This is a genomic window from Undibacterium sp. Di27W (genome assembly GCF_049340345.1).
Taxonomy (GTDB): Bacteria; Pseudomonadota; Gammaproteobacteria; order Burkholderiales; family Burkholderiaceae_D; genus Undibacterium.
Genome location: NZ_JBMPOS010000005.1, coordinates 57672 through 172098 on the forward strand (window position 1 = coordinate 57672; position 114427 = coordinate 172098).

A 114427-nucleotide genomic window follows, 5' to 3' on the forward strand; every position below is an offset into this window, starting at 1 on the left:
CAGGCGGTCAAACATGAAATTTATAGTGTTATAACGGGAGGGAATAAGATAGTAGCGTATTTCTGTAAAGGCTGCGCCGGGCATCCAAAATCAGGGATGCCGGACGCGCTAGTATTACAGACGCTGACGGCGGGCTTCGTACAGACAAACACCTGAGGCCACGGAGACATTCAGGCTTTCTACAGAACCAAACATGGGGACACTGACCAGCATATCGCAGGTTTCGCGCGTCAGGCGACGCATGCCCTCACCTTCCGAACCCATGACGATGGCGCAACCAACTTTGAAATCAACATCGTAGATGTTTTTTTCCACTTCATCTGTAGTACCAACCAGCCAGATATCACGATCTTTCAAGTCACGCAGAGTACGCGCCAGATTGGTCACGGTGATATAGGGCACTGTTTCAGCAGCACCGCTAGCCACCTTGGCTGCAGTCGCATTCAAGCCTACGGCCCTGTCCTTGGGAGCGATAACTGCATGCGCACCCGCGCCGTCAGCCACACGCAGGCAGGCGCCCAGATTATGCGGATCAGTAATACCATCAAGCACCAGCAACAAAGGTGGGCCATCAATCGCATCCAGCAATTCATCGAGATTGCGCGCCAATGACAACTCACTGGCCTTGGCAACGACGCCCTGGTGACGACGAGTACCGACGATATTGCTCAGGCGCTGGTCATCTGCGGGGATGATGCGCACACCGGCAGCTTTTGCTGCCTGCAGCAAATCTTTCATGCGGCCATCGACACGGGAAGAATCCACATAGATTTCTTCTACAGAGGAAGCCTCATGACGGATCCGGGAGGTCACCGCATGGAAACCAAAAATCATTTTACTTTTCATTTCATTCTTTTCTTTACATGCTTTTCTTTAAGATACTAACGTCTTTTCTTTGCTGACTTACCGCTCGCAGTGGCTGTCTTTTTCTTTCCACTGGCAGCTGCGGGAGCAGATTTCTGGCGACGCCCACCAGAAAAACCTTCTTCTTTTACTTTTTTGGCCGATGTCGTCTTGCCAGATCTGGTGTGGCTCGCAAGGACTTTGTCTTCAGGTACTAGCGCTGCTTTTTTGGCAGTTGCTGCACCCTTACGATTTTTCTCACCCAAACCTGGAGCACGGCTGTCATTAGATCCGGCAGACCGCGCTGATGCAGGCTGAACTATCGCCAAATCTATCTTGCGCGCATCCAGGTCTACGCGGCTGACCTGCACCGTGACTTTGTCTGTTAACTGATAGCGTTTGCCAGTACGTTCACCGCGCAGCTCATGGCGCGCCTCGTCATACTGGAAGTAATCAGCACCCAACTCGGTCACATGCACCAGGCCTTCAATGAAAATCTCATCAAGCTGGACAAAGATACCAAACTGGGTGACACCAGTAATCATGCCAGTGAATTCTTCACCTATCTTGTTACGGATGAAGTAGCACTTGAGCCAGGCTTCGACATCGCGTGACGCTTCGTCAGCGCGGCGCTCATTGGCAGAACAGTGAACACCCAGCGCATCCCAGATGGTTTGCTCTTTCTCTTCTTTCTGCTTACCTGCGGCCTTGTCAGCGATCTGCTGTTTCCTCGCGGCGTTTGATACTGAGGTATTGAGCAGACTGAGATCAATACCTTTTGGTTCGTATTTACGTCCCAGCAAAATCGCCTTGATAGCCCTGTGCGTCAGCAAGTCAGGGTAGCGGCGTATAGGGCTGGTGAAGTGAGCATAGGCATCATAAGACAAACCGAAGTGACCGATATTGTCTGGACTATACACAGCCTGTTGCATGGAGCGCAGCAACATGGTTTGCAATAATGGCGCATCTGGCCGACCTTTGATTTTATTCATCAGCTCGGCATAATCCGATGCCGATGGCTTGTCTCCACCGCTGAGGAACAGGCCTACCTGCTTCAGGAAATTTCTGACCTGCGTCAGTTTCTCCTTGGTCGGGCCGGCATGAATGCGGTATGTCCCCGGATGCTTATAGGTTTCCAGCAAATTCGCAGCACAGACATTGGCTGCCAGCATGCATTCTTCTATCAGCTTGTGTGCATCATTGCGCGTGCGTGGCAGGATTTTTTCTATCTTGCCTGAGGGATTACAAATAATATAGGTTTCAGTCGTTTCAAAATCGATGGCACCGCGTGCATGGCGGGCTTTCAATAAAGACTGGAAAACTTCATACAGATGTAAAAGATGTGGCACCAGGGTCAGGCGCTTGGCCGCCTCAGGCCCTTTGGTATTACCCAATATGGCTGCCACTTCGGTATATGTGAAGCGTGCAGCAGAATGGATCACTGCAGGATAAAACTGATAAGCCGTGACCTCACCATCCTGGGTAATCACCATATCGCAGACCAGAGTCAGACGATCAACATCAGGATTCAATGAGCACAGGCCATTCGACAAACGCTCTGGCAACATCGGTATGACCCGGCGCGGGAAGTATACCGAGGTGCTGCGCAATAAGGCTTCTTCATCCAGCACATCGTTGGGGCTGACATAATGACTGACATCGGCAATCGCGACGATGAGCCTGTGGCCCTTGCTGCGACCTATCTTGACTGGTTCACAGTAAACCGCATCATCAAAATCACGGGCGTCTTCGCCATCGATAGTCACCAGTGGGATATCGCGCAGATCGACGCGGTCAGTCAGATCACTATCCCTGACTTCTGACGGCAATTTGGCTGCCGCTTTTTTGACAGCTTCAGAAAACTCATGTGGCACGCCAAATTTTCTGACAGCGATTTCGATTTCCATGCCAGGGTCATCAACATCCCCCAGTATTTCAACGATCTTGCCTACTGGTTGCGCATAGCGTGTAGGCTGCTCAGTCAGCTCTACACTGACCACCTGCCCAGCCTTGGCTTTGCCTGGTGCACCCGTCAGCAAGATATCCTGGCTGAATCGTTTGTCTTCAGGCGCAACTATCCAGACGCCGTTTTCATTCAACAGGCGGCCCAGCACATGGGTATTGGCTCTGTCGAGTATTTCAAGTATGCCGCCTTCAAGGCGACCACGCCTGTCAGTACCGACGACACGTGCCATGACGCGGTCACCATGCAAGACCTTTTGCATTTCGCGTTCAGGCAGGAACAGGTCTTCGCTGCCATCATCAGGTATCAGGAAACCATAGCCTTCGCGATGACTACTGACTTTGCCGCTAATGAAATTATCGTGATTGGCGATGGAATAACTTCCACCCTTATCTACTTTGACTTGCCCATCTCTTTCCATCGCGCTTAAACGTCGTGTCATGCCATCTAACTCCTCAGGTTTCACTGACAGCGCCTCTGCAATCGCAGTAGCTGTCATTTTTGCCGTGTTAGTACGTAGAACACCCAGTATCTCTTCGCGACTGGGGATGGGGTATAAATGCTTGTTCAAATTTTGTATTTTTTCTTAAAAAAGTTAATTTGGCTCGCGCCAAAATCTTATCAGGCCATAGTTTACTGTAGCAAACCTCTTTCGCCTAACAATTCTTGTATTGCTCAAGTAGCTCATCTTGACAAATGCCTGGAACAATTTATAATGTTGTTCTTCGCTGCCCACGTGGCGGAATTGGTAGACGCGCATGGTTCAGGTCCATGTGCCTTCGGGTGTGGGGGTTCGAGTCCCTCCGTGGGCACCAAAATTTGAGAGCCCGCTGATGAAAATCAGCGGGCTTTTTCAATTCCACTTCGAATTCCATATTCGGCGCATTTAACGTATACAGCTTTGCAAGTATAAGCAAGAAATCCCCTCTCCCTGCATTCCCCAACCATGATGTCGCTAACTTTTCTGCGACCAACACCTTCACGTAAAATTTCCTCCAAAATATTTCCCCGAAGCCAGTCAAATACTCTATAATAATGCCTTCCGTTGCCCACGTGGCGGAATTGGTAGACGCGCATGGTTCAGGTCCATGTGTCTTCGGATGTGGGGGTTCGAGTCCCTCCGTGGGCACCACAAATTTGAGAGCCCGCTGATGAAAATCAGCGGGCTTTTTCAATTTCACATTTACTTCCCTCATTTGCGCAAACTGCGTCATATCCGCATTATCCAAATCAAGCAATGTCTGGCGGTGGCAAACAAGTCCTGGCCTTCCGTGAAGCACAAGACATATCGCAATAAAGTGCCGAATAATCGCATAGCGTAGCTATCAAAAAAAACGGAAGCAGATCGCTTCCGTTTTCATGACTGTCAATTAAGCTGCGCCCTTTTTCAACCAGGCATTCAACTGATGCGGCCTGATGCTATCGTACTCTTCAAAAGGCTGATGTATCCAGGGATTGTTCGCCAGGAAGTCCAGGCAATAGTCCGGTGCAATAGAGGAACATGCCTTATGCCAGATTACCGCTGATTTTACTTCTGTCACGGCCGGGAAATTCTCGCGCAGATGTACCAGCACTTTTTCCAGCGTCACACCAGAATCAACCAGGTCATCCACCACCAGCACTTTGCCTTGCAACGCTCCTTTGGTCATGGAAATATACTTCCCTATGTCCAGCGAACCTTGCACTGTGCCCGACTCTTCACGATATGAACTGGTCGACAAAATCGCCAGCGGCACATCAAAAATTCTGGAGAAAATATCACCAGGACGCAAGCCGCCACGGGCAAGACACAAAACTTGATCAAACTTCCAGCCAGACTCATGCACTTTCAGTGCAAGCTGCTCGATGGAACGATGATAGGCTTCCCATGAAACCCATAAGTCCTTGTCTGTAGATGCAGGCATATTCATATTTTTATTTTTCCTTCTTAGATAAACGGGTGCCTTAACACGATGGTTTCTTCGCGATCTGGTCCGGTAGAGACCATATCGACAGGAACACCAACCAGTTCCTGAATACGCATGATGTAATTGCGGGCATTGACTGGCAGAGCATCCATGCTTTGCGCACCAACCGTAGTCTCAGACCAGCCTGGCATTTCTTCATAAATAGCTTCGCAGCGTGCCGCTTCTTCAGCGCCAACCGGGAAGATATCGACGACTTTGCCATCGATTTTGTAACCGGTACACAGCTTCAATGTTTCCAGGCCATCCAGCACATCAAGCTTGGTCAGGCACATGCCTGATACACCATTGATTTGCACAGAACGTTTCAACAAGGCTGCATCAAACCAGCCACAACGACGGGCACGACCAGTGACCGTACCAAACTCATGACCAACGCTGGCCAGGTGCTTGCCTACGCCTGCATCTGTTGGCAATTCAGATGGGAATGGACCAGAGCCTACACGTGTGGTGTACGCCTTGGTAATGCCCAAAATGTAATGCAACATGTTAGGACCAACACCAGAACCGGCCGCGGCATTGCCAGCCACGCAATTGCTGGATGTTACGAAAGGATAAGTGCCATGATCGACGTCCAGCAAGCTACCTTGCGCGCCTTCAAACAAGAGGCTGGCACCGGCTTTATGCGCTGCATACAAAGCACTGGAAACGTCAGCCACCATAGGACGGATACGCGGCACATTGGCCAGGGTATCATCCAGTGTTTTCTGGAATTCGACTGCTGGTGCCTTGAGGTAATTGGTCAACACAAAATTGTGGTAGTCCAGATTTTCACGCAGCTTTTCAGCGAATCGTTCTTCATTAAGCAAATCAGCTACACGGATTGCGCGACGGGCAACCTTGTCTTCATAAGCCGGACCTATACCTTTGCCAGTAGTGCCAATCTTGGCAGCACCGCGGGCGATTTCACGGGCAGCATCGAGTGCTGTGTGATACGGCAGAATGACCGGGCAAGCTTCTGAAATCTTGAGACGAGAAGCGACTTCGACGCCATTTGCCTGCAGCTTGTCGATTTCGCGCAAGAGATCAGGTACGGACAAGACCACGCCATTACCGATATAGCAAGCCGTACCAGCGCGCATGATGCCTGAAGGGATCAGTTGCAAGGCTGTCTTTTGACCGCCAATAACCAGAGTATGACCGGCATTATGACCACCTTGAAAGCGTACAACGCCCTGGGCGTGGTCCGTCAACCAGTCAACAATCTTTCCTTTGCCTTCATCGCCCCACTGGGTACCGATTACAACAACGTTTTTTGCAATTTTAGTTTGTGTCATCACTCAACCTACATTTTGAAGAATCCATTTACCAGCATCGAAAATGAGTGCGCGATTGCAGTCAAATTCGTCTTGTTCGTCCTCGTGCCCTGGCAAGCTTTGAATCACGATTTCACCCTCGCCACGCAATGCAGCAATTTTTTCGCGCAATGCCGGATCACTACCCCAGGGAGCACGGATCGCCCCCTTTCTCTCTGCCGTTGGCAACAGACGTGCCAATTCGCGCAAATCCAGGGAAAAACCTGTCGCCGGACGCGAACGCCCAAACGCCTCACCAACATGATCATAGCGTCCGCCACGTGCAACCGCATTTGGCAAACCAGGAACAAATACATTGAACATCACCCCACTATGATAGTGGTAGCCGCGCAAATCTGCGAGGTCTATCGTGACATGAGCCGTACCCGTCAAACTCACCAGATGCTCAAGCTCATCCAGTGCTGTTTGTATACCTGCGAAGGCAGGCAAGACAGAACGTGCTTTTTGAATAACAGAAATATCGCCGTACAGACCAGGCAAGGCCATGAGCGCAGCACGTACTTCAGGCGAAAAATCCTGACTGAGTTTGTCTATGCTGGGCAGGTCTTTCGCCTCCAGCAAGGCATACAGGGTATTCTCCTGGGCTTTTGCCAAAGGGTCGACAGCCAGCAGGGCCCGCAACACACCAACGTGACAAAGATCCAGCCGCACATCTGCCACATGTACCAAAGCCATGCATGCCAACACCAGCTCCTGGATTTCAGCATCCGCTTCCAGACCAGCATGCCCATAGATCTCAGCCCCAATTTGCAAAGGCTCACGGGTCGCATGCAAACCGGATGGCTTGGTATGCAAGACACTGCCGGCATAGCAAAGACGGGTAACTGTATGGCGATTAAGCAAATGCGCATCAATACGGGCAACCTGGGTAGTCATATCAGCACGCAAGCCCATGGTGCGGCCCGACAGTTGATCCACCAGTTTAAAAGTACGCAAATCCATGTCCTGACCAGCACCAGACAACAGGGACTCTATATATTCCAGCATGGGGGGCATGACCAGCTCGTAGCCATACAATCTGAAATTGTCCAGCAGCACACGACGCAACTCTTCTATCTTGCGCGCCTCAGACGGCAAGATGTCAGCAATATTTTCAGGTAAAAGCCAATTCGGCATGAAGAACAATCAAAAAAAACAAGAAATTAGTTTAGTCTATCCGACAAACAGCGATCTGCACAAAAATTGTGCAGATCGCTGTTTGTCACTACTATCACTAGATAGAGTGGAGTATTACTATTATTTGGTCTTTACTGCAGGGGTATTACCACCGACTGTAGACGGGCCCTTAAAATATTTAAAGAACTCTGAATTAGGGTCTACCACCAAAACATCATTTTTAGTCTTGAAGGAAGCAGTATACGCTTCCAGGCTACGGTAGAACTTATAAAATTCAGGATTTTGACTAAAAGCCTGCGCATAGATTTGCGATGCCTCAGCATCACCTGCCCCACGTAACTTTTGTGCTTCACGATTAGCTTCAGCCATAATCACCAATCTTTGCTTGTCAGCATCTGCACTGATCTCTACCTTTTCTGCATTGCCTGTAGAGCGCAAACCATTTGCTTCGCGATTACGCTCCGCCTTCATACGCTCATAAACCGAATTATTGGTCAGCTCAGCATAATCAACACGTTTGAGGCGGACATCAACAATTTCCACACCGATATGCTTGGTTTCGTCCGATACCTTCTTCTTGATCGCGTCCATGACCTTGCCGCGCTGTGTAGAAATCACTTCACCTACTTTGCGCTTGGTGATTTCATCATTCAAGGCAGATTTGATGATTTGCGACATTCTATCCTGCGCCCTGCGCTCTTCGCCATTAAAACTGACAAAGTACAGACGCGGATCCCTGATGCGCCATTTGACGTAAGAATCAACCAAAATGTTCTTCTTTTCAGAAGTCACAAAACGGTCAGCCGAATTAGTATCTATGGTCAAAATACGTTTATCTAAAAACAAAACATTTTGAAATGGTGGCGGCAATTTGAAATGCAAGCCAGGTTCGCTGATGACGGATTTGACTTCCCCCAATGCAAACACGATGGCATGAGAGCGCTGGTCAACTATAAAAATAGTCGAGTAAGCCAGCAAAATTGCAGCGCATATGGCGATGATGAAAGTGCCTATCTTATTCATTATCGACCCTCCCTTTCACGCACGTCACGATTATCTTTTGATCTTCCATCCTTGCCATAACGCATTTCCACAGTTGGAATCTGATCCGGTGCAGCCACAACAGTAGGAGCTACCGTAGCGGCTGGCTTGCCTGCACTTTGATCAGTCTGATTAATCAATTTATCCAAGGGTAAATAAATCATATTATTGCCAGACTTACTGTCCACCATGACTTTGGTCGTGCTGGAAAATATCTGCTGCATCGCTTCCAGATACAACCTATCGCGTGTAATTGCTGGTGCTTTTTGGTACTCAGCCAGGACTTGCTGGAAACGTGAGGCATTACCCTGTGCAGTAGCAACCACACTGGCTTTATAGCCTTCCGCTTCCTTGATCATGACCGACGCTTCGCCACGTGCCCTGGGAATTACATCGTTGGCATAGGCTATACCCTCGTTCTTCAGTCGCTCTTTATCCTGCTTAGCCTTTTGCGCTTCTTCAAAAACCGCCTGGACTTGCTCCGGGGCTTGAACATTTTGCATGGTCACTTGCGCAATCTGCACACCTGAACTATAGGCATCCAGAATTTTTTGCATGCCAGCATTCACGTCCAGCGCTATCTTTTCACGCCCTACATACAACACAGAATCCATCGTGCTTTTGCCGACGATCTCACGCACAACTGTTTCAGCGACCTGGCGTATCATTTCTTCCTGATCGCGATTGTTATACAACCAGTCAGCAGCATTATTTAATTTATATTGAACAGCAAACTGGATGTCGACGATATTTTCATCATCGGTCAACATCAGGGAATCACGTTCCTTGGAGCCTTTTTTGTAGCCTATCTCTACGGTCCTGACTTGAGACAAATTCACTATCTCATGTCCTTGCACTGGGTATGGCCAACGCCAGTTCAAACCTGCCGAGGTCTGGTGACTGAATTTGCCAAACGTAGTAATCACCGCAGTCTGGCCTTCTTGCACAATGAAGAAACCAGTTGATAACCAGATCAGGGCGATGATGGCAATGATCAGCGATGCACCTATCCTGGCACTGGAAGAATCGGGTGAAAAACCGCCGCCATTATCGCCGTTACCGTTTTGCCCCAGCAAACGACCAAGTTTTTGAACAAAATCTTTCCACAACTGATCAAGATCAGGCGGGCCTTCAGGAGGTTTTTTATTATCGGGTTTATTATTATTTTGGTTATTATTTTGCGAACCACGTCCCCATTGTGGATCATTGATGGACATGGCCAAACCAAATTTTTTGAGAAGTGAAACAAGCATTCTGTCGCTATCCAATGAATAGTGGGTTGGACTACTGAAGATCAAAGCGGGCATCAATCGCTTCCGGTATTGCCGCTTGCGCAATACCAGCCGATTTTGCCAATGCGAATTCTGCTATGGAATCGCGCAACAAACCTATACCAGCTCCGGTACGAGCGCTCAAAAAAACCCTTTGGATTTTATCACACTCATCCACCTCGACCGAAGGATCCAAGCCTGCCAGGTCTATCTTATTCCACACCAGGAGCTGTGGAATATGATCTGCCCCAATTTCTTTTAATACATGATTGACTTGCTGAATCTGATCAAAGCGCACCGGACTATTCGCATCCACCACATGCAAAAGCAGATCTGCATGTATGGTTTCTTCGAGGGTTGCCCGGAACGCAGCAACCAGTTGATGCGGCAACTCGCGAATAAAACCTACCGTATCCGAGATCACTACATTACCCGCATCACCCAGATACAAACGGCGCGACGTGGTATCCAGCGTAGCAAACAATTGATCGGCAGCATATGCACCTGCCTTGGTCAAAGTATTAAATAAACTGGATTTACCAGCATTTGTATAACCAACCAGAGACACTGACAAAGTATTGCTACGGCCACGAGAGCGCCTTTGGGTTTCTCGCTGTTTGTGCAATTTCTCCAGTTTTTGCTTGAGCATTTTTACGCGCTCACCCAACAAACGACGATCGGTTTCCAACTGTGTCTCACCCGGACCGCGCAAGCCTATGCCGCCCTTTTGTCTTTCCAAGTGCGTCCAGCCACGTATCAGGCGTGTTGCCAGATGTTGCAATTGAGCCAGTTCAACCTGGACCTTACCCTCATGACTGTGCGCCCGCTGGGCAAAAATATCCAATATCAAACTGGTTCTATCAACCACCCTGACTTTTAAATGGCGCTCAAGATTTCTTTGCTGCGCTGGAGAAAGTGCATGGTTAAATATGACAATTTCCAGCGCATCATCTGTTACCGCATGTGCAATCTCATCCGCCTTGCCGCTACCCACAAAAAAGGCGGCATCAGGACTGGATCGCTTACAGGTGATGGTTGTAACAGGCTCTGCTCCCGCAGATTGCGAGAGCAAAGATAATTCTTCCAGACTAGCGGCAAAGTCGTCCTTGCCGAAATCAACACCGACCAAAGCGGCGCGCATAGACGACTTCTTTAATTCAGCACTCAAAAATTACTCAGCCTCAGTCTCAGTGTTAATGCTTACTGCACGTGCTGGAACGACAGTGGAAATTGCATGCTTATATACCATTTGTGTCACAGTATTACGCAGCAAAACCACATATTGATCAAAAGATTCAATATGTCCTTGTAACTTGATGCCGTTAACCAGATAAATCGATACAGGAATATGTTCTTTACGCAATGCGTTCAGAAATGGGTCTTGTAATAATTGCCCTTTATTGCTCATAACAGCTCCATTGTGTTGTTGTGATTAGGAGTTGGGGACTACTTATCAAAATACAAGTATTCCCAGAAGTTGATTACGAAGTAATGTAATCTATTTTTACTTTAATTGCATATCTCTTGCTTAAATTTCACTACAAAAGGAAATGAACTATTTATTTTTTTACATTTTGATACTTGCTTGCGCACTTACTTGGATGACTTATCAAAAGGATTCTTGCCGGAACGCATCTCTATTCTCAGAGGAGTTCCTGTCAGCGAGAAAGTCTCACGGAAATGTTTTTCCAGATACCGCTTGTAGACATCACCCACTGCCTCCAGCGCATTACCATGGATAACAATAATAGGTGGATTTTGTCCACCTTGGTGGGCATAGCGCAGCTTGGGACGTATTGAACCCTTGCGCTTGGGTTGCTGATGTTCCACAGCCTCAATCAAAGCACGCGTCAGTTTTGGTGTCGACAAATTGACCATGGCTGCAGCATAAGCCGCATCGATGGATTTCATCAAAGGAGCAATACCGGTAGATTTTAGTGCCGAGATGAAATGGAATTTGGCGAAAGTCAGGAAATTCAGCTTGCGTTCTATATCCAGCTTGATTTCATCACGCCTGTCGCTTTGCAAGCCATCCCATTTATTCACACCAACCACGAGAGCGCGGCCAGATTCCAGAATAAAGCCGGCAATATGCGCATCTTGCTCAGAAATATCTTGCTGGGCATCCAGCAATAGCAGCACAACATTTGCTTCAGAGACTGACTGCAAGGTTTTAACTACGGAAAATTTTTCAATTGCCTCAAATACCTTGCCGCGACGACGGATACCCGCTGTATCAATCAGGGAATAATGTACGCCATCGCGCTCAAACGGTATTTCTATGGAATCGCGGGTAGTACCAGGCATGTCAAAGGCAATCACCCTTTCTTCACCCAGCAAGGTATTCACTAAAGTCGATTTGCCGACGTTAGGACGGCCAACAATGGCAATCTTGATACCACGAACATTCGGCTCTGGCTCTTCAGTTTCTGGGGGACGTTGGGCGAAGGCAATGTCGACCATTTCTTCCACCAGATCGGCCACACCATCGCCGTGAGCCGCAGAGATCACATAGGGATCACCCAGGCCCAGCTCGTAAAAATCCGCCGTGACTGAGGTGTACTTCATACCCTCAGCCTTGTTGACGACCAGCATGACGGAACGACCTGATTTACGCAGGAAGTCTGTGATGGTCTTGTCATGGGGTGTCAGGCCTTGACGACCATCGACGATAAATACAACAACATCTGCCTCAGCCACAGCCTGCTTGGTCTGTTTGGCCATTTCATGCATGATGCCTTCTTTGGCAACGGGCTCAAAACCACCCGTATCAATCACCAGAAAAGGACGTTCACCAACACGGCCTTCGCCGTAATGCCTGTCCCTGGTCAAGCCAGGTAAATCTGCGACCAAAGCATCGCGTGAACGAGTGAGCCGATTGAACAGCGTGGATTTGCCGACGTTAGGTCGGCCTATAAGTGCGATAACCGGCTTCATTATTATTACTCGGTTGCAAGAGCAACCACTGATCCTGATTTTGTTTGAACGATCAGTTTAGCATTGACCACCAAAGGCGCTGCTAAAATCTGACTACCATCGGTAGTAATACGTCCTATGAAAGAACCATCTTCCCTGGAAAGGAAGTGGACATAACCTGCGAAATCACCAACCGCTACCGCGCGGTCGTATGAAACTGGTGCGGAAAGACGACGATAACTGAGTTTATCATTACGCCAGGCACTGGCACCGCCATTACGGGCATAAGCATTGACTGCTCCTGCTACGTCAGCGGCAAAAACAAAACGCTCATCCACGCTGACACCAACTTCACTGGACAAAGCCTTACCCCAACGCAATGCGCCTGTGCTGACATCAAAGCAAGCTACCCTGCCCTGATAGGAACTGGCACAAATATCGCCGCCCATGATCACTGGTGCACCAGAAACATCGGCAACACGCTCCAGCTCAGTCGCGCCTTTAGGTTCGCCGACTGTCGCTTCCCAGCGCAAACCACCATTATTTAATGCCAGGGCAGACATACGACCGCCAGGCAAGGCCACAATCGCTTGCTGCTCAGTCATGACGATGCCTGGTGCCAAACGCAAAGTCAAAGGTGGCAATGGGCGTTCCACCGACCATTTGCGTTCGCCAGTCGTCAAATCGTAAGCACTGACCTTATTGTCTATACTGCGCACGACGACCAGGCCCTGGCCTACTGCAGGCGCAGACAAAATTTCATTTGTACTTTGCGCTTTCCAGCGCAGCTTGCCATCCAGATCAAAAGCCAGAACCTGGCCTTTTTCACCTGCAACGACAACCGATGTAGCATCCACGCCAACACCGGCAGTCAGACGCGAGCCAGCATTGATACGCCAGACTACACGACCAGTTGCCACTTCTATGCGTGCCAGCGTGCCATCGGCAGCAGCAACATACACATTTTGCGCATAGGCAGCAGGTGAAAATGCATAATTACCAGCAGTACCAATTGCCACAGTCCAGCTGGCCTTGATCGCCATTGTTGTCTTGACTTCAGTCAATACCGCAGGCTGGGTTTTTGTATCCGCTTTTGAAGAAAAAGGGTTCAGTGACGACAATGAAGAACAAGCAGTCAAAGCCATAAAAGCAGATGACACAACGAGCAGCTTGGCAGAAAATTGCATAGATGATTCCCCTTATTTACTGACAACTTTAGTATCTGCCGCACCACCGATCACATCCAGCTTCATTTGCAAAGCCTGGCGACCTGGACTTTTTTCCAGCATCTTTTCCAAAGCTGCCTTATAAGCTGTACGTGCATCTTCGATCTTGTTCTGGGCAACATAAATATCGCCCTTGGCATCAAGCACATCTGCTTCAAATTGCGCAGGGAAAGTGCCAGTCAATTGCTTCAGACCATCTTCGTAGGCTTTTTCATCCAGCGCTATGCTGGCCAGACGTATTTTTGCCAGCGCAGTATATTCTTCTGCCTTGGCAGTATCGACCACCCATTGCAACTGGGCTTTAGCTGCCTTGAGATCATTGGCATCAAATGCACTCTTGGCTGCCAGCAAGGCAACCATGGGTGCATATGAAGTACCTGCAAACTTGCTCTTCAATTCATCAGCCTTGGCCTGCACCTTGACGTTATCTTTGGTCGCAACAAATTTATTGGCTTCTTCATACAACTGCGAAGCCTGCACTGATTGCGTTGTTTGACGCGCCGTCCAGACTGTCCAGCCAGCATAAGCGGCCAGGATGATGATCAAACCCCAGGTTGCCAGATTGCCGTATTTTTTCCAGATAGCCTTGAGGTTATCTAACTGCTCTTGTTCTTCTAAATCGTATGCCATAGCGTCTTCGCTTATCTATGTTATCTATGTTATTTATGTTATTAATATTACTAATAGGATCAATACGGATTAATGATGTACATGGTGATGATTAGGATCATCACAGCAATCCGCATCTGCACTACCGGCGATTTGGTCAACCAGATAGTCTACTGCCGTATCAAAAGGTACGTTAACCTGATTGTTTTCAGCATCACCCGCACGCAACTCTTTGATACTGACCGTATTATTGTTTGCCTCATCTTCGCCTATGATGACTGCATAGGCAGCACCACTGCCATCAGCTTTCTTCATTTGTGACTTGAAGCTACCCACACCATTAGCAGTTGCGCAATGTAACACAACATCCAGGCCAGCATCACGCAAACGCTCACTTAATACCATGGCTTGCATTTGGCCTTCAGCACCCTGGTGGACGAGATACACGTCGCACATCGCAGGCTGATGCACATCGCCATTGGCTTTCATTAATTCCAGCAAACGCTCTATGCCCATGGCAAAACCACAGGCAGGTGTTGGCTTGCCGCCGAAAATACCAAACAAGGCATCATAACGACCACCAGCGCACACTGTACCCTGGGAACCCAGGTCATCAGTCACCCATTCAAACACGGTGCGATTATAGTAATCAAGTCCACGCACCAGACGTGAGTTAATGGTGAATGGAATGCTGTTGTGACGCAAAATCTTTTGCACACCCTCAAAGTGCGCCAGAGATTCCGCTCCCAGGTAATCCAGCAGTTTAGGTGCCGCATTGACCATCTCTTGCATGGCTGGATTTTTGGTATCCAGAATACGCAGAGGATTGGTCAACAGACGTCTTTTCGCCTCAGCATCGAGGATGTCCTGATGCTGTTCGAAATACGCGATCAACGCAGCCTTATGTTGATTTCTTTCTTCTGCATCGCCTATGGAATTCAATTCCAGGCGCACATTCTGCAGACCCAGGTCATCCCAGAAACGCTGGCACATCATGATCAGTTCCGCATCTATATCGGGACCAGTAAACCCCAATGCTTCTGCACCGACCTGATGGAATTGACGATAGCGGCCACGTTGTGGCTTTTCATGGCGGAACATGGGGCCTGTGTACCACAAGCGCCTTGGACCATCATAAACAAGATTGTGTTCAATCGCCGAACGCACCACACCAGCCGTGCCTTCAGGACGCAAGGTCAGCTTATCGCCATTCATGGAGTCTTCGAAAGAATACATTTCCTTTTCGACGACATCCGTCACCTCACCCAGGCCACGCGCAAACAGATTGGTAGATTCAACGATAGGCGTGCGGACTTGCTGAAAACCATAACTCTTCAATACGGACTGCACCGTATTTTCAAACAATTCCCAGAGTGGGGCGTCATCCGGCAAAAGGTCATTCATCCCTTTCACACCGGCGATTTTTTCTGCTTTTTTAATTTCCGACATACTTGCGATCTGATTTAATTATTTATTACCCATGCACTGGGGCATAGTGACTCTTGACATATTCCAGTACGATATCCTGAAACTCTTCTGCAATACGATCACCACGCAAGGTGACAGCCTTGGCGCCATCGATAAAAACAGGTGCTGATGGCGACTCACCCGTGCCAGGTAAGCTGATACCAATATTGGCATGCTTGGATTCGCCAGGGCCATTCACGATGCAACCCATGACGGCGACATTCATATTCTCGACACCTGGATATTCGGTTTTCCATACCGGCATCTGATTACGCAGAAAACTTTGTATATCATCAGCCAATTCCTGGAATACGGTAGAAGTAGTCCTGCCGCAACCCGGGCAAGCGATAACCATGGGTGTAAATTTCCGCAAGCCCATGGTTTGTAAAATCTCTTGTCCAACAATAACTTCCCGGCAGCGATCGCCACCCGGTTCTGGCGTCAGGGAAATGCGTATGGTGTCGCCTATACCCTCTTGCATCAATACGGACAATGCTGCCGTTGAAGCGACGATGCCTTTACTACCCATGCCAGCCTCGGTCAGACCCAGATGCAAGGGATAATCGCAGCGTGCAGCCAGCTCACGATACACCGCGATCAAATCCTGCACACCTGACACTTTACAGGACAGGATAATCTTGTCACCCGCAAGCCCCAGCTCTTCAGCCTTTTGCGCACTTTCTATGGCCGATGTAATCAAAGCCTGGTACATGACCGCCTGCACACTCCAGGGTGTAGCACGCTTGGCATTGTCATCCATGATACGTGCCAGCAAAGCCTGATCCAGACTACCCCAGTTGACGCCTATGCGCACCGGCTTATCATAGCGGCACGCCATTTCTATCATCTGGGCGAATTGAGTATCGCGCTTGGCGCCCTGCCCTACATTGCCAGGGTTGATTCTGTACTTGGATAAAGCTTTGGCACACTCAGGAAAATCATTTAACAAGGTATGACCGTTATAATGAAAATCACCTACCAGCGGCACGTCGATATCCATACGGTCAAGTTGCTCACGTATCGCTGGCACTGCTGCTGCTGCCTCGGCATTATTGACCGTAATACGCACCAGCTCAGAACCTGCCCTTGCCAATTCCTTGATTTGTATTGCCGTGCCTATGACATCAGCAGTATCGGTATTCGTCATGGATTGCACAACGACAGGCGCACCACCACCAACGATGACTTCGCGATTACGATAAACCACCTTGGCAGAACGGGATGCACGTCTAAGCTGGGGACCAGAACCAATTTCTGATAAAAAATCCGTCATCTTTACTTCACATTCAAATTAATGACATTACTATCCTTGCCTGGTGCAATCCCCAGGGATTTGCCACGCAACCAGCCATCCACACCCGCGGCATTACCAACTCTGAGTTGCAATGCATCTTTCATGTCAAATACCTCTTCCGTACCTGCCTTGGCCAAATGAGATGTCACAACACTGCCATTTTCGCGCTTGACCTGTATCCAGGAGTCTTGCCTGAACTTCAATTTCAATTGATTATTACCTGCATCAACAACAGCTGGCGCAACAGTCACCAATGGTGTCGAATTAGTCGTAGCACTTGGTGTCGTATTTGTCGTCGCATTTATTACACTTGGCAATGCAACAGCAGCGCTGGATGTCGCCAACTCATCTTCATTCAACTTAGGCGGATTGACAACCGGCTCTTGAACCTCTGGCTTGCTGGCATTGATGGTTGCCAATACCGTTGGCACCGCAGGCGCAAGCGGTTTTTCAGTAGCAGAACTTGATGCTGGATCTGTATTTTCCTGCACTTTTTCCGGCACAGCCTCTGCCGCCTTCCTGGAAGCCTGCGCAGAAAACAAATTCTTGAAATAATCGTTTTGCTCCAGCTTTTGCACACCAACGAAAATCAGCGCGAACACCGCGAGCAAACCGGCACCAATCAGGTATTTTTTGTTGTTATTATCTTGCCGCCCCAGAAATGGCGTACGCGACTCCATGAACGGCGTTGCCAGAGTTGGGCGCAAATCAGCATCCAGCCCTGCCAACCCGGATTCAGCAGGCAGACATTTAATAATGGGATCAGGATCAAGCTTGAGCAATTTCGCATAGGAGCGCACAAAACCGCGCACGATCACCATTTTTGGCAAATCTTCGAACTGATTATTTTCAAGCGCGACAACTTGCCGCTGAGATAATTTGAGTTGATCAGCAACCTGTTGCAAACTCAGCCCCATTTGAATACGGGCAGTAGATAATTGTGAACCTGCTGTCTGCACTACAGACAACACAGTTTTGTTCTCAGGCACCTCCGAGGACAAGGGTTCAACAGGTAAATTCGCTCCCGCTTCACTCATCAAACACTCCACGTTGATACTGAGAAAATTCTTTAGAATTTGGATGGCGGCGGCGCAACTGGGTACCAAGACTATTCACCGCAGCCTCATCGCCGAGCTTTTTTTCTATCTTTATGGCCAGCCATAATACATCCGCAGCGAGAACATCAAACTTCAGGACACGGCTAATATAAAATTTTGCCTGACTATATTCACGACGATCATAAAGTACTTTTGCAAGATTGGCATTCACTGATGGATTACCAGGATTCGAACGCAAGCCTTGCATGAAATAATTCTCAGCAGCAACTGGATCTTTCATGCGCAAACTGCACAAACCTGCGGCATTCAATGCCTTGTCCAGTGAAGCATAATTCGGATCTTTGATGGCTTTATCCAAATAAACCAAGCCCTGCTTTTCGCGACCATTCAAACATAGAAACCAGCCATAATTGTTTCCTATTTCATTATTACCTGGCGCCAGTTTCAATGCATGCAAGAAATTATCTTCCGCTAGCTGTTTTTCACCCATATCCATGAAAATCAGTGCACGCAAACTGTAGGCATCGACCAAATCCGGCGTAATCAACAAAGCATTGCGAATTTCTTCCAAGGCAACCTTTTGCTGACCCTGCTGGTAATAGCCGACTGCCAGCTGCATACGTATGCCTGCGCGCTTTTGCGTATCCTGCTTTTCAGCAGAGATATTTTCCTCTGGCCTGTCACCTTCCAGGCGCCTGGATGCACATGCAGTCAAGCTTAATGCCAGCGTCAGCAGCAAGCCTCGCACAAAATATTGCCGCATTTGAGAAATTTTCACTGAGTGATCTCCACGATCTTGCCAAAATTTTCGCCAAACTTCTTTTGATATTCCGCCATTTTTTGCATGCGCTCTTGTACGCGTGTTCTGTCTTGCACTTCGCCAGCGAGTTGACCGCAAGCTGCATCGATATCATCGCCACGGGTTTTACGCGTAGTGGTCACCAAACCTGCATCCAGCAAAATCTGGGCAAAGGCCTTAATGCGTGGATTGGCCGAGCGCTTCAGACCAGATTCCGGGAAAGGATTAAAAGGAATCAGATTAAACTTGCACGGCACGTCACGCACCAACTCTATCAATTCCCGCGCATGCGCATCAGTGTCATTGACACCATCAAGCATGCAATATTCAAATGTCACGAAGTCGCGTGGCGCAAACTCCAGGTAACGCTTGCAAGCAGCCATCAACTCTTTTAGAGGATGCTTCTTGTTCAGCGGTATCAGGCTGTCACGCAAAGTATCATTCGATGCATGCAGGGACACTGCCAGTGCTACCGGGCACTCCTGTGACAGCTTATCTATCATGGGCACAACACCACTGGTAGACAGCGTCACGCGGCGACGCGACAAACCATAGGCATTATCATCGAGCATGAGACGCAAGGCAGTCACAGTTGGCTCAAAATTCAACAAAGGCTCACCCATACCCATCATGACCACATTGGTGATCTGACGTTCACCCTTGGGGCCAGGGGCAATCCCTTTGGTTTTACGCAATTCAAATTCTGCCATCCAGAGCTGGCCTATAATTTCGCCCACGCTCAGGTTGCGGTTAAAACCCTGCTTGCCAGTAGAACAAAAACGGCAATTCACCGCACAGCCAGCCTGTGTAGAAATACACAGGGTGCCGCGGTTTTCTTCAGGGATAAATACAGTTTCTACGGCATTACCCTGACCGACATCAACCAGCCATTTTCTGGTGCCATCTGTGGAAGTATGGTCACTGATCACGGAGGGAGCGGTAATCATCGCTCGCGTAGCAAGCTTCTCGCGCAGGGATTTCGCGAGGTCTGTCATTTCATCAAACGAACTGGCACCAAACTGGTGTATCCAGCGTTGCAATTGTTTTGCACGAAACGGCTTCTCACCCAAGTCACCGCAATATGCGACGAGCTGCGCTGGATCCAGATCCAATAAATTTGTGAGTACCGTCATGATCTTCTCTTTCACACCTCATACAGCACCAGACTGTATGAGGTGCATATCTTAATTCTTTATTCTGTTACATGCAGACAAAGTCTGAATTAACGGGAATAAACGTTCAACGCTGGGAAGTAGTAAGCGATTTCCACAGCAGCTGTTTCTGGAGCATCAGAACCATGAACAGCATTAGCATCGATAGAGTCAGCGAAATCAGCGCGAATTGTGCCTGCGTCTGCTTTCTTAGGATCTGTCGCGCCCATCAGGTCACGGTTTTTCAAAATTGCGCCTTCGCCTTCCAGAACCTGGATCATCACAGGACCGGAGATCATGAAATCAACCAGATCCTTGAAGAAAGGACGTGCGCTGTGAACAGCGTAGAAACCTTCAGCTTCAGCACGGGACAACTGCGCCATACGGGCAGCAACCACTTTCAGGCCAGCGCCTTCAAAGCGGCTGTAAATTTGACCGATGACGTTTTTTGCAACTGCATCAGGCTTAATAATAGACAATGTACGTTCGATAGCCATCTAAAAACTCCAATAAAAAGAAAGGGTTAAGAAAAAATTCGAGAATTCATCTAACCTTAGATTTTAACATGAAACCACAGCCTCAGATATGTCTTTCAAGAAATACAATTGGTCGCAGACTGGATCAATTTGAATTTTAGCATCTGAGATATGGCTTTCATTGCATACAGGGAAACATGGCGCATGCCGCACTCACAATATCCATGTTTGCCCGCACACAAAATCTAGATCAGATCAAAAACTGCCATGGATTCCACATGAGAGGTATGAGGGAACATATTGATGACACCCGCACTACTGAGACGGTATCCTGCCTGATTCACCAGCATGCCAGCATCCCGCGCCAGCGTGGATGGGCTACATGAGACATACACCAGGCGCTTTGGCTTCAATTCTGGTGCAATCTCACCCAGATCTATCAGCGCCTGGCAGACCGCCATGGCGCCATCGCGCGGCGGATCAATCAAGAAACGATCAAATTTGCCCAGCTTTACAAAGTCTTGCGCCGTTACTTCAAACAGATTGCGTGTACTAAATGATGTTTTATCGACCAAGCCATTATGCCTGGCATTTTCCAGGGCACGCTCAGTCAAAGTGTCGCTACCCTCTATACCCACCACCTCTTTTGCCAGAGTGGCAATAGGCAAGGTGAAATTACCCAGACCACAGAACAGGTCAGCAATACGCTCATCTTTTTGCACATCCAGCATGCGTAAGGCGCGCGCTACCAGGACACGATTGATATGGTGATTTACTTGCGTAAAATCAGTGGGCTTGAAAGGCATTTTTACGCCAAATTCTGGCAACAGATAATGCAACTCACTGTTCGCCGGGTAGTATGGCGTAGCGGTTTCTGGCCCCTTGGTCTGCAACCACCATTGCACCTGATATTGATCAGCAAATGCCTTTAACTTGACTTCATCATCACTGGTCAAAGGTGCCATGATACGCAAAACCATGGCAGTTACGCCCTCACCTATCGCCAATTCAATTTGCGGCAAAGCTTCAACTATAGACAAAGAGGCTACCAGCCCACGCAAAGGCATGAGCATGGCCGAGACATGTACTGGCAAGATGTCACAGGTTTCCATATTTGCGACATAACGTGACTTTTTCTCATGAAAACCTACCAGCACCGTGCCTTTTTTTATCACATGACGCACTGACAAACGGGCGCGATAGCGATATCCCCAGGTTGGGCCTATGATGGGGCGCAGCATGATTTCAGGCTTAACTTTACTGATATGCCAGAGATTGTCCTCCAGTACGCGTTGCTTTATCGCCACCTGTGCACTGGCATCCAGATGCTGCATGGAGCAGCCGCCACAAGTGCCAAAAAATTCACACTTAGGCTCCACCCTTTGTGAAGATTCGCGCACCAGGCTCATCATGGTTGCCGCTTCCCAGCTTACCTTCTTTTTGTAGGTACTGAATCCCACCAATTCACCCGGCAGCGCGCCATCAACAAAGACCACCTTACCCGTGGTGCCATCTTCATTTTGCAAATTACCGACGCCACGTGCGTCCATATCTAAAGAGCGGATTTCTATTGTATTCATGGAAATTGGCGGCGCGATACATGCCGCGCCAGAAGGAAGTGAGATTTAAAAGACGGAATTATAAGAGATGCGCGAACGCGCACCTCAAGAAATATGCGAAATCAGTGACTATCAGTTATTTAAAGCACAGAATCACGGCCGACACCGCGGGAGGCGAAGGAACGTTTGAGCTTAATCAAGGCCTCTTGCTGTATCTGACGGACACGCTCGCGTGTAATACCCATCTCATCCGCCAAGGTTTCCAGAGTCGCAGGATCATCATTATCCAGGCCAAAGCGCCGTACGATAACGATACGTTGCTTGTCCGGCAATTTTGACAGCCAATCCCTGACCAGTATCGTCATCTCATGCTGTTCAGCACGTATATCAGGCGCATCATCGCTATCACCTGGCAACATATCCATGAGGCTGGATTGCGGGTCATTATCCAGCGGTGTATCCAGCGAAGTGGCATGCTCAGACAAGGTCAGAATATCCTGCACCTCATCCACCGGTCTATCCACGAGTAGCGCGATATCTTCCAGCGCTGCGTCCCGACCATCACGTCTTTGTGATTCCAGGTGATACTTGGCACGCAAGATTTGATTCAATTCACGCACCATGTGCACAGGCAAGCGTATTGTCCTGGCCTGGTTCATGATGGCGCGTTCTATGCTTTGGCGTATCCACCAGGTTGCATAGGTAGAAAAACGAAAACCACGCTCAGGCTCAAACTTGTCTATGGCATGCATCAAGCCCAGATTGCCTTCCTCTATCATATCCAGTAGCGCCACACCGCGATTGATATAGTGTTTGGCAATCGAGACAACCAGACGCAGATTGTGCTCTATCATTTTTTGCCTGGCCGCAAAATCACCTTGCTTGGCCAGTGTGGCGTAGTGCAATTCCTCTGAAGAAGCAAACAGGGGACGCGTCCCTATCTGATTCAGATAATACTGGGTGGTATCGGTAGAGAGCTCAGCAGCCAATACATTTTTTAGCTCATCAATTGGTGCGACTATGAGGGCTGCCGGATCCTCCCCCTGCTCATCCTGTCCTTCTTGCGCCAGATCACCGACCTCATCCGTGGCATCTTCATGATCGGAAGACAAACGCGCATCTCCTTCAGACGCATCAGCAGACATATCCGACTCATCACTGGCGGCAGAATTTTCCAGCTTGTAGGTGCTTAAATTGTTGTGCATGATCTGAGCTTGGTTTACGAGTCCGGTAAGTTATTTCTGACTGAACAAATTGTTGTTGGAAATATCAATATTCATCTACCAATACTGCTTTTTCCTCTCGAACGCCAGCAAAACCTAAATATCACATTGCAAAATTTCTACAAATTACAACATCGCACAACAATCCAGCCATTATATTTAGCGTGCTGGCAAATACCTGCCAGGGTCAACTGGCTTACCCTGCACCCTGATTTCAAAATGCAGCTTTACAGTATCACTATCTGAATTACCCATTTCTGCAATTTTTTGCCCCTTGCTGATCGCTTGCCCCTCTTTGACGAGGATGGCTTTATTATGCGCGTAAGCCGACAATAAATTACTGGTGTGCTTGATAATCACCAGATTACCATAACCGCGAATACCACTACCGGCATACATGACTTTGCCAGACCCTGCTGCCAATACATCCTGCCCCAACTTGCCGCCAATGTCGAAGCCTTTATTTTTGACATCGTCAAATGTCGCCAGAACTTTACCGTCAACTGGCCACATCCACTCCACGGACTCAGATTCTGCCGGCGCTGATTCTGCCACTTTAGTGGGAGTGACAGTTTCCGTTTTAGTCACGGGTACGACAGTCGCCACTACCGTATCAGCCTTCTGCAATTCAGCCAGATTGGCTTCAGTGTAAGGACGTTTGTCGCCACGCGGCAGGGTTTTGTTGGTTGCTGGGTTGACAGGCAAAGGCCGGACCTCTACTCCAGTATTGGATGCAATACCTGTCGTTTGAGAGGCCTGACTACCATCCGGCGGAGCCACACGCAAAACCTGCCCGACTTTAATGTCATTTGGGTTTTTCAAGTCATTCCAGGCAACCAGATCACTGTAACTCTGGCCATGATCCAATGCGATCCTGTATAAACCATCGCCCCGTTTGACGACATAAGTACCACGCGTATTGTCTGGTGCCTTGACCACAGGCTTGACGACTTCAGGAATGGCGACTTCTGCTGGCCGAGTCTCTACACCCCGCTCAACCACTGGTGCCTTAGTTTGCAAATTGGTGGTACATGCCGCCAACCCTGCCAGTACTGTTATTGCAAAACCAGTTTGTAATATTTGCTGTATTTTCTTCATTTCTCTTTTTTTAATCTATCAAGTTTATTGTCATCGAGAACAAACTTAAATTACACCTGAATGCAAAGGGACAAAGTGACAAGCTTCAAGCACAGAACTTTGCCACTCATAAGTCGACGTACGTTCTATCAGCTGCAAAACCTGGTTACGCCCACCGACGGGTGCCACCAATCTGCCACCTACTCTTAACTGCTTCAGCAAAGTCTGGGGAACCTCCATTCCTGCCGCAGCCAGTATGATACCGTCAAATGGCGCCTCAGCAGGCAAACCCAGCATACCATCGCCATAATGCAGTCGGATGTTGGCGATACGCATGGGACGTAAATTGCTCTTGGCCAGTTCATGTAAAGCCCTGATACGCTCTATCGAATACACCTCCCTGACCAGCACGGAAAGCACTGCTGCCTGATAACCACAGCCAGTCCCAATTTCCAGCACGCGCTCAAGTTTGCCACCATTCCGCAATATTTCCAGCATGCGGGCAACGATATAAGGCTGCGAAATAGTCTGATGATGCCCTATAGGCAGTGAAGCATCAACATAGGCTTGACTGGCCATGCCAGACTCAAGAAAAAGATGGCGCGGCACCGCTTGCAGGGCGGCCAATACGGTTGCGTCCTTGACACCCTGCTGCGCCACTCTTGCCACCATGGCACGCCGCACACCTTCAGAGACCAGAGGACCGGACAATAAAGACGGGGACAAACCCGTTGTTGCACCATTGGCAGTCCGAGGTAAATGCAAGTCCTGTGACTTTGCCAATTTGGCAGCAGCAACCCCACTCAAATGATGTGCTGCATTGCGCATGGCCGTCTGCGGCATTGCGGTATGTCTGACTGTTCCACTACTTGTTTTGTCTTTTTGATTTACGACAGAAGACAAAGATAAGGGAAAGCGCTTGTCTTTGAGCGTCATGCAAAATCCATATCCAAATCAGCCAGTTGCCGGGTATTGGTCAAATCTATCTGCAAAGGTGTTACAGATACAAAATGCCTGTTTGTCGTATCAAAATCCGTTCCTGCACTGGCATCTCTTGCCGCTCCTGGCGGACCTATCCAATAAATATCCCGACCATGCGGGTCTATCATATGAATCACCGGCTCAGAGCTATGGCGCTTACCCAGACGAGACTTGCGTACCCCCTGGATTTTTTCAAACGGTAAATTGGGTATATTCACGTTCAGTAAAAATGGTTGTGGAAGCTCAGGAAAACCACGCTGTACCATTTCCAGTGCAACACGAGCCGCCGCATCCAGATGCGTCCACCCTTTTTCAGTTTGAGAAAAAGCAATCGCTGGCACGCCAAACAAATATCCCTCAGTAGCCGCCGCAACCGTACCTGAATACAGGGTATCGTCCCCCATGTTTTGCCCTTGATTAATACCCGACACGATCAGATCAGGCTTATCTTTCATGATGGCCGTCAAGGCAATGTGCACGCAATCAGAAGGTGTACCATTCACAAAATAAAAACCGTTGCTGGCACGCTGCACACTCAAAGGCCGGTCCAGCGTCAATGCATTCGACGCCCCCGAACGATTGCTGTCAGGGGCCACTACCGTCACCTCGGCGATCGACCCCATGGCTTGCGCCAGCGCCACGATGCCAGGAGCAAGATAACCATCATCATTACTGATCAAAATTTTCATGCTTTGTATTCTACCCGATGCTGAAATATAAATTTCTACAGAGAACAGATTTTTACGGCATAATCACAAAATCAAACGGTCGTACTATTTTATGGAGACATCAAAATGAAAGCTGTTGTTTGCAAGGAGTGGGGATTGCCAGACACTTTGGCGATAGTAGACTTGGCAGATTTGATACCGGCACCCGGCCAGGTCGCCATCAATGTCAAAGCAGCAGGCGTAAACTTTCCAGACGTATTGATCATACAAAACAAATACCAGTTCAAACCTGAACTGCCATTTACGCCAGGCAGTGAATTGTCTGGCATTGTGTATGCCGTTGGTGAAGGCGTCAGCCACGTCAAGATCGGTGACAAAGTCATCGCTTTTATAGGCAATGGTGCATTTGCGCAACAGGCAGTTGCGCCAGCCAATGCGGTCATGCCCATGCCACCCGGCATGGACTTTGATACGGCAGCAGCGATTACACTCACCTATGGCACTTCCCATCATGCTGTTGTTGACCGCGCTCAATTGAAAGCCGGCGAAACCATGCTGGTGCTGGGTGCTGCAGGCGGGGTTGGCCTGGCAGCCATAGAAATCGGTAAGGCCCTGGGGGCACGAGTGATCGCCGCAGCATCTACTGATGAGAAGCTGGAGATTTGCAAACAACATGGTGCCGACGTTACCATCAATTACAGCACCGAAGATTTACGTGAGGCTATCAAGGCCGCAACCGAAGGCAAAGGCCCTGACGTCATCTACGACCCAGTGGGTGGGATTTATGCAGAACCCGCCTTCCGCTCCATAGGCTGGCGCGGCCGTTATCTGGTGGTAGGTTTTGCCAATGGTGAAATCCCGAAACTGCCATTGAATCTGACGCTGCTGAAAGGCGCTTCACTGGTCGGTGTATTCTGGGGTGAATTTGCCAAGCGCGAACCCAAGGCTAATCTGGCCGCCATGAGAGAGTTGATGGGATGGCTGCATGAAGGAAAAATCAAGCCACATATTTCTGGCCGCTATGCACTTGCTGACACGCCTGCCGCCCTGAATGATCTGGCAGCGCGGAAAGTCACAGGCAAAATTGTCATACAGCCGAGAATTGATTTTACAGAAAGCTGAGCACCGCAAAGCAATTTGAAGTCTCAGCTTTGACAAAAAGAGGATGAGGCAGTTAGCGGTTATTCGCAGCCTCACCCAACCAATACCGATTGATATCCCTTATTCCCCATTTGGCAGCATCTTCACGCGAGGCGATTTTGTCGTTCATGCCCAGCCTCGACAAATCGATCAACTCTGGAGTGATGTAGGCCATTGCCTTGACAGAAAAGAATACTCTGACCTTGGGCAGCAATAAAGACTTACCCACTTGCTGCTCTACCACGACAGCCAGGCGACCAGACTCCAGTTTGACCAAGGTTCCGACAGGAAAAATGCCTATACTTTTTACAAAGGCCTGAAATATTTTCTCATCAAAATGGCCACTACTCCACTCTGCCATCTTGCGCAAGGACTCTGCCGGACACCAGCCTTGTTTGTAAGGACGGTCAGAAGTGATGGCATCATACACATCACAGACTGCTCCCATGCGGGCAAACACGCTGATCTCATCCCCTTTTAAACGCCTGGGATAACCAGAGCCGTCTATTTTTTCGTGATGGTGCAGGCAGACATCAAGCGCCGCCTTACTCACACCATTGGCTCCCTTCAGCATTTTATAACCAGCCACAGGGTGTTCTTTGACCGAGACAAATTCAGCATCAGTGAGCTTGCCTGGCTTGTTCAAGATATCAGCATCCACCATCATCTTGCCTATGTCATGCAATAAGCCAGCCAGACCTGCGTCTCTAGTCTCTTCTTCAGACAAGCCCAGTTGTTTTGCCAAGGCCACCATGAGTGCACAGACCGCAATAGAATGCATGTAGGTGTAATCATCCTTGGTTTTCAATCGTGCGAGGCCGATGAGAGCGCCAGGATTACGCATCACCGATTCGGCAATTTCTTCCACCATGGATTGCGCATTGCCAACGTCAACCGCCTTACCCATGCGTGCTTCGTTAAACATGGAAAACACGGCCTGCTTGGACTTACTGACGATAGCCGAGGCACGTCCAAGCTCATCATCCATGGAAACTGCAGTGATCTGTCGTGGCACCGATGGGGACGGGATGGGTGGAAGGGGTTCGGGTTCAGGCTCCGCCTTGGGCTCGGGTATGGGTTCAGCCTGTGGCTTTATTTCCACATCTTTCAAGACATCCAATCCCTTGCTGACATCTATCCATGCATGGCGAATTTTTGTTGCCTGGATCTTCTTTAACTCTTCCCTATCCGACAACATGAAAGACTTTTGCCAGAATGGCGTGTCTATCCAGGAACTACATAATTCCTGTACATACATGCCGATTCTCAGCTGAGTAATTTCAATTTTCTTCAACATAGGCAAGGAATTTATTAATTAGATAAACAAATCTTAAAGATCTGCCAGCCAATTATTCTACAAAGCCTGTCAGCAAGCCAGAAGTTAAAACAGCATATTACAAAATTTTTCCTTCTGGCAATTTTTTCAGTAAATCCATGGGTCGAAAAAAATCCTGCATGGTTTGATTGCCAATGAAACTTAAATTATACGGATGCTCTGCACAAATTTGCTCATAGACCGATGCTTCTGGCATGGGGCGCAATTGTTCAGCTATCTTACCCCATAAGACCAACACTGGTGCTCGCATCGCAGCTGCCTGCTGATATTGATAGAGCGCCGACAAGACAGTTTGCAGGAAAGGCTGCCAGGCTTTGGCATCTTTGACTGGCGCAGTATCCGCTCGAAAAACCAGGCTGGCATTCAATAATAAAAAGCCTTGCGCAATCAGGTTATCCTGCAAATCCTCCAGGCTTTGTATATAGCCACTATCAGCCTGACGCAGCTTGGCAACAACATCGGCAACGGCGGCACCTGTAGTTGCTTCTTGTTGCAGATGACCGGACGCTACCAAAAGCATTTTCATGAAATTACGCAAAGAGGTAGCGCGATTAACTTTCTTGGACAAGCCGCCGCCCTCCTCATCCGACCACAAGCTCTTGACGGCACCATCCATGAAACAGTAACCAGTAGCACTGTCTGTCCGTGGATAAGGGCCTTCGCCCATCAAGACATATCGCACAGCATCCATGGGCATGGAAAAGGCGGCAAATAAGCGTGCCTGATTCGGCAAATAGGTAGAGGCCTGCAATCCAGAAAAATAATTAGGGCTGGCAATATGTACCTGCTGCAAGCCCTCTTCTATGACAGGCCGCCAGGATGAATGTACTTGTTCAATTGCGAGACGTATATCGAGCCGTACATCCTCGGTGCAATTGTCTTGCCAGGAGCTCATTACTGACCACCCGGCATAGCTGTTGGCAATGAAGCCGTAGGCAAGCCTGGTGTCACCATAGGTGCAGCAGGACTAATCGGCCCACCTGGTGGTGCATCATTATGCTTGGGTGGAGGAAAAGCCACCGGCGCCACTTGTGGTGGCACGGTGCCACCAGGGTTCAATGACGGTATTTGTACAGACCCGCGGCTCATCTCTGGCAGTTGCGGCAAATCGACACGGCGCATGATGCCAGACTCCGACACCATCACATATTGCTCATGAACTTCCTTCAGCAGCACGCCCGGAGCAAGTTCTTTTTCCATTGCCACCGCTATCGCTGGTTTGCCATTGGCACTGATGATAGCCAGGCTTTCACCAACCCGTTTTGCCAGCACAATACCTTTTAATTGATAGTTACTGGCAGTCGCCTGAGCTGCCTGGCTAGCGCCAAAAATGCCGCCCCACTGGCCAGTACCCGGCTCATAGCTGTTTTGCTGAAAAGCAGCAGCAACTGCCCTGGCCTGGGGCTTGAACAAACGCAGCCCCCAATAACTAATAGAAGCACAAAGTACGACAAACATAAGAAAAGTCACAAGGACAGGTAAGCGTTTCATTTTTATCCTTTTTAGCGTACCAACTGATTTATTTCTATGATAGGCATCAATACCGCCAGAACAATGAGCAAGACCACGATACCCATGGTCAAAATCAAGATAGGTTCCAGCAAACCTGCCATGGTCAGGGCACGGCGCTCCAGATCCTGCTCCTGGGTATTGGAAGCCCGTTCCAGCATGGCTGGTAATTCACCCGTCACCTCACCAGCACGTATCATATGTACTAACATGGGTGGGAAATGCTTGTGCGCCGACAAGGCCCGTGCCAGGCTGACACCTTCCCGGACGCTGGCTGTTGCCTCTTCTACTTGAGCACGCATGGCCACATTCGATAAAGTCTCACGGCTGGTTTGCAGAGCACGCAGAATTGGCACACCAGAACCGGTAGTAATGGCCAACGTGCTGGCGAACCTGGCCGTATTCAAACTGCGTTCAAACTTGCCATACAAGGGCGCATGCAATAGCCAGCGATGCCAGCGCATCTTGAAGTCGGGGTTACGCAAAGCCAGACGCCACAAAGAGAATGCTGCGACCGCAAGTATCGCCACAATCCAGCCATAGTCACGCACAAAATCAGAAATTGCCAGCATGACCAAGGTCAGGAAAGGTAATTTTTGCTTGGTGTTGGCAAATACAGAGACAATTTGCGGCACCACATACGTCAACAAGAAAATCACGATAGCAAAAGCGACTACGGTCACGATAGCCGGATAGGTGAAAGCCAAACGGACTTTTTGCACCAGTGCATTGCGTCTTTCTATATAGTCCGCCAACCGTGACAAGACGCGTGACAAATGACCGATTTGTTCACCGGAGGCCACCAGAGCACAATAGATATCCGCAAAATCATTGGGATGCTGTTTCAAGGCATCAGACAGTGAATTACCGGCCATAACCTCTGAGCGTATAGAACCAACCAGATCGCGCACATAAGTACGTTCAGCTTGCTCCAGCAAGGCAGACAAGGATTGCTCCAAAGGCAGGCCAGCTTCCAGCAAGCTGGATAATTGCCGGGTAAACAAGGCGATTTCCACCGTAGACATACGGTCGCCAAAAAAGGCTGTCTTGCGTTTACCGCCTGCGTCCATCTGGTTGGCGATAGATTCTACACTGACTGGCACCAGGCCCTGGGCACGCAAATCACTGCGTGCCGCCCTGGCACTATCTGCATTGAGCACACCTTTGCTGGTATGGCCTGCAGTATCAACCGCCTCATATCGAAATGCTGGCATGCCCTTATTCCTTCGTCACGCGCAATAACTCTTCTGGCGTGGTCACACCAGTTTTCAGCCAGCGCTGACCATCTTCACGCATGGTCTTCATGCCGTCGGCCTGGGCCGCCGTCCGTATTTCTGCTTCGGCGGCTTCATGATGAATCTGGGCACGGATAGCATCCGTGGTTTGCAGTAGTTCATAAACACCGACACGGCCCTGATACCCGGTATGGCCACAATGCTCACAACCAACTGCATGCCATGTACCCTGTTTTTCAACACGGCAATGCGTACAGAGCTTGCGCACCAGTCGCTGTGCTACTACGCCCAGCAAAGAAGAAGATAACAGGAAGGGTTCTATACCCATGTCCAGCAAACGTGTGACAGCCGCCGCAGAGTCATTGGTATGCAAGGTTGCCAGCACCAGGTGGCCCGTCAGCGAAGCCTGCACGGCGATTTGTGCTGTTTCCAGATCACGGATCTCACCTATCATGATGACGTCAGGATCTTGCCGCAATATCGCCCGCAATGCCTTGGCAAAAGTCATCTCTATCTTGGCATTGACCTGGGTCTGGCCTACGCCAGCCAGTTCATACTCGATAGGATCTTCTACCGTCAAAATATTCGTCGTACCAGCATTCACCCTTGACAGAGCTGCGTACAAGGTCGTGGTCTTGCCTGAGCCTGTCGGCCCGGTAACCAGTACGATGCCATGGGGTTGGGCGATCAGTTTATCGAATTGCGTCAGCACGTCGGCGCTCATACCCAGATGCCCTAAATCCAGGCGCCCAGCCTCTTTGTCCAGCAAACGCAATACTGCGCGTTCGCCATGACCGGTTGGCAAGGTCGAAACACGCACATCAACTGGCTTGCCACCTATGCGCAAGGTAATACGACCATCTTGTGGCAATCGCTTTTCGGCAATATCGAGTTGGGCCATGATCTTGATACGTGAGATCAAGGAAGCATGAATCGCTTTTTTGGGACGCACTACATCGCGCAAAGCACCATCGACACGGAAGCGCACAACGGAAATCTGCTCGAAAGGTTCGATATGAATATCTGATGCGCCATCACGCAAGGCTTGGGTCAGCAAAGCATTAATCATGCGTATGACGGGAGCATCATCAGCCGATTCCAGCAAGTCTTCGACTGCTGGCATATCCAGCATGAGCTTGGCTAAATCGAGATCGGACTCTACCTCGCCAACCACGTCGGCAGCATCACCGCCAGAGCCCGCATAGGCTTTGGCGATGGCTTCAGCCAACTCTGTGTGAGGCAACATTGATAGTTTGACTTTACCAAACTTACGTCCAACTTCTGATATTGCCGCAGCTGGCGTCAGCTTGGAAATCTGGATTTCAACTACGCCGTTGACAACTGCAGTATCTCTGACAGCCAGCACAGAAAAGTCCCTGGCAAAACCATAGGGCAATAAACGATGATCAAGCATGGTTTATTTGCCTTCCTTACCTGCTGCTGGCGTGCTTGTTGGAGAAATCATCATGGGTGTGGTCAACAATTTCCCTTTTTCCGCCGTAGGCAGCAAACCATCATTGGCGATATCTTTGGATGGCGTGATCTGCGTGCGCATATAGTCATAACGGTCTATCGACACATTATTGCTTTGCTCGGCATTACGTATCACCGTAGGACGCAAAAACACCATGAGATTGGTCTTGGTACGTTTGCTGGACTGGTATTTGAACAAATTGCCGATAATAGGTATATCACCCAGGCCAGTCACTTTTTCTACGCCATCGGTGGTGCTATCTTCTATCAAACCACCGAGAGCAATAATTTGCCCATCATCGACCAGGACATTGGTCGTAATCGAACGTTCTTTTGTGATAATACCTGCAGCATTGGTTGTATCATCGACACTGGAGACTTCCTGGTAGATAGCCAGCTTCACCGTGCCACCTTCAGAAATTTGTGGCTTGACCTTCAATTTCAAACCGACTTGTTTGCGATCTATAGTCTGGAAAGGATTGACGCCAGCCGTACCACTGGCGGCCGTGGTAAATTGACCCGTGATCAAAGGCACGTTTTTACCGACCACGATATTTGCTTCTTCATTATCCAGCGTGACTATATTTGGTATCGACAGGACATTGGCATTGCCATCAGTTTGCAAGACGTGCGCCAGCGCACCCAGGCCCAACTGACCATTGATTTGTCTGAATATGCCGAGTGACATACCATTTCCTGGCAACACCGAGCCGGAGGAAGCCGCATTACCAGCAGCCAGAGCGAGGAGATTATTGCCCTTGGTCGAGAAAGAAGTGCCACCGCCTACCCGGTAATTACTATTACTATTACCTGACAAACCCATCCACTGCACACCCAGTTCATTTGCCTTGTCGGCACTGATTTCGACAATCAAGGCTTCAACATATACCTGGGCACGACGTGCATCGAGTTGTTCTATGACTGTGCGCAAATTGCGATACACAGGCTCGCTGGCAGTAATGATGAGAGTATTGGTTGATGCATCTGCCTGAATATAACCGGCCGCCCCACCACCGCCACCTGAAGTACCGCTGGTGCTGTTATTTGAGAAGGATGGCATGCTGCTGGTTTGGGTACTGGCTGCGCCATTCGACGCCACTGGGCTATTCGTGCCATTGGCTGAACTGCCGACATTGGACAGGCTGCTGGTGCTGCTACGTCCGGATGAGGTATCACCCGTGACGATGGAGCGCAAGGTTTGCGCCAGTTTTTCAGCTTCGGCATTTTTCAAGTAAACCACGTGCACATTGCCAGGCTGGGTAGTCGGCTGGTCCAGTTTGGTGATCAGCGACTTGATCTGGTTTGCCTTGGCCACAGAAGATGCACGCACCAGGATGGAGTTGGAACGTGGGTCTGCCAGCAATACCGGCTTGGTCGGATCGGCGGCACCACCGCCAGCATCTATCACTTTACTCACCATGGCCGCCACATCGGAAGCAATCCCATGCTTGATCAGGATGACATCCATATCCGTCGTTGCAGGTATATCCAGGGCAGCAATAATTTTGTTTAAACGCTTGATATTGTCCGCATAATCAGTGATAACCACGGTGTTATTGGTGGGGTTGCCATTGATGGTGTTATTTGGTGAAATCAGCGGACGCAATATCGTCACGATATTGGCGGAGGACTCATAATTCAATTTATAAATCTGTGTGACTACCTGATCACCTTTGGAGGATTCACTTTTCTCTGCACTGGTATTGTGCGTAGGACCAGGTTGCAGTTTGGCATCCGACTCCGGCACCACTTTGGAATAGCCATCAGCCGTCACCACTGAGAAGCCTTGCAGGCGCAAAGTGGAAGTCAGCAATTTATAAGCCTGGTCCTTGGTCAGCGGTGTCTCTGATACGAGATTGATCTGCCCCTTGACCCGGGGATCAATAATGAAAGTCACCCCGGTATAGTGACCTATGGCCTTGATGGCTGATTCTATGTCAGCCCCGACCAGATTGATTTCTACCGTATTTTTCGATGGGTCCTGAGCCATGGCCATGGGTGCCAGTAAAAAGCCTGCAGTCAATACTGCAGCACCAGTCAATGCAGACAATTGCTGGATAGGTTGGCGTAGCGAATTTCTTGTCATGGCGACCCTGTGCTTTAATGGTAATGTTTTCATTTGAACTCTAACCCAATTACTTCTTTTTCACCGTCATTACGACGCTGTCCCAGCAAATTCAATAAATTTGCCAGCCTTGCTTCCTGTCCTGCTTCAGCCCATGCCTTGCCGGAAAACTGGAAACGACCATTCGTCATTTTCCCTGTCCCAGCCAGCATCATCGGCCCTTTGATAGATGATAATTGCATGTCAGCCTCAGTCCCACGCAAATCAAAAGCCATCTGGTAACTCCCCAATGGTTTTATGGGCGACAAACGTGAAGCCATTTCTGCCAACTCCAACTGCATATGCCCCGTCATGCTCAATTGCCCATCCTTGCGTGAAAACAGCAATTCATTCCAGGACAAATGTAATAAACCCGTAGGCCCTATGGTGTTCAGTGGTGCCCCCAGGCCTTCCAGTCGTTCTGGTGGCAACAACAGCACCGATGGACTGACTTGCCACTGACTAAAGCTACCGGTAACTTTGACAGGCGCAGACAATGCCGCAGGATTTTCCAGCTCAGCCTTGATTTGCCCCACCATCAGCCAGGGTGAAATACGCCACTGAAACCGCCCCGGGAACAAAGGGGTCACCGGGCCAGTCTTTCCCGCCGCTACTCCTATAAATGCCGAACCCTGCCAAAAACTACCCTGCACATCACCCAGGCTCAAGCGGCCCTGGCTTTGCCGCTCTACGACAAAACCCAGCCAACTAGCGGGTAAAAACATCACTACCGTTAACATGACACTGGCAATTGCCGCAAAAATCCAGGTCAAACGTTTGGAAAATAACATCGTTTTATCCGGGCTTCAGGAAGAGCTTTTTTGTTGTCTCAAGGTCAGGGTCGCACTCACCTGACCGTTTTCCAGCAAAGCCACCAGTTTTGCTTCTTCCACTGTCAATCTCGACGCCTTTTGCAGCTCGACCAGGCATTCCATCAGGCTGGCATAGGCGGCCGTGGGAATTTGCAAACGCACTACATCATCACTAACAGAAATGGTCTGGGCCTTGATGCCACGCCTGCTCAACACTGTTTCCAGCTGTTCGCGGCTTACCGGTGCAATGAATTCGGATAAATTCGCAGCCAAACCTGCCTGCTGTTTGCTCAATTCAGTGATCTCTGCCAGTTGCTGATTCAGGACGGGCAGTGCAGCATTGAGTTGCTTGCGACCACTCAATGCTGGGGCCAGGAAAAAACCATAGATGATTGCAACAAGTATGAATGTGGCGCAAATGAGCAGCATCTTGCGCTCACGCTCAATGCGACCCTGCCAAAATAAATTAAATTGTTCTCTGATTGCGCTGAACATTAGCTTTTACCTCCGGTCGTAATACGCAAAGCCCCATCTGTAGAGGTAGTAATTGTCATGGATTGCTCAGCCAGTGCTGAGCGCAAGGCGTCCATAGGCAGTTGCACATTGGGCTTGACCCTGACAAACAGAGATCGGTCCTTGTACTCTATCGATGCCACGCCGCCAGGTACACCTACCCTGTCCCACACCAGTGAAAACTGTGCTGCCATCACGGCAAAATCGTTGGCAGCAAATTGCCCAGCCGCGCGCTTGGCTATATTGATTTTTTGCTGCATCTGCTTCAAGGGACTGTCAGAAATCACCGTTTCTTTTGGATAGGCATTCCTGAATATTTGAAGCAAGGCATTCTTTTGATCTTTTTCTTCCCGCTTCATATTGAACCATTCAAGATTCAAGGCGAGTAAATTAATAATCGCCAAGGCAATGACCAAACGCAAAGGCCAGCGCCACTTGTTCCAGTCAAAACTGGCCATATGCTCGGCTGCTACACCCGTCATCAAATCTGGTGTGCTGCTGTTGATACCAGCCACCCGGTTGACCCAACTGACAGGCATGACTGTCAATTTCTCGTCCAATCCTTCGGCTTTGATCGCGAGCTGGCATGCTTCTACTGTCGCGCCTGGAACATAAGCTGTCACTTTAGGGCTGGCACTGAGTTGTGCCAGCATGGTCAATGCCTGTGCTACTCCGGTATTTTCCAGGCTCAAACCCAGACCATGCTCAGTACCATCACGCAAACCCAGTTCCAGACCTTCTTCTTTTTCATCGATGACAGCCGAAGCAGTCTGGCTTGCTACGTCAAACGCCAGCGCCAGTTGTGCCGGATAGGCAGAAAACTTTTTCAGCGGCCAGTCTTTGACTCTTTTAGCCAAGCCTTCCAGCCAATGTTTGTCAGTGACGGCTACCGTGATTTCACCATTGACCACATCCCCACTGACCAGAACCAGATCAGCCGGATCGGAAATCAATTGATCTTCCAGCAAATTGGGCAGTGCCTGTTTGAGTTTTGCCGCTGACATGGGTGGTACTTTGACATTCAGCAAACTGGTGTCGCTGGCAGCCAGGATGAAGGCTACTTGTCGTGCACCTGCAGCAAGCGGCTTCAGCTCAGCCAGGGTGGACTGTCCTTGCTGTTGCAAACGCCCTTCCGCTGAAATCAAAGCGAAAGCCAGCGCCTGCGACGCCCAATCAGTCAGATGTTGTGCCGCCACTCTGGAGGGCAAAGAAATATACAGTGTGCTTGCCATTTTTTATTTAGTTTTCCCGTACCCAAAGCACCGTTGTTGTCATCGTGGTGGATGCCACATTATCGGCCCGCTCTATCAAAGCACTTACATCCAGCGCAGAACGATTCATTTTGACTTTACCATTGATGATGAAAAAATTGGTTGAAACTGCCACATCCTTCGCAGCAACGGTTTTCAACTTATCCTCAAAACGCGATGTGAACTCTTCCACAGTGCGGAAATAAGCACGATCACGGCTGGCTATCATGGCAGCCGCATCCCCCATACTCAAGCCATTTACCCTGGCCGCCAGCACTTCTGCAAAAGTAGTATTCACATTGATTGCAGTCTTGCGTGGCAAGACGGTGACAAAACCCTTCAAACGCTCAATCATGTCGGGGCTAAAGCCATTAATTGCCAGCAAATCATCAACTTGTGTAAAGCGCAGGAATTGTACTTCAGGAAGCGATGAGTCTGAGGCACTTTTTCCAGGGCCGCTTTCTGCTGACGACGAACCAGGGGCAGCTACCACCCTGCTTTGTGTCCTGGCTACCATTTCAGCAACGGGCTGCGCCAACTGCCCATCAAATCGCAGATTGACCAGCAGACGACTGAAGGTGTCCACTTCACGCGGATCGATATTGCCATCCGTCGCCAGATTATTGAGGTTATACATCGCTTGCGCATCGATCACCTGACCAGACAAGGTGGCATCGCTGTCATCATTGTCAGTACGTGCATTTTCCACGTATTGATCCAGCCTGGTATCGGCCAGTTTGACTGCCCAAGGTTCACCAAGATGATCAACATTGGCAGACTGCTTGGCATCTTCACGCAAAATCAATCTCGCCCAGTCTATGGCGCCACGCAAGATCCATTTTTTTTGTAATTGCATGCGCTGATTTTCTATCGACCTGACCTGTACCTGCTGTTGCCAGAACAGGCTGGCAACGATAGTGATCGCCAGGGTAGTCAGGAGCAAGGCTGTAATGACGGCCACACCTTGCTGGCGTTGGAGGCGCATCTGCAAACTCATACTGCCCCCAGTAAAAATACTTTAGTGGCTGGCAATTCTCGCCCTGACAATTGTATGGCGATTTCGAGGCCAGTCAATTTACCCTCCCTTGCAGGAAGCCCTGGCGCCCCGGGTGTTGGACTTGGGGGATTGGGATTGGAGTTGGGGTTGGAATTAGGTGCGCCAGCAACTTCGCTACCACCCAAACGCCAGCCATTTTCGCCTTCTTTCCAAGTGCGCATATCAAAACCGGTCACCTGGCTTTGCAAGGCGATAGACGGGCTGACTTCAGCATCAGCCAATGCACTTTGCCAATCCTGGTCTAGTACTGCCAATTCACGGGTAGGCTGCATTTCACGACGGTTAAGCACACCGTCCCGTACCCGATAGACGACGACTTGCAAGCGAGTCGGTTGATTTTCTTCAAATACATTACGTACCAGTACCAGTCTGGGCCCTACCGCGCTCAGTACTTCACGCCCAGGTAAATTAGTGGCATCAACCAGGTGAGCACAATCATTTTCTATCTGCGCAAAAGCCAGTTGTATACCGCGCGTTTGTTCCATTTCTTTGGTCAGCACCACACGGGCACGGACGATACTGTCCAGCCCACGCCAACCCAGTACGGAAATAATAGCCAGTATGGTAATCGCTACCAATAACTCTATCAGCGTAAAACCGGCCTGAGATGAGCCGGTTTTACGTCGACCACGCGCCTGCAAAATATTAGAGCGCATTTGGCACCACCTGGGTCAGCTTGATGATACGGCGCTCCGGGCTGTCGGCCTCATACACATAGACTTCGACTCTGCGGAAAGAGGGGTTAGGAGTGGCAATCACATGCTCTTCACACATCAGGTGCAAGTCTCCCTGAGGGCAGGCAAAAGTGCGCTCACCAAAAGCGGGCCATTCGTGCGCCAGGCGTATTTGTGCCAGACGGTTTTCAGCAGACCAGGTGGCCATCATGGAGGCGCGCAAGCTATTGCTGTTTTGCGTCAGGCTGCCGATAGCGCGCAGACTGGCGCCCAGGGCAGTACCAACGATGACCAGGGCCACCAGGACTTCCAGCAGGGTAAACCCGGATTGTGAACGCAAATGTCGCATCTTATTCAACTGAAAAATGGCCTATGCCATCGGCGCGTACACTGACATGCTTGTCAGCAGATTTGATGGTGAGTACAAAGGGTTTATCCACAGGCTCGCGGCCAAATACGATACGTATTGTGGAAGTATCTGCCACTTGCGGCTGCACGGACAATTCCACGGGCGCAGTTTGAAAACTTCTCTCGCGCAGCATCTCGTCCTTGACTGGCGTCCAGACTCTTTCTTCCCTGACCAGGAAGCGGTAACCATGTTGATCCACTTCAAAAGCCACGGGCAGATTACGGACGATGGCTTCATCTCGTGCCAGTTGCAAAAGCAGGGAAATCCTCCTGGCGTCATTTTCCAGGCGCTGTTGCTCGCCCGGCATGGCGTTAATGCTGACAGCCCCAAGTATGAGACCGAAAATCACCAACACTACCAACAACTCCAGCAAGGTAAAACCCCGCTGTACGCGCATAATCTTCATTATTGCTTCTTATAGATCCCAGGAACCTATGTCAGCATCCTCACCACTGCCACCCGGTTGTCCGTCGGCACCCAGTGAAAACACGTCGACATCGCCCCTGATGCCTGGAGACAGGTATTGATATGGCTTGCCCCATGGGTCATTGCGCAATTTTTCCAGATAGCCACCAGTTTGCCAGGCATTCGCCGCTGGCCCGGATGTCGGTTTCTCTACCAGCGCCTGCAAACCCTGCTCCGTAGTCGGATAGCGCTGATTGTGCAAGCGATACAACTTCAGCGAAGTCATGATGGTAGAGATATCCTGCTTGGCGGCAGCCACCCTGGCTTCATGGGTAAACCCGGTCAGCTTAGGAACCATAAAAGCACCCAGAATCGCGATGATAGTCACTACCACCATGATTTCTATCAGGGTAAAACCGCGTTCGGATCCCGGAGACCTGCCCGCACGTACAGGAACTGAAAAATTGGACATAATGAAACTCTAAAAAAAATGAAAAACTTAAAAAGCAAAAAGCGCGACACGAACTGACAGGTCGCGCTGACGCAGTATAAATCCTGCAAATGCCACTTGGGCTGCATTCTGTATCGAATAGTAACAAAAAATGCCATCAAGACAATATATTTACACAAAAAAGTATTTAATATGTATGAATTCTGTCTTGATGCTCACATACTACCGCCAGTATATTTCAACTCAATTTCAAGGGCAAACTGCGCAAACGCTTGCCAGTCAAGGCAAATACGGCATTTGCCACTGCCGGCGCAATGGGTGGCACCCCTGGCTCACCTATACCCTGGGGTGCTTCTGCACTCGGGATAATGATGGTTTCCACTTCAGGTGCCTCATTGATGCGCAAGACCTGGTAGTCATGAAAGTTAGTCTGCACGACCTTGCCATCCTTGATGGTAATTTCACCATACAGGGCAGCGCTTAAACCAAAGACCACGGCAGACTCCATTTGCTGGGCAATGATATTGGGGTTGACTGCTATGCCGCAATCAACGGCGCAAACCACTTTATGAACACGAATCTGCCCTTCGTTCACGGACACCTCGGCAATCTGGGCGACGATACTGCCAAAAGATTCATGCAAGGCCAGACCATGCGCCCTTCCATCAGCAGGCTTGCCCGCCTTTTGCACGACCGCATCGAGCACGGCCAGATGACGTGGATGTGCTTTCAATAAATTACGGCGGAAACTCACGCCATCCTGTTTCGCCGCATGGGCAATTTCATCGATAAAACTCTCTTTGAAAAAAGCATTATGTGAATGACCAACCGAACGCCAAAAACCCAATGCCACCGGGCTAGGGACAATGACATGCGCAATACGCTGATGCGGGATTTCATAAGGCATGTCAAATTCGCCTTCTGCCGTGGTTTTATCCGGGCCTGCGCCCGCCAGACCAAAAGTGCGTTTAAGTACCTGATGGGTAATTGAGCCTGAGACAGACTTGTTATCATAAGCCAGTAAATTACCTGCACTATCGAGCCCAGCCTTGAAACGTGCCAGAGCAGCGGGCCTATACATGTCATGCGTAGTATCTTCTTCGCGGCTCCAGATCACCTTGACTGGCGCCCCTTTGGTGTCCATGGCAATACGCGCAGCTTGCGCAACCATGTCCACTTCCAGCCTGCGACCAAAGCCACCACCCAGATAAGCCATGTGCACAGTGACATCTTCTGATTTCAGCCTGGCGACTTTAGCGGCGACATCTGCCGCCACGCCGGGCACTTGAGTAGAGGTCCAGATCTGCAGCTTGCCATCCTTGAGCTGCGCCGTGCAATTGATGGGTTCCATTGCCGCATGCGCCAAAAATGGTGCGCAATATTCTGCCTCTATGGTATTGATTATCTCCTTGGCAGCCAGCTTATTTTCTACATCACCGTTCTTGTAATAAGCAAAACCTGATTCTGTAGCTAGCTTGCTGGCAAAATCCTTAAAAATACTTTCTGTAGAAAGTTGCGCATACTCGCCTGCCTCCCAGATAACAGGTAATTTGTCCAGCGCCTGTCTGGCTTGCCAATACGATTGCGCCACCACGGCAATACCGGCCACCGCCCCTTCCATGGAAAAGTCGATGACTTGCGTGACACCTGGCATCGATTTAGCTGCAGCAGCATCAAAGGATTTAACACGTCCACCTATGGTGGGGCTTTGCCTGATAGCGGCATACAACATGCCTTCTGGCCGTGCATCAATACCAAACTGGGCACTGCCATCGCCCTTGGGCGCAGCATCGGTACGTGGCTGCGGCTGGCCTATGATTTTGAAATCTTGCGGGCGCTTGAGTTGTATCTCGCCAGGCTGACTGTTGATCGCATCGGCAGCCAGCTCAGCATAGCTGGCATGCTTGCCAGATGAATGACTGACTACGCCATCTTTGGTCATGCATTCTGTCGCAGCCACCTTCCATTTCTTTGCTGCCGCAGCGACCAGCATGGCGCGCGCCGTTGCCCCTGCTTCACGCATGGGTTGCCAGGCATCCTTGACGCTGGAGGATCCACCTGTCATCTGCAAACCCAGCTCGCGGGCAAATTTAAGTGTCACCCATTGCGCAGTGCGCTTCAGGCTACCATGGTCATCCGGGTGAAAAGGCAGGCCGTCAGCCAAGGCCGCCATGTTTCCATAAATTTTATCGGCGGGCACATACATGGGCTTGACCATGCTCATGGGGACATCCAGCTCTTCAGCCACCAGCATTTGCAAGGCAGTATGTATGCCCTGCCCCATCTCGCTCCTGTGCATGGCGACACTGACCGTGCCATCTTGCGCAATCTTGATCCAGCCATTCATTGCGACTTCGCCATTTGACACAGGCAAGGGTGAGCTAGTGTTAAGGCGCTGGCGCGGCGGCAAGACACCCCACCCCACCAGCAACGCCCCCGTCAAGCCCAAGCCACCCAGGATGAAGCGGCGGCGTCCTGATTTTTTTTGCTCCGACATGCACGGTCTCCGATCTTTTTGCCGCCTTTATATTATTTCTTATATATTTGGCGTGCTTATGTGTTTCGTCTTGGATAACCTTCTGCCAATATCCTGGTCCAGACGATTTCTTTTTGTTCTGCTGTCATGAACACCCACTCAGCCACCTCGGCCACGGTGCGGCCACAGCCACGACAAACATCATCAAATGTTGTTGAGCAAACGGCAACACAGGGCGTATCCGGGCGTTCTTTGCCTTCCATCTTTATTACTGACATAGTCTTACTCTGGCTTTCAGGATTGTGCCTGAATGAGCTAGGCCCGAAATAATAAAACGGGCGTTCGCCTTTTTCTGGCTAATAATAAATGTTTTTTTGTTTACTGCGTTGGTAGTCGCACTCTATTTTTCCAGAAATAGAGTGACTTTGTTGACAGCCTACAGGCTTCAGCGAGAAAATTGACTGCTTTCTGTCCTTCTCCCACAAAATATAAAGGTACATCATGAAAGTAGCCGTCGTTCTTTCCGGTTGTGGCGTCTTTGATGGCGCTGAAATTCACGAGAGTGTACTGACCATGCTGGCACTGGTCAAAGCCGGTGCAGAACCTGAATTCCTGGCACCCAATATCCCGCAAGCCCATGTTGTCAATCACCTTACGGGTCTGGTCGCGGAAGGTGAAAGCCGCAATGTGCTGGTAGAATCTGCCCGTATCGCCCGTGGCAAGATCAAGGATATAGCACTGGCAAATGCCAATGACTATGCCGCCGTATTTTTCCCTGGTGGTTTTGGAGCAGCCAAAAACCTGTCTGACTTTGCCAGCAAAGGGGCTGACTGCCAGATACAGCCAGATGTCTTGCGCTTTGCCAAAGCCGTAGCAGACGCTGGGAAACCTGCCTGCTATATCTGCATAGCCCCAGCCATGATGCCACATATCTATGGCTCTGGCGTCGCTGTCACCATAGGAACTGATGAAGACACGGCTACTGCCGTCACCGCCATGGGTGGGCAACATATCAATTGCCCGGTAAAAGAATTTGTCGTCGACAAAGAGAGAAAAGTTGTCAGTACCCCTGCCTATATGCTGGCGGAAAATATTGCTGAAGCAGCGACTGGAATCGAAGCTGCCGTCAAAGCCACGCTTGCACTAATCTAAAACACCAGAGCTCCAAGTATGATTTTTAAAACAAGGTCTTCATGACTCAAGATTTTTTTCAATCCCTGATGTTGCTGATATTGGTGACCGACCCGTTTGGTAACGTCCCCATATTCGTCAGCGCCCTGTCCCATGTCGCACCCGAGCGGCGCTGGCGTGTGGTGGTGCGCGAGTGCGCGATTGCCTTTGGCCTGCTTTTGCTGTTCATGTTCTTTGGCAAACACTTCCTGACCGCACTGCAATTGACAGAAGTGTCCTTGCGCATAGGTGGTGGCGTGATCCTGTTCCTGATTGCCTTGCGCATGGTATTCCCGCAGGAGGGCGGTATTTTCGGGGATGTAGAAGATGGTCACGAGCCTTTCATCGTGCCGCTGGCGATACCAGCCTTGGCTGGCCCGTCTGCGCTGGCGACAGTGCTGCTGTTTTCATCCGACAGCCGTCAGGACATGATGGTGCATCTGGCAGCATTGACTGCCGTTGCCGTGGTCTGGCTGGTGGTGTTATTGAGTGCGGAACGCATGCAAAAGGTCCTGGGTGTACGCGCCATGACTGCATTTGAACGCCTGATGGGCTTGATACTGACAGCCATGTCGGTCGAAATGCTGCTGGCGGGGATCAGGGATTACCTGAAAACACTGAACTGATCATGCATGGCTGACCGTGGATAAATATCAGGTCAGCCATATCCAGAATATCAGCGATTGAAAGTGAAGTAGCCTAGCAAGAACAAGACTAAAGCGATCAGAAATTGTTTAATCATTTGACGATTCATAGCTGACCCTTACCCTATTCTACTTAAATTATCTTATCCGCAGTCATTTGCGCAATCTCGGCATCACTATAACCCAGCGTACTTAATACCTCCTGATTATGTTGCCCCAGGCGCGGGCCCAGCCACTGGGTCTGGCCAGGAGTCTCTGACATCTTGGGCGTAATGGCTGGCAGTTTGACTGGTGTGCCATCTTCAAATGCGTGTTGCTCAAACATCTGGCGCGCCAGGAATTGCGGGTCGCTCATCATATCGCGTACCGAATAGATTTTACCCACCGGCACATCGGCTGCCTTGAGTATCTGCAATGCTGTATCGATGTCACGGCCTGAACACCAGGTCTGGATTGCCGCGTCAATTTCTGCTGTGCGCGGGACGCGGCCATCATTGCGCACCAGGCCAGGGTCTTGCGCCAGGTCATCACGGTCTATGGCTTTCATGAGCCTGTGGAAAATCGCATCGCCATTACCGGCAATGACAATATTTTCACCTTCAGCCGTCGTGTAGGTATTTGACGGGACTATGCCAGGCAAAGCACCACCAGTACGTTCACGCACGACACCGGCATGGTCAAATTCTGGCACCAGTGATTCCATCAAGTTGAATACCGACTCATACAAAGCCACATCCACCATCTGGCCCTGGCCAGCAACACAAGCCTCACCCTGCTTGCCATTCCAGCGCCCACCAGTGACATCACGGTGACGCAAGGCCATCATGGCGCCTATTACTCCATGCAAGGCAGCGACTGAGTCTCCTATCGATATACCTACTCGCACAGGTGGTCGGTCAGGGTGGCCGGAGACATAACGCAAACCTCCCATGGATTCACCGATAGCACCAAAGCCAGGCAAGTCTTTCAAAGGCCCGGTCTGGCCGTAACCCGACAGGCGCACCATGATGGTGGCAGGGTTGATCGTTTTTAAATCTTCAAATCCCAGCGCCCATTTTTCCAGCACGCCGGGTCTATAATTTTCTATGATGATGTCGGCATCCAGGGCCAGGCGCTTGGCAATTTCACGTGCCTGTTCCTGCTTCATATTCAGGGTAATACTTTTCTTATTACGTGCCTGCACACTCCACCACAGCGAAGTGCCATCTTTCAGCACACGCCACTGGCGCAGAGGGTCACCGCCATCAGGGGACTCTACCTTGATCACTTCAGCGCCAAATTCAGCCAGCATGCGTGAGCAAAATGGCCCGGCGATCAGCGTGCCCAACTCCAGGACCTTGATGCCCGCCAAAGGGCCATGTGCTTTAGCTTGTGACTGCATGAGTAAGCGCTTCTCTGAAATTGTTTTAGAAAAAAGTCAGTTTCTTGATTTCCCAGGCAATATTGGTACGTGCCTGGGCATCGAATTGTGCAGCCATTGTTGGATGAAAATAGAGTTGCTCACGCCCGGCAAAGCGCTTGAGTACTTTTAAACGCCCTGCCCTGTATGCAGGTGCTTCCAGCCAGCGGAATTCATTGCGTATGGCCCGGCTATAGTGCTGATAAATATCCTGAGGTGCGCCCAGTATAGTCAGGGCGATATCAAGAAATAAGGGAATATCGACAGAGCGATTTTTAAAATCGGCCACTTCATGTCTGGCCGTGGCAAGTATGCATTGCTGCACATGCATGATGATGGTGGGATTAATTTCCATGCGCATCATCAACTCCCCCGCCAGTTCTGCACTTTTCAGTTCATTGTTGTTGGCATGGGTATCATAGACCAGGTCATGAAACCAGATCGCCAGGGACACCATGGGGAAATTCTGTATGTCTGCCCGCCGCTCTTCAGCATGCCTGAGCATGGACTGGATATGGGTGAGATTATGAAAACTGCGTTGTGGCTCGGAGTAATGCTTATCGAGTAAAGTCCAGACTTCCATTGCATGCCTGGGACTACCAGCCAATCCCCTTATCAGGTCTGACCATTGCAAATGCAATTTGCTTTTTTGTTCGGCGGGGATCAGAAACATGATGGCTTATTATTATCTCAGTTACTGTATTAAGTTGTCCGTCTATCCAGCATGGCGCGGGCAATCGTGCCAGCATCCACATATTCGAGCTCACCTCCAACTGGCACACCGCGAGCCAGGCGACTGACCCGCAAGCCACGCGCCTTCAGCGTCTCGCTGATGTAATGCGCGGTTGCCTCACCTTCATTGGTGAAATTGGTGGCCAGCACCACTTCTTGCACTTTGCCATCAGTGGCTCTGGCAATAAGCTTTTCCAGATGGATGTCTTTCGGACCTATGCCATCAAGTGGCGAGAGTCGCCCCATGAGCACAAAGTACAGGCCCTTGTACGTCATGGTCTGTTCTATCATCATCTGGTCAGAAGGTGTTTCCACCACACACAGCAGACTGGTATCGCGCACTGCATCCATACAGGTTTCGCAAACTTCGCTCTCGCTGAAGGTATTGCAGGATGCGCAATGTTGTATGCGTTCGACCGCGTGAGTCAGCGCCATGCCAAGGATGGCAGCGCCTTCCCTGTCATGTTGCAAAAGATGATAAGCCATGCGCTGCGCAGACTTTGGCCCGACGCCGGGCAAGCGGCGTAGGGCCTCAGACAAGGCTTCCAGACTACCGAGTTTCTTCACCCTCAGAACGGCATCTTGAAACCAGGTGGCAATGGCATGCCAGCTGTCAATGCTGACATTTTTTCTTGTGAAGTGGCTTCTGCCTTGCGTACCGCATCATTGAAAGCGGCGGCAACCAGGTCTTCCAGCATGTCCTTGTCGTCACCCAGCAAAGATGGATCGATGGTAACGCGCTTGACATCGTTCTTGCAGGTCATGACAACCTTGACCAAGCCAGCACCAGCCTGGCCTTCTACTTCTACCAGACCCAATTGATCCTGGGCTTTTTTCATATTGTCCTGCATTGTCTGGGCTTGTTTCATCAGGCCAGCTAATTGATTCTTCATCATAAAATTTCTCCGAAAATAAAAATGGAATATTGATTAAATTTGGTCACGCGGAATTGTATTTTTTTGCATATCACCGACATCAGACCGGCCGTACGCTACCCGTGACGATAGTGGCGCCAAATTCACGCATTAAAGTCTGCACGAAACTGTCGCCCTGTATGGATTTCTCTGCCTGTTGCTGGCGCACTTCACGCTCAGCCACAGCTTGTGCGTTGGCGGTATGCTCAACAGCACCTATCTCGGTTTCTACCCGTATGGTCTTTTCAAAACGTTCAGTCAGGGCTGCGCTAAGTTTTTCAACACTGCCCGAAGACAAGAGTGTAGACAAAGGCAGGCGCAGGCGGAATACATGGGCATTGCCATCCTGCTTGCAACTGACCAGTTCACTTTGCTGCGTCATTTGCTGGGCAACGCCGCGTACTGGCAAGCTGGCTGCCAACGCAGGCCAATGACCATCCCAGTTCAACTCAGGGACTGGTGCATTCGCGATCAGGCGATCTGCATTCAGGGTGATGGACTCTCTGGGCTTGATCACTTCTGCAGCGACGGCTTGCGGTTCCTGGTCAGCAGTTGCAACAGTGTCAGCAAGCACGGCCACTTCAACTGGCGCGGCTTGTTCCAGCATTACAGTGGGAGCCATCGCTCGTGGTGGCATTGCCGGTTTTGCGGGCTCTGCATCGAAGAACATTTCTTCATCCCAGGGCGGCGGCATATCATCCATACCCATGGATTGCATATCCTGCTCGGCGATCAGAGGTGCTGGTGCAGACACGGGCTGGGCAGGCTTGACTACCGGTTGCGCCGACGGCGGCGCTACTTTGACTGACGGTGTTGCGACAGGAGTAACGGGCCTGACAGGAGCTACAGGTGAGACTGGAGCAACTGGGGACACAGGACTCACGGGTGCAATTGCAGCTTTGGCTACTGGTGCAACTTCGGCAGTAGCAGTTTTGCCTGCTGGCGTGCCATTCTTGGTATTTGCGCGGGCCGCAGCCAGGGCTGCCAATACCGGGCTGACACGTGTGCCAGCAGCAGGTGCAGTTGCGGGTGTTGCGGGTGTCTCGGCATTATCCTGTACAACCGGTTTCGGCGCTTCTGCTGGAGCACGTGCAGGCATCGCTGCCTGCACAGTATTTACTACAGGCACAGCACTAGCAGTACTGCTAGAAGCTGCGGGACTAGAAATAGAACTAGAAGCAGAGCCAGGACGCGCAGGGCTTTGTGCAGGCGCTGCATTGTTGACAGTATTAACTGGCAATGCAGGTCGGCCACCAGCCGGCGGCGTGCTGGCTGGCGGCTGCGCCCACTGTTCACCACTGACAGGCTTGAACGCCAGCATGCGCAACAGCGTCATGCTAAAGCCTGCATATTCATCAGGTGCCAGCGCCAGCTCATTACGGCCATGCACGGCAATTTGATAAAACAGTTGCACTTCTTCTTTGGCGAAACTCTGTGCCAGGCGCAAAACCTGTTCGCGTTCAGGAATATCTTCTGCCACTGCCGCAGGCACCATTTGCGCCACGGCGATCTGGTGCAACAAACTACCCAGGTCTTGCAGGGCTGCTTTATAAGACAGGCTGCGCGCTGCCATTTCATCGGCAACATCGAGCAAGGCTTTACCATCCTGGGCCAGCAAGGCATCCAGCAGGCGTATCAGATAAGACTGGTCCAGCGCACCCAGCATGCCTTGTACGGCATCCAGGCTGACTTTGCCAGCGGCGTAAGCAATTGCCTGGTCGGTCAAGGACAAGGCATCACGCATGGAGCCATGAGCACCTTGTGCCAGCAAACGCAAGGCAGGCAATTCAAATTCGATTTGCTCTTGCCCCAGGATGTTTTCCAGATGGCCGACGATATGGCCAGGCGGCATTTGCTTGAGATTGAATTGCAGGCAGCGTGACAAGACCGTGACCGGGATTTTTTGCGGGTCTGTCGTTGCCAGAATGAATTTGACGTGCTCAGGCGGCTCTTCCAGCGTTTTCAACATGGCATTGAAAGCGTGGTTGGTCAGCATGTGCACCTCGTCTATCATATAGACTTTAAAGCGTGCATTGGACGGCGCATAAATCGCCTGCTCCAGCAGCGAGGCCATTTCATCGACGCCACGGTTCGAGGCGGCATCCATTTCTATATAGTCAACAAAGCGCCCGGCATCAATCGCCGTGCAGGCTTCGCAAACACCGCAAGGATGGGCAGTAATGCCCGTCTCGCAATTGAAGGATTTAGCCAGTATGCGTGATAGCGTCGTCTTGCCGACACCGCGGGTACCGGTAAACAAATAGGCGTGATGCAGCCGCTGCTGCTCTAGCGCATGCGATAAGGCACGGACCACGTGCTCTTGCCCCACCAGAGTTTCAAAACTCTTGGGGCGATATTTTCGGGCGAGGACTTGATAGGACATCCTGCGATTTTACCTTATTCGGGCGCTCAGATCAGTGATTTGCAGATATCCCAACACCAAGTTTTTCATCTGAGCAAGAAATTCAGGCTCTTGCAGGCTTTGCGGGGATAACATCAGGGTCTGGTACAAGACCCCGTAAACAGCCGCATGGACTATCGCCGGACTGGTATTTGGATAAGCTGCACGGTCTGAACTTGCCGCAAAAGCAGATTCCCAGATATCAACAACTTGCCCGTAGAGTGCGCTGTAGGCTTCCATATTTGAAATCTGCCGCTCCAGGAAAATCAGGGCAGACCACTCTTCGGTCTTGTCGGCATGTAAAAGAATGATGCGTTCCAGCAGATCAGTGACGATGTCTTGCAAGGGCTGACCGTGTTGCAAGTCTACCCAGATGCGCATCTGCGCACCGATATTTTTCATGCGCTCATGGATGCAATGGGCTGCGATCGATTTCTTGCCAGGAAAGTATTCATACAATGTGCCCAGGCCGACGCCCGCGACCAGTGCAATATCGCGCATGGTCAGATCGGCATAGCTTTTTTCGACCAAAAGCCGAACAAAGGCATCGAGGATTGCCAATTGTGTCATTTTAGAGCGTTGCTGCACTGGCTTGCGGCGTAATTTCAAAGGGCTGGCAGTCTCGCTCATGGTGTTTCTTGTTTTATAAGTTCAGGTACTTGGGATAATGCCAAAAGGCGAACATCTTGATTACTTCATCAGACTACACTATTCATCTGGCTTACTTATTTAGCTTACCGATATCAATGAGGCACATATGCAGTGGCAAACCCATGAAATAAGCAATCAGGTCGCAGACCTGCAAGATTACAATATTTTCACTAGTGATGCCGTTCTAATGACCAGCCTGGCGCAGTATCAGGCTGACTGGTATCAAAACACCTTGACAGTATCCGGGCAAGAGTTGGGCAGCAGCGCTGTACTGGAAGCTGCTGCGCTGGCCAATACGCATTTGCCCGAACTACATACCCATGACAGACAGGGCAAGCGCATAGACAGAGTAGACTTTCACCCAAGCTGGCATCAATTATTGGGAATATTGCGCAAGCAAGGTCTGCATGCCAGCCCCTGGAGCCAGCCGCGCATGGGTTCACATGTTGCGCGTGCAGCAGGTTATTTCATGCAGTCACAGGTGGAGTCTGGCTCCCTATGCCCCAGTACCATGACTTTTGCCTCCATCCCTGTGCTGCAAAACGAAGCTGCCTTGTTCGCTGAACTCAAAGACAAGCTGTATTCACTGGAACATGATCCGCGTGACTTGCCGATAGCCCAGAAAAAATCCATCCTGATAGGCATGGGTATGACAGAAAAACAGGGGGGCTCGGATGTGCGCACCAATACCACCACTGCCGTGGCATTAGGTGCCGAGGGGCGAGGCCAGGCCTATGCATTGACCGGCCACAAATGGTTTTTCTCTGCGCCTATGTGCGATGCCCACCTGGTGCTGGCCAAAACTGAGAATGGATTATCCTGTTTTTTTGTGCCGCGCTGGCGTCCCGATGGCAGCAAGAATTCTATCCTGGTACAAAGACTGAAAGACAAACTAGGTAATAAGTCCAACTCCAGTAGCGAAGTCGAATTCCAGGATGCCTATGGTGTCATGGTAGGTAATGAAGGCCGGGGCATTCCAACCATCATAGAAATGGCCAACCTGACACGGCTGGATTGCGTCATCGGCAGTGCTGGCCTGATGCGGCTGGCGCTAGTGCAAGCCATCCATCATGCACGCCACCGCACGGCTTTCGGCAAGAAGCTGGCAGATCAACCCCTGATGCGTAATGTGCTGGCTGACCTGGCACTGGAAAGTGAAGCAGCAACCCGACTCATGCTGCATCTGGCTGCAGCTCTGGATGCACCAGATGACGCCTTGCAACGCGCCTGGAAACGCATCATGACACCTGCCGCAAAATTCTGGATATGCAAGCGTGCGCTGGAATTTACTGGCGAATGCATGGAAGTCTGGGGCGGTAATGGCTATGTCGAGACTGGCCCCATGGCGAGGTTATATCGCGAAGCACCAGTCAACTCCATTTGGGAAGGCTCAGGCAATGTGATGTGCCTGGATGTCTTACGTGCCATGGAAAGAGACCCGGAAGGCTTGCAATTGCTGCTGCAACTATGGAGCAAATCAGCATCGGAACAAGCCAGGCAAATGGCGGTGGAATTACAGTCAGAGCTGGCATCAGCAGAATTCAGGGAAATGAATGCCCGCCGTATTACCCAGAAACTGGTATTGACAGCACAGGCTTTCCTGATGGCAGAATATGCAAAGACTGATATCGCCAGGGCTTTTATACAAAGCCGCACAGATGCAGGATGTGGTCGCGTGTATGGCACACTGGATGCTGCCACGACAGGAGCTTTGCAAGAGCGCATTATTTCACGCGCGTTTACAATCTGAAGACAGCCTGAAGGCGAATTAATTTCTAAGCTGCTGCCCAGTCAAAAGACCGGGCAGCGTTATTGCGGCAATTAGAACCTGTTCACGATCTGTAGCGAGCGAGCGTCAGCGGGTTGAAGAGCAGCGCAAAAAGCGGAATGTACTTAAGTACATGAGCATTTTGAGCAGCGCATGAGGCCCGATCACGCTCGCGCAGTAAGATCGTGAGCAGGTTCTTAGAACGCTGCAATCCCGGTCTGTGCACGCCCCAGTATCAAGGCATGAATATCATGCGTGCCTTCATAGGTATTGACGACTTCCAGATTCACCAGATGGCGGGCAATGCCAAACTCATCAGAAATACCATTACCACCCAGCATATCGCGCGCAGTGCGGGCAATATCCAGAGACTTGCCGCAAGAATTACGCTTCATGATGGACGTGATTTCAACTGCTGCCGTACCTTCATCCTTCATGCGACCCAGGCGCAAACATCCTTGCAGGGCCAGCGTGATTTCTGTCTGCATGTCAGCCAGTTTTTTCTGTACCAGCTGATTTGCTGCCAGTGGGCGACCAAATTGCAGGCGGTCCATGGTGTATTGGCGTGCTGTATGCCAGCAGAATTCTGCCGCACCCAAAGCCCCCCAGGCGATCCCGTAACGGGCGGAGTTCAGGCAAGTGAACGGGCCTTTCAGGCCTTCTACATTTGGCATCAGATTTTCTTCTGGCACGAATACTTCATCCATGACGATCTCGCCAGTGATGGAAGCACGCAAGCCTACCTTGCCATGGATAGCTGGTGCGCTCAGGCCTTTCCAGCCTTTTTCCAGGATAAAGCCACGGATACGGCCATCATCTGTTTTCGCCCAGACCACGAAGACATCAGCGATAGGGCTATTGGTGATCCACATCTTCGCGCCACTCAAGGAATAACCACCCGGCACAGTCCTGGCACGGGTTACCATGCTACCTGGGTCAGAGCCATGATTAGGCTCGGTCAGGCCAAAACAGCCTATCCATTCACCCGTTGCCAGCTTGGGCAGGTATTTTTGTTTTTGTGCTTCACTACCAAATTCATTGATAGGCACCATGACCAACGAGCTTTGTACGCTCATCATGGAACGGTAACCAGAATCAACACGCTCCACTTCACGCGCAACCAGGCCATAGCAAACATAGTTCAAACCAGCACCGCCGTATTGCGTAGGAATCATGGAACCCAGCAAACCAAGCTCACCCATTTCGCGGAAAATGGCTGGATCTGTTTTTTCATGACGGAAAGCTTCCAGGACCCTTGGTGTCAGCTTTTCTTCGCAATAGACACGTGCGGCATCTTGCACCATACGCTCCTCATCGCTGAGTTGCGAGGACAATAACAAGGGATCTTCCCAACTAAATACAGCCTTGGCCATCTGTTTCTCCTGATTGAATTATGTATTTCGTTATTTTTTGCATGCCACTTTCATAAAACAAGAAGTGACATGACATGCTTCATGCAGTCTTAAGTACTTGCCTGACTCGGCAAATGCAGCAAGGACAAACCCAGTTGCGCCCTTCGTACCAGCCACGGGCTGGGGCGATAGCGAGGGTCGCCAGTGCTGGCATACAAGTTCCGCAAAACCAATAGTATACGCGAAGTACCGAGTTTGTCGCCCCAGGCTAGTGGACCTGCTGGATAAGCGAGGCCTAATACCACTGCATTGTCGAGATCTTGCGGGCTGCATATGCCTTGCTGGGCTATGTCACTAGCAATATTGATGATGGTCGCCAATATGCGCTGAACGACGAAACCGGCGCTATCCTGTATCAAACTGACACCCTGCCCGCTTTTTTGCAGCAGCGACTGGCATTGTGCTGCCAAATTTGCATCTGTAGCGGGATTCATCATCAGGCTCAGATGCCCCTGGCAAGCAGTCAGTGCATCTATGCCAAGGGTGCGACGGACATCCAGGCCTGCTCTCGCCACACAGGTACTGACATCTTCGCCGTATGGGCTGACTATGCACAGTGCTTCTGAGGATGGCTGCTCACCATTTTCGATAGTAACGCCGCAACGCTCAAACAGCGCAAGCAGTGCTGGCACCGCATCCGCGTTTTCCTGGCTGATCCATACTGGTCCAGCCCACGCAGGCTGTTGCTCAGGAACCGCCGGTACATCCTGGTTGCCACTATAAGAATAAAAACCGCGCCCGGTCTTGCGACCCAGCACACCTGCATGTACCCGTTGCGCAGTGATGACACTGGGGCGATAGCGTGGCTCTTCATAATACTGATGATAAATCGCTTCCATGACAGGGTGCGATACATCCAGCCCCGTCAGATCCAGCAATTCAAACGGGCCCAGCTTGAAACCTGCGGCCTCACGCATGATCTGGTCTATCTGGCGGAAGCTGGCAACATTCTCTTGCAGTATCCGCAGGGCTTCCGTGCCATAACCACGGCCTGCATGATTGACGATAAAGCCAGGCGTATCTTTGGCACGTACTGGCAAATGCCCGGTTTGCGTGGAAAATGCCATAAGCTGCTCTGCGACCGCAGCATCGGTCAGCAAGCCATCGATGACTTCCACCACCTTCATCAAGGGGACAGGATTAAAGAAATGCAGGCCCGCGACACGCTCAGGTATTTTTGTACCAGCCGCAATGGCGGTCACTGATAAAGACGAAGTATTGGTCGCCAGTATGCAGGCATCAATGACGATACCATCCAATTGTTGGAACAAAGCACGTTTGACATCCAGCTTTTCAACAATTGCCTCCACCACCAGATCGCATTTAGCCAGTTCCTGCATGCTATTGACGACTTGCAGGTTTTCTACAGCACGCTGATATTGTTCTGCGCTGAGTTTTTCCTTGCTCAGCATTTTTTGCCATTGTTCAGCAATCAACTGGCTAGCCTTGCTGGCGGCATCTGCCTGCACATCAAACAAGAGCACGCTAAAACCTGCCTGCGCAGCAATCTGGGCAATGCCGCGCCCCATGGCACCGGCACCAACAATGCCAACAACTGCAATACTGGTCTGCATATTTACTCCGGCACGATGGCGGTGACTTCTATCTCCACCCTGGCTCTGTCTTCTATCAAGCCTGCCACCTGCACGGCAGTCATGGTTGGGTAATGGCGGCCTATGATATCGCGATAGGCTTCGCCCACTTCTTTATAGGCTCCTACATATTCTTTTTTATCGATCACATACCAGGTCATGCGCACGATATGCTCAGGTTTCGCATTTGCCTCTGTCAATACTTCAACGATATTCTGCAAGGCCTGCCTTACCTGGCCCGCGAAATCATCTGTCTGAAAGCTGCATTGCGCATCCCAGCCCACCATGCCACTGACGCACACAGTACGGCCACTGGCAGAAATGCCATTTGAATAGCCACGTGGCCTGGCCCAGCCCGGAGGTTGCAAAATGTCCATCATCTATCCCTTTCATTGATGACTTTTCACAGCCTTGAGCCTGAAAAGTCCATTATATCTATCTTATATATTGCAATACTTCTGCATGGCAGCACGCAATTCATCAGGTATGGCTACCGCCTTGCGCAATTTCAAATCCATCATGACCAGCACCAGCCTGGCTTTCAGACGCACATCCTGTTGCGGTCCGCTAAAGCAAATTTGCAACTCCACGGAAGTCTTGCCCAGTTTCGTCACGATCAATTCTGCCAGCAGACTTTCACCCAGTTCTGCCGGCTTGATGAAATCCGTTTCCAGATGCACGGTAGGCAATCCTATGCCACGCGCAATATGCATTTCATGGAAACTACAAGCCAGACCTTGCGCGCACCAGTCTTCCACCACGCCATTCATCATTTCAAAATAACGTGGATAAAACACAATACCCGCTGGGTCGCAATGAGCAAAGCGTATGGGCAACTCAGCCGTAAAAATCATGCTGAGGCAAACTCTTTCAGCAATTCACGGCCTATGATCAGTTGCTGCACTTCCGTCGCCCCTTCATAAATACGCAGAGAACGGATTTCACGGTACAGGCGCTCTACCGGCACTTCACTGACCACACCCAGGCCACCAAACATCTGCACCGCTGCATCTATCACTTGCTGCGCACCTTCAGTCGCAGTCAGTTTGGCCATGGCAGCTTCTTTAGTAACTTTTCTGCCCTGGTCTCTTTGCCAGGCTGCGCGATAAATCAATAGGCCAGAGCTGTCTATGATGGTTGCCATCTGCGCCAGTTTGGCCTGGGTCAGCTGAAAATCGGCCAAAGTCTGGCCAAACATTTTGCGTGTCGTCACTCTGTGCATGGCTTCGTCCATGGCACGGCGGGCAAAGCCAAGTGCAGCGCCAGCGACGGATGTACGGAAGATATCCAGCGTCGCCATCGCCACTTTGAAGCCCTGCCCTGCCTCACCCAGACGCTGAGTTGCCGCGATGCGACAATTAGTAAACTTCAGGCGTGCCAGCGGATGCGGAGCTATCACATCGATACGCTCGACAATTTCAAAACCAGGCAGGCCAGCATCGACGATAAATGCAGTGATGCCGCGCGCACCCGGTGCTTCGCCAGTGCGGGCAAACAATACATAGAAGTCGGCAATGCCACCATTGGAAATCCAGGTTTTTTCACCATTCAAGACATAGTGACCACCATCTGCATCAGCGACAAATTCTGCCGCGCATTGCATGGCGGCTACATCCGAACCAGCTTCAGGTTCAGACAGGGCAAAGGCAGCAATCGCTTCGCCTTTGGCGACCTTGCTCAGATAATTCTGCTTTTGTACTTCTGTGCCATGCAGGCTGATTGCGCCAGAGCCCAACCCTTGCATGGCAAAGGCAAAATCTGCCAGGCCAGAATGACGGGCCAGGGTTTCGCGTATCAGGCAAATGGCACGGGTGTCGATGACATCAGCATTGCCGCCATAAGCACTACCACCTATGGCATTTTTGAGCCAGCCAGCCGCACCCAGTTGTTTAACCAGATCGCGACAAGCCTGATCGACATCTGCGGCATGATGATCAGGCAGGTTTTCTGCAGACCAGCTATCGAGCGTGCGTTGCAGTTCACGGTGTTTGTCATCAAAGAAAGGCCAGTCCAGGTAGCTGGTGTCAGACATGATATGCGTCATGCTCAATCCCCTTCAAAGACAGGTTTTTGCTTGGCAACGAAGGCATGGTAGGCGCGATGAAAATCGTTAGTCATCATGCAAATGGCCTGGGCCTGTGCTTCTGCCTCTATGGCTTCATCAACGCCCATATTCCATTCTTGTTGCAGCATTTTCTTGGTCATGCCGTGAGCAAAGTTTGGGCCCTCAGCCAGATTTCTTGCATAGGCTTGAGCTTCTGCCAGTACTTCTTCCGGTGCTGCCAGGCGGTTAAAGAAACCCCAGCGTTCTGCCTCTTCACCAGACATTGAGCGCCCGGTGTATAGCAAGTCAGAAGCACGCCCCTGCCCTATGATGCGCGGCAAAATAGAACAGGCACCCATGTCGCAACCTGCCAGTCCAACGCGGGTGAACAGGAAAGCAGTCTTGCTGCGTGCCGTGCCTATACGAATATCAGAAGACAGTGCGAGGATGGCACCTGCACCAGCGCAAACGCCATCAATCGCAGCAATAATCGGCTGCGGGCAGGCGCGCATGGCTTTGACAAGATCACCAGTCATGCGCGTAAAACTCAGCAGACCCGGCATATCGAGTTTGGTCAAGGGGCCGATGATTTCATGCACATCACCACCAGAACAAAAATTCTCGCCCGCGCCGGTAATGACAATCGCCTTGACATCATCACCATACGACAATGTGCGGAACAGATCGCGCAACTCTGCATACGAATCAAAGGTCAGCGGGTTTTTGCGTTCTGGCCGGTTCAGGGTGATGGTGGCAACGCCCGCATCGACGGCATAGGTAAAATGCTGTGCTACATAGTTTGCCAGTTGATGGCGATTGCCAGGTAAATCCTGGGCTTGTCCGGGTAGGTATTTCATAGTGCTTGTTCCTGCTCAGGGTTATTGTCTACGTTGTTGTCAGCGCCAGGTTCATGCAAATGTGTTTTCACTTGCGACAACAATTCAAATAATTTGCTTTTCTGCTCAGCCTGCAAGCCAGAAAACATATCGGCTATCCATGCTTCATGCACCGCTGCCATGCGTTTAAAAGCACGACGGCCAGCGGGTGTCAGTTTGACGCTGTAAGCACGTCTGTCTTTGAGATCGGCGACACGGGTCACCAGTTTTTCCTGTTCCAGCTGATCGGTAATGCCGGTGATATTGCCGCCAGTGACCATCATACGTTTGGATAACTCTCCCATACGCAAGCCTTCTGGATGCCGTTCCAGCTGTGCCATCAGGTCAAAGCGCGGCAAGGTGATACCAAATTCGCTACGCAGGCGACTGCGGATTTCACCTTCTATCATGACAGTGCAAGACAGCATGCGTAACCACAGGCGCAAAGATTGATGGTCATCTTGCGTCAGGCGAGTTTCCATGTCGAACACTGGCGCGCTTTCTTCTTTCATACTTGATCTTGTTTGTTCTTCAGATTTCATCACATGACTTCGCCACCGGCTACTGCTATCGACTGCCCATTCATCGCCGACGCACCGTCCATGCATAGCCACAACACGGCATCTGCGACTTCTTGTGGTTGCACCAAACGCTTTTGCGGATTACCCGCGGCCAGTTCAGCTTTTGCCTGCTCTTCAGTTCGACCAGTTTTCGCAACGATATTGGCAATGGCTTCCTTGACGATATCGGTCTCGGTATAACCTGGGCACACCGCATTCGCCGTCACGCCTTTGGCTGCAACTTCCAGCGCCACTGCGCGCGTCAGACCTATCACGCCATGCTTGGCAGCACAATAGGCAGAGACATAGCCATAACCCTTCAAGCCTGCAGTACTAACCACGTTGACGATACGCCCCCAGCCAGCTTCCAGCATCGCAGGCAAGGCCTGCTGCATGCAAATGAAGCTGCCGTTCAGGTTCACATCCAGCATGTTTTGCCACAGTTTGGCATCAGTTTTAAGGAAAGAAGCTGAACTGGCTTGCCCGGCATTATTGATGAGGATGTCGATGCGACCATTCCTGTCCTGCGATAATTGAAAAGCCGCCTGCACCGACTCAACATCGCTGACATCCATGACTACGTACTGCACTTTGGCATTAGACAGGGAAGCCACAGCCTCCTGCAAAGTCGCTTCACTACGGCCTGCCAGCGTCACTGTCGCACCTTCGCTGAGCAAGGCTTGTGCTATCGCCAGGCCTATACCCTTGCCACCACCGGTGACCAGTGCATGCCTGCCTTGCAAACGTTCCTGATACGCTGTCATGCTCATCCTTCCAGCAATTTGGCGGCAACTTGCTGTGGTGTCAGGCCAGCGCTGGCTGCGGCAACCTGCCTGTCACGTTCAAGATTACGTTCCAGCTGCAATTTTCCGGCGACATATTGCCTGGGCCATGGCATATCATTGAAGCCCAGCTTGGCTGCCTCATGCAAAGTCCAGGCAGGATCAGCCAGGTGTGGTCTGGCGATGGCGCACAAGTCAGCACGGCCAGCGGCGATGATGCTGTTTGCATGATCCGCCTCAAAAATCGCGCCAACGGCGATAGTGGGTATTTGTGCTTCATTGCGTATGCGGTCAGCAAACGGGGTCTGGAACATGCGGCCATAGACAGGTTTTTCCTGCTTGCTGACCTGGCCAGATGAGCAATCTATCATGTCGGCACCCGCTGCCTTGAACAGCATGGCGATGGCGACTGCATCGTCGGGAGTAATGCCGCCCTCTACCCAGTCATGCGCAGAGATACGCACGGAGATAGGTTTATCAGCAGGCCAGACAGCACGTATGGCGGCAAACACTTCCAGTGGATAACGGCAACGGTTTTCAAGCGAACCACCATATGCATCTTCACGCTGGTTGGTTAGTGGCGAAATGAAGCTTGATAACAGGTAACCGTGGGCGCAATGCAGTTCCAGCCAGTCAAAACCTGCTTCTGCTGCTGCCCTGGTCGCCTGGACAAAATCATTCTGTATGCGTCGCATATCTGTCACTGTGGCAGCACTAGCAACTTGCGAAATGCCGGGCAAGTATTGCTGTTCAGACGCCGACACCAATGACCAGTTGCCTTCTTTGAGAGGTTGATCAGTACCCTCCCAAGCTACGCAGGTGGAACCTTTGGCTCCGGCATGGCCGAGCTGCACGGCAATCTTTGCATCAGTATTGGCATGAACGAAATCGACGATGCGTTTCCAGGCTTGTGTATGTTCAGGTGCATACAGGCCAGGGCAAGCTGGCGTGATGCGGGCATCGGCAGAGACACAAGTCATTTCGGCAAACACCAGGCCGGCACCACCCATGGCCCGGCTACCCAGGTGCACGAGATGATAATCACCGGCTACGCCATCGGTCGCTGAGTATTGTGCCATAGGGGAGACAGCGATGCGGTTTTTCAATGCAACATCACGCAGCTTGTAGGGCGTCAGCATGGGTGGGATCGCTGTTTTTGTTTTGGGTACTGGCAAGCCAGCCTTGGCATACGCCTGTTCTGCTATCCAGTGTTCAAAGCTACGAACATAAGCTGCATCCCTTACCCGCAGGTTTTCATGCGACAGACGCTGGCTGCGCGTCAGCATGGAATAAGCAAACTGCGGTGCTTCCATGGCGGTATAACGTTGGACGTTTTCAAACCACTCCATGGAATTGCGGGCAGCGCTTTGTATCTTCAAGACTTCTATGGAACGCAAATCCTGATAGGCTTCCAGGACGGTATCCATGCCTTGCTCACCATGTTTCTCGAAACTGCGTGCCAGTTCAATCGCATCTTCCAGAGCCAGTTTGGTGCCTGAGCCTATCGAGAAATGCGCAGTATGTGCAGCGTCACCCATCAAGACCACAGGTACACGCTTGCCATTCAATTGATTCCAGTGCACCCAGTTCTTGCAGATAATGCGCGGAAACTTGATCCAGTTTGCCGAGCCTCGCAAATGCGTGGCATTTGACATCAAGGCATTGCCATCAAGGTATTTGGCGAACAGGTTTTCACAAAAAGCGATAGCTTCTTCCTGACTCATTTTATCTATGCCAGCCTTGAGCCAGGTTTCTTCCGGTGTCTCGACGATAAAGGTTGCGGTATCGCCATCATATTGATAGGCATGCGCCTGGAACCAGCCATGCTCGGTTTCTTCAAAGGCAAAGGTAAAAGCCGAGAACAGTTTTTTGGTGCCCAGCCATACAAAACGGCATTTGCGGGTATCGATATCGGGTTGATAGCTTTGCTCATAACGGGTGCGCACGCGGCTGTTCAAGCCATCGCAGGCAATGACGAGGTCGGCATCATATTCCAGCGCCAGTGTCTGGTCGTCTGTTACATCGGTTTCAAATACCAGCTTGACATCCAGTTCTTCGCAACGCTCTTGCAGGATATTCAGCAAACGCTTGCGGCCTATGCCGCAAAAACCGTGACCGCCAGAGGTAACAACCTGGCCCTTGAAATGGGTATCAATATCATCCCAGTGATTAAAGGACTGCAAGATAGAACGGGCAGTCTGCTCATCGGCATTCACCAGATTACCCAGGGTCTGGTCAGAAAACACCACGCCCCAACCAAAGGTATCGTAAGCGCGATTGCGTTCGACAATGGTGATCTGGTGCGCCGGGTTTTGCTTTTTCATCAGCAGGCTGAAGTACAGGCCAGCCGGACCTCCGCCTATGCATAGGATATTCATTAAATTACCTTGAAGATTAATTTTTTTGCTTAGCCAATTTGTGCATTACTGCATTTTGCAGGAAGCTACATAAGCATCTGGATGATTGGTAAATACGGGGCTCAAAGTTTTATTGGTTACCCTGCCCTGCGCATCCTTGCTGATGATGCGTGCATAATAATTTTGCACAGGATAGTGATTGTTGTTGAACTTGAAATCGCCGCGCACGGATTTGAAGTTGGCGGCCTTGATGGCTTTACCCAGGGCGTCCTTGTCTTCTATCTTGCCCTTGACACCGCGCACGGCACTATCCATCAGCATGGCAGCATCATAGCCTTGCGATGCATATAGCGATGGCAGGCGGCCATATTCTTTCTGGAAGTCAGCAACAAAACGCTTGTTTTGCGGGTTATCCATATCATGTCCCCATTGCGATGCATTGAACATGCCCAGCATGGGTGCGCCGACTGCCTTGATGATATCTTCATCAGCGGAGAAGCCTGGTCCAAAGAGCTGGGTATTCTTGGATAAACCGGCATCCACAAACTGCTTGATGAAATTGATACCCATACCACCTGGCAGAAAGATATACACGGCATCGGGTTTCAGGTTGCGTATCTGCGCCAGTTCAGTCGCATAATCAAGCTGCCCCAGTTTGGTGTAGATTTCTTCAGCAACCTTGCCCTTGTAATAGCGCTTGAAACCAGTCAGTGCGTCTTTGCCTGCCGGATAATTGGGCGCAACCAATGCAACATTTTTAAAGCCCTTGTCATTGACTTGCTTGCCAACAGCTTCATGCAGGCTGTCGTTCTGCCAGGCCACGTTAAAGAAATAGGGATTACATTGCTCACCGGCATATTGCGAAGGGCCAGCATTGGCACTGATGTAATGTACCTTGGCACCAAAAATCGTTGGCCCGACTGCCAGCATCAGATTGGAAAACACGATGCCAGTCATCAAATCGACTTTGTCTTTCTTGATGAGCTTGTTCACCAGTTGCTTGGTCGCGTCAGGATTTTGCTGATCATCACCCGTAATCACTTCAACGGGCAAATTGCCGAATTTATTGTCCAGATGTTTCATGGCCAGAGAAAAGCCATCGCGTATATCCACACCCAGGCCAGCACCCGCACCAGACAAGGTGGTGACCATGCCTACTTTGACTTTGTCTGCAGCAAACGCACAGTTCGCATTGGTCGCAGCAATACTGGACAACAATAAACACAGCAAGGTCTTTTTCACGAACGTCTCCTTCGGATTTGTAGGCATTGATATTAGTTTGCGACAGGTGCGCGCAATTTATAGCGCTGCAGCTTACCGGTTTCCGTTCTCGGCAAACTCGTCATGAATTCTATGGCACGCGGATACTTATAGGGGGCAATACTATTCTTGACGAAATCCTGGATTTCCTTGCTCAGCTCTGCTGATGCCTGCTCACCGGCTTTCAACACCACAAAAGCCTTGACGATCTGGCCGCGCTCTTCATCCGCCAGACCTATGACGGCGCATTCAGACACTACTGGATGCTTGAGCAAGGCTTCCTCCACCTCAGGCCCGGCGATGTTATAGCCAGCAGAAATAATCATATCGTCGGTGCGGGCGCGGTACCAGAAGTAACCGTCGGCATCCATCTCATAGGCATCGCCTGTCAGGTTCCAGCCCTGATGCACATAATTTTTTTGCCTGTCATCTGCCAGATAACGGCAACCTGTTGGCCCTTTGACTGCCAGACGGCCAACCACACCAGGGCCTGCCATGTCGCCATGCTCATCAAATATACATGCTTGGTAACCGGCAATGGGCTTGCCGGTTGCCCCTGCCCGCACATCATCACCTGCGGCAGAAATAAAGATATGCAGCATCTCGGTCGCACCTATGCCGTCTATCATGACCAGGCCAGTCGCCTGACGCCAGGCTTCACGGGTTGAGGCAGGCAAGGCTTCACCGGCAGAAACGGTTTTCTTAAGGCTGGACAAATCAAAGTTCTTTGCCAGCGTGGCCATCTGGCGATAAAAGGTAGGCGCAGTAAAACAGACGGTGGCCTTGAATTCGTCTATGGCTTTTAGCAGGGATTCTGGCGTCAGTTTTTCCAGCAAGACTGCTGTTGCACCAACACGCAAAGGAAACAGCAGCAAGCCACCCAGGCCAAATGTAAATGCCAGTGGCGGCGTACCTATGAAAATATCGCTTTGCGCAGACTGCAAGGTGGAACGCGGGAAGCAATCACAGATCACCAGCACATCCCTGTGGAAGTGCATGGTGCCTTTGGGCATGCCGGTCGTACCAGAAGTAAAACTGATGAGGCAGACATCTTCGGCCAGGGTATCGACAGCGGCAAATTCAGGTGACTTGCCAGCCATAAGGGCTTCCAGGCCATCATCGCCCTGATGATTAAAATAGATAACCTGCGTCAATATGGGATTGGCTTGTATAGCTAGTTCCATCTCTTCACGCAGATTTTCTGAGCAAAGGGCGACGGCAATTTCAGCCTTGTTCGCGATCACGCCTAATTCCTTGGCGCGCAACAAGGGCATCGTGGGAACAGCAATACAGCCGGCCTTGATGACAGCCAGCACACTGGCAGCCATCATGGGGTTATTCGCACCGCGTAACAAGACCCTGTTACCGGGCTGCAAATGCATATCTTTGAGCAAGACATGGGCAATGCGATTGACGGTAGCCAGCAGATGGGAATAAGTCCAGCTTTCTGTCTGGCTGCGAATGGCAATGCTGTCGGCATGGCCGGTTGCACACATCTTGTCGAGCAAGTCGGCAACACAATTCAGGCGTTCGGGATATTGCAATTCAGGCAAAGAAAAAACCAGTTCGGGCCATTGCTCGCGTGGCGGCAAGTGATCAAAAGCAAAGGTATCCAGATGGGCAGACCCTGGTAGCACAGTTGAATTCATTTCTTCTCCGGCTTTGGTACACGATATTGATACAGCAACCCCGAAAACACCAAACTACTTTAAACCTAAACTATTTTTAGGTAAAGTGTTTTTTAGCATCAAAACAAGTTTTTCTCAAAGAAAATATTTTCAATTGAGTCGCTTATAGTATATTTTAGGCCTAAAGTAATTTCATTGAATACCTTAGCAGCACCATCAGGGATATAAGAATGAACATCACGCTTTTGTTGGAGCACGGTTTAAACGGCTTGCAATTTGGTCTCATGCTTTTTCTGCTGGCAGCAGGCCTGACGCTGATCTTTGGCATCATGGATTTCATCAATCTAGCCCATGGCTCCCTCTATATGGCCGGTGCTTATTTCGCCGCCAGCTTTACCAGCATGACAGGTTCTTTCTGGCTCGGCTTGCTGGCGGCGGTGATAGCAACAGCGCTGCTGGGTGTGATACTGGAAGTAGTGGTCTTCAGACATTTATACCAGCGCGATCATTTATCCCATGTGCTGGCGACTTTTGCATTGATACTGATCTTTAACGAAGGTGCGCGCATGATCTGGGGTGCGCAGCCACTGATGCTGAATATTCCGCCTCAACTGGCACAACCGGTGGAATTGTTGCCTGATTTCTTTTATTCATCTTTCCGCCTGTTCATCATTGCCACCGGGCTGGCTGTCGCTGGCCTGCTGTATTTTGTCGTCACTAAAACCCGCATAGGCATGCTGGTGCGGGCGGGTGCATCGAATCGTGAAATGGCCATCACCATGGGCATCAATATCAAGCTGGTGTTTACACTGCTGTTTGCCTTTGGTGCAGCTCTGTGCGCCATCGCAGGAGCTCTACTCGGTTCCATACTCGCAGTACAGGTGGGTATGGGTGAAAGCATCTTGATACTGGCGTTTGTGGTCATCGTCATTGGCGGCATAGGCTCGATACGCGGTGCACTGGTAGGCGCATTACTGGTGGGGCTGGTTGATACCCTGAGTAAAACCTTGCTGCCTGGTGCACTAAAACTATTGATGCCACTGGAGATGGCAGCCAATCTTGGCCCTGCCCTGGCATCAATACTAATTTATGTACTCATGGCAGCCGTGCTGTTTTACAAACCCCAGGGTCTCTTCCCTGCGCGAGGCTAAGGGAGTAATCATGCAAAGCAGCCTCCATCACACCATCTCGCGCAAGTCCAGCATAAGCATACTGCTACTACTGATTGCCTTCCCTCTGCTAGCGACTTACTTCGCCCAGGATTTTTATATAGGCTTGTTAAGCCGCTTGATGATTTTCGCCCTGGTGGCAAGTAGCCTGAACCTGATACTCGGTTTTGGCGGCATGATCAGTCTGGGGCACGCTGCCTTCTTTGGCAGTGGTGCTTATGTGGTGGGCATACTGATGCAGCATGGCGTCACGTCTGCCTGGATCAGCTGGCCGGTGGCGATGCTGACTGGCTTTGTGCTGGCACTTGCAATAGGCAGTGTCTCACTCAGGACGCGCGGCGTATATTTCATCATGATCACGCTGGCATTCGCGCAGATGCTGTACTTTTTGTTCGTATCACTAAAAAATTATGGCGGTGACGATGGCCTGAGCCTGGCGCAACGCTCAGTCACTGGCTTGGATATGACAAATGACAGCAATTTTTATTATCTGGTGCTGGCCATCTGCGCCCTATTTCTCTTCATCCTGTACCGACTTATCAACTCCCGTTTTGGTCGGGTGATACAAGCCATCAAGGAAAATGAAACCCGCATGGAAGCCATAGGTTACCCGGTGTTTCGCTACAAGCTGCTGTGTTTTGCGATTGCAGGTAGCGTCGCCAGCCTCGCAGGTGCTCTACTGGCAAACCAGAACATGCTGGTCAGCCCTAACCTGCTGCACTGGACGCAATCAGGCAGCCTGATGGTGATGGTCATACTCGGTGGAGTGGGTTATCTGTCTGGTGGCATATTGGGTGCAGTCGTCATGTTGATGCTGGAAGAAATCCTGTCTGGCTACACCATACACTGGCAATTGTATCTGGGCATTATCTTGCTGCTGGTGGTCATGCTATTACCAAATGGCCTGGCCAGCCTGCCGCAAAAATTCATGTCATCGAAAAAACCTCAGGGGGATCAGGCATGAGCGTGTTACAACTAAAAAGCCTGGTCAAACGCTATGGCGGCCTGGTCGCAACCAACAATCTGAGCCTGGATGTATTCCCTGGCGAGATCCACGCCATCATAGGCCCGAATGGCGCAGGCAAGACTACGCTGATACATCAGATCTCCGGCGCCATTGCGCCAAACCAGGGGCAGATTATTTTCAATGACATCGATGTCACGGCACTCAGCATGCATGAACGCGTCAAGCTTGGATTGGCACGCTCTTACCAGATCACGAATATTTTCCAGTCATATACCGTCATCGATAACCTGAGCCTGGCGATACAGGCACGCTCAGGCAGCAGCATGCGCTTCTGGCGCAAGGCTATAGATGAACAGGCACTTTTTGAGCAAGCAAGACAACTCGCCAGTGACATAGGGTTGGCGGAAGTGGTCAACAGCAAAGCCTGTGAACTTGCGCATGGCGAACAACGTCAACTGGAACTCGGATTAACGCTGGCGACGCAACCCAAACTGCTCTTGCTTGATGAGCCCATGGCAGGCACTGGACATGAAGAATCAGGCAAGATGCTGGAACTCATCGCCGCCCTGCGCGGCAAGGCCGCCGTGATTTTGATTGAACATGATATGGACGCCGTCTTCAAGCTAGCTGATCGCATTTCTGTCTTGGTAGCAGGGTCCATCATCGCAACTGGTACTGCAGAACAGATACGCCAGAACCCGGAAGTCAAGAAAGCCTATCTAGGTGATGAAATGGATATCGCACTCAAGGAATCCGCATGAAGACCATACTGGAAGTCGAACATATAGCTACCGCCTATGGCCACAGCCAGGTCTTGTTTGGCATAGACCTGCAAATACGTCAGGGTGAAGTCGCCAGCCTGCTGGGGCGCAATGGCGCTGGCAAAACAACGACCTTGCGCTCGATACTGGGGCTGACACCAGCGCATAGCGGCAATATCAGTTTCATGGGCCAGCGCATAGAAAAAATGACGACGGATAAAATCGCCAGGATGGGCATAGCCCTGGTGCCGGAAGGCAGACAGATTTTCCCCAACCTGACCGTCAAAGAAAATCTGGTCGCCTTTGCCGCCAATCGCAATCAAAGCAAAACACCATGGAGCCTGAAAGAAATTTACCAACTCTTCCCACGCCTGGCCGAGCGGGCTGGCAATATGGGCAACCAGTTATCTGGCGGAGAACAGCAAATGCTGGCCATCTCACGCGCCTTGATGACCAACCCACACCTGTTGATACTCGATGAAGCGACAGAAGGCTTATCACCACTGGTGCGCGAAGAAATCTGGGCTTGCCTCAGAAAACTGCGCGACCAAGGGCAAACCACGCTGGTCATCGATAAATATGTAGAAAAGCTCATCCCCCTTGCCGACCAGCACAGCATCATGGAACGCGGCAAGATAGTCTGGCATGGCAATAGCGAAAGCCTGACGCAGTCGCCTGAGACCTGGCAGAAATATGTGGGGGTTTAACTGGTATTTAGAATTGATAACGCGCTTGCACACCCAAGCCCAAGACCTTAGCACTACTCAGGTTCAGATTATCGTCTGCAAATGCACGCCCATAAAGCTGAATTTAAATGGCGTAGAAAAATCAGGGCTTGACTTGCGCAGGCAGTACGCGCTCAGCCGATGCTGATGATGATGCAGGTGAATTGGCATCCAGAATTTGTACGAAGATTTCGTTTTTCTTGATCATGCCCAATTCAAAGCGGGCGCGCTCTTCTACGGCGTCTGTCCCGGTTTTCAAATCCTGCACTTCAGATTCGAGCTTGCCGTTGCGCTCTTTGAGTTTTTCATTGTTGCTTTTGACCTGCGCAACTTGCCTATCCAACTCCCAAACACGCAACCAGCCCCCCTTACCCAACCACAGCGGGTATTGGATTAACATCAGCAAGGCAACAAAGGAAAGGGCTATCAAACGCACGGGTTATTGGTACAAAAAATGAAACTGAAAATACGGCACAATTAATACAAAGATATTCCTGGAAGAAACTAACAAGAAAAAGGGGAACTTAGTTCCCCTTTTTCTTTGCACGATACCAGATTACTTCAGATTATAGAAGGCATCGCGACCAGGATAGCTGGCAATTTCGCCCAAATCTTCTTCAATACGCAGCAATTGGTTGTATTTTGCCATACGATCAGAACGGGACAAAGAGCCAGTCTTGATTTGCAGGGCATTGGTACCAACGGCGATATCAGCAATCGTGCTGTCTTCTGTCTCACCGGAGCGATGAGAAATCACAGCTGTATAACCAGCACGTTTTGCCATTTCTATCGCAGCAAAAGTTTCTGTCAAAGTACCGATCTGGTTGATCTTGATCAGGATGGAGTTGGCGATACCTTTTTGTATGCCTTCTTTCAGGATCTTGGTATTGGTGACGAACAAGTCATCGCCAACGATCTGGACTTTCTTGCCCAGTTTTTCAGTCAGGATAGCCCAACCATCCCAATCGCCTTCAGCCATGCCGTCTTCGATGGAGATGATAGGATATTTGTCTACCCAGGTTGCCAGCAGATTGGTGAAGTCAGCAGATGACAAAGTCAGGCCTTCACCTTCTAGGTGATATTTGCCGTCTTTGTAGAATTCGCTGGCAGCGCAATCCAGACCCAATGCGATTTGCGTGCCTGGCTCGTAGCCAGCAGCTTCTATCGCCTGGATAATCAGTTTAATGGCAGATTCGTGATTATCTACGGAAGGCGCAAAACCACCTTCATCACCAACCGCTGTCGTCAAGCCTTTGTCATGCAAAATCTTTTTCAGGGCGTGGAATACTTCTGCACCATAACGAACTGCTTCGCGGAAAGTTGGCGCGCCTACCGGGATAATCATGAACTCTTGAATATCCAGATTATTGTCAGCATGTGCGCCACCATTGATGACGTTCATCATAGGCACAGGTAATTGCATCGCGCCTGAACCGCCGAAATAACGGTACAGTGGCAAACCAGCTTCTTCAGCAGCAGCTTTGGCGACAGCCATGGACACGGCCAGCATGGCATTTGCACCGAGGCGGCTCTTGTTTTCAGTACCGTCCAGATCGATCAGGGTACGATCCAGAAATGCCTGCTCATTCGCATCCAGGCCCATGATGGCTTCGGCGATTTCAGTATTGATATGCTCACAGGCTTTCAAAACGCCCTTGCCCAGATAGCGAGACTTATCACCATCACGCAGCTCTATCGCTTCACGGGAACCTGTGGATGCACCAGAAGGCACAGCAGCACGGCCCATGACACCAGACTCCAGCAAGACATCACATTCAACAGTTGGGTTACCGCGTGAATCCAGAATTTCACGACCGATAATATCAACGATGGCACTCATTCAATTCTCCTAAACAATCAAAATATCGAACAAAATATCGAACAAAATAATACGAATCTGATTTGCAAAACATCCGCTGGCCGGATATGCCGACAGATAAATAAAGCTGACTGCTGTAATGACTTTGATACAGCCAAAATGATGGTGCAGATGATACCCCATTACGGCGACACTTCAAGCCGGACAAAACTTTATTCTTGCGGCTTTTTACGCTGATAAGCAAAAAAAAACCTCAGCACAGATCAAATCAAGCAAAAGCAGGCTCAAGAAGTCTGACATGTCACTGCCAGCACCATCTTCCGAGCACATCAACAACATTCCTTCAAGCAACTACGTAGCATCTTGCAAAAAAGGCGAGCCACAGAAGTGGCTCGCCTTTTTAATCAGGATTCACAGATAACAGACAAACCAGTCTTCAAACTACCAGGATGACACTGGTTCAGGCCCGCATCAAATCCCTCACATCTCATGCCTTATTACCTTGCGCCTTTTTATGGTCTATCGCCGCCTTGGCAAAAGAGATAAACAAGGGATGGCCATCACGCGGTGTCGATTTGAACTCGGGGTGGTACTGCACACCCAGATACCAAGGATGAACATCACGCGACAATTCCATGATTTCGCACAAATCTTCTGTTGGCGTACGGGCAGAGACGATCAAACCAGCTGCTTCAACACGACCCAGATAATGATTATTGGCCTCATAGCGATGACGATGACGCTCAGTCACGACATTGCCATAAATCTCGGATGCCAAAGTACCAGAACGAACTGCGCAAGTTTGCGCGCCCAGACGCATGGTGCCACCGAGGTCAGAATTCTCATCCCGCGTCTCAACTTTACCGTCATGGTTTTGCCATTCATTGATGAGGGCAACCACTGGCTGCTCTGTCTCAGCATCAAACTCTGTCGAGTTTGCCATTGCCAGACCGGCCTTGTTACGTGCGTATTCAATCAGTGCAACTTGCATACCCAGGCAAATGCCGAGGTAAGGTATTTTGTTTTCACGTGCATAGCGGGCAGCCAGTATCTTGCCTTCTACGCCGCGCTTGCCAAAACCACCTGGCACCAGGATGGCATCGTATTTTTCCAGTGACTTGGTACCATGCGCTTCGATTTCTTCAGAGTCAACGTACTCAATATTCACACGGCTCTCCGTGTGGATACCAGCATGACGCAGGGCTTCTGTCAAAGATTTATACGACTCTGTCAGATCTACATATTTGCCAACCATACCGATAGTGACTTCTTCTTTCGGATTTTCCAGGGCATAGATCAATTTATCCCACATGGCCAGATTCGCTGGTTTTGGTGACAAGCCCAGCTTATCGCATACGATTTTATCCAGACCCTGGTCGTGCAACATCTGTGGAATCTTATAGATAGTATCTGCATCCCAAACAGAAATCACTGCTTCCTCAGCCACGTTGGCGAACAGGGAAATCTTGGCACGCTCATCGTCAGGGATAGGACGGTCAGCACGGCACAACAAGGCATCCGGGAAAATACCGATTTCACGCAGTTTTTGTACACTATGTTGTGTAGGTTTGGTTTTCAGTTCGCCAGCAGCGGCAACATAAGGAACCAGCGTCAGATGCACAAAGGCCGCTGCATTACGGCCAGCACGCAGACTCAGTTGACGGGCAGCTTCGAGGAAAGGCAGGGATTCTATATCACCCACCGTGCCACCGATTTCAACCAGGGCAACGTCAGCACCGGCTGCGCCACGATGGATGAATTCCTGGATTTCATTGGTGATGTGCGGAATAACTTGCACAGTCTTGCCCAGGTATTCACCGCGACGTTCTTTACGGATAACGGATTCATAGATCTGGCCAGTGGTGAAATTATTCACCTTTTTCATTTTGGCCGTGATGAAACGCTCGTAGTGTCCCAGATCCAGATCAGTTTCAGCGCCGTCATCGGTCACGAAAACTTCGCCATGCTGGAATGGGCTCATGGTACCTGGATCCACATTGATGTAGGGATCAAGTTTGAGCATAGTGACTTTGAGACCGCGCGATTCAAGGATCGCAGCGAGAGAGGCAGCAGCAATGCCTTTGCCTAAAGAGGAGACTACGCCCCCCGTAACGAATACAAACTTAGTCATTGCAGAAGGTGCCGAACGGCACAAGCGGGAAATTCGAATTATACATCACTAAGCCATGATGTGCGCGAATTCCCGCCTGCAAATCCTGTGAAATTTCAGAAGCTGGCTGGTTTACATTGCGTAAATAAATTGCAATCTTGCAAAATTCTGGGCACCCTGACCATTGCTCAACTCCTTGATTTCATTGCTGCGACGAATGAAAGATGCCGATGCACCGTAGTTTTCACCACGCCATAAATAACCTATTTCAAACTCACCTACCAGGCTTTTGGGCTTGACTGTCGTAGCCTGATTGTTAAAGTAGCCGCCCTGTATGCTTGCATTGTAGGCAACAGCCTTGAGTTCGGTACGCAAGAAACCATAGCTGGCTGGCTGCTCAGGCAAGGCATTCAAACTGCCGGCACGTATCATCAACTCTGCACTGGCATCAGTAAATATATTACCGAAACGTCCTTTGAGGCGCGGAGCAATATCTATATTGGACATAGCCACGATGCGACCGGGTGAATATTCACCCGATAATACTGCACCCCATTCATTACGCAACTGCGTACTCCAGCCTTGTGGCAAAGGCTGCTTCAGCAATCTGTGCAAGTGCGTTTGCGTCCATTCGCCACCGGCGCAAGGCCCCAGACATCCCAGATCCAGGCTCAGTCGCTGACTTTGGCCACTAGCTTCATTCTTTTCACGGTAGATGCCCGCATACAACCAGCCAGCGTAAGGATGGTCATTCCTGGATATCTGGTTTGGAGTCAGCTTGATGTCGGATGCCGTATACAACTCCTGCCCCACACGCCAACCATAGGTCAGCGCCTGCGCGGCATTAGTTTTGGTAAAACTTTGTCCTATCTTGTTACCAGCGGTATAGAAACCATCCTCTTTCTTGAACAAGAGGCTGTCGTTATCAATATCCACTAGCCAGGTGATCTTGCCTGTCTGGCGCACCTGGGCAAATTCATCCCATGACGGCAAAGCCTCTTGTGCAAACGTACTGGCAGTGAAGAACACTGCTGCTAATGCGGTAGAAAATTTCAATACAGGCTTGATTTGATTCATGTATTTATCGCGATCGTGTTTATATGAGGCTTAAATTGAGCTTAGTTTCATGCGTTCCAGCATAGCCAGCACAGCGGTAGCAGTTTGCCCAGGCACTTCCATGGGGATCAAATGGCCACCAGGAATAAGTACATAATTATCGCCCATTAATTTTTTTGTCGCATGAGGACCAGCCTGACGACATTCTATCGATTCAGTGCCACCAACAAAACCGACAGGTACATTGGGGGGGCGTTTATTCAAACGTCCCAAACCATGCGGCAGAGTGCGGTAGATTGCCGTTTCCACTTCACGGGTAAAACGCAGGGTAACCCCTTCCGGGTGCAGCTTGAGTCCCGCCCTCATATAGTCACGCAAGACTTCTGGTGGCCAGATGGCAAACATTTCTTTGGAAGCAAAGTGCTGATAAGCCTCTTCTTCATTCTTCCACAAATGACGACGTTTTTCTGAGAAGCGTGCAGGAGAAAATTTCTTATCCAGCCCAAGAGTTTTAAAGATACGCAACAGCATCGCGCGCCAGCCTGATACCACGGGAGAATCCAGTACCACCACGCCGCGCACCAGGTCTGGCCTGGCCCTGGCAGCCATGAGCGACAAGATGCCACCCAGCGAATGTCCCAGCAAAATCACAGGCTGCTGATAGTTTGCCTGCAGAGTGTCTATGAGTTCCTGTACCAGATTGCGCCAGCCATCGGTCACAGGATATGCGGGGTCATGACCAACCATGTCGGTGGCATGGACTTCATACGCAGTACGCAAATGATCGAGAAACACGCGATATGTCCCGGACGGAAAGCTATTGCCATGGACAAAATGGATGATGGGTTTTACGGTAGTCTCGTTCATAAAAAGGGGATAGCATTACCGGTCAAACCAGTAACGCGCATTTTCCTGTCTGAATTGCGAAGTTTTCAATGATGCGCCAAATTGTATGCTGATTGCACCCGATTCATCTGTTCTTAGACGTTTTATTCCAAAATCAGCATAGCGCTGGAAGACTTCCGGCTTGGGATGGTGATAACGATTCAGGTAGCCGACCTGGAAAATTGCCAGCTCGGGCTGCACCACTTTCAAGAAAGGCTCTGTCGACGAAGTGCCACTACCATGGTGAGGTGCAAGCAATATATCGGACTTGAGTTTGAGCGGTATGCTATGGATAAGTTCATCCTCCTGTATCGCTTCTATGTCACCTGCCAACAACATGGAATGTGATTTTGTGGATACTCTCAAAACGCAGCTACGGGCATTGGGTTTCCATTTTGTGCTTTCATAACTGGCCGCCCCGGGTTGCAAAACTTCAAAATGAACGCCATCCCAATCCCAGGCCTGCCCAGCCACACATCGCCTATGCTGACTTGCTGCCTGGACGATGGGGCTGTCAAGACTCAGGGAAGTGCTGGATAGTTTCACAGGCACATGCCTGAGTATGCTTAAAGCCCCGCCAGAATGGTCATTATCATTATGGGAAATCATCATGGCATCAAGCGCATTGATGCCTCGCGCGTGCAAGTAGGGCAAAATCACCCTGCTGCCACTATCTGAATCAGCGCCCAAACCCGGGCCAGTATCATAGAGCAGCCTGTGATGTGCAGTTTCCAGCAGCAAGGCCATGCCCTGCCCCACATCCAGGGCCGTCACCTGCAACTCGCCATCTGCTGGTTTTTGCGAGCTCTGCAATAACAGCGGCAAACAACAGACCAGCCCCAGCCAGCGTAGCGGCCAGGCTTTAGGAGCCAGCAGCCACAAAATACCCAGCGTGGCCAATACCAATAGCCAGAATGAGGGCATTGCCGCAGTCCAGACGGCGAAGGGTAAAGCGCTAAAGTAATTCAGGGACTGCGCCAAAATATCCACAAAGACGTGCGCGATTTTCAGCAGCCATACAGATAAAGGAGCTGGCAGGATACTGCCGACCAGAGCCAGAGGCGTCACCACAAAACTGATGAGGGGTATGGCAATCGCATTTGCCAGAGGGCTGATGAGAGAAATCTGCCCAAACAAAAACATGGTCAACGGCAGCATGCCTATCGTCACGGCATATTGCGTCAAGGATGCCGAGCGCAAACCCAGCATCATGCGCGCACTGCGCTGTTCTGGTGGCTTGATATGCCCTTGCCCACCTGTCGCAAATACGATGATGGCAACCGCCGCAAAAGACAACCAAAACCCCGGCGACAATACTGCCCAGGGATCTGCCAGCACGACCAGGCCCAGCGCCAGGCTCAACACCGCAGAAAAACTGCTGATGCGCCCCGTCCAGATAGCGACGGCAACCACACTCAACATGATCAGGGTTCTTTGTGCCGGCAATCCAAAACCAGCCAGGGCGACGTACACCAAGGCCATCAGCGCACCAGCCAGTGCCGCTGCCTTTTGTGCAGGCAAACGTAAAGGCAATGCCAATCCCAGAAAGAAGGAGTGCCGCCAACAATAAAACACCAGGCCAGCAAGCATTCCCGCAACCATAGTGATATGTAAACCTGAAATACTGATCAGATGGCCAATACCTACCCGGTTGAATACCGTCCAGTCAGTTTGAGGAATTTCGCGTTGATCGCCGACCACGAGTGCCACCAGCACACCTGCATATGGATGATTTGGCAAGGCAGCATGAATGCGGTCACGCAATTTGGCGCGACTGGACTCGATGACATTGCCCACACTCCAGACAAAATCAGCCAGCTTACGGTTATACAGCACCGCATCTGGCTCATACTTATCCAGACGCACCGTACCCGTGGCGCGCAGATCTTGTTCCAGCAACCATGCCTCATAGTCAAATCCCATAGGATTTGCATTGCCATGTGGCCGTTTTAGTCGCACACGCAATTGCCAGCGCTCACCTGGCTGCACGGCAGTTACTTGCCGCATATCGCTACCGCGATCTGCACCATACCAGGATAGTGCAACTTTTGATGGCCAAGTTGCTAGGCTGCTCAAATCACCGACACCATCTGCATGTACCTGCTCTACCGCAAAATTGAATCTTTGTCCTTGTTCAAAACGAAAAGGCAAGCTATCGATGGTGCCAATTAAAACAATATCCTGATTTTCCCATTTCTTGGGTAGTTCTTCGCGCAGATAGAAATGGGCATAGCCGCTGGCCCAGACAAAGCCAAATACCGCAGCAAGCATGAAGCGAGCTGGCACGCCGAGGTAAGGCCGAAGATCAAATTTATATAGCAAAAGAGCGGCGAGCAGCGAGAAAGACATCAACAGCAAAAGCCAGTGATAGCTGAATAAGGCTGCCTGTTGCTGCAAGATGGCAACACCAAACACCATACCCAACATCACCGCCCGCACAGACTAAGCCCTTTGCATGCGTGGCATGATATGCATGGCATTGGCGCTGGTTGCCTGCGCCACTTCACCCAGACTGAGATTACGCAACTCCGCCAGCACCGCCCCTATCTTTGGTAGCTGGGCCGGTGTATTCGCGCCCTCTGGTAGCCAACTAGGTGGAATATCGGGTGCATCAGTTTCCAGCACGATGCTGGACAGTGGCAAGTCCGTTGCCAACCTGCGTATCTGCAGGGCCCGCGTGAACGTCATGGCACCACCAAAACCCAGCTTAAAACCCATATCAATGAAGGTCTGTGCCTGCTGCACACTGCCGTTAAACGCATGGGCGATCCCTCCGCTGACTTTGATGCGCCGCAAATGTTTGAGTATGATGTCTTGTGAACGCCGCACATGAAGCAGCACCGGCAAATCAAAATCCCTGGCCAGCTTCAGTTGTTCTATATAGAAGTATTCCTGCTTTTCTTTCAAAGGACTTGTGGTCAGCGCAGGCACAAAATAATCGAGACCAATCTCGCCTATGGCCACCAGTTTTTTTTGTGCATCCGCACCCGCCATCAATTCGCTTACTTTTTCGCGCAGGAGCAGCAAGTCTTCTTCTTTTGAAGTCGGCACATACATGGGATGTATGCCCAGGGCATAAAAACAATCCGCCCTTTGCTCACCCAATTTGATGACCGTATCAAAATTGCTTTTGTGTACGGCAGGTACGACAATGGCCGACACGCCTGCTTGCGCTGCAGCGTCAGCCACAGCCAGCGAAGTGCCGCCAAACTCACTTGCATCCAGATGACAGTGGCTATCTATCCACATAATATCCACATAGAGCTTCAAACCCAGGCTAATTTATTAATAAGCTGATTATGAAGCAGTTTGCCTGCGGGCTACAATTTTTTGAACAGTTGCCATTGCACGCGCTTCTTTATGGGCACGCCAGCGATAGACAATCAAACCCGCAGCCAGGGCTGCCAGCAAATGTTTGAGGCTGTGGCCGCTCATGACATGGAGTTGCTGCAAAATCTGCCCATCCAGCATTTCAGTGATTTTTGCGACCACGTACAAGAGCATGGCAGCGCCAAATGCCAGTCGATCTGCACGTTCTGCTTTCCATATCCATTGCCATAATGGGATTAATACCAGGGTTAAGCCCTGTATCAGCAAATAGGGACGCAAATCATCTGTCCGCTGCCACCAGATCACTGACATCAAGGCAGCCATCAATAGCAATACCAATTCCATGAAAGCTTTTCTGGCATCCATATCCGGCAAAGTGTCTGCCCTCACCGCTGCCAGCAAGCTACAGCAGGCGAAGGCAATGGGTAATCTATCCCAAAACAGGCGTGCATCATCAGGTGCCAGATGGTAATAACTGGAACCCACGGTAGTGGCGGCAATACTCAGAGCAAAGACGCAATAAGCGGGGAATGCAATACCGATGTCGCCTTGGCGATATTTTTCCAGCAAAAACCAGCCAGCAGCCAGGGCGACGATGGCAAAACCAAGATTGGTCAGCACATCAATGGCATGAGGTATGCCTGCCCAGTCTGACTGGTCAGCAAAATCATGATAATGCGCGAGCTGGGCTATTGGCCCATGCAGCAGTAATGCCAGGGCTGCCAGCGCCGAAATCAGCAATGGCAGCGCACGCAATCCAGTTTTCATTTTCCTCACCTATGTTTTAACAGATGGGTAATTGTGGCGAAAGGCAGCAAATAATGTAACCAATACTGCTAAAGTAGCGACATACAATCATCGAAGTATCAAATCCCGCAACCTCGCCCTGCAAAGTCATGACTGAAATCCGGCAATTATTGAACAGCATCAAGCAGCAATTGAAGTTGCAAGGCAAAACATACAGGGACGTGGCTGTAGCCCTGGACTTGTCCGAAGCCAGTATCAAGCGCCTCTTAAGTGCCGAGAATGGTGCCAATATGAGTATAGAAAGGCTGGCGCAAATCAGCCAGTTTCTGGGCTTTAGCCTCATGGAAATCACGCAGGAGGCAAATACCAGCAATACCCGCATCCATAGCTTGAGCCCCGCACAGGAAAAAGAATTGGTCTCAGACACAAAACTGCTGCTGGTGGCAGTTTGCGCCCTGAATCACTGGAAATTTGAAGAAATCCTGCAAGTCTACCAACTCAGCGAAACAGAATGCCTGAGCAAACTCTTGCGCCTGGATAAACTATGTCTGATCAGCCTGATGCCAAATAATCGCATACGCTTGAATATTGCCAGGGATTTTGATTGGCTAGCACATGGCCCCATACGCCAGTATTTCCACGACACTGGTATGGCAGATTTTCTGGATGCGCCGTTTAGTCATGAATATGAGTCACAACATTTCATCCACGGCATGCTGACAGATGCGGCTGCCGAGAAATTCCAGGTTGAGATACGCCAGCTCAGGCAAAAACTGGCTGAGCTGCATACAGAGAGTTTGAGCAGCCCGCTCAAGAAAAGGCGTGGCACCGCAGTATTACTGGCCATGCGTGAATGGGAGCCAGCCAGTTTCACTGCGCTACGCAAAACCTAGTTTACTTCCCCGGTCTGGGCAGGCTAACTGCACCGGGGATGACAACGTCATCACGCAGGCGCAAGAATTTAAAACCAAGCAAACGGCGTGGCTTGGCTTGCTTGCTGGTCCTGGTTCTTTCATTGGTACGGCTGATGAAGGTATCAAAGCCCTCCTCCTTGACCTGGGGTTCGCCAGAGTTCAAGAAATTGCGTTTGCCATTGGCGTCAACCACAACCAGGCCTACATGGGTGATGGATTGATATCCATCCTTGTCAGACACCACATTCACGAAATCACCATCGCGTAACTGATCCAGTATGGCATCTACCTTGTCTGCCCTGACATAGGCTTCACGGCTGGTTTGCACAGGGATATTGCTTACTTTATGGTGCTGCTCGCGCAGGAATTTGGCTCTGTCAACGACAATGTCAAAGTTCGCCACTTTGTCGGCGCCAAATCCTGCGCTGATGTCTTTGAGCAACCAGGCGTTATTGGGATTCCAGTCCACTTCCGTGTAATGATTGCGCGTCACCACACCGATTTGACCATCCTTGTAACGTATGCGCTGCAAGGTCCAGAAAAACTCTTCCCAGGAACTGCTCAAGGCCATGGCATAAGTGTGCTCAACAAATACCAGGCAATCGCTATGGGTCAGGCTATACATGGGCAGGTTATCATGCAGCTCGAAAGGGAATTCCCCCAGCAGGTTGAGCTTGTAGGGCTGGCCTATGTTTTTCCTGGCGATCATGGCGATGCGCTGGCGCAAATCCGGCACATTGGCATGCAAAAATACCAGATATTGATCCACCTCTTGTGGTGTCATCTGGAAGATTTTTTTGTTTTGGAATGGCTCATTGGCGAGCCTGGCAGAAGTGCTTGCCTGCTTCTCTTGCGCTTGAGCAGGTAAAACAATCAGCAAAGCAGAAGCCAGGGCAAAGGCAAGTACGCGAGGAAACATGGAGAAATAAAATGAATGGGCTAAAGCCAGACTTATACCACAAGCCAGGATTTGGCCCTTGAAAAACAAAACGCACACAGCTCACTGAGCTGCATGCGTACACCAGATATCACTGGGCTAACTTACACCAGCGCTTCCCTCGCAACCAGTACGCCGTCGGCGTCAGCATAAATCCAGTCCCCCGGCTTGATCGCCACACCAGCGATATTGATGCGCACATCCTTCATACCGCCACCATGCTTGTTCGAACGCAAAGGCATGGGTGCCATGGCCCGCACGCCGATGTTACAGGCATTGATTTCATCCACATCACGGATACAACCATGGACGACAATACCTGCCCAGCCATTCTTTTCAGCCAGTGCTGCCAGATTGCCACCCACCAGCGCACAACGGAAGCTGCCACCGCCGTCTATGACCAGCACCTGACCATTGCCTGGAGTTTCCAGTGTTGCTCTGACGAGGACATTGTCTTCAAAGACTTTCAGCGTTACGGCCTGACCGCTGAATTTGCTGACATTGCCATAGCGCATGAAGATAGGCGGGATAACTGCCAGTTCATGCGTGGCAATCTTGTCTTCATTGGCATCACAGATATCACAGGTAGCAAAGCTCATGGTGTGTCCACGTTAAGGTGGAACCCTATTCTAACCAGCTATGTTTAAACCGCCAATGCCCTGGTCCTGCTGCCAACATTGACAGCCGTCAAGATGGCCAGCACCTGAAAGAAGCCCACGCAGATAAATACCCAGGAAGGATGATGCGCATCCATGATGGCCCCAAAAATCAACGGTGCCACTGCCAAACCAGAATCCAGGCCAGAATAGACGATGCCGTACACGCGGCCTGTCGCATTCTTGGGAGCTGCAGCACGTATCATCAAATCACGCGAAGGACCGGCGACTCCGGAGCCGAATCCTATTGCGCCCATGAGCAAAATAGCGATACTTGCATTTACAGTACCACTGGCAAGAATAAGCGAAAAAATCCCGGCAAAACTGAACGCAAGGGTGATCGTTCTGTCGTGATTGGTCGTCCTGGCAGCCAGAAAACCGCCCCACAACATGCCACCAGCAGAAGCCAGCATATACAAGGTATAGGCCGTGGTGGCTGAGCCCAATGACATGTCATACATCTGACGCAAGCTGGCCGATGAAAAACTTTGTATGCCACCCAGTGCCATGGCAATCATGAAGAAAAAACCGAAACACATCCACACAGCAGGAATATGCATGAAATCCATCGCACCCTCGGCAGCTTTGGCGGCATGTGCTGCGCTTTTATGCTGAACTACTTCGGTATGCAATAAGTCACGGTAAAAAACCAGAATAGCCAACACGGCGAAAGGCAGGAAAGCTGCGCAAAACAAGGCAGTACGCCAGGTCGTCAAACCAGCGATAGTCACCAGAAACACGGGGGCTGCAGCCCACCCAAGATTCCCGGTGATGCCATGTACAGAAAATGCATAGCCCAAACGCTGGCTGGACACTTTCTTGTTAAGCAGGGTGTAATCCGAAGGATGAAATACGCTATTCCCTACCCCGGCCAGCATGGAGCCCATCAAGAGCAGGCTGTAATTTTGCGACATCGACAATACCAAGGCAGCTACTCCCAGGCAAGTGATGCCAAAAAATAAGACTGTCCTGGCCCCGACCTTGTCGACGATAAAGCCGGATAAAGCCTGGCCTATGCCAGAAATTACAAAGAATACTGTCATCAGCAAACCCAGCTCGGCAAAGGACAGGCTGAAGGCATCCTTAATCCAGGGGAACAAAGGTGCCAGTATCATGTGAAAAAAGTGAGAAATGCCGTGTGCCAGCCCTACCAGGCTGATCACCATGACATCCTTTTTCATATTCTCCGGCGCTTGCTGTATTGCTGCTGTTGTCATTTTTAATCCTTTGCTGTGTCCAGTCACGCTTCGCGTGGCAAAGCGGATGCTCAGCAACTAGTGTATGCAAATTCACCCAGTCTGATTTAAGATAGATGGACAAACTTTATCGCGTTTCCGCCAAACTAGGGCTTGTGTGAAACCGTCGTCACCAGCGCCTTGCTGGACCGGCTTCACACAAGCCCTAAAAAACCAGGGAAAACCATGGCCATTGACATTCTCACCGATACCCGGCCCCAGGCGCCAGACAAGTGCCCCACTCCCGAGCGCCCGGTACGGCTGGCAGCGAGAAACCTGCCGACAGAAGAAATCATCAGCATGCATAGCCACACCTGGGGGCAATTCACCTACACGCCCCAGGGCATGATGCAGATACTGGCGAATAACAATACCTGGTTCGTACCGCCTTTACGGGCCATCTGGATACCACCGAATGTAGCGCATGAAGTACGTATCATAGAGCCTTCACATTTACGGCTACTGAATATCCATGCCGATTTTGCACCTTTTCGCGGTACGGATTGCCTGGTACTGGAAGTTTCGCCCTTGCTCAGGGAATTGATCGCCTGCATGGAAGTGATAGAAGTCGCCAGTCCGCGTGAATTTCATATTGCCGCTGTCATCATGGATGAATTGCAAGCAGCAAAAGCACTGCCCATACGCTTGCCCATGCCCAGGGATAAGCGACTCAAAAACCTGTGTGAAATTTTACTGGCAGACCCGGCATCCGGCCTGACCATGGAAGATTATGCAGTACAGGTGGGAGCCTCTTCACGCACCCTGTCGCGCTTGTTTGAGCAGGAACTCGATATGTCCTTCACTGCCTGGCGCCAGCAAATGCGCTTATCGAAGGCATCGCCTTTGATCACCAGTGGCATGCCCTTGTCGCAGGTAGCATCTGAACTTGGCTATGCCAGCCAATCAGCGTTTTCTGCGATGTTCAAAAAAACCTTTGGAGAATCGCCATCGAGTTTTTTCAAACAGAGATGAGTGAAGATAAAAAAAGGGCAGCATTTGCATGCTGCCCAAACTTGCTTTCCTACAAAGGTATAGACCGGTAATCTATCCCCAGGTTCCCACTAATTTCAAGCCAGTTCTCCTGCTTTGCTGAATATCAGCTCATGATCTCTGGCATCAATCGCAATAATGTCTTTAGGGCCGAATTTGCCTTGCAATATCAATTTGGACAAAACATTTTCTATCTCTTGCTGTATGGCCCGCTTCAAAGGTCTTGCGCCATAAACCGGATCAAACCCAGCCTCGGCAATTTTTTGCAAAGCATCTTCGCTGACCCGCAAACCCATGTCCATCTGGCGCAAACGCTGCTCCAGAGTCTTGAGCTGTATCTTGGCAATAGCCCCTATGTTTTTCGCATCCAGTGCATGGAAGACCACGATTTCATCTATGCGATTGATAAATTCAGGGCGGAAATGAGTTTTGACTTCACCCATGACGGCCATCTTGATGACTTCTGGATCACTACCTTCCATCGCCTGTATCTGATGCGAACCCAGGTTGGATGTCATGACGATCACGGTATTTTTAAAGTCCACCGTGCGTCCTTGTCCATCTGTCATGCGGCCATCATCAAGCACCTGCAACAACACATTAAACACATCATGATGCGCTTTTTCGACTTCGTCCAGCAAAATCACGCTATATGGTTTACGCCTGACCGCCTCGGTCAAATAACCGCCCTCTTCATAGCCTACATAGCCGGGTGGCGCACCTATCAGGCGGGCCACCGAGTGTTTTTCCATGAACTCACTCATGTCGATACGTATCAAGGATTCTTCAGTATCAAACATGAAATTTGCCAGCGCCTTGCACAACTCGGTTTTACCAACGCCGGTAGGTCCGAGGAACAGGAAAGAGCCGTATGGACGACCAGGGTCACCCAGGCCAGAACGTGAGCGACGGATGGCATCCGACACCGCAGTAATTGCTTCATGCTGGCCGACGACACGCTGATGCAAGGCATCTTCCATATGCAACAATTTCTCGCGCTCACCCTGCATCATGCGTGACACGGGTATGCCGGTTGCACGTGAGACTATCTCTGCAATTTCTTCAGCACCTACCTGGGTGCGCAAGAGCTTCATCTTGCTGCCGTCTTGCTGGTTTTTATCCGCCTGGATATCCGCATGCTTGAGCTGTGCTTCCAGCTCAGGTAATTGGCCATACTGTAATTCAGACATGGTTTGCCAGTCGCCACGGCGTTTGGCTTCGTCCATTTGCAGGCGGATTTTTTCTATTTCCTCCTTGATATGGGTGCTGCCTTGTACCAGGGCTTTTTCTGCCTTCCAGACTTCTTCCAGATCGGCATATTCCAGCGACAGTTTACCTATTTCTTCTTCGATCAAGACCATGCGCTTCCTGGAGCCTTCGTCTTTCTCGCGCTTCACCGCTTCTTTTTCTATCTTCAGCTGTATCAGGCGACGGTCCAGTTTATCCATGACCTCGGGCTTGGAATCTATCTCTATCTTGATCTTGGCCGCTGCTTCATCGATCAGGTCGATTGCTTTGTCGGGCAGGAAACGGTCGGTGATGTAGCGGTGTGACAACTCTGCCGCAGCAACGATGGCAGGATCAGTAATATCGACGCCATGATGGACTTCATATTTTTCTTGCAAGCCACGCAGGATCGCTATGGTTGCTTCTACACTAGGCTCATCCACAATGATTTTCTGGAAACGGCGTTCCAGCGCTGCATCTTTCTCTATGTATTTGCGATATTCATCCAGCGTGGTTGCGCCTACGCAGTGCAGCTCACCGCGTGCCAGTGCAGGTTTGAGCATATTGCCCGCATCCATTGCACCTTCTGCCTTGCCTGCGCCTACCATTGTGTGTAGCTCATCAATAAAGACGATGGTCTGGCCCTCATCCATGGCGATTTCTTTGAGTACGGCTTTCAGGCGTTCTTCAAACTCACCACGGTATTTGGCACCAGCCAGCAAGGCGGCCATATCCAGCGACAAGACGCGCTTGGATTTCAGGCTATCTGGGACTTCGCCATTGACAATACGCTGCGCCAGGCCTTCGACGATGGCAGTTTTACCAACGCCAGGCTCACCAATGAGCACAGGATTATTCTTGCTGCGGCGCTGCAAGACCTGGATAGCGCGGCGAATTTCATCATCACGGCCTATGACAGGATCAAGCTTACCCAGACGGGCACGCTCAGTCAGGTCCAGCGTATATTTTTTTAAGGCTTCACGTTGTCCTTCAGCATCCTGGCTATCTACATTATTGCTGCCGCGCACGGCGGCAATGGCAGCCTCCAGCGCTTTACGCGTCAGTCCATTTTCACGAGCCAGCTTGCCTGCTTCAGACTTATCTTCTGTCAGGGCCAGCAAGATCATTTCACTGGCGAGGAACTGGTCACCGCGCTTTTGTGATTCCTTGTCAGCCAGATTGAGCAAACCCACCAGTTCACGCCCGGCCTGAACCTGTCCGTCGGTACCGCTGACCTTGGGCAAACGCTCCAAAGCGGCTTTCAAAGCATTGCTGAGGGCTGTCACATTTACCCCTGCCCTTTGTAGCAAGGAATGGCTGCTGCCATCGTCCTGGTTGATTAATGCCAACAAGACGTGCACAGGTTCTATGTATTGGTTATCATTGCCGACTGCCTGACTTTGCGCATCGGCGAGCGCTTCTTGTAGCTTGGTAGTTAATTTGTCGAGCCGCATGACTCTCTCCTGAAGAATTAGTTAGCATACAATTTGGGGCAGGCTAGCCAATTTCAAGAATAGGCAGAGCTAAACTCGCAATGCACTTCACGATGTTTGTTTTATATCAAAGACCACATGGATTTACATCAGATACAAATTACTTATCTTCCTGAACAGGATAGATTACTGCTGAAGTTATCTTTTGCAGAAAAAGATAAGGCAGCGAGACAAGAGATAGACCTCTTGTTTTCCCGCCGCACCACCATGAAGTTTTGGCCAGGCCTGCTCGAAGCCATGGGCAAGCAAATCAAGATGAGCAAACCCAGCGCCGCCCACGCCAGCTCGGAGCTGGTGCAAATGGAACATGAAGCCTCAGTGGCCGAAATGAAGGATAGTGGTCATTTTAATGCTCCACTCGAGGATGATGTCCAGGGTTGGCCACTGGGCAAGGTCGCTATGTTGCCAGAAAACATACAATTCCACGTCCATGCGAAACTGCCATTCAGGATGGAATTTACAGTCGCCGGCGGCAAGAATTTTGAAATTGCTATGGGCAAGCGTCTGCTGCATGGCTTTTGCAAGTTATTCCAGGATGCCGTAGAAAAGGCCGACTGGGGCTTCACTTTGGAAATGCTGGGTAGCACACCAGAAACCCCTGCCGCCCACTTGCTGAACTGAGTCTCGTCAGCCGCAAGGATGAATTAACTGAATTTGCCGCTTGTTTTGAACTGTTCAGTAGCATCAACCAGTGCAGCAGCGATGCCTGGCTCTGAACCAGAATGGCCAGCATCCGCAATCAAGTGCAAACTTGCCTCTGGCCAGGCTTGATGCAGCCTGTGGGCAGTTGTCGGTGGGCAAACTACATCATAACGGCCTTGCACGATGACGGCAGGCAAATGGCGAATGCGATCTATATCCCCAATCAACTGGTCTTCACGCATGAAAGCCGCATTGATCATGTAATGCGCTTCCAGCCTGCCCAAGCCTATGGCTACCGCATCTGACTCAAAATCGGCAATGGTATCCGCCTGCGGCAGCAAGAAGATGCAGGAACCTTCATAACGGCTCCAGTTACGTGCCGCCTCGGTGTACACCGCGGGGTCGTCGCTGAACAAGCGTTTGGCATAGGCCTGCAGCAAATCATGACGTTCTTCTGCTGGTACGCCTTCGGCAAAACGCTGATGCACTTCAGGGAAAAACCATTTCATGCCATTCACAAACCATTCAACCTCAGCCTTGGTACACAGGAAAATACCCCTGAGCACAAAACCCAAGCAGCGCTCAGGATGCGCTTCACCATAAGCCAGCGCCAGAGTCGAGCCCCAGGAACCACCAAAGACCAGCCATTGCTCTATGCCCAGCATGACACGGATTTTTTCTATATCCTCGATCAGCAGCGCCGTGGTGTTATTGCGGTATTCGCCCAAAGGCAGAGACTTGCCCGCACCACGCTGATCGAACAGCACGATGCGGTAGTGAGCAGGGTCAAAAAACCTGCGATGATTGGGCGCTGTACCTGCCCCAGGCCCGCCGTGCAAAAAAATCACCGGCTGGCCATCGGGATTGCCACTCTCTTCCCAATACAGGGTATGGGTATCATCGACTGCCAGCATGCCAGTGCTGTGTGGCTCTATTGCTGGAAACAAAGGGGAAGTATCTGCGCTCATATGGATAGGAAATAGAGAGAGTGATTCACGTAAGTAATGACGATTATACCCATGTGTTTTGAGAAGCAATAGGCAATATTGCAATGCCTGATTGTGTATTGCGGTATAGACTTTTATTTTCTATGATGCTGCTTTTATATACAAATATACAAAACCCTGACATGCCGCTATCAGACCTTCATGCGCAGTTGAGTGAACATGAGCAACTGGATGTGCCTGGCCTTCCTGATTATTGGTCACGCATGATGGCCAGCCTGTCAGGCCAGAGCATAGGACATAATCCTCACTTCCATCAGGACCGCCTGTTGCTGCATGTATTGGGCCTTGGCTTGGAACAAACAACCCAGTATCTTTTCCAAAATCGACCAGACTTTGCCGAGTTCGAGGCATGGATAGTAAAGACTGCAGGTGCGCCTTCGAGCAGCGCTATCGCCCGTTTGCAGAATTTATATAAGGGCGCACCACTCTCGCCTGATACCCTAAGTTTATTTAAACAAGTCGCCCTCATGCCTGATGTATTCAGCATGCAAGACTTGCAGCATTGGGCCGAGCATGGTTTTGTCATCTTGCATGATGCCGTACCCGCGACAGATTGCGCACTGGCGGCGCAGACTATCTGGGATGCCCTTGATGCCAGCGAAGATGACGAAGCTTCCTGGTATCACAAAGGGCATGCAAATATCATGGTGCAGTTATTTCAGTCGCCCGCATTTGAGAAAAACCGCCGCTCACTGCGCATACACAAGGCGTTTGCACAGCTATGGGGGACGGTAGAGTTATGGGCGACTACGGATCGCTGCAGCTTCAACGTTCCTGAAAAACCCGGCCATGTGTTTCAGGGGCCGGACCTGCACTGGGATGTCAGTTTGCAGCAACCAGTCCCCTTTGCCACCCAAGGCGTGCTTTACCTGAGCGATACACCACCACAGCAAGGTGCGTTGACCCTGGTCCCGGGCTTTCATCGGCGACTAGAGAGTTGGCTGGATGCATTACCAGAAAATACCTGTCCCAGGGAACAAGACTTGCATGCACTGGGCTCACAAGCAATAGGCGGCAAAGCTGCTGACCTGGTCATCTGGCATCAGGCTTTACCCCACGGTAGCCGACCCAATCGCGGCAAGAAACCACGCATAGTGCAATACATTAATATGCTACCCAGCCAATTACAAATACAGGAAACCTGGCGCTGAATCCGTAGCCGTTTCCTTTTCAGGCAAGCGCTTTGTAACTGGCAAAACCGGCAAAACAACAAACAATAGAGCCCAGTAAATGCGCGCCGCTATGCAGCAAGGCCCAGCCATAATCGCCACGGTGCAGCAAGCCCATGGCTTCCGCTGAAAAAGTGGAAAAAGTCGTCAAGCCCCCCAAAAAACCTGTAATCAACAGCAGTTTCCATTCAGGCGAAAGATGCGGATTGGCAGAGAAAAAAGCGACCGCAAATCCTATGACATAGCCGCCGCCCAGATTGGCAATCAAAGTACCCACTGGTAATGACGGCAGTACGCCATTCAACCACAAACCCAACGCCCAACGCAGCCAGGCTCCCAATGCTGCACCTGCTCCTACCGCCAATGCACCCAACCAGCTCATGCAATATCCTTTGCCTGTGTTTGCGAGCTCCACTTTTGCAAAGCCTGATCATCGCTTTCGCGCGCATCAACCCAGCGCGCGCCATCTGAAGTTTGTTCTTTCTTCCAGAACGGCGCTTCTGTTTTAAGATAATCCATGATGAATTCGCAGGCGGCAAATGCATCACCACGATGCCGGGTCGCCACTGCGACCAAAACAATTTGATCCAGTGGCAACAAGGGCCCAACCCTGTGTATCACGAGGGCATCGATCAAATCCCAGCGTGCCTGTGCCTGTACAACGATCTGTTCCAGTGCCTTTTCCGTCATACCGGGATAATGCTCCAGCTCCATGGCACTGATGTCCTCGCCATCGTTGATATCTCGCACCAGACCAACAAAACTGACCACAGCACCGATACCAGGATTGCCCTGACGCAGTTGAAGCAGCTCAGCATTCAGGTCGAAATCAGCAGTTTGCACACGGATCATCACTGATCACCCTCCGGTAACAGGTGGAAAGAAAGCCACTTCCGCACCTTCACTGATGTGGGTATCCGCTTCACACATTTGCTGGTTATAAGCCATACGCAAAGCACGTCCTGGCGTTAATACTTCCGCCCAGATATCGCCACGCTCCACCAGCCATGCTCTGACTTCACCGACCGTATTTATGCCTTCCGGCAAGCTGACTTTTTGCTCAGCCATGCCCAGCTTTTCACGGACACTGGCAAAAAAACGTAATTGTATGTTCATCATTGTAGCTAATCGAATTTTCAGGCTATCGCCAAACCATGTTCAGGTAAAACTGCTAAAGGGGATATATCGTACTAAATCTCCCTTTTGTATCGTCTGGCCTGGTGCAAGATCAATCAAACCGTCACCCCAGACGGTAGAGGTCAGCACACCAGAACTTTGATTAGCAAATAAATCCAGGCCGCCATCGGCATTCATGCGCGCACGCAGAAACTCATTGCGCCGGTCGGGTTTGAGCCAGTCAAAATCAGCGCGCACAGGATAGGCAGCAGGCAGGACTTTTTCCACCCCTTGCATACGCAATAAAAAGGGGCGTACGAATAACAGGAAAGTCACGAAGCTCGATACTGGATTCCCCGGCAAACCAATGAAGAATGCCTGGCCAACCTCACCAAAAGCCAGCGGCTTGCCCGGCTTCATGGCAATCTGCCACATATTCAGACTACCCTCAGCTTCGACTGCGGGACGTATATGGTCTTCTTCACCAACAGAAACACCGCCGGAAGTGATGATGAGATCATGGTCCTGGCTGGCGCGGCGCAAGGTTTCACGCGTTGCATCCAGCTGGTCTGGTACGATGCCATAATCGGTGACCACACATCCCATTTCCTGCAACAAACCTGTCAGGGTAAAACGATTGGAGTTATAAATCGCTCCTGGCTTCAAGGGCTCACCAGGCATGGTCAGCTCATCGCCAGTAAAAAACACCGCCACCCTGAGCAGACGCAATACAGGGAGTTGCGCCAGACCGACAGAGGCAGCCAAACCCAGCTCCTGCGCACGCAAGCGCGTACCAGCCTTCAATATGGTGGCACCAGCCTGGATATCTTCACCCTGCCTACGCACCCATTCACCAGCACGTGGCTGATGTTTGATAATGACGAAATCGCCATCAGCCTGACACTGCTCTTGCATGACAACCGCATCCGCCCCCTCAGGTATCATCGCGCCTGTAAAGATGCGCGCAGCAGTCCCCGGCTCCAGAGCCTGGGCAACATAACCTGCCGGGATACGTTGCGAGATACGCAAGCGCGTCTCTGCGCTTACACAATCACTGGCACGCACCGCATAACCATCCATCTGGGTATTATCCACAGGTGGCACGTGTAGTAGCGATGATTGATCTTGCGCCAGGATGCGGCCACAAGCAGCTATCGTCGCCAGCGTTTCTACACCCTTAATGGGGCGCACGGCGGACAATAGAAATTCCAGTGCTTCTTTGCTGCTCAGCATAGGTTGGGACATGATTCAGGATTCCGCTTCTGCTTATTTTAGTAAGCAATATTGTAGCCTGAGTCCGAGGGAGACAACATGAGCAAGCAATGTTATGTCGTATAGCTAACAGCAATAAGAGGCAAAAAAAAATCCACAGGCAATATGCATGTGGATTTTTTTCTGAAAACTTAGATATCTATCAAAGTTGCATGGCCGAACTCAATTCAATACTCAGGGTACGATGCCAAGCTGGCCATTCTGGACTGTGATCCTGACTCTGTCGCCAACGCGATAGTAATTATTAGGTTCAACGATGAGTGCACGCTGATCGCCATTATTTAAACGTATTGTCAGCTCCAGCTTGTTTCTTTGGCTGGAGCCACGTTCCATTTCATTGCCAATGACGCCACCCGCAATAGCACCACCTACGGTAGCCAGATCACGCCCCGTGCCTTTACCAACCTGATGGCCGAGCACACCGCCTAGCAAGGCTCCTACCACGGCACCACCACCCGAAGAGCCGCCACCGACACTGACCTCACGCATACCTACGATGACAGCAGTATCCACGTAACTGTTTTGATATTGATTCACATGAGGCTGAGACTGTGGGTACTGATTCTGGTATTGGGGTTGATATTGAGGTTGATACTGATTGGGATATTGCGCAGGATATTGATTTTGCGCTTGAGCTGGATAACGCTGGGTCGCGCATCCCGCCAATGCAGCAACCAGTGCAATTGTGGTCAGGATAGTAAGCTTGCGCATGGTGAACTCCAAAAAAAAGTAATGTACTCAATCAACGCAGCAGCGACACTATTGTTGACCGATACTGTAAAAAAACTTGAGTAATTAACATTCACTTGCACTTCCATCCCTACGCACCCTCATAAGCTGGCATCTGCTGGCACCTCGGTGAACTCGCCTACATAGCTCGCAAACAGCAAAACATATGCGTTATTGCCTAAAAGATAACAAAACTAAATTAAGAATAACAAATTTGCAATCAAGCAAGTATAAATATGATTTATTGGATACAAATAAGAACGATTATCATTTACTTTCACATTTCATCTAGTTACAATTGCGCACTGATTTTTTTACATTCCCACCTCAGCCATTCCTCCAGAAAAGCCAGCGGTATTTTATTTTTAAATCTTATTTTCCCCCAGGAAATATCATGGCCCACATCAAGAGTCGCAAGCATCAACACGCCCTATTCAGTTCTATCACCAACTCACTGATTAGTCCGCGCATCAATCACACAATGACCGTTGCAGCCGCTGCATTTTTGCTGCCTATCGCTGCTCACGCGGCGGACCCAGCCTTGCCTGAAGTAAAAGTAACAGCAAAAACAGAAAATGACTTCAAGGCTGACAAGGCGTCGTCTGCAAAATACACACAACCGCTGGTAGACACCACACAAACCATTACCGTCATCAAGCGCGAACTGATAGACCAGCAAGGTGCATTGACGCTGACTGAAGCGCTGCGCAACACACCTGGTGTCGGCGCCTTCTTCCTGGGTGAAAATGGCAGCACCAGCACCGGTGACAGCATTTACATGCGTGGTTTTGATGCTTCCAGCAGCATTTATGTTGATGGCGTGCGCGACCTGGGCTCTATCTCCCGCGACTTGTTCAATATAGAACAAATCGATGTCCTGAAAGGCCCTGCTGGCACCGATGGTGGCCGCGGTTCACCTACTGGCTCAGTGAACCTGGTCAGCAAACAGGCAACACTTGATGATGCAACATCTGGCAATGTGACTGTAGGTAGTGCCAGCCAAAAACGCGTCGCACTTGACTGGAACAAAGTCATCAGTGCAGAACAAGGCTCAGCCTTCCGCTTGAATGTATTTGACCAGGATAGTGGCGTAGCAGGCCGCAATGAAGTCAAAAACAAGCGCTGGGGCGTAGCACCTTCTTTCGCTTTTGGCTTGAAGTCCCCTACCCGCTTCTATCTGAATTACCTGCATGTGCAACAAGACAATATGCCTGATGGTGGTGTGCCGACGATAGGCTTGCCAGGCTATACCAGTCCAGACGCAAAACGCCCTTTCATCGGTACTGCACCAAGAGTTGACTCAAAAAATTTCTATGGTTCCGTCTATGACTTCGACAAAGTCACTGCCGACATGCTGACTGGCCGTATAGAACATGATTTCAGCGACAAGCTCAAACTGATCAATACTGCGCGCTATGGTAAAACCAGCCAGCATTACCTGCTGACTTCTTTCATGGGTTCAACTGCCAATCTGCTGACGCCATCTGCAACAGACATCTCTACCTGGACTTTAGCACGCAGCATACGCACATTGAAAGACCAGGAAAATGAAATCCTGACTAACCAGACCAATCTGGTAGCAGACCTGGAACTGGCAGGCCTGAAACACAGTCTGGTTGGTGGCATAGAAGTGACGAGTGAAAAGCAAAACACCTGGGGCAATGATGGCCTGGGCACTTTGGCAGCCGCTAATTTCTACAATCCTAATCCACGTGACACCATCACAGGCCTGAATCCGGTACGCAATGCTGTATTCACCCGCGGCAGCACCAATACTGCCAGTGCCTACGTATTTGACACCATCAAGTTTAGCCCTGAATGGCAAGCCAATGCAGGCGTGCGTATTGATCACTATTCGACAGACTACTCGGCAGCAAGCCTGTCCACGCTTGCTGCCAATCCGACCCTGCCAGTAGGTACGCCTATACCGACAAATTTGAACATTGCCGGTAATCTGGTTAACTTCAAATTAGGTGTTTTGTATAAGCCGACTAAAGACAGCAGTGTCTATGCATCGTATTCCACCTCCAAGCAACCACCTGGCGGCTCCAACTTTGCCCTGAGCACATCTGCAAACAGCGCTGCCAATCCAAAGTTTGATCCGCAAGAAACCAAAAATATGGAAGTGGGCACCAAATGGGATTTGCTGGACCAAAAACTATCCTTCACAGCGGCAATTTATCGCACTGAAGTATCCAATGACATCGTACAAAACCTGGTTGACTTGCTGTACTACCAGACTGGTAAAAAGCGTGTACAAGGCGTGGAACTGGGCGTCACTGGTGCTGTCAATCGTAACTGGCTGGTCAGTGCTGGTTACACCAGAATGGATACCAGTGTAGAAAGCGGTCCTGCTGTCACTGCCCTGGGTAGCAATAACCTGAGCTATACACCAAAGCAAAGCTTTACAGCCTGGACATCTTACCAATTGCCTATGGGCATCAAAATCGGTGGCGGCGGACGTTTTGTTGACTCGCTGTTACGTGGCACAGATGGTGCAGTAGGTACGCCAGCCAAAACAGAATCCTATTGGGTGTTTGATGGCATGGCCAGTTATGCCATCAGCAAAAATGTCGACCTGCAATTGAATATCAATAATCTGGCAGACAAGGCTTATGTTGCGTCCATTAACAAGAGCGGTTACCGTTACACTCCAGGCGCCCCAAGAACTTTCAGCCTGACAGCAAATGTGAAGTTCTAAAGTAATTTAAAAGTAATAGCGGCCCCTCTCCCCGAGGGGCTTTTTCCTGGAGCCTTCGTCATGATGCTACATATACCAGGCGTGCTCAGCCGTGAGCAAGTCAGTGCAATTCGTCAAAAGCTGGACGCAGCAAACTGGGTTGATGGCAAGCAAACCGTGGGGGACCAGGGTGCCCTGGTCAAACGCAACCGCCAACTGCCTGAGCATTCTGCACTGGCACAAGAGCTAGGCCAGATCGTTTTGCATGCCTTAAAGAGCAATCCCCTGTTTTTTGCCGCTGCCCTCCCTCTGCGCATCGTACCGCCCTTGTTTAACTCCTATGCCGGTGGTGAGCACTATGGCCTGCATGTGGACGGAGCCGTGCGCCATGTTGCCAATGGCAATTACAGCCTGCGCACCGATGTGTCTTCTACTCTATTCCTGTGTGACCCGGAAGAGTATGAGGGCGGCGAACTGGAAGTGGTCGATACATATGGCACCCACGAGGTCAAATTGCCAGCCGGTGACTTGATACTCTACCCATCCATCAGCCTGCACCAGGTCTTGCCAGTCACCCGCGGGGAGCGCATATGCTCGTTCTTGTGGACGCAAAGCATGATACGCGACGATGCCCGCCGCAGCATGCTGTTTGACATGGACCAGAATATTAGCCGCTTGCGCGCGCAACTTGGCGACAGCCCTGAAGTACTGAGCCTGACAGGTCAGTATCACAATCTCTTGCGTATGTGGTCAGAGACCTGACATTGCAGCTTATTTATAACTAATCCGCGACCGTAATGCGTAAAGCCCGCACGAATAAATTTCTATGCGGGCTTTCCTACTTAACGGTAAACTGGCTTTCATCGAAGCCCAGCCCAAAACGCAGATCAGACAAACATGAAACTTGACAAGCAAAACAGCCCGTCTGCAGGGTGCATGGATGTTTAAATCGTTTGCCGACTATCTTTCCAATAAGAGATTTGAGTCACTCGATGGCTTGCGTGCCATCAGCATCATTGCTGTGATCTGGCATCACACGGCACCCGCTGGTGTCAATACCATGCTGGCGAGCATAGGCGCACAAGGCGTGCAATTATTCTTTGCCATCAGTGGTTTTTTGATCACGACTTTATTACTCAGGGAACGTGAACGTAATGGCAAGATAGACCTCAAGGCATTTTACCTGCGCCGTTCCTTGCGTATCTTCCCTCTGTATTACGGCACATTAGTGCTGTACATCATCCTGGTCTTTTTTTTGGAACGACATACGGCTGTAGGCCAGGCTTTTTTCCAGAACCTGATTTACTTTGCGACTTATACTTCGAATTTATTTGTGGCCCTGGATGGGCGGGTGATTTTTTATTTTGCCTGGTCGCTGGCAGCAGAAGAACAATTTTATCTGGTATGGCCACCCCTGCTTTTATTGGCAGGTTCAGTCGGGCGGGCCAGTCTGATCCTGCTTGTGGTCACCATTGCCTGCGTAGGCAGTCAATTGCTGGGGCTGCGTAGCCTGGACATGATACAGCTGCCAATAGTACTGGGCGCCTTGCTGGCGATAGGTTTGAACCATGAAAAGTCTTTTACCTGGCTGTACCGCCTACTTGGTCAAAGCTGGTCAGCACCAGTTACATTTATTGCCCTTGTTCTCAGTTTGTTAAGTTTGCAAAGCCAGACATTACCAGGTTTTGTTTCATCCATCCTGTTTGCTGCCGTGGTTGGCTCTTGCGTAATCCGGGTGCAGCATCCATTGTCCACCCTGCTCGCGTTTAAACCCCTGGCCTATCTGGGTGCAATCAGCTACGGCATGTACATGTTGCATATGCTATGCAAAAACTTTGTCGGCAAACTTTTTAAAGTATTCCAGATCAATGATCCAGGTATCGCAGTTTTCTTGCTGACCTTATGCATGAGTATCGTACTCGCCAGCATCAGCTTCCGTTATTACGAATCCTGGTTCCTGGCATGGAAAACGCGCTTTGAGCGCTAACTTCAAGCGCTCTGCCAGGAAAAATTCTCAAGCTTGGCGGCAGGCCTGCGTTGGCCGCGTTGATCAACACCAGTATCAAACAAGGGAATCAAGCCAGCAAACCGGGCATGCCAGGAATTATCAGCCCTGAATCTGCTCAAACTTTCTGCACTGCTGCGATGTAGCAGGCAAGTCTTGAGCAGACTGGAGAAATCACTGTGTCCGTCATACAAGAACACACCATCTTCTTCTGCCCGCAACGACATTTCCCCAAAATTGGAAGATAACACCGGGATACCCAAAGACCGGTACTCATAGTATTTGATAGGGTCAACCGAGGCTGTCAACAGCTTGCGCTTGAACGGGATCAAGCCTACAGAAAATTTTTGCATGGCCTGCATCGCTTCAGCATGACTGCAGGCGGGCAGGATTTCCACATTGCCTGGCAAGTCACAGGGTGGTGGTGTAAACACCGGCCCTATCAAACGCACTCTAGCCGCAGGATCATTGATAGCGAGCGAGGATGCCAAATTCACCAGGGCTTCCCAATCAAACCAGTGTCCTATCGTGCCTACGTAGCCATACACAGGTGCTTGCGCTGATTTTGGTAAAGCTGGCGGCAAATTATCACTGTCGCAAGCGTTCAAAATCAGACTGAGTTTGTCAGCATGCGCAGAAAAGCGCGACACTGCACTGGAAGAAACCACAATTTTATTGACCCGCTCAGCCAGTTGGCGCTCGGTCATTTCCATGGCCTTGCTGGAAATCCCTTCATAGAAAGCCGGAAAATCGTCCATGGCATCATACAAAGAAGATAAAGCCGGGTGGCGTGCCATGGCTTGCAGCGCCAGTTTGGAAGGCTTACCCACCACAAACTGCGTCCTGCCACCTGCGGCAAATGCATCTATTTCTGCCATGGTATTGCGCCAAAACCATTGGTGCAGGTACCCCGAGGCTGGCAGCGGTTCTATAGGCAGCGCTGTGACTTGCGCCAGTTTCAACCAGTCTGCTTTAAGCGGATTTTCCTGCACTTTTACCGTTGTGCAAGGTGCAGATTCTTGTGCCATTTTGGTGGCAAAGACACGTCGCACGTCGGACATGCCTGGCAAGCGCGTAGGATAAGGGTCTACCCACAACACTCTGGCTTTGAATTGCTGGTGAAACCACTGTACAAACTGATGTGGTCTTTGCGCAAAGCTGTGCCAGGGCACAGGTGAGAAATAGACGAGGCGCATCATGCAGGCTCGGTTTCAAGTCCGGCATCAAGGCCAGCCTCAACAGGCTGAAGCTGAGGCGCTATCTGAGCAGAAAAATGCTGCTGCAACACTTGCACGATACGCCCTGCAGCCAGGCCATCACCATAAGGAGACACCCCTCTGGCCATGGCACGGTAAGCTGCTTCATCATCGAGCAGGATTTGTGCCTCAGCGACGATATTCTCAAAATTGGCGCCGACCAGTTTCACTACCCCCTGCTCCACCGCTTCAGGGCGCTCGGTTTCTTCGCGCAAGACCAGTACAGGTTTCGCCAATGCAGGTGCTTCTTCCTGCACGCCACCAGAATCACTGATGATGAGGTAAGCACGCTTCATCGCGGCTACGAAGGGCGCATAGTCCAGCGGTTCACACAAGTGGATATTGGCACACTTGCCCAGCGTAGTATGGGCAACTTCCTTGACGTTAGGATTTGGATGCACGGGATAGAGGAATTGCACGTCTGGATTATCCGTCGCCAGTTTCAGGATGGCGCGGCAAATATGGGCAAAAGGCTCACCAAAATTTTCACGTCTGTGAGAAGTGACCAATACCAGGCGTTTGCTGGCATCCAACTCTATACCCAGATCCAGCTCACGTTCTGCCGTCATCAACAAGGCATCAATCACAGTATTGCCTGTGACGATAATGTCGGCGTCAGACACACCCTCTTTCAAGAGATTTTGACGTGAACTCTCGGTAGGTGCGAAATGCCAGTGCGCCAGGCGACCAGTCAGTACGCGATTGATTTCTTCAGGAAATGGATTATCCCTGTCCCAGGTACGCAAACCAGCTTCTACATGGCCTATGGCTATTCTGTGGTAAAAGCAGGCCAGTGAGACTGTCATTACTGTTGTCGTATCACCCTGTACCAGGACCACATCCGGCTTTTCTGCCAACAAGACTTCATCAAGGTCGAGCAACATGCGGCCTGTCAGCGTAGTCAGTGATTGGTTAGGACGCATCATGTTCAAATCTATGTCGGCTTCGATATCAAAGAAAGCCAATACCTGATCCAGCATCTGACGATGCTGGGCGGTCGCCAAAACACGTACTTGCGCCCAGGGTTGTTGTTGCAAGGCCAATATCACAGGCGCCATTTTGATGGCTTCAGGACGCGTACCAACTACACATAGTATTTTTTTCATGATGATATTTTTCTTTCTGATTCAGAAACGTCTGAAAATGGTATTCAATGTCTATCAAGCCTTTTCAAAGGCTTTCTCCATGGCCCTGGCACGACAATCCCAGTCATTGGCATCGGCCAATTGCGCCAGCCGCTGGGTAAATGCCGGGTCGTCTTTGACTGCGAAGGCTGCATCCAGCGCCTCGCTCAGTGCTTCCACGCTATTGCCGGAAAATACTTCTTCAAAAGCGACGCACTCTTCCATATCCCTGGTAACAACCACAGGTTTTTCCAGGGCAAAATATTCAAACAATTTGAGTGGTGATGTTGTACGGGCAATCTCACCAGGCGCAAATGGAATAAAGCAAACATCAAACTGACGTGCATAGGCTGGCAAGATTTGATAATCCACCGTGCCCATATACAAAAGATTGTCGGCCTTGAGCAGCTTCTCAGAACCGCCGTAATAATCTGGGCCGATGAATACAAAGCCCAGATCAGGGCGACTGGTCACCAGGTCTGCCACGGCTTCATACCAGAGCCAGGGAGCCAGCGCGCCAAAATAACCCACCACTTTGCTGTACTTGCTGCGGAAGTTTTGCAAGTTTTGCGGCAAAGGTGTGCTCAAATGCTTGGGGTGGCGGTAGTGCATGGTGTCTACCCCGTTTTGCGCCAGGATGACCTTGTCTGCACCAACGGCAGCAATCGCTTCTGCTTCCAGTTTTTTGGCGGAAGCCACGACATAATCAGCACCGCCATTGAAAGCAAAATCTTTCAGGGCCAGCAAGCGACGCACGTTTTCTTCATCGCCACTGATTTGCGGATCGATATGATCTATATATTCATAAACCAGCGTCCCGCGTTTGCCATTTTCGAGCAGCAACTCCGGCGTATTCGCATAGGCAGTCGAATACAATGAGCGCGTCACATCCTGCAATTGATTGACTTCATGGCGATTGGTGATCCAGACGTTCTTGACCACTTCGCGGCATCCCTGCACATCGTCACCCGCCCAGTTATCCGTGCGATAAATCACCAGATAGCCCAGGCGGCCAAAGGCAGCAGCGATATGTTGCGGGCGTTGATACAGCGGTACATTCCAGTCTATGACCAGTTCCTGTACGAAGATCCCTTTGTAGTCAGCGCGGCGTGACAGCACTTGCTGCTGGAATTCGGGCCAGCTTAAGTCCTTGTTGGTCGCCTTCAATGCCACAGCATTACCAGCAGGCGGCAATACCGCTAAAGACGGGCTAACATTAAATGTCAGAGGGCTGGCACCAGCCGTTGCTGGTGCAGTACGTACCCAACGGACAAAATCATGTCTCGGGCCATGCAAGGCCCAGCGCATTTTTGCAGGCAAGCGCCAGAATACAAATTTGGCCATGTCATAAGAGGCACGCCCCGGGCTTTGCACAAACTGTTTGGTAAAACGTAAAGGCCGCGTCAATATCCAGGAATAAGACTGTTTCAGGGACTTGATGGCTTCTTCCTTGCTATGCACATCCAGATTCAGCCTGGCCATTTGCGCGTCGCGCACATCAAGTTGTTGTAACAACTTGGTATAGTCTTGTTCTTTTTGTTGCAGGCTGTCCGACAATTGCTGATGCTCTTGTTTCAATTGCTGAAGATTCAGCGTCAATTGTTGGGAATTTTTTGTTGATTGCTGGAGATTTTTTTCCAATTGCTCAAAATTCGCATCCTTGGCCACGATTTCTGCTTGTACTGCCTGCAGGGCTACTGCGTGCAATGCAGATTCTTGCGCCAACTGAATTTGAAATTCGTCATGTTGCTCTTGCAATTTGCGCTCATAATCTTGCAAGCCTTCATTGAGGGTCGCAATTTCCTGATCCCGTGCATCCACATCCTGTCGAATTTTGTCGCTTGCCAGCATCAGGCTGGCAATTTCTTGCTGTTGTTGCTGACGGAATTGCTCATGCTGCGTCAGCATTTGCTGTTGATGCGTGTTTACCAGTAGCTGCTCTTCTTGTGCTTGCTGTGCCTGCTGCAATAGCAATTGATTGTCGCTAAGCTGTCCTTCCAGTTGATTCAACTCAGAATGCGTATCGACTTGCAATATATGCGTCTGACTCAGACGCAAGCCCAACTTTTTAAGCCATGCAGTATCGGCATACATCAAGATGATTTGATCACCCTGCCACAGGCTATTTTCCAATAGGCGGCAATCCTGCACTTTGGCCCAAACCAGGGTGAAGCCGTTCTCCAGTTGCAGCGGGATATTTTCGGGAAGGAAAGAGTAGAAATGTTCGCTCTCACGTTCCATCTCGCGATAAGGCAAGGCCAGAATGACGGCCTTCCTGGCGCGTTGGCTCAGGGTATGCAGCACTTGATACGGTTGATGAAAATGCTCCAGCGTATTAGAAGAAAACACCAGATCAAATAAATTTTGCTCGCCAGCAGACGATTCCAGCCAGTTGCTATTCTCAAAACGCAAAGCCGGGTAACGCGCACTGGCTTGCTGAATCGCAGCAGCAGAAAAATCCACACCAGTGATTTGCTCTGCTGGCATATAACTAGCCCAGACATCGGTACCATCACCTTGCGCACAACCCCAATCTGCCAGACTCAAAGTTTGCTGGCGCGCTTGATCCAGCAACCAATTAGGCAGATGTTGAATCGCGACCTTGGCGAAAAAACGCGACTGTTTGTCCCCCCTGCAAGCGAGCCAGTCATTTTCAAATCGCGTATCCCAATACGCACGGGAATTTATTTCTGTTTGCATGTTTTACTATCTATCACTCATGTGTACTGCTACTAATCTTGATTATTTCCAGGTCACCAACTGCTAAGCTGCCAATACCTGCAGTCTTGCGTTCACTGTGGACACTACGAGCTCCTGAGCAATCGGCGGCTGGAATAAACCAAAGAAACGCTGATCTGCCAGTGAAGAGAAGTAATGTGCACCTTCTATGTATTCGTAATAATGAATATCCCGATGCAAACGGTTTTCTACCGCTGCGACCAGCAAATATTTGCCAGTCACCAGGGGATTAGTCAGTTTGAAGCTGACTTCAAAAGTCTCGGCATCAGGCAGGCGCTTGGCTTCAAAGTCATGCGTGGTCGAGACGATGAGATCACTGCCTTTTAAATCTTTGATGGAGACGGCAATGCTTAAATGCTCGCGCGATATGTTTGCTGGTATACGCAAGCTGATTTTCACATCCAGCTCACTACCCCACTCATGCACATCCCTGCGAACGCCGTTTGTATCCAGCACAGATGCTGACAATATCAAGCCCTTGTGCGAACCCCAGTGTGTCGTGGGGCGACTGTCCAGGGCAACGTCTTCGGTGTTATTCATGTTCTCGCTGATGCCCGGCAAATCTCCACCAGACATGGAGACACTGGCTATCGGCTGCACTCTTTCATCTTCAACGGCAGCATCATCATCCTGGAACATCATTTCCATATACCGCCCGGTCACAGGGAAAACATCGCCCTGCTCCAGCATGCGCCCCTTGTCCAGCCAGATGGCGCGGTCGCACAAGGTGCGCACAGAACTGACGTCATGGCTGACAAACAAAATACTGGCACCGGTCTTTTGTATATCCTTGATACGGCGCATGCACTTGGCAACAAAGCGCGCATCACCCACCGCCAGGGCTTCATCGACAATCAGGATTTCCGGGTCTACGTGAATGGCAATTGAAAAAGCCAGGCGCGCATACATGCCGCTGGAATAGGTCTTGACTGGCTGATCAAGAAAATCACCCAATTCGGAAAACGCCAGTATTTCATCCATGCGACCCAGCATCTGCTCTTGCGGGAAGCCCAGGATAGCCGCATTCAGCAAGACATTTTCACGCCCGGTAAATTCGGTATTGAAACCGGCCCCCAGCTCCAGCAAAGCCGCAACCCGGCCATGTGTGGTCACCAGACCCGAAGTCGGCGACAAGGTGCCGCAGATCATTTGCAAGAGACTGGATTTACCACTGCCATTGCGGCCTATGATGCCTACCGTTTCACCTGGCGCAATCTCGAAAGACACATCACGCAGTGCCCAGAATTCACGATAATAAGTTTTGGCACGGGACAATAGCATTTGCTTGAGCCTGTCCTGCGGCTTGTCGTAAAGGTGGTAGCACTTGCTCAGTTGCTCTACCTTGATGGCAAATTTAGAGGACATCAGCAAACCCTTTGCGTGTTTTTTGGAACCATGCGAATCCCAGCCAGGCAACCAGACCAGACAACAGGAAATAAATCAGCCAGTTTTGCCAATCCAGATGCTTACCCCAGATCATGGCATCACGACTCTGCTCTATCACCTGAGTCAAAGGGCTGACCTGCACTACCGCACGAAAATCTTCAGGCAAGGCGACGATGGGATAGAACACCGGCGACAAAAATGTCAGCACCGAGATGGCAACACCAACCACCTGGTGAATATCGCGAATAAATACGCCAAGCGAAGCCAGTAACCAGCTCAAGCCCAGGCTTATGAACACCAGCGGCAACAAGATGGCTGGCAAATAAAAAATAGTCGCCGGTGGCACGCCGAAAAATATGGAATAAAAAATCAGCCATACCACCAGGCTGATCAGCAAATGAAAACAGGCGGCCCCCATCGCAACGACAGGCAAAATCTCCAGAGGGAAAATAACTTTCTTGACGTAGTTGACATTGCTGACAACCAGCGACGGCGCACGATTGACGCATTCTGAAAACAGGCCAAACACCATCAGGCCGGCAAATAAGACCAGGGCAAACTCGGTCTTGGAATCAGAACCACCTGCCCAACGCGCCTTGAACACCACGCTAAAAACAAAGGTATACACTGCCAGCATCAGCACAGGATTAAAAAACGACCATAGCAAGCCCAGCAAAGAGCCCTGGTAACGGACCAGCACTTCTCTTTGGATCAGACTCAGTATGAGTCGGCGATGCTGCTTCAGTGACACAAGCAAGCTATACGGTGTAATAGACGGTACTGCGTGAGGATTCATTAAAAAATTTCGATTCAAAAATTTTGCGCCATATTTGCGGCAACAAGAAAACTGCATAATTGCAGCACTCAGGCGACATTCGGATTCTCCAAGGGAGAATTTGGATGCAAAGCATCCTGCTAAGTTCAATTTTTTTAATTTTTTCTCAGTACAAAATGATGTACCTTGATCTTGACAAGGCAATTACATCAAGGCCACTGTAAAGAAAAAACACGTTGATTCGCTCGTATTGAGTGCTCATCTGCAGGACATCAACCAGCTCCAGCAACATGCACACTTTGTCTTTTGGCGATTATACGAAGAGGTGTAAAAAAGAATTTCTACCAAATGTCGCGCAATTGTATGTTATTTGTACAAACAAAAATATGACTTAGGTAGTTCTACGTAGGAATTGTGTTTTCATTTCAAGTTGAAATTTTACATTTCCCTGAGGCCATAATGGCGTGACGCGCATCAATCATGAAGATCATTGCAGAGAAAATGCAATGAATTATTTTCCAGACCTCAATCAAATATCAATCAGATCTGGACGCAATGCAATGACACTCACTTGGGTATAGAGCGCAAATATCAAAAGGATCGTAGAGGAAAAGTTATCCTCTTGGGAGGCAGCTCCAAGCTTACAGCTCGATGGCAAACTTTTTGCCGTAAATGTGGGGGAGTGATAGTTTTGTCCCTATGCCGTCGAACAGCTAAACATAGCAAAACCTAATGCCAGCGTGGCTATTAGCCCGATTAGGTGCCAAAATTCGCACTTTCCCAGCCTGGTAAATAATGAGGGAAAATGGTTACTTTTTGCACGATATTTGTCACCATTCAGCAAGCTTCTGTACCAGGAATGGAAAGGTTTGTAATAAACAGGATCGTTTGCTGCGGGGCGGGAGATTTGGATTGTAGTTTTACAATGCGGACAGGAAACTACTGGCTCAGTGTTTTTCAGTTCACTTTCCAAATAAGCAAGTAAATCCTTATCCTCCTCTTTTGCCACTAACTACATGCGCCATCGAAATATTGATGTCACATTGTAATAGTAAAACTACATTTAGTTACACGACTGCCAATGTTGTTACAGTTTAACGCCTTTATGCGACAAGTTTAAGCAATTGCGCCACTTCTTCCTGGGTTCCATGTGTCTCAAGGTAATTGTATAGGACGACCGCTATCTCACTTTTCCTGCTGGCTGTGATGGCAATCCCTTTCTCATCTAGATAGCTGTCCAGCACTTGAAGCGCCTTGGCCAGGCGCTCAGTGTCAATCTTCATACCTGCTTTGCCAGCAGACTCAGCCACCCGCTCAGCACTTGTTTTAGCGTTATCAGGCATTGGTCTATCAACTAATGGAACATAGTTGGGTAAGTATGCCTCCGGTACTTCATAAACCTTTCTAATACCCCCTAATCCAACTCTAGTTTCATAGTGCCAGTGCTCCTTATCAGCACGCAACTGGATTGCCCTCTTCGTCGCTGGAAGCCCAGGCAGATGCATTTCAACAATTTCAGCTGCAGTATATAACTTTTCCATTTCGCACTTAATCGCACTTAATTTGTTGTAACTGCGAAAAATGTCTCGCAGAGGGTTATTGAGAAAATACACTTAAAAATCAATTAGTTAATTCAATGACTAATTTTTGAATAAAAAATTAACTGCGAAATACCGCGAATCACTTGACTTCGCACTTTTTCACACTTAACATGCATCCATTGACCCAACCCATAGAGGAAAACAATGGATGCATTAAACGCCCCAAAAAAATCCGCCCAAGCCGATTGGCATCGTGCGGATATCGTCGCCGCGCTTCATAAAAAAGGCTGGTCACTGCGCAAACTGTCAGTGCAAAGCGGCCTGGCAGAAAGAACTATCAACTCTGCCTTAGACCGTCCTTACCCAAAAGCAGAAAACATCATAGCTGCCGCCATCGGTGTCGCCCCAGAACAAATCTGGCCTCAGCGTTACGAGAGGCGGAATTTTACGCCAGTTTTAACACTTCCTGCCACTTCACTTCGCACTTTGCAGTGTGCAGTTGCTTGAAGTGAATCATAGGCCGTCATCGGACTTAACACCATCTTTACGTTTCGCGGAGTTGTGAAAATGTCGTTGCGAAAAAGACGCTGGAAATCAGTTAGAGCTACAAGCCTGAGCGAGGCGATGGACTTGTGCGTGGAATATGCCGGTTCAGAACAGCGCCGACCCATCAAAGTTCTGGCCGACCTCATGGGTGTTGAGGTCAAGACCCTATATCGCTGGCTGGGTGAAACCTCCATGCCACTGAACCGCATACGCCAGTTTGAAGCCTTCTGCGGCACAACCTTTGTGAGTGATTACCTTTGCCTTGCGCATGGCGACAAAGTTGTCGTAGCCATTGCCGCCGGAAAAACGGCCAAGGTTACCGACCTGGTCGAAGTTCAAGCCTGTTTCTCCGAAGCCATGGCCCTGCTATCCCGCTTTTATCAAAGCGGCGAAGCTATAGACCAAACCTTGGCCGCGTTGACTACCACGCTGGGTCAACTAGCCTACCAGCGCAGCAACGTTACCAAGGCTGCGGAGCCAGAACTTGAACTGTTTAACACTTGCGACTGAAAGCACAACATGAAAACTTTACAAGTCACCTTGACCGAGACCCGCTTTAACAAGCCTCTGGTTGTCATCGACGAAATGCCAGGCCCTCACGTTGAAATGAGTCCCGACGCAGTACGCGCCTTCGCCAACGCTTTGTTGCAAGCAGCAACGGACTGCGAAGCCCGCGACCTGACCAAAAAACATCTCAATTCTGTTAAGAAAACCTACGCAATAGGTGTTTCCGCATGATTCAGGCCGCAATCAAGCCGCATTACAATGCCGCCGAGCTGGCAGCGATGCAATTGCCCGGCCTTCCTAGTACAACGCGTGGCATACAGTTGTTTGCAGAACGTCAGAACTGGAAATATGCTGAGGTGTCGGGTCGTGGCGGTTTGCGTCGCGAATACTCTCCCCCTGTAGAAGTTGTTGAAGCAATACGAGAGCAAGCGACTAAAAATGTTGTGGCACATGTGCCACTGACTCAACCTTCTATCGCGCACACAGAGGCCCAAAGTTTAACGGCTGACGCCCGCAAAGGTGTTCTAGATGCGTTAAATGCCATCATCCAGCGCACTGGCTACCCGTTAAAACGCGCAGCTAAGCACCTGATCAGCATGGCGCAAAAGGGTGATGCCAGCCCGCAGCTGGTCGCTATGCTCAAGTTGGCCAGGGATGGCCGGGGACGTTCAAGCGCCGATGGTTTGCCATCAGAACGGAGCTTGACCCGCTTTGTAGCGTACCAAAAGGGTGGCGCACTCGTCCCCAAAAAGCGTGAAAAAAATATGAACGTCCCTGCCTGGGCCGAGGCTTTCATGGGTGCCTACCAAAAACCAGAAAAACCAACGGTAGAACATGCATACCGCCAATTTTCCAAGGTGTACCAGGGCGAACTGCCAAGCATCCATCAGGTGCGTCGATTCCTGGACAAGGTCGGCAATGTATCCAGGCAGATCGGGCGCATGGGTGACCGTGAATTGAAAACAATCAAAAAATTCGTTCGTCGTGACTTTAGCAAGCTGCTGCCATCGGATATATACAGCGCCGACGGTCACACTTTTGATGCGGAGGTGCAGCACCCAATGCATGGCCGCCCCTTCAGGCCAGAGATTACGTCAGTCGTCGATGTAGGCACACGTCGCCTGATAGGCTGGTCTGTTGACCTGGCTGAAAGTGCGCTGGCCGTGCTGGATGCGCTGCGCGTAGCTGCCTTAACAGGCGGTATCCCGGCCATTCTGTATGTGGACAATGGCTCAGGCTACGTCAATCAGATGATGACGGACACTGCCACCGGGCTAATGGCCAGGATGGGTACTGAAATGGTCAACAGCTTGCCATACAACAGCCAGGCACGTGGCGTGATTGAACGAGTTCATCAGACCATTTGGGTCAACGCTGCCAAGGAAGTGCCGGGATACATTGGCAAAGACATGGATCGCCAGGCAAAGCTGCAAGTCTTTAAATTGTCGCGCCAAGCAATCATGAAAAAGGCGGCGCAGCCCACCACGATGCCGCTGATGTCATGGCCCCTGTTCCTTGAATTTGCCAAGGATAAGGTCGCCGAGTACAACGCTCGTCCGCACAGGTCATTACCCAAGATCAATGACCCCGCGACAGGCCGCCGCCGTCACATGAGTCCAGACGAAGCCTGGGCAACCGCTGAAGCGGAAGGATTTGCGCCGCACCGTATCAGCGAAGATGAAGCACGGCCATTGTTCAGGCCGCAGATAGTTAGGTCTGTCCGTCGCTGTGAAATTGAGCTATTCACCAACAGGTACTTTAACTCTGCCCTCGAAGAATTTAACGAATCAGAGGTTTGTGTCGGCTATGACTTGCACGACCCACACCTGGTATGGGTGTACCACCACGATGGCCGCCTGATCTGCACAGCCGAACTGGATGGCAACAAGCGCGATTACATGCCTCAATCATTTGTTGAACGGTCGCGGGACAAGCGGGCCGCAGGCCGCGAGAAACGTCTGGAAAACAAGCTGGAGGAAGTCCGCGCAGAGCGTAGCGGTTCCGCTCCATTGGAATTAGAAGTTATCCAGGGCATACAGATCACCTCAGACCTCGATGCATTGCGCAGCAAATGGGCCACAGAGCGCGAATCAGAGCAGGTACTGATGTCTGCAGCACCTCAACGGGAAGAAGTCCCAAGGCCCGTTAAATCAGTCGAGCAAAGCAATGTATTTGAAATGCCCGAAACACGGCAAGACCGCCTGGCCAAATGGAACAGGCTAGACAAACAACTGCAGGAAGGAGGCGAAATCAGTGATGCAGCACTGGCTCGGTGGCATCAGACATACCCGATGTCATCAGAGTACAGAACGTTTTACCAGCGTTACCTGGATGAGTCAGGCCAGGAAGAAAACAGCACGGCGGCAACCATGCTGTTTATGAACAACTAACTACGAAAGCACAAGGATTATGACAAAAGACAAGCAAATAAACAATCGTCCTAAAGGCGGCGTGGCATCAATCGCCACCTTTGACCTGGTGGCCACTACCCTGGATCAGTTAAAAAATCGCCGTCAAGGAATGGATGGCATTGGCTGCCTGTTCGGCCCCTCAGGTTGGGGCAAGACATTTTCCAGCAACGTACTTGCACTGGAAACCCGCGCTTACTTTGTCCAGTTGCAGCCCGTTTGGACAAAGAAGACCTTCCTGCAAAAAATTCTGGATGAGATGAAGGTGGACTGGGATAAAAGCTGCAGCGTCCCTGACTTGTTCGACATGGTTAACAACCAGCTAGCCGTTTCTGGTCGAATCCTTATCCTGGATGAATTTAACAGAGCCATTGAGCGCCCAGTGCTGGCACAGATCACACGCGCCATATTTGATTGCACACAGTCTCCAATCTTGTTGGTCGGCGAAGAAAAACTGCCGAGTGAATTGGGCAAGCCAGCGTTTAAGCAGCTTTACCGCCGTATTGCAGCCTGGGCTGAGGCACAGGATGTGACTGTACAGGATACCGCCAAGCTTGCACCAATTTACTGCCCGAGTGTTGATTTTGCAGAAGAGGCGTTAAGTGCGCTCACCACTTTTGCCAAAGGTTCGGTGTCATCTGTCGTGAAGTGCCTGAACGTCATTCATGAAGACTGCCTGGTGACTGGCAAGGAACTCATCAACCTGGCCGCGCTGCAGAAGATTGCGTTGCCTTCTGCCACCCATCCAAAAAGGAAAATTTAACGATGGCCAGACTACCAGCAACGCAAGAAATGCGCGGTGGTAAGACGCCACGCCAAAGGGTATGGGAGCAGATACGCAAACAGCCGGAACGGTTCACCCAGGCACAGCTGGCCGAGTTCGGCACAGTACCTGACAGCATTGTCAAAGACTACGTCAAAGTCCTCTTAAAAGCGGGTTTTATCGCAGTCATTGACACTGAACCAGCGGGCAGAGTTTGCAGGCGCAACATCTACGCTCTCACCAGGGATAACGGGGTGGAAGCACCCAGGCTGACTAAGAAAGGTGAAGTTGTCACGCAAGGCAGTGTTAATGAGGCCATGTGGGGAACATTGCGCCGGGTACTTAAAGGGCAGAGTTTCAATTTCAGGGAACTTGCTTCGTTTGCCAGTACCGCCAGCCAGGCTGTCGTGGAAGAGACCGCCAGGAATTACGTGCATGCCCTAGCCGCAGCCGGATATCTGGAATGCGTCAAGGACGCCGTCCTCGGAAAGAAACCCCAGCCAGCGCGTTATCGCCTCAAGCGCAATATGGAAAGCGGGCCACGCGCACCGATGATCCAACGAACAAAAACCGTCTATGACCCCAACTGGAACAAGGTGGTATGGGTCGAGGACATAGGAGCCCAAGATGAAGCAATGTGAATACATGAACGCCGACTGGTTCAAGGCGTTACAAACAGAAGTTGATGCGTCAAACAAAACAGTCGTTGCCAGAAAGATGCAGGTAAATCGCTCGACCCTGTCTGCTGTAATGAATGGCATTGGTGAGTATGGCAAAGGCAAGGCCAGTACGAGCGGTATAGAGCTGCAGTTCCGCCGCGCCTATGAGCAGTTGACATGTCCGCACACACTCAAAGTAATCGGAATCGCTGACTGCCGTAGCAATGCGTTGGGGCCTGCCCCTACGCATAACCCTAGGCAGACGATGCACTGGCAGGCATGTCAATACTGTGCAAATAAACCACCGCCGCTGAAAGCTGCAGACACGTCGGCGGTGCCCAAGCCCAAGCGGCGCAAGGTGATCAGGATTGAGTCAGAACCTGTCCAGCAGGCTGGAATCATCGACAAGGTAACGCTGCCACTCCCAATAGTGGGTGGCCCCCAAATCAACGAACAAACAGCGCAGGAGGCAGCATGAAGGAAGTCAAGCACTATACCCATGAAGAATGGAGAGCTGAAGCAATCAAGCGCTTCGGCACCAAGTCCGCCCACTGGCGGTTCGTATGCCCGGCATGTGGCTATGTCGCGTCTGTTAAAGATTGGGACGACGCCAAAGCACCTGAGAGCGCTGCAGCTTTCTCATGCATAGGCCGCTACACAGGTAGCACGAAAGGGATGGGAGATAAGACTGGTGGGCCATGCAATTACACACTAGGCGGACTGTTCAATTTGTCCACCGTCAGCGTGGAATCTGACGGCGTTACACATTCCGTTTTTGACTTCGCCCCAGCCGAGCCAAACCACAAAGAATCTGACAAGGAGCCAGCATGAGCAACTTTATCAGGAGCGTTAAGCACGCGATTGTCGCATTCCAGATCAATCGCCTGGATCGCCGTTACAAAAAATTGAGTCGCGACCTTGACTGGTACGACCAGCAACTACAAGGCCAGCGCGCATTTGCGGAGAAGAACAGGCTCAAAACGATGTTGCAACGTAACGACCTCGCGCTACGTCTGAAAATTTTGGAGGGGCGTTAAATGATCGTCCTGGAACTGATGCAAAAGCTGCGTCGCTGTCCAGCAAATGCCCAGGTATTGATTGTCCAGCGCAGCGAATGGGGCAGCAGAAAGACCGAGCAAATCAAGGAAGTGGTTCGCCCCGTTAAAACCAAACCAGCGGGCAAAGCTGTTCCCACAGTTGAAATCACATTAGGAGAAGAAGAATGAAATCAGCACTGCAGGTAGTTTTTGAGAAATTCGAAGCCAGGAAAAAGCCCAGCTATGACGAGCTGGAGGCAGCATTGCATCAGGCACTGAAAGAGCGCAATGCGTTTGAACAAACCATCACGGACTTGGCAGCCTGGCTGGGCCGTCTTACCCATGCACATGTGACCTGCGATGCCATTGGCCTCACATCAACGATGGATGCCTTCGTAGCAGAACGCGTCAAAGTTGTTCAAAAAGCTGAGAACCAGATTCACTAAATCGAAAGGTACATCATGAGCAAATACGAGCAAGACATCATTAATCTGGTCAGGCAGCAGCCAGGGCTGCGAGCCGTCCAGATCAGCGACAAACTGGACATCGATCTGGATATCGTCGAAAACATCCTGGTTACGGCAACGCGCCAGGGCAATCTGCTGGCTTCCAAGGTCATAGCACCGAACAAACTGGAAGCCGATGCTTACAAGGTCAACCCTTCAATCCTGGGCTGGGTGCCTGCAGTGCAAGGTGAAAAGGTGAAAGACCAGGAGCAAACCACCGTTAAACCAGTCGAGAACGTGGCAGCGAAACCTGCTCAAGCCAAAGAACCCACCAGAATTGATAAGGCACTGGCTTTCCTTGAAGGCAAAAAGCAAGTCACAGCTGAAGACCTATGCACGGCCATGGGTCTGGAGCCAAACAAGTATTCGCCTGCCCAGTATCTGTCCAGGCTAATCAATGACGGCACGGTATTGAAGCGCGGGAAATGGTATTGCCTGGCGTCAGAGGCAGACGACTTGGCTGCACCTGACACCACAGCGCAAAAGGCTGTACTGCTGACCAAACAGGAGCATGACCCGGTCAACACGCCACAGCACTACACCGCCGGAGGCATCGAATTTATCGACATCTTACGGGCCAAGCTGACGCCAGAAGAACTGAGGGGCTACTTTAAAGGCAACGTTATCAAGTACGTCATCCGCGCAGAACTCAAAGACGGCCTGCAGGACTACCAGAAGTGCGCCAGGTACGCAAACTGGCTGGCCCAGTCAGAAACACCCGTAACCCGGTAACAAGGAACAGAACAACATGACAACCAATACAACAGACTTCATGGAAGACGCTCAGGGCCGCTTGTGGCCGCCATCCAAGGTCAAGCCAATTGACAAGGCCAGAGACGGCCTGGTGAAGGAAATGATGGCAAAGGCGGTAGCTCTTAACGCTGCTTTGAGCGAATTTAAGAAATCGGCTTTCGGTGACATTGCCGCCTTCGTTACCTTGAGCGCCGAAGAGTACAAGGCAAAGCTCGGCGGTAAAAAGGGCAATGTCACGATGTTTTCGTTCGATGGCAGATACAAAATACAGTTTGCCGTGTCAGAGAACATTCAGTTTGACGAACGCCTTCAGGCAGCTAAAGCTCTCATTGATGAATGCATCAAGGAATGGAGCCAAGGCTCAAGCCCTGAAATCCAGGTACTTGTTCAGGATGCTTTCAAAACCGATAAAGAAGGCAACCTCAATCATGGCCGCATCCTGGCATTACGCCGCCTTGATATCAAAGATGAGCGCTGGATCAATGCCATGACCGCCATAGGTGAATCGGTCCAGGTCGTGGGTAGCAAGCAGTACATCCGTTTCTATGAGCGCCGGGGTGACACAGATCAGTACGACCCTATACCACTGGATATGGCGGCCTTATGACTGATCCCAAAATCGTTACGGCCACAGTGACCATCAAATACACCGCTGACGATGGCACGTCATCGTCGGTCACTTATAAGGAATACCCAGCAGACGCTGGTCGGAAACCACCATGCCAGCCACTGATTGACGGACTGGAGGAACTGGCCCGGCTGACAACCGTGTTTAAGTTTGAGAACAAAGCACTGATCGCCTTTCATGAGGCCAGGAAACAGGTGTTTATCTGGCGCAGCAAGCGAGAGACAGCCAGCACCAATTAACAGTATAGCGAGCGCCCAGGTAGCAGGTGGCGCAAATCAGGAAAGCAATACGGTAACAGCTACAGGGCATGCCCGGTAACCTTCCGAGAGGTGAATGCCCCGAATGACCCGCGTTAAGGGTCATTCGCTTTAATTGTCGAGTGAGCGAAACAAGGCAGTTCACCGCCTTGTCTGCCAGGTGTGGTTACCTGGTACTGATGAGCAGCCAAGGGGAAAACAAGATGCCGATCACAAAGGAACAGTGGAAAGAAATTGAAGGACAACTTTCGTTGACCTGGGGAAGTGTGGATTTGAAAATAGACGGATACAACATTAACTTACGCGTTGAACCTCAAAAAGCGAGAACCTATGCGGTCATGGTCTATTTAGATTACAAGTTTGAATGGAAATGGGCTTTTGACGGCACTGAAGAGGCGAAACGCTTTTGCCGAACTGTATCAAAGTTCATGTTCAAGCCTAAAGAACGTGCAGTCATGGTGAAGATGCATGGTGGCAAACGTTGCCCCAAAGCTGAATTGGAACAAATCAATAGAAAGTTTTACTTCTATTCCCCGCTGTGGAGCAGCGTCCCGGCTATGCGTCGTCACTTTGAGAAAAACAATCACAGCCTGGAAGTGATCAACATTGGGTATGCGCCATGACTGTGCAACGAAACGCTGACCAGTTACGTAAGGCCGAGCTGGCGCAGATACACATCGCCAAGGTTCAATTGGCCATGGACGACGACGCGTACCGCGCACTCTTAAGTCGAGTGACTGGCAAGGTGTCATCCAAAGACCTGACCTGGCAGCAGAGAAAAACGCTCCTGGACGAGTTTAAACGCCTGGGCTTCAAAACTAAGACGAAGCATCAGTTGCCAAAGGTCGGG

General features: G+C 50.5%; 112 protein-coding genes, 2 tRNA genes and 1 other RNA gene (2 of these 115 only partly in view). 34 read left to right on the forward strand and 81 right to left on the reverse strand.

From position 1 onward, the window contains the following. The 3 genes from cysE to rnr form a co-directional block, all read right to left on the reverse strand. Positions 1-15, reverse strand: partial view of a serine O-acetyltransferase gene (gene cysE / locus ACO0LF_RS11745; RefSeq protein WP_423014274.1) — the start only. Its footprint begins 732 nt before the window's first position; only the first 15 of its 747 coding nucleotides appear in the window; its start codon is at positions 13-15; its stop codon lies beyond the left edge, outside the window. Positions 16-114: 99 nt separating this feature from the next. Then, positions 115-846 carry a 23S rRNA (guanosine(2251)-2'-O)-methyltransferase RlmB gene (gene rlmB / locus ACO0LF_RS11750; RefSeq protein ID WP_423014275.1) on the reverse strand — a complete coding sequence of 244 codons (732 nt, stop codon included), beginning with the start codon at positions 844-846 and terminating at the stop codon, positions 115-117. A gap of 35 nt (positions 847-881) precedes the next feature. After that, entirely contained in the window at positions 882-3377 is a 2496-nt protein-coding gene (gene rnr / locus ACO0LF_RS11755; protein WP_423014276.1) for a ribonuclease R, read from the reverse strand. Between the two features lie 159 nt (positions 3378-3536). Between rnr and ACO0LF_RS11760 the strand changes: the two genes are divergently transcribed. Further along, positions 3537-3621: transfer RNA gene (locus ACO0LF_RS11760), tRNA-Leu, on the forward strand. 232 nt (positions 3622-3853) lie between these two features. Then, a tRNA-Leu gene (locus ACO0LF_RS11765) sits at positions 3854-3938 on the forward strand. 238 nt (positions 3939-4176) lie between these two features. Here the strand turns inward: ACO0LF_RS11765 and ACO0LF_RS11770 are convergent. The 21 genes from ACO0LF_RS11770 to surE form a co-directional block, all read right to left on the reverse strand. Then, positions 4177-4710 carry a phosphoribosyltransferase gene (locus ACO0LF_RS11770; protein WP_423014668.1) on the reverse strand — a complete coding sequence of 178 codons (534 nt, stop codon included), beginning with the start codon at positions 4708-4710 and terminating at the stop codon, positions 4177-4179. 23 nt (positions 4711-4733) lie between these two features. After that, positions 4734-6047: an adenylosuccinate synthase gene (locus ACO0LF_RS11775; protein WP_110253174.1), complete on the reverse strand. Its 1314-nt coding sequence runs from the start codon at positions 6045-6047 to the stop codon at positions 4734-4736. Between the two features lie 3 nt (positions 6048-6050). Further along, positions 6051-7202 carry an ATP phosphoribosyltransferase regulatory subunit gene (locus ACO0LF_RS11780; RefSeq protein WP_423014277.1) on the reverse strand — a complete coding sequence of 384 codons (1152 nt, stop codon included), beginning with the start codon at positions 7200-7202 and terminating at the stop codon, positions 6051-6053. A 120-nt stretch (positions 7203-7322) separates the two neighbouring features. Further along, a complete protein-coding gene (gene hflC / locus ACO0LF_RS11785) occupies positions 7323-8225 on the reverse strand; it encodes a protease modulator HflC (protein WP_423014278.1) in 903 nt (300 codons plus the stop codon). Further along, positions 8225-9496, reverse strand: a complete 1272-nt coding sequence (gene hflK, locus ACO0LF_RS11790) for an FtsH protease activity modulator HflK (RefSeq protein ID WP_423014279.1) — start codon at positions 9494-9496, stop codon at positions 8225-8227. The genes hflC and hflK overlap by 1 nt, the downstream gene beginning before the upstream one ends. A 31-nt stretch (positions 9497-9527) precedes the next feature. After that, positions 9528-10655, reverse strand: a complete 1128-nt coding sequence (gene hflX / locus ACO0LF_RS11795) for a GTPase HflX (protein WP_423014280.1) — start codon at positions 10653-10655, stop codon at positions 9528-9530. Between the two features lie 30 nt (positions 10656-10685). Further along, positions 10686-10922, reverse strand: a complete 237-nt coding sequence (gene hfq, locus ACO0LF_RS11800) for an RNA chaperone Hfq (RefSeq protein WP_110253169.1) — start codon at positions 10920-10922, stop codon at positions 10686-10688. Between the two features lie 185 nt (positions 10923-11107). Next, on the reverse strand, positions 11108-12451 hold the full coding sequence (der, locus tag ACO0LF_RS11805) for a ribosome biogenesis GTPase Der (protein WP_423014281.1): 1344 nt from the start codon (positions 12449-12451) through the stop codon (positions 11108-11110). Between the two features lie 5 nt (positions 12452-12456). Then, positions 12457-13617, reverse strand: a complete 1161-nt coding sequence (gene bamB / locus ACO0LF_RS11810) for an outer membrane protein assembly factor BamB (RefSeq protein ID WP_423014282.1) — start codon at positions 13615-13617, stop codon at positions 12457-12459. 12 nt (positions 13618-13629) lie between these two features. Beyond that, on the reverse strand, positions 13630-14286 hold the full coding sequence (locus ACO0LF_RS11815; RefSeq protein WP_423014283.1) for a YfgM family protein: 657 nt from the start codon (positions 14284-14286) through the stop codon (positions 13630-13632). Between the two features lie 69 nt (positions 14287-14355). Next, positions 14356-15714, reverse strand: coding sequence for a histidine--tRNA ligase (gene hisS / locus ACO0LF_RS11820; protein WP_423014284.1), 1359 nt, complete (start codon positions 15712-15714; stop codon positions 14356-14358). Positions 15715-15739: 25 nt separating this feature from the next. After that, positions 15740-17005, reverse strand: coding sequence for a flavodoxin-dependent (E)-4-hydroxy-3-methylbut-2-enyl-diphosphate synthase (gene ispG, locus ACO0LF_RS11825; RefSeq protein WP_423014285.1), 1266 nt, complete (start codon positions 17003-17005; stop codon positions 15740-15742). A gap of 2 nt (positions 17006-17007) precedes the next feature. Further along, positions 17008-18063 (reverse strand): helix-turn-helix domain-containing protein, encoded by a 1056-nt coding sequence (locus tag ACO0LF_RS11830; RefSeq protein ID WP_423014286.1) that lies wholly within the window; start codon positions 18061-18063, stop codon positions 17008-17010. After that, on the reverse strand, positions 18056-18847 hold the full coding sequence (gene pilW, locus ACO0LF_RS11835) for a type IV pilus biogenesis/stability protein PilW (RefSeq protein WP_423014670.1): 792 nt from the start codon (positions 18845-18847) through the stop codon (positions 18056-18058). The genes ACO0LF_RS11830 and pilW overlap by 8 nt, the downstream gene beginning before the upstream one ends. Positions 18848-18858: 11 nt before the next feature. Then, positions 18859-20019 (reverse strand): 23S rRNA (adenine(2503)-C(2))-methyltransferase RlmN, encoded by a 1161-nt coding sequence (gene rlmN, locus ACO0LF_RS11840; RefSeq protein ID WP_423014672.1) that lies wholly within the window; start codon positions 20017-20019, stop codon positions 18859-18861. A gap of 86 nt (positions 20020-20105) precedes the next feature. Then, positions 20106-20531, reverse strand: coding sequence for a nucleoside-diphosphate kinase (ndk, locus tag ACO0LF_RS11845; protein ID WP_110253161.1), 426 nt, complete (start codon positions 20529-20531; stop codon positions 20106-20108). A gap of 224 nt (positions 20532-20755) precedes the next feature. Then, positions 20756-22090: a 23S rRNA (uracil(1939)-C(5))-methyltransferase RlmD gene (rlmD, locus tag ACO0LF_RS11850; protein ID WP_423014287.1), complete on the reverse strand. Its 1335-nt coding sequence runs from the start codon at positions 22088-22090 to the stop codon at positions 20756-20758. Positions 22091-22209: 119 nt separating this feature from the next. Then, the gene (gene rpoS, locus ACO0LF_RS11855) at positions 22210-23214 is read right to left on the reverse strand and encodes an RNA polymerase sigma factor RpoS (protein WP_423014674.1); all 1005 of its coding nucleotides are present in this window, start codon (positions 23212-23214) and stop codon (positions 22210-22212) included. A gap of 237 nt (positions 23215-23451) precedes the next feature. Further along, positions 23452-24390 carry a peptidoglycan DD-metalloendopeptidase family protein gene (locus tag ACO0LF_RS11860; RefSeq protein ID WP_423014288.1) on the reverse strand — a complete coding sequence of 313 codons (939 nt, stop codon included), beginning with the start codon at positions 24388-24390 and terminating at the stop codon, positions 23452-23454. Positions 24391-24435: 45 nt separating this feature from the next. Further along, positions 24436-25305 (reverse strand): protein-L-isoaspartate(D-aspartate) O-methyltransferase, encoded by an 870-nt coding sequence (locus ACO0LF_RS11865; RefSeq protein ID WP_423014289.1) that lies wholly within the window; start codon positions 25303-25305, stop codon positions 24436-24438. Then, entirely contained in the window at positions 25302-26039 is a 738-nt protein-coding gene (gene surE / locus ACO0LF_RS11870) for a 5'/3'-nucleotidase SurE (protein ID WP_423014290.1), read from the reverse strand. Before surE ends, ACO0LF_RS11865 begins: the two co-directional genes overlap by 4 nt. Before the next feature lie 105 nt (positions 26040-26144). Between surE and ACO0LF_RS11875 the strand changes: the two genes are divergently transcribed. Then, complete coding sequence (locus ACO0LF_RS11875) at positions 26145-27140, forward strand: NADPH:quinone oxidoreductase family protein (RefSeq protein WP_423014291.1); 996 nt, start codon at positions 26145-26147, stop codon at positions 27138-27140. Between the two features lie 52 nt (positions 27141-27192). Here the strand turns inward: ACO0LF_RS11875 and ACO0LF_RS11880 are convergent, their stop codons facing one another. From ACO0LF_RS11880 to ACO0LF_RS11955, 16 genes are all read right to left on the reverse strand, one after another. Beyond that, entirely contained in the window at positions 27193-28455 is a 1263-nt protein-coding gene (locus tag ACO0LF_RS11880) for an HD-GYP domain-containing protein (protein ID WP_423014292.1), read from the reverse strand. A gap of 97 nt (positions 28456-28552) precedes the next feature. Beyond that, entirely contained in the window at positions 28553-29389 is an 837-nt protein-coding gene (locus ACO0LF_RS11885) for a uracil-DNA glycosylase (RefSeq protein ID WP_423014293.1), read from the reverse strand. Beyond that, complete coding sequence (locus ACO0LF_RS11890) at positions 29389-29985, reverse strand: type II secretion system protein N (RefSeq protein ID WP_423014294.1); 597 nt, start codon at positions 29983-29985, stop codon at positions 29389-29391. The genes ACO0LF_RS11885 and ACO0LF_RS11890 overlap by 1 nt, the downstream gene beginning before the upstream one ends. An 11-nt stretch (positions 29986-29996) precedes the next feature. Beyond that, the gene (gene gspF, locus ACO0LF_RS11895; protein ID WP_423014295.1) at positions 29997-31217 is read right to left on the reverse strand and encodes a type II secretion system inner membrane protein GspF; all 1221 of its coding nucleotides are present in this window, start codon (positions 31215-31217) and stop codon (positions 29997-29999) included. 4 nt (positions 31218-31221) lie between these two features. Then, on the reverse strand, positions 31222-32652 hold the full coding sequence (gene gspE, locus ACO0LF_RS11900; RefSeq protein WP_423014296.1) for a type II secretion system ATPase GspE: 1431 nt from the start codon (positions 32650-32652) through the stop codon (positions 31222-31224). A gap of 3 nt (positions 32653-32655) precedes the next feature. After that, on the reverse strand, positions 32656-34830 hold the full coding sequence (gene gspD / locus ACO0LF_RS11905; RefSeq protein ID WP_423014297.1) for a type II secretion system secretin GspD: 2175 nt from the start codon (positions 34828-34830) through the stop codon (positions 32656-32658). Continuing rightward, positions 34827-35606, reverse strand: a complete 780-nt coding sequence (gene gspN, locus ACO0LF_RS11910) for a type II secretion system protein N (RefSeq protein ID WP_423014298.1) — start codon at positions 35604-35606, stop codon at positions 34827-34829. Before gspN ends, gspD begins: the two co-directional genes overlap by 4 nt. A gap of 15 nt (positions 35607-35621) precedes the next feature. Further along, positions 35622-36122 (reverse strand): type II secretion system protein GspM, encoded by a 501-nt coding sequence (gspM, locus tag ACO0LF_RS11915; RefSeq protein ID WP_423014299.1) that lies wholly within the window; start codon positions 36120-36122, stop codon positions 35622-35624. Further along, entirely contained in the window at positions 36122-37372 is a 1251-nt protein-coding gene (gene gspL, locus ACO0LF_RS11920) for a type II secretion system protein GspL (protein WP_423014300.1), read from the reverse strand. The genes gspM and gspL overlap by 1 nt, the downstream gene beginning before the upstream one ends. A gap of 7 nt (positions 37373-37379) precedes the next feature. Further along, the gene (gene gspK, locus ACO0LF_RS11925; protein ID WP_423014301.1) at positions 37380-38375 is read right to left on the reverse strand and encodes a type II secretion system minor pseudopilin GspK; all 996 of its coding nucleotides are present in this window, start codon (positions 38373-38375) and stop codon (positions 37380-37382) included. 8 nt (positions 38376-38383) lie between these two features. Next, on the reverse strand, positions 38384-39103 hold the full coding sequence (locus ACO0LF_RS11930; protein WP_423014302.1) for a PulJ/GspJ family protein: 720 nt from the start codon (positions 39101-39103) through the stop codon (positions 38384-38386). Further along, the gene (gene gspI / locus ACO0LF_RS11935; protein ID WP_423003822.1) at positions 39093-39470 is read right to left on the reverse strand and encodes a type II secretion system minor pseudopilin GspI; all 378 of its coding nucleotides are present in this window, start codon (positions 39468-39470) and stop codon (positions 39093-39095) included. Before gspI ends, ACO0LF_RS11930 begins: the two co-directional genes overlap by 11 nt. A gap of 1 nt (position 39471) precedes the next feature. After that, positions 39472-39936: a type II secretion system minor pseudopilin GspH gene (gene gspH / locus ACO0LF_RS11940; RefSeq protein WP_423014303.1), complete on the reverse strand. Its 465-nt coding sequence runs from the start codon at positions 39934-39936 to the stop codon at positions 39472-39474. Positions 39937-39945: 9 nt separating this feature from the next. Next, the gene (gene gspG, locus ACO0LF_RS11945) at positions 39946-40407 is read right to left on the reverse strand and encodes a type II secretion system major pseudopilin GspG (protein WP_423003826.1); all 462 of its coding nucleotides are present in this window, start codon (positions 40405-40407) and stop codon (positions 39946-39948) included. A 217-nt stretch (positions 40408-40624) separates the two neighbouring features. Continuing rightward, entirely contained in the window at positions 40625-42883 is a 2259-nt protein-coding gene (locus tag ACO0LF_RS11950) for a molybdopterin cofactor-binding domain-containing protein (protein ID WP_423014304.1), read from the reverse strand. Positions 42884-42939: 56 nt separating this feature from the next. Then, positions 42940-43140 (reverse strand): DUF1289 domain-containing protein, encoded by a 201-nt coding sequence (locus ACO0LF_RS11955; protein WP_162058702.1) that lies wholly within the window; start codon positions 43138-43140, stop codon positions 42940-42942. Between the two features lie 223 nt (positions 43141-43363). On the opposite strand from ACO0LF_RS11955, the gene elbB reads away from it, so the two are divergent. Both elbB and ACO0LF_RS11965 read left to right on the forward strand, forming a co-directional pair. Further along, positions 43364-44014, forward strand: a complete 651-nt coding sequence (elbB, locus tag ACO0LF_RS11960; protein ID WP_423014305.1) for an isoprenoid biosynthesis glyoxalase ElbB — start codon at positions 43364-43366, stop codon at positions 44012-44014. A 41-nt stretch (positions 44015-44055) separates the two neighbouring features. Continuing rightward, positions 44056-44658 (forward strand): MarC family protein, encoded by a 603-nt coding sequence (locus tag ACO0LF_RS11965; RefSeq protein ID WP_422951297.1) that lies wholly within the window; start codon positions 44056-44058, stop codon positions 44656-44658. Between the two features lie 151 nt (positions 44659-44809). On the opposite strand, the gene ACO0LF_RS11970 is transcribed toward ACO0LF_RS11965, so the two are convergent. The 6 genes from ACO0LF_RS11970 to ACO0LF_RS11995 all read right to left on the reverse strand — a co-directional run bounded on the left by ACO0LF_RS11970 (position 44810) and on the right by ACO0LF_RS11995 (position 50752). Continuing rightward, complete coding sequence (locus tag ACO0LF_RS11970; RefSeq protein ID WP_423014306.1) at positions 44810-46057, reverse strand: CaiB/BaiF CoA transferase family protein; 1248 nt, start codon at positions 46055-46057, stop codon at positions 44810-44812. A gap of 25 nt (positions 46058-46082) precedes the next feature. Continuing rightward, the gene (locus ACO0LF_RS11975) at positions 46083-46748 is read right to left on the reverse strand and encodes a hypothetical protein (RefSeq protein ID WP_423003834.1); all 666 of its coding nucleotides are present in this window, start codon (positions 46746-46748) and stop codon (positions 46083-46085) included. Positions 46749-46777: 29 nt separating this feature from the next. Further along, the gene (recR, locus tag ACO0LF_RS11980) at positions 46778-47374 is read right to left on the reverse strand and encodes a recombination mediator RecR (RefSeq protein ID WP_423003836.1); all 597 of its coding nucleotides are present in this window, start codon (positions 47372-47374) and stop codon (positions 46778-46780) included. A gap of 2 nt (positions 47375-47376) precedes the next feature. Further along, positions 47377-47703: a YbaB/EbfC family nucleoid-associated protein gene (locus tag ACO0LF_RS11985; protein WP_423003838.1), complete on the reverse strand. Its 327-nt coding sequence runs from the start codon at positions 47701-47703 to the stop codon at positions 47377-47379. A gap of 79 nt (positions 47704-47782) precedes the next feature. Continuing rightward, positions 47783-50104: a DNA polymerase III subunit gamma/tau gene (locus ACO0LF_RS11990; RefSeq protein WP_423014307.1), complete on the reverse strand. Its 2322-nt coding sequence runs from the start codon at positions 50102-50104 to the stop codon at positions 47783-47785. 9 nt (positions 50105-50113) lie between these two features. Further along, positions 50114-50752 carry a TetR/AcrR family transcriptional regulator gene (locus tag ACO0LF_RS11995; protein ID WP_423014308.1) on the reverse strand — a complete coding sequence of 213 codons (639 nt, stop codon included), beginning with the start codon at positions 50750-50752 and terminating at the stop codon, positions 50114-50116. Positions 50753-50879: 127 nt separating this feature from the next. Here ACO0LF_RS11995 and ACO0LF_RS12000 point away from each other — a divergent pair, with 127 nt between their 5' ends. Further along, positions 50880-52523, forward strand: a complete 1644-nt coding sequence (locus tag ACO0LF_RS12000; RefSeq protein ID WP_423014309.1) for an isovaleryl-CoA dehydrogenase — start codon at positions 50880-50882, stop codon at positions 52521-52523. Positions 52524-52738: 215 nt separating this feature from the next. Here the strand turns inward: ACO0LF_RS12000 and ACO0LF_RS12005 are convergent, their stop codons facing one another. From ACO0LF_RS12005 to ACO0LF_RS12055, 11 genes are all read right to left on the reverse strand, one after another. Then, a complete protein-coding gene (locus ACO0LF_RS12005; RefSeq protein ID WP_423014310.1) occupies positions 52739-53914 on the reverse strand; it encodes an acyl-CoA dehydrogenase in 1176 nt (391 codons plus the stop codon). A gap of 89 nt (positions 53915-54003) precedes the next feature. Next, positions 54004-55527, reverse strand: a complete 1524-nt coding sequence (locus ACO0LF_RS12010; protein WP_423014311.1) for a 3-hydroxyacyl-CoA dehydrogenase — start codon at positions 55525-55527, stop codon at positions 54004-54006. 2 nt (positions 55528-55529) lie between these two features. Then, the gene (locus ACO0LF_RS12015; RefSeq protein WP_422951291.1) at positions 55530-55922 is read right to left on the reverse strand and encodes a RidA family protein; all 393 of its coding nucleotides are present in this window, start codon (positions 55920-55922) and stop codon (positions 55530-55532) included. A gap of 63 nt (positions 55923-55985) precedes the next feature. Continuing rightward, a complete protein-coding gene (locus ACO0LF_RS12020; RefSeq protein WP_423014312.1) occupies positions 55986-56399 on the reverse strand; it encodes an acyl-CoA thioesterase in 414 nt (137 codons plus the stop codon). Beyond that, on the reverse strand, positions 56396-57577 hold the full coding sequence (locus ACO0LF_RS12025; protein ID WP_423014677.1) for an acyl-CoA dehydrogenase family protein: 1182 nt from the start codon (positions 57575-57577) through the stop codon (positions 56396-56398). The genes ACO0LF_RS12020 and ACO0LF_RS12025 overlap by 4 nt, the downstream gene beginning before the upstream one ends. Positions 57578-57591: 14 nt before the next feature. Continuing rightward, positions 57592-58446, reverse strand: a complete 855-nt coding sequence (locus ACO0LF_RS12030) for an enoyl-CoA hydratase family protein (protein ID WP_423014313.1) — start codon at positions 58444-58446, stop codon at positions 57592-57594. Further along, positions 58443-58976, reverse strand: coding sequence for a MarR family winged helix-turn-helix transcriptional regulator (locus ACO0LF_RS12035; RefSeq protein WP_423014314.1), 534 nt, complete (start codon positions 58974-58976; stop codon positions 58443-58445). Before ACO0LF_RS12035 ends, ACO0LF_RS12030 begins: the two co-directional genes overlap by 4 nt. A gap of 29 nt (positions 58977-59005) precedes the next feature. Continuing rightward, complete coding sequence (locus tag ACO0LF_RS12040) at positions 59006-59788, reverse strand: SDR family NAD(P)-dependent oxidoreductase (RefSeq protein ID WP_423014315.1); 783 nt, start codon at positions 59786-59788, stop codon at positions 59006-59008. A gap of 2 nt (positions 59789-59790) precedes the next feature. Further along, entirely contained in the window at positions 59791-62184 is a 2394-nt protein-coding gene (locus tag ACO0LF_RS12045; protein WP_423014316.1) for a bifunctional salicylyl-CoA 5-hydroxylase/oxidoreductase, read from the reverse strand. 45 nt (positions 62185-62229) lie between these two features. Beyond that, entirely contained in the window at positions 62230-63432 is a 1203-nt protein-coding gene (locus tag ACO0LF_RS12050) for an ABC transporter substrate-binding protein (protein WP_423014317.1), read from the reverse strand. A 5-nt stretch (positions 63433-63437) separates the two neighbouring features. Then, a complete protein-coding gene (locus tag ACO0LF_RS12055) occupies positions 63438-65072 on the reverse strand; it encodes a benzoate-CoA ligase family protein (protein WP_423014318.1) in 1635 nt (544 codons plus the stop codon). Between the two features lie 209 nt (positions 65073-65281). On the opposite strand from ACO0LF_RS12055, the gene ACO0LF_RS12060 reads away from it, so the two are divergent. Genes ACO0LF_RS12060 through ACO0LF_RS12075 form a run of 4 tightly spaced genes read left to right on the forward strand, consistent with a single transcriptional unit; the run spans position 65282 to position 68655 of the window. Further along, entirely contained in the window at positions 65282-66202 is a 921-nt protein-coding gene (locus tag ACO0LF_RS12060) for a branched-chain amino acid ABC transporter permease (protein ID WP_423014319.1), read from the forward strand. Positions 66203-66212: 10 nt separating this feature from the next. Continuing rightward, positions 66213-67184, forward strand: a complete 972-nt coding sequence (locus tag ACO0LF_RS12065) for a branched-chain amino acid ABC transporter permease (protein WP_423014320.1) — start codon at positions 66213-66215, stop codon at positions 67182-67184. Further along, positions 67181-67948 carry an ABC transporter ATP-binding protein gene (locus tag ACO0LF_RS12070; protein WP_423014321.1) on the forward strand — a complete coding sequence of 256 codons (768 nt, stop codon included), beginning with the start codon at positions 67181-67183 and terminating at the stop codon, positions 67946-67948. The genes ACO0LF_RS12065 and ACO0LF_RS12070 overlap by 4 nt, the downstream gene beginning before the upstream one ends. Then, on the forward strand, positions 67945-68655 hold the full coding sequence (locus ACO0LF_RS12075) for an ABC transporter ATP-binding protein (RefSeq protein ID WP_423014322.1): 711 nt from the start codon (positions 67945-67947) through the stop codon (positions 68653-68655). Before ACO0LF_RS12070 ends, ACO0LF_RS12075 begins: the two co-directional genes overlap by 4 nt. A gap of 121 nt (positions 68656-68776) precedes the next feature. On the opposite strand, the gene ftsB is transcribed toward ACO0LF_RS12075, so the two are convergent. The 8 genes from ftsB to ACO0LF_RS12115 form a co-directional block, all read right to left on the reverse strand. After that, positions 68777-69109: a cell division protein FtsB gene (gene ftsB / locus ACO0LF_RS12080; RefSeq protein WP_423014323.1), complete on the reverse strand. Its 333-nt coding sequence runs from the start codon at positions 69107-69109 to the stop codon at positions 68777-68779. A gap of 120 nt (positions 69110-69229) precedes the next feature. Next, positions 69230-70513 (reverse strand): phosphopyruvate hydratase, encoded by a 1284-nt coding sequence (gene eno / locus ACO0LF_RS12085; RefSeq protein ID WP_186946653.1) that lies wholly within the window; start codon positions 70511-70513, stop codon positions 69230-69232. A 466-nt stretch (positions 70514-70979) separates the two neighbouring features. Beyond that, positions 70980-72623: a CTP synthase gene (locus ACO0LF_RS12090; protein ID WP_423014324.1), complete on the reverse strand. Its 1644-nt coding sequence runs from the start codon at positions 72621-72623 to the stop codon at positions 70980-70982. A 111-nt stretch (positions 72624-72734) separates the two neighbouring features. After that, on the reverse strand, positions 72735-73679 hold the full coding sequence (locus tag ACO0LF_RS12095; protein ID WP_423014325.1) for a lipid A deacylase LpxR family protein: 945 nt from the start codon (positions 73677-73679) through the stop codon (positions 72735-72737). Between the two features lie 30 nt (positions 73680-73709). Then, positions 73710-74525, reverse strand: a complete 816-nt coding sequence (locus ACO0LF_RS12100; RefSeq protein WP_423014326.1) for an alpha/beta fold hydrolase — start codon at positions 74523-74525, stop codon at positions 73710-73712. Positions 74526-74540: 15 nt separating this feature from the next. Continuing rightward, positions 74541-76970, reverse strand: coding sequence for a DNA internalization-related competence protein ComEC/Rec2 (locus ACO0LF_RS12105; protein WP_423014327.1), 2430 nt, complete (start codon positions 76968-76970; stop codon positions 74541-74543). 15 nt (positions 76971-76985) lie between these two features. Continuing rightward, complete coding sequence (locus ACO0LF_RS12110; protein ID WP_423014328.1) at positions 76986-77792, reverse strand: TatD family hydrolase; 807 nt, start codon at positions 77790-77792, stop codon at positions 76986-76988. A 48-nt stretch (positions 77793-77840) separates the two neighbouring features. Continuing rightward, positions 77841-78641, reverse strand: coding sequence for a hypothetical protein (locus ACO0LF_RS12115; RefSeq protein ID WP_423014329.1), 801 nt, complete (start codon positions 78639-78641; stop codon positions 77841-77843). A gap of 128 nt (positions 78642-78769) precedes the next feature. Between ACO0LF_RS12115 and ACO0LF_RS12120 the strand changes: the two genes are divergently transcribed. Further along, complete coding sequence (locus tag ACO0LF_RS12120) at positions 78770-79513, forward strand: helix-turn-helix domain-containing protein (protein WP_423014330.1); 744 nt, start codon at positions 78770-78772, stop codon at positions 79511-79513. A 1-nt stretch (position 79514) separates the two neighbouring features. Here the strand turns inward: ACO0LF_RS12120 and ACO0LF_RS12125 are convergent, their stop codons facing one another. The 3 genes from ACO0LF_RS12125 to ACO0LF_RS12135 form a co-directional block, all read right to left on the reverse strand. After that, positions 79515-80453 carry an N-acetylmuramoyl-L-alanine amidase-like domain-containing protein gene (locus tag ACO0LF_RS12125; RefSeq protein ID WP_423014331.1) on the reverse strand — a complete coding sequence of 313 codons (939 nt, stop codon included), beginning with the start codon at positions 80451-80453 and terminating at the stop codon, positions 79515-79517. Positions 80454-80575: 122 nt separating this feature from the next. Beyond that, entirely contained in the window at positions 80576-81070 is a 495-nt protein-coding gene (gene rraA / locus ACO0LF_RS12130; RefSeq protein ID WP_423014332.1) for a ribonuclease E activity regulator RraA, read from the reverse strand. A 44-nt stretch (positions 81071-81114) separates the two neighbouring features. Then, positions 81115-82344: an MFS transporter gene (locus tag ACO0LF_RS12135; RefSeq protein ID WP_423014333.1), complete on the reverse strand. Its 1230-nt coding sequence runs from the start codon at positions 82342-82344 to the stop codon at positions 81115-81117. Positions 82345-82548: 204 nt separating this feature from the next. Here ACO0LF_RS12135 and ACO0LF_RS12140 point away from each other — a divergent pair, with 204 nt between their 5' ends. Further along, a complete protein-coding gene (locus ACO0LF_RS12140; RefSeq protein ID WP_423014334.1) occupies positions 82549-83334 on the forward strand; it encodes an AraC family transcriptional regulator in 786 nt (261 codons plus the stop codon). A 95-nt stretch (positions 83335-83429) separates the two neighbouring features. Here the strand turns inward: ACO0LF_RS12140 and clpB are convergent, their stop codons facing one another. Continuing rightward, entirely contained in the window at positions 83430-86033 is a 2604-nt protein-coding gene (gene clpB, locus ACO0LF_RS12145; RefSeq protein WP_423014335.1) for an ATP-dependent chaperone ClpB, read from the reverse strand. Positions 86034-86150: 117 nt separating this feature from the next. Here clpB and ACO0LF_RS12150 point away from each other — a divergent pair, with 117 nt between their 5' ends. Further along, entirely contained in the window at positions 86151-86693 is a 543-nt protein-coding gene (locus ACO0LF_RS12150; RefSeq protein WP_423014336.1) for a hypothetical protein, read from the forward strand. A gap of 23 nt (positions 86694-86716) precedes the next feature. On the opposite strand, the gene pip is transcribed toward ACO0LF_RS12150, so the two are convergent. Further along, entirely contained in the window at positions 86717-87682 is a 966-nt protein-coding gene (pip, locus tag ACO0LF_RS12155) for a prolyl aminopeptidase (protein ID WP_423014337.1), read from the reverse strand. Between the two features lie 161 nt (positions 87683-87843). Here pip and ACO0LF_RS12160 point away from each other — a divergent pair, with 161 nt between their 5' ends. Further along, on the forward strand, positions 87844-88872 hold the full coding sequence (locus ACO0LF_RS12160; RefSeq protein ID WP_423014338.1) for a phytanoyl-CoA dioxygenase family protein: 1029 nt from the start codon (positions 87844-87846) through the stop codon (positions 88870-88872). A 19-nt stretch (positions 88873-88891) separates the two neighbouring features. Here the strand turns inward: ACO0LF_RS12160 and crcB are convergent, their stop codons facing one another. The 5 genes from crcB to ACO0LF_RS12185 all read right to left on the reverse strand — a co-directional run bounded on the left by crcB (position 88892) and on the right by ACO0LF_RS12185 (position 91989). After that, positions 88892-89272 carry a fluoride efflux transporter CrcB gene (crcB, locus tag ACO0LF_RS12165; protein ID WP_423014339.1) on the reverse strand — a complete coding sequence of 127 codons (381 nt, stop codon included), beginning with the start codon at positions 89270-89272 and terminating at the stop codon, positions 88892-88894. Next, positions 89269-89745 carry a molybdopterin synthase catalytic subunit MoaE gene (moaE, locus tag ACO0LF_RS12170; protein WP_423014340.1) on the reverse strand — a complete coding sequence of 159 codons (477 nt, stop codon included), beginning with the start codon at positions 89743-89745 and terminating at the stop codon, positions 89269-89271. The genes crcB and moaE overlap by 4 nt, the downstream gene beginning before the upstream one ends. A 3-nt stretch (positions 89746-89748) precedes the next feature. After that, positions 89749-90006: a molybdopterin converting factor subunit 1 gene (gene moaD / locus ACO0LF_RS12175; RefSeq protein WP_423014679.1), complete on the reverse strand. Its 258-nt coding sequence runs from the start codon at positions 90004-90006 to the stop codon at positions 89749-89751. Positions 90007-90048: 42 nt separating this feature from the next. Beyond that, a complete protein-coding gene (glp, locus tag ACO0LF_RS12180) occupies positions 90049-91251 on the reverse strand; it encodes a gephyrin-like molybdotransferase Glp (RefSeq protein ID WP_423014341.1) in 1203 nt (400 codons plus the stop codon). A 201-nt stretch (positions 91252-91452) separates the two neighbouring features. Next, the gene (locus ACO0LF_RS12185) at positions 91453-91989 is read right to left on the reverse strand and encodes a glycine zipper 2TM domain-containing protein (RefSeq protein ID WP_423014342.1); all 537 of its coding nucleotides are present in this window, start codon (positions 91987-91989) and stop codon (positions 91453-91455) included. Between the two features lie 412 nt (positions 91990-92401). Between ACO0LF_RS12185 and ACO0LF_RS12190 the strand changes: the two genes are divergently transcribed. From ACO0LF_RS12190 to ACO0LF_RS12200, 3 genes are all read left to right on the forward strand, one after another. Then, positions 92402-94708 (forward strand): catecholate siderophore receptor Fiu, encoded by a 2307-nt coding sequence (locus ACO0LF_RS12190; RefSeq protein ID WP_423014343.1) that lies wholly within the window; start codon positions 92402-92404, stop codon positions 94706-94708. Between the two features lie 60 nt (positions 94709-94768). Beyond that, positions 94769-95449: a Fe2+-dependent dioxygenase gene (locus ACO0LF_RS12195; protein WP_423014344.1), complete on the forward strand. Its 681-nt coding sequence runs from the start codon at positions 94769-94771 to the stop codon at positions 95447-95449. Positions 95450-95627: 178 nt separating this feature from the next. Next, positions 95628-96674, forward strand: a complete 1047-nt coding sequence (locus ACO0LF_RS12200; protein ID WP_423014345.1) for an acyltransferase family protein — start codon at positions 95628-95630, stop codon at positions 96672-96674. A gap of 2 nt (positions 96675-96676) precedes the next feature. Here ACO0LF_RS12200 and ACO0LF_RS12205 read toward each other — a convergent pair whose 3' ends face one another. The 6 genes from ACO0LF_RS12205 to ACO0LF_RS12230 all read right to left on the reverse strand — a co-directional run bounded on the left by ACO0LF_RS12205 (position 96677) and on the right by ACO0LF_RS12230 (position 105513). Beyond that, positions 96677-97891, reverse strand: coding sequence for a glycosyl transferase (locus ACO0LF_RS12205; protein ID WP_423014346.1), 1215 nt, complete (start codon positions 97889-97891; stop codon positions 96677-96679). Continuing rightward, a complete protein-coding gene (gene wecB / locus ACO0LF_RS12210) occupies positions 97888-99054 on the reverse strand; it encodes a non-hydrolyzing UDP-N-acetylglucosamine 2-epimerase (RefSeq protein ID WP_423014347.1) in 1167 nt (388 codons plus the stop codon). The genes ACO0LF_RS12205 and wecB overlap by 4 nt, the downstream gene beginning before the upstream one ends. A 54-nt stretch (positions 99055-99108) precedes the next feature. Then, a complete protein-coding gene (locus ACO0LF_RS12215) occupies positions 99109-101772 on the reverse strand; it encodes a methyltransferase (protein WP_423014348.1) in 2664 nt (887 codons plus the stop codon). Between the two features lie 63 nt (positions 101773-101835). Continuing rightward, positions 101836-103176: an ABC transporter ATP-binding protein gene (locus ACO0LF_RS12220; RefSeq protein ID WP_423014349.1), complete on the reverse strand. Its 1341-nt coding sequence runs from the start codon at positions 103174-103176 to the stop codon at positions 101836-101838. Beyond that, the gene (locus ACO0LF_RS12225; protein ID WP_423014350.1) at positions 103166-103993 is read right to left on the reverse strand and encodes an ABC transporter permease; all 828 of its coding nucleotides are present in this window, start codon (positions 103991-103993) and stop codon (positions 103166-103168) included. Before ACO0LF_RS12225 ends, ACO0LF_RS12220 begins: the two co-directional genes overlap by 11 nt. A gap of 1082 nt (positions 103994-105075) precedes the next feature. Next, positions 105076-105513: a hypothetical protein gene (locus ACO0LF_RS12230; RefSeq protein ID WP_423014351.1), complete on the reverse strand. Its 438-nt coding sequence runs from the start codon at positions 105511-105513 to the stop codon at positions 105076-105078. Positions 105514-105717: 204 nt separating this feature from the next. Here ACO0LF_RS12230 and ACO0LF_RS12235 point away from each other — a divergent pair, with 204 nt between their 5' ends. The 17 genes from ACO0LF_RS12235 to ACO0LF_RS12315 all read left to right on the forward strand — a co-directional run. After that, positions 105718-106020, forward strand: coding sequence for a helix-turn-helix domain-containing protein (locus ACO0LF_RS12235; protein WP_423014352.1), 303 nt, complete (start codon positions 105718-105720; stop codon positions 106018-106020). A 60-nt stretch (positions 106021-106080) separates the two neighbouring features. Continuing rightward, positions 106081-106569 carry a hypothetical protein gene (locus tag ACO0LF_RS12240; RefSeq protein WP_423014353.1) on the forward strand — a complete coding sequence of 163 codons (489 nt, stop codon included), beginning with the start codon at positions 106081-106083 and terminating at the stop codon, positions 106567-106569. A gap of 9 nt (positions 106570-106578) precedes the next feature. After that, positions 106579-106797, forward strand: coding sequence for a hypothetical protein (locus ACO0LF_RS12245; RefSeq protein ID WP_423014354.1), 219 nt, complete (start codon positions 106579-106581; stop codon positions 106795-106797). Then, positions 106794-108956 (forward strand): Mu transposase C-terminal domain-containing protein, encoded by a 2163-nt coding sequence (locus tag ACO0LF_RS12250; protein ID WP_423014355.1) that lies wholly within the window; start codon positions 106794-106796, stop codon positions 108954-108956. Before ACO0LF_RS12245 ends, ACO0LF_RS12250 begins: the two co-directional genes overlap by 4 nt. 19 nt (positions 108957-108975) lie before the next feature. After that, positions 108976-109737: an AAA family ATPase gene (locus tag ACO0LF_RS12255; RefSeq protein WP_423014356.1), complete on the forward strand. Its 762-nt coding sequence runs from the start codon at positions 108976-108978 to the stop codon at positions 109735-109737. 2 nt (positions 109738-109739) lie between these two features. Continuing rightward, complete coding sequence (locus tag ACO0LF_RS12260; protein WP_423014357.1) at positions 109740-110378, forward strand: hypothetical protein; 639 nt, start codon at positions 109740-109742, stop codon at positions 110376-110378. Beyond that, on the forward strand, positions 110365-110874 hold the full coding sequence (locus ACO0LF_RS12265) for a MarR family transcriptional regulator (protein WP_423014358.1): 510 nt from the start codon (positions 110365-110367) through the stop codon (positions 110872-110874). The genes ACO0LF_RS12260 and ACO0LF_RS12265 overlap by 14 nt, the downstream gene beginning before the upstream one ends. Then, on the forward strand, positions 110871-111227 hold the full coding sequence (locus ACO0LF_RS12270; RefSeq protein WP_423014359.1) for a VVA0879 family protein: 357 nt from the start codon (positions 110871-110873) through the stop codon (positions 111225-111227). Before ACO0LF_RS12265 ends, ACO0LF_RS12270 begins: the two co-directional genes overlap by 4 nt. Beyond that, the gene (locus ACO0LF_RS12275) at positions 111224-111433 is read left to right on the forward strand and encodes a hypothetical protein (RefSeq protein ID WP_423014360.1); all 210 of its coding nucleotides are present in this window, start codon (positions 111224-111226) and stop codon (positions 111431-111433) included. Before ACO0LF_RS12270 ends, ACO0LF_RS12275 begins: the two co-directional genes overlap by 4 nt. Further along, positions 111434-111622 carry a hypothetical protein gene (locus tag ACO0LF_RS12280; RefSeq protein WP_423014361.1) on the forward strand — a complete coding sequence of 63 codons (189 nt, stop codon included), beginning with the start codon at positions 111434-111436 and terminating at the stop codon, positions 111620-111622. Beyond that, positions 111619-111879 carry a hypothetical protein gene (locus ACO0LF_RS12285; protein WP_423014362.1) on the forward strand — a complete coding sequence of 87 codons (261 nt, stop codon included), beginning with the start codon at positions 111619-111621 and terminating at the stop codon, positions 111877-111879. Before ACO0LF_RS12280 ends, ACO0LF_RS12285 begins: the two co-directional genes overlap by 4 nt. Before the next feature lie 15 nt (positions 111880-111894). Next, complete coding sequence (locus ACO0LF_RS12290; RefSeq protein WP_423014363.1) at positions 111895-112671, forward strand: DUF3310 domain-containing protein; 777 nt, start codon at positions 111895-111897, stop codon at positions 112669-112671. Between the two features lie 16 nt (positions 112672-112687). Next, the gene (locus ACO0LF_RS12295) at positions 112688-113299 is read left to right on the forward strand and encodes a DUF3164 family protein (RefSeq protein ID WP_423014364.1); all 612 of its coding nucleotides are present in this window, start codon (positions 112688-112690) and stop codon (positions 113297-113299) included. Beyond that, positions 113296-113559: a hypothetical protein gene (locus ACO0LF_RS12300; RefSeq protein ID WP_423014365.1), complete on the forward strand. Its 264-nt coding sequence runs from the start codon at positions 113296-113298 to the stop codon at positions 113557-113559. The genes ACO0LF_RS12295 and ACO0LF_RS12300 overlap by 4 nt, the downstream gene beginning before the upstream one ends. A 142-nt stretch (positions 113560-113701) precedes the next feature. Further along, positions 113702-113770, forward strand: an RNA gene (locus ACO0LF_RS12305) — hammerhead ribozyme type II. Between the two features lie 10 nt (positions 113771-113780). Further along, positions 113781-114200: a hypothetical protein gene (locus ACO0LF_RS12310; protein ID WP_423014366.1), complete on the forward strand. Its 420-nt coding sequence runs from the start codon at positions 113781-113783 to the stop codon at positions 114198-114200. Next, positions 114197-114427, forward strand: partial view of a gp16 family protein gene (locus tag ACO0LF_RS12315; RefSeq protein ID WP_423014367.1) — the 5' portion only. Its footprint extends 192 nt past the window's final position; 231 of the gene's 423 nt are visible here — the first part of the coding sequence; its start codon is at positions 114197-114199; its stop codon lies beyond the right edge, outside the window. The genes ACO0LF_RS12310 and ACO0LF_RS12315 overlap by 4 nt, the downstream gene beginning before the upstream one ends.

What these genes read in the sequence shown, in the direction of transcription:
- ACO0LF_RS12115 (WP_423014329.1), bottom strand. Translation starts at nt 78,641, where the DNA reads ATGAAAACTGGATTGCGTGCGCTGCCATTGCTGATTTCGGCGCTGGCA.
- ACO0LF_RS12010 (WP_423014311.1), bottom strand. Translation starts at nt 55,527, where the DNA reads ATGCAGACCAGTATTGCAGTTGTTGGCATTGTTGGTGCCGGTGCCATG.
- ACO0LF_RS12290 (WP_423014363.1), top strand. Translation starts at nt 111,895, where the DNA reads ATGAGCAAATACGAGCAAGACATCATTAATCTGGTCAGGCAGCAGCCA.
- ACO0LF_RS11950 (WP_423014304.1), bottom strand. Translation starts at nt 42,883, where the DNA reads ATGTCGGAGCAAAAAAAATCAGGACGCCGCCGCTTCATCCTGGGTGGC.
- ACO0LF_RS11860 (WP_423014288.1), bottom strand. Translation starts at nt 24,390, where the DNA reads ATGAAGAAAATACAGCAAATATTACAAACTGGTTTTGCAATAACAGTA.
- ACO0LF_RS11775 (WP_110253174.1), bottom strand. Translation starts at nt 6,047, where the DNA reads ATGACACAAACTAAAATTGCAAAAAACGTTGTTGTAATCGGTACCCAG.
- ACO0LF_RS12265 (WP_423014358.1), top strand. Translation starts at nt 110,365, where the DNA reads ATGAAGCAATGTGAATACATGAACGCCGACTGGTTCAAGGCGTTACAA.
- elbB (WP_423014305.1), top strand. Translation starts at nt 43,364, where the DNA reads ATGAAAGTAGCCGTCGTTCTTTCCGGTTGTGGCGTCTTTGATGGCGCT.
- ACO0LF_RS12025 (WP_423014677.1), bottom strand. Translation starts at nt 57,577, where the DNA reads ATGTCTGACACCAGCTACCTGGACTGGCCTTTCTTTGATGACAAACAC.
- ACO0LF_RS12140 (WP_423014334.1), top strand. Translation starts at nt 82,549, where the DNA reads ATGGCCATTGACATTCTCACCGATACCCGGCCCCAGGCGCCAGACAAG.
- surE (WP_423014290.1), bottom strand. Translation starts at nt 26,039, where the DNA reads ATGAAAATTTTGATCAGTAATGATGATGGTTATCTTGCTCCTGGCATC.
- ACO0LF_RS12050 (WP_423014317.1), bottom strand. Translation starts at nt 63,432, where the DNA reads ATGCCTACAAATCCGAAGGAGACGTTCGTGAAAAAGACCTTGCTGTGT.
- rraA (WP_423014332.1), bottom strand. Translation starts at nt 81,070, where the DNA reads ATGAGCTTTGCTACCTGTGATATCTGTGATGCCAATGAAGACAAGATT.
- wecB (WP_423014347.1), bottom strand. Translation starts at nt 99,054, where the DNA reads ATGAAAAAAATACTATGTGTAGTTGGTACGCGTCCTGAAGCCATCAAA.
- gspL (WP_423014300.1), bottom strand. Translation starts at nt 37,372, where the DNA reads ATGGCAAGCACACTGTATATTTCTTTGCCCTCCAGAGTGGCGGCACAA.
- ACO0LF_RS12075 (WP_423014322.1), top strand. Translation starts at nt 67,945, where the DNA reads ATGAAGACCATACTGGAAGTCGAACATATAGCTACCGCCTATGGCCAC.
- eno (WP_186946653.1), bottom strand. Translation starts at nt 70,513, where the DNA reads ATGAGTGCCATCGTTGATATTATCGGTCGTGAAATTCTGGATTCACGC.
- ACO0LF_RS11965 (WP_422951297.1), top strand. Translation starts at nt 44,056, where the DNA reads ATGACTCAAGATTTTTTTCAATCCCTGATGTTGCTGATATTGGTGACC.
- gspE (WP_423014296.1), bottom strand. Translation starts at nt 32,652, where the DNA reads ATGCTTGATCATCGTTTATTGCCCTATGGTTTTGCCAGGGACTTTTCT.
- rlmB (WP_423014275.1), bottom strand. Translation starts at nt 846, where the DNA reads ATGAAAAGTAAAATGATTTTTGGTTTCCATGCGGTGACCTCCCGGATC.
- moaD (WP_423014679.1), bottom strand. Translation starts at nt 90,006, where the DNA reads ATGAACATACAATTACGTTTTTTTGCCAGTGTCCGTGAAAAGCTGGGC.
- ACO0LF_RS12105 (WP_423014327.1), bottom strand. Translation starts at nt 76,970, where the DNA reads ATGTTGGGTATGGTGTTTGGTGTTGCCATCTTGCAGCAACAGGCAGCC.
- gspG (WP_423003826.1), bottom strand. Translation starts at nt 40,407, where the DNA reads ATGTCCAATTTTTCAGTTCCTGTACGTGCGGGCAGGTCTCCGGGATCC.
- ACO0LF_RS11975 (WP_423003834.1), bottom strand. Translation starts at nt 46,748, where the DNA reads ATGTTTCTGATCCCCGCCGAACAAAAAAGCAAATTGCATTTGCAATGG.
- glp (WP_423014341.1), bottom strand. Translation starts at nt 91,251, where the DNA reads ATGTCCCAACCTATGCTGAGCAGCAAAGAAGCACTGGAATTTCTATTG.
- ACO0LF_RS11880 (WP_423014292.1), bottom strand. Translation starts at nt 28,455, where the DNA reads ATGTTGAAGAAAATTGAAATTACTCAGCTGAGAATCGGCATGTATGTA.
- ACO0LF_RS12255 (WP_423014356.1), top strand. Translation starts at nt 108,976, where the DNA reads ATGACAAAAGACAAGCAAATAAACAATCGTCCTAAAGGCGGCGTGGCA.
- ACO0LF_RS12185 (WP_423014342.1), bottom strand. Translation starts at nt 91,989, where the DNA reads ATGCGCAAGCTTACTATCCTGACCACAATTGCACTGGTTGCTGCATTG.
- ACO0LF_RS12095 (WP_423014325.1), bottom strand. Translation starts at nt 73,679, where the DNA reads ATGAATCAAATCAAGCCTGTATTGAAATTTTCTACCGCATTAGCAGCA.
- ACO0LF_RS12110 (WP_423014328.1), bottom strand. Translation starts at nt 77,792, where the DNA reads ATGTGGATAGATAGCCACTGTCATCTGGATGCAAGTGAGTTTGGCGGC.
- gspM (WP_423014299.1), bottom strand. Translation starts at nt 36,122, where the DNA reads ATGTTCAGCGCAATCAGAGAACAATTTAATTTATTTTGGCAGGGTCGC.
- ACO0LF_RS11875 (WP_423014291.1), top strand. Translation starts at nt 26,145, where the DNA reads ATGAAAGCTGTTGTTTGCAAGGAGTGGGGATTGCCAGACACTTTGGCG.
- ACO0LF_RS12300 (WP_423014365.1), top strand. Translation starts at nt 113,296, where the DNA reads ATGACTGATCCCAAAATCGTTACGGCCACAGTGACCATCAAATACACC.
- ACO0LF_RS12120 (WP_423014330.1), top strand. Translation starts at nt 78,770, where the DNA reads ATGACTGAAATCCGGCAATTATTGAACAGCATCAAGCAGCAATTGAAG.
- ACO0LF_RS12040 (WP_423014315.1), bottom strand. Translation starts at nt 59,788, where the DNA reads ATGACAGCGTATCAGGAACGTTTGCAAGGCAGGCATGCACTGGTCACC.
- ACO0LF_RS12005 (WP_423014310.1), bottom strand. Translation starts at nt 53,914, where the DNA reads ATGGCCAAGGCTGTATTTAGTTGGGAAGATCCCTTGTTATTGTCCTCG.
- ACO0LF_RS12270 (WP_423014359.1), top strand. Translation starts at nt 110,871, where the DNA reads ATGAAGGAAGTCAAGCACTATACCCATGAAGAATGGAGAGCTGAAGCA.
- ACO0LF_RS12285 (WP_423014362.1), top strand. Translation starts at nt 111,619, where the DNA reads ATGAAATCAGCACTGCAGGTAGTTTTTGAGAAATTCGAAGCCAGGAAA.
- ACO0LF_RS12200 (WP_423014345.1), top strand. Translation starts at nt 95,628, where the DNA reads ATGTTTAAATCGTTTGCCGACTATCTTTCCAATAAGAGATTTGAGTCA.
- ACO0LF_RS12225 (WP_423014350.1), bottom strand. Translation starts at nt 103,993, where the DNA reads ATGAATCCTCACGCAGTACCGTCTATTACACCGTATAGCTTGCTTGTG.
- gspK (WP_423014301.1), bottom strand. Translation starts at nt 38,375, where the DNA reads ATGCGCCTCCAACGCCAGCAAGGTGTGGCCGTCATTACAGCCTTGCTC.
- ACO0LF_RS12150 (WP_423014336.1), top strand. Translation starts at nt 86,151, where the DNA reads ATGGATTTACATCAGATACAAATTACTTATCTTCCTGAACAGGATAGA.
- gspD (WP_423014297.1), bottom strand. Translation starts at nt 34,830, where the DNA reads ATGAAAACATTACCATTAAAGCACAGGGTCGCCATGACAAGAAATTCG.
- hisS (WP_423014284.1), bottom strand. Translation starts at nt 15,714, where the DNA reads ATGTCGGAAATTAAAAAAGCAGAAAAAATCGCCGGTGTGAAAGGGATG.
- pip (WP_423014337.1), bottom strand. Translation starts at nt 87,682, where the DNA reads ATGAGCGCAGATACTTCCCCTTTGTTTCCAGCAATAGAGCCACACAGC.
- clpB (WP_423014335.1), bottom strand. Translation starts at nt 86,033, where the DNA reads ATGCGGCTCGACAAATTAACTACCAAGCTACAAGAAGCGCTCGCCGAT.
- bamB (WP_423014282.1), bottom strand. Translation starts at nt 13,617, where the DNA reads ATGCAATTTTCTGCCAAGCTGCTCGTTGTGTCATCTGCTTTTATGGCT.
- hflX (WP_423014280.1), bottom strand. Translation starts at nt 10,655, where the DNA reads ATGCGCGCCGCTTTGGTCGGTGTTGATTTCGGCAAGGACGACTTTGCC.
- ACO0LF_RS12060 (WP_423014319.1), top strand. Translation starts at nt 65,282, where the DNA reads ATGAACATCACGCTTTTGTTGGAGCACGGTTTAAACGGCTTGCAATTT.
- ACO0LF_RS11990 (WP_423014307.1), bottom strand. Translation starts at nt 50,104, where the DNA reads ATGTCCTATCAAGTCCTCGCCCGAAAATATCGCCCCAAGAGTTTTGAA.
- ACO0LF_RS11830 (WP_423014286.1), bottom strand. Translation starts at nt 18,063, where the DNA reads ATGAGTGAAGCGGGAGCGAATTTACCTGTTGAACCCTTGTCCTCGGAG.
- ACO0LF_RS12160 (WP_423014338.1), top strand. Translation starts at nt 87,844, where the DNA reads ATGCCGCTATCAGACCTTCATGCGCAGTTGAGTGAACATGAGCAACTG.
- ndk (WP_110253161.1), bottom strand. Translation starts at nt 20,531, where the DNA reads ATGGCTATCGAACGTACATTGTCTATTATTAAGCCTGATGCAGTTGCA.
- ispG (WP_423014285.1), bottom strand. Translation starts at nt 17,005, where the DNA reads ATGACGGATTTTTTATCAGAAATTGGTTCTGGTCCCCAGCTTAGACGT.
- ACO0LF_RS12030 (WP_423014313.1), bottom strand. Translation starts at nt 58,446, where the DNA reads ATGAAATACCTACCCGGACAAGCCCAGGATTTACCTGGCAATCGCCAT.
- ACO0LF_RS11865 (WP_423014289.1), bottom strand. Translation starts at nt 25,305, where the DNA reads ATGACGCTCAAAGACAAGCGCTTTCCCTTATCTTTGTCTTCTGTCGTA.
- ACO0LF_RS12310 (WP_423014366.1), top strand. Translation starts at nt 113,781, where the DNA reads ATGCCGATCACAAAGGAACAGTGGAAAGAAATTGAAGGACAACTTTCG.
- ACO0LF_RS11970 (WP_423014306.1), bottom strand. Translation starts at nt 46,057, where the DNA reads ATGCAGTCACAAGCTAAAGCACATGGCCCTTTGGCGGGCATCAAGGTC.
- ACO0LF_RS12295 (WP_423014364.1), top strand. Translation starts at nt 112,688, where the DNA reads ATGACAACCAATACAACAGACTTCATGGAAGACGCTCAGGGCCGCTTG.
- ACO0LF_RS12215 (WP_423014348.1), bottom strand. Translation starts at nt 101,772, where the DNA reads ATGCAAACAGAAATAAATTCCCGTGCGTATTGGGATACGCGATTTGAA.
- hflC (WP_423014278.1), bottom strand. Translation starts at nt 8,225, where the DNA reads ATGAATAAGATAGGCACTTTCATCATCGCCATATGCGCTGCAATTTTG.
- gspI (WP_423003822.1), bottom strand. Translation starts at nt 39,470, where the DNA reads ATGCGACATTTGCGTTCACAATCCGGGTTTACCCTGCTGGAAGTCCTG.
- ACO0LF_RS12070 (WP_423014321.1), top strand. Translation starts at nt 67,181, where the DNA reads ATGAGCGTGTTACAACTAAAAAGCCTGGTCAAACGCTATGGCGGCCTG.
- ACO0LF_RS11930 (WP_423014302.1), bottom strand. Translation starts at nt 39,103, where the DNA reads ATGCGCTCTAATATTTTGCAGGCGCGTGGTCGACGTAAAACCGGCTCA.
- ACO0LF_RS11955 (WP_162058702.1), bottom strand. Translation starts at nt 43,140, where the DNA reads ATGTCAGTAATAAAGATGGAAGGCAAAGAACGCCCGGATACGCCCTGT.
- ACO0LF_RS12235 (WP_423014352.1), top strand. Translation starts at nt 105,718, where the DNA reads ATGGATGCATTAAACGCCCCAAAAAAATCCGCCCAAGCCGATTGGCAT.
- ACO0LF_RS12250 (WP_423014355.1), top strand. Translation starts at nt 106,794, where the DNA reads ATGATTCAGGCCGCAATCAAGCCGCATTACAATGCCGCCGAGCTGGCA.
- ACO0LF_RS12055 (WP_423014318.1), bottom strand. Translation starts at nt 65,072, where the DNA reads ATGAATTCAACTGTGCTACCAGGGTCTGCCCATCTGGATACCTTTGCT.
- ACO0LF_RS12090 (WP_423014324.1), bottom strand. Translation starts at nt 72,623, where the DNA reads ATGACTAAGTTTGTATTCGTTACGGGGGGCGTAGTCTCCTCTTTAGGC.
- ACO0LF_RS11890 (WP_423014294.1), bottom strand. Translation starts at nt 29,985, where the DNA reads ATGAAACGCTTACCTGTCCTTGTGACTTTTCTTATGTTTGTCGTACTT.
- ACO0LF_RS12000 (WP_423014309.1), top strand. Translation starts at nt 50,880, where the DNA reads ATGCAGTGGCAAACCCATGAAATAAGCAATCAGGTCGCAGACCTGCAA.
- ACO0LF_RS12275 (WP_423014360.1), top strand. Translation starts at nt 111,224, where the DNA reads ATGAGCAACTTTATCAGGAGCGTTAAGCACGCGATTGTCGCATTCCAG.
- ACO0LF_RS12245 (WP_423014354.1), top strand. Translation starts at nt 106,579, where the DNA reads ATGAAAACTTTACAAGTCACCTTGACCGAGACCCGCTTTAACAAGCCT.
- ACO0LF_RS12035 (WP_423014314.1), bottom strand. Translation starts at nt 58,976, where the DNA reads ATGAAAGAAGAAAGCGCGCCAGTGTTCGACATGGAAACTCGCCTGACG.
- ACO0LF_RS12045 (WP_423014316.1), bottom strand. Translation starts at nt 62,184, where the DNA reads ATGAATATCCTATGCATAGGCGGAGGTCCGGCTGGCCTGTACTTCAGC.
- ACO0LF_RS12260 (WP_423014357.1), top strand. Translation starts at nt 109,740, where the DNA reads ATGGCCAGACTACCAGCAACGCAAGAAATGCGCGGTGGTAAGACGCCA.
- ACO0LF_RS11985 (WP_423003838.1), bottom strand. Translation starts at nt 47,703, where the DNA reads ATGATGAAGAATCAATTAGCTGGCCTGATGAAACAAGCCCAGACAATG.
- ACO0LF_RS11995 (WP_423014308.1), bottom strand. Translation starts at nt 50,752, where the DNA reads ATGAGCGAGACTGCCAGCCCTTTGAAATTACGCCGCAAGCCAGTGCAG.
- ACO0LF_RS12015 (WP_422951291.1), bottom strand. Translation starts at nt 55,922, where the DNA reads ATGGACATTTTGCAACCTCCGGGCTGGGCCAGGCCACGTGGCTATTCA.
- ACO0LF_RS12125 (WP_423014331.1), bottom strand. Translation starts at nt 80,453, where the DNA reads ATGTTTCCTCGCGTACTTGCCTTTGCCCTGGCTTCTGCTTTGCTGATT.
- rpoS (WP_423014674.1), bottom strand. Translation starts at nt 23,214, where the DNA reads ATGTCTGCTGATGCGTCTGAAGGAGATGCGCGTTTGTCTTCCGATCAT.
- ACO0LF_RS11780 (WP_423014277.1), bottom strand. Translation starts at nt 7,202, where the DNA reads ATGCCGAATTGGCTTTTACCTGAAAATATTGCTGACATCTTGCCGTCT.
- ACO0LF_RS11770 (WP_423014668.1), bottom strand. Translation starts at nt 4,710, where the DNA reads ATGCCTGCATCTACAGACAAGGACTTATGGGTTTCATGGGAAGCCTAT.
- gspF (WP_423014295.1), bottom strand. Translation starts at nt 31,217, where the DNA reads ATGCCAGCATTTCGATATGAGGCGGTTGATACTGCAGGCCATACCAGC.
- gspN (WP_423014298.1), bottom strand. Translation starts at nt 35,606, where the DNA reads ATGTTATTTTCCAAACGTTTGACCTGGATTTTTGCGGCAATTGCCAGT.
- ACO0LF_RS12240 (WP_423014353.1), top strand. Translation starts at nt 106,081, where the DNA reads ATGTCGTTGCGAAAAAGACGCTGGAAATCAGTTAGAGCTACAAGCCTG.
- ACO0LF_RS12280 (WP_423014361.1), top strand. Translation starts at nt 111,434, where the DNA reads ATGATCGTCCTGGAACTGATGCAAAAGCTGCGTCGCTGTCCAGCAAAT.
- hfq (WP_110253169.1), bottom strand. Translation starts at nt 10,922, where the DNA reads ATGAGCAATAAAGGGCAATTATTACAAGACCCATTTCTGAACGCATTG.
- crcB (WP_423014339.1), bottom strand. Translation starts at nt 89,272, where the DNA reads ATGAGCTGGTTGGGTGCATTGGCGGTAGGAGCAGGTGCAGCATTGGGA.
- ACO0LF_RS12195 (WP_423014344.1), top strand. Translation starts at nt 94,769, where the DNA reads ATGATGCTACATATACCAGGCGTGCTCAGCCGTGAGCAAGTCAGTGCA.
- ACO0LF_RS12230 (WP_423014351.1), bottom strand. Translation starts at nt 105,513, where the DNA reads ATGGAAAAGTTATATACTGCAGCTGAAATTGTTGAAATGCATCTGCCT.
- hflK (WP_423014279.1), bottom strand. Translation starts at nt 9,496, where the DNA reads ATGCTTGTTTCACTTCTCAAAAAATTTGGTTTGGCCATGTCCATCAAT.
- der (WP_423014281.1), bottom strand. Translation starts at nt 12,451, where the DNA reads ATGAAGCCGGTTATCGCACTTATAGGCCGACCTAACGTCGGCAAATCC.
- ACO0LF_RS12020 (WP_423014312.1), bottom strand. Translation starts at nt 56,399, where the DNA reads ATGATTTTTACGGCTGAGTTGCCCATACGCTTTGCTCATTGCGACCCA.
- ACO0LF_RS12220 (WP_423014349.1), bottom strand. Translation starts at nt 103,176, where the DNA reads ATGTCCTCTAAATTTGCCATCAAGGTAGAGCAACTGAGCAAGTGCTAC.
- ACO0LF_RS12135 (WP_423014333.1), bottom strand. Translation starts at nt 82,344, where the DNA reads ATGACAACAGCAGCAATACAGCAAGCGCCGGAGAATATGAAAAAGGAT.
- ACO0LF_RS12190 (WP_423014343.1), top strand. Translation starts at nt 92,402, where the DNA reads ATGGCCCACATCAAGAGTCGCAAGCATCAACACGCCCTATTCAGTTCT.
- ACO0LF_RS11885 (WP_423014293.1), bottom strand. Translation starts at nt 29,389, where the DNA reads ATGAGCTCCTGGCAAGACAATTGCACCGAGGATGTACGGCTCGATATA.
- rlmD (WP_423014287.1), bottom strand. Translation starts at nt 22,090, where the DNA reads ATGAATACAATAGAAATCCGCTCTTTAGATATGGACGCACGTGGCGTC.
- ACO0LF_RS12100 (WP_423014326.1), bottom strand. Translation starts at nt 74,525, where the DNA reads ATGAACGAGACTACCGTAAAACCCATCATCCATTTTGTCCATGGCAAT.
- ACO0LF_RS12065 (WP_423014320.1), top strand. Translation starts at nt 66,213, where the DNA reads ATGCAAAGCAGCCTCCATCACACCATCTCGCGCAAGTCCAGCATAAGC.
- ACO0LF_RS12205 (WP_423014346.1), bottom strand. Translation starts at nt 97,891, where the DNA reads ATGATGCGCCTCGTCTATTTCTCACCTGTGCCCTGGCACAGCTTTGCG.
- ACO0LF_RS11815 (WP_423014283.1), bottom strand. Translation starts at nt 14,286, where the DNA reads ATGGCATACGATTTAGAAGAACAAGAGCAGTTAGATAACCTCAAGGCT.
- pilW (WP_423014670.1), bottom strand. Translation starts at nt 18,847, where the DNA reads ATGCGGCAATATTTTGTGCGAGGCTTGCTGCTGACGCTGGCATTAAGC.
- gspH (WP_423014303.1), bottom strand. Translation starts at nt 39,936, where the DNA reads ATGAAGATTATGCGCGTACAGCGGGGTTTTACCTTGCTGGAGTTGTTG.